We start from the raw sequence: 97,974 nt of genomic DNA, 5'->3' as shown, positions 1-97,974 counted from the left end.
GAATGGGCCAGTGTCTTTGGTGATGCAAAAATGACGACTGCTCTTCTGGATCGACTCACCCACAGGTGTCATATCCTTGAGACTGGAAACGACAGCTATCGGTTCAAAAACAGCTCTGCAAAGACTCAGCCCAAAAAGGAGAAAACCAAGAACTTATCCACATCGTGAGCACCTTCTGCTCACAAAGAGTGTGGGTCAATATTCGATGGAAAACTCGGGTCAGACTTCAGCGGAATTCAACACCTGATCTGGGAAACACAGGCAACAACGCCAGAACCAGCAGAGGCGCAAAGGCCTTCCGAAACCACCGTCGGCGTAGCTTGCGCGAGTGCGCTTATAGCCGGTGCCACCTGGGGGGCCTGCAGCGCAAGCTCCGTACATTCGTTCCTTGCCGGCGCAGTGATCTTCGTCATAGCCGCGTGGGGATGGGTCTGGTTTGTGGGCGTTACCCAGTCCGCGACGGCCAAGGGGCGAATCTATCTTTGCATTGCCCTTGCAGCATTCGCATTTCCCATCGCTGCGGTGGTCACTCAAACGGTGCTCTAACCCGTCCTTCGAGCAGACCCGCCTTCCGTTTCAGGCACTGGCCATTGCACTCGCGGTGCTGGCCTATTGGATTGCGCATCGGAGCATGGGGCGGCCTGGCCATGCTGCTTAAGCGGAGCGACTGACACCCAAGGCAAGGGACAGTCGGGCCGGGTTATGAGTCGCGATGGTCAAACACAACAGGATTGGCTGTTTGGGCTGCGCTCGTCCACATTGAGGAGGCGGTAACCACACTGTCCGCCTAGAATCGGCTGGCGGGTTTGGTATTCTTTTTATCGACCTGAATGAAACTCAAAATGGACAATATGTCTTTTGATAACAAGCACTTGGCTCGGGTTTCAGTGGCCAGGTTATACCGCAGGCGCGATGTTATACCGCAGACCTTGCGGTATACATTACGTTAGGAGCTTTCCTTGGGTGCCTTCTACACAAACATTACTGTCCGCGCCGCATCTCCAGAAGTCGTACTGCCGCTCTTGAAAGGTCGCCGAGCTTTCCTCACCCCAAGTCGTGACGGGTACATAACCATCTACGATGAGCAGTGTGACGAGGGCGGTTTGTATCCCAATGAGTTTGCATCGCATCTCTCGCAAGCGCTGGGATCAGTTGCATTCCTTGTGACTGTGCACGATGACGACATCTTGTACGTCGACGTCTTCGCGGATGGCGAGCGATTGGATGAATACGATTCTTGCCCGAACTATTTTTCTGAGGAAGATGAGGACGACGACTCGCCAGAGGGTGGAAATCCAGCCTTGCTATGCAGTACGTTCGGTTGCAATGACGAAAAGGCGGTGGCTGACGTCTTGTATTGCCAGGACGAGGACTCAGACATCTGGATATTTGCGACGGACCGACATCGCGCTCTCACGAAGTTGCTTGGTCTCCCCGAGTTCGCGGTCGGCTATGGCTACAAATACTTGGCCAAAGGGGATGTACCGCAAGAGCTACGCAAGGAGGAACTCATTGAAGTACGCTCCTAACAAGTCGATCGACACGGGCCCGCAACTGCAGGAGGTCGCTTTATGCATAGGCTCTACCAGGTCCCAGATGACTTCGAAGCGTCCGTCAGAATCCTTTCTTCCGAAGAAGGTGGAAGACTGTCGCCGCCGTTCAACGGCATTCGTTGGGATCTTTGTTACTCAGAAGACTTGGCAGCAGAACACCTGTGGATGATCTGGCCTGACTTCATCGACGGAAATGGAGACTCGCTCCCAACCGACGAGCCACTTCCCATCGGAGTCAATCTGGTAGCAAGGATGACGATAGTGGTCGACGAGATGAGGGCGAAAGAGCATCGAAAACGTCTCGGCGTCGGCTCTACGTTCTACTGCCACGAGGGCAGCAGGAGGGTAGCTTTCGGCGAGGTAACCAAGATCACAGGCCTGTTCAATGAGCGACCAGCGGCCTAACCCTTCCTTCAAGCGGACATGCCTACGGCAGGCCGCTTAAGTCAAACGTTAAACCGCAACGCAGTTCCAAGAAAGCAATCCTCCATATGAGCAAACCCCTCGCATCTATTGGGCAGAGATTCACTTCCCAATTCCTGGACGATTTGGTTGCAATCGCAGCAGGCGTCATCTTCTACGTTTCCGCCAAAGCCCTCGCGCTTCCCCTGGAGCTAGCACTGCTAGGCTTCTTTCTCTACGTGTTCTTGTGTGATGGATTGCCCGGCGGGCAGAGCGTGGGAAAACGGTTTACGCGCACGGCGGTGGTGCACGTCACAACTGAGGAACCTTGCCGCTACTGGCAATCCTTGGTTAGGAATTTCGCGATGATGCTTGGGGTGATTGATGCCGTCTTTATTCTTGGTAAGCAGCGGCGCCGCCTCGGCGATTATTTGGGCCGCACCAAGGTCGTTCAGTTGGAGTCCAGCAAGTGAAGCGGTTTAACTGGTCAATCGACGCGGACCCACAGCAGCAGGAGGCGGCCCCACCGCTCATGTTGGTGGTCCGGTCATCTCTACGTTAAAGCTCATCTCATGAAAATCCTCAACAAGCTCAAATCCGTGTTTCAGCCGAACGCCGAGAAGCCAGTCGCACCGCAACTCGATCCAGAGCAATTCATCTACGTGAAACTTCCAGGCAATATCCAACCGATCCAGCGCGGTGAGCAATTCGAAGATCGAATTGATCCAGTCCTCGCTGAAGCCGGGCTCGGTGCTGTTTCCGGCGGGGGTTCCTCGCTAGCCGATCCGTTGCCCGACGGTCGACGGTTGGTGGCATTTTGCGGAATAGACATTGACACGCCGAAAAGAGATGCGGCGCTATCTGTGCTGCGTGATCTTCTTCCGAAACTCGAAGCTCCAGTCGGAACAGAGTTGCACTACACGCGTGATGGCGTGAAGCTGCAGGAAGAATTCACTAGTGCCGGGTGGGCTACTGACCGGCCACGCACGTTTCAACATCCAGGTTTTGACGTGTAGGCTAATGAGTTTTGACATTTCAATCGACATGGGCGCACAACAGCAGGGGACGATCTCGCCGCAAAGTGTTGTGATCCGGTCATCTTTACGTTAGGGCGCATGAATGGATGCCGTCGTAGACCTCTACCACAACGTGCGGGAGAGATTCCTTCCAATATCCTTGTCCGCGGATCGCCATTTCCAGAAGAGCTGGGGTGATGGCCTTGATGTCGGAATTGAGTACGTATGGTTCGGGGCGCTTGCGGATGCTCTCAACACCGAAATGCAGCGTGGGGTTCCCTACGGTGTTCATGGGCCGCTCTTTCAGTTCATGGAGGGCGCCTTCTTGCAAGGCAACGATCCCGTCCAGAAATGCATTGACGTCTCCTTTGTGGAAAACTTGTTCTGGCGAGTCCCTAGCCACAAGTGCGAGCCATACTGGAAGCAACTTCCGCCCAAGCTCAGGCAGCTCTACACGGAGTTCCACCATCGTGATCCATGAACCCCAGCTGGGCCGGCATCTTGCCGCCGAACTGCGCCCTATCCCATGGACATCCCGCAAGTGGGCCGCGTCAAACGCGAGGCAGGGTCAGCACTCCGGTCGTTTGTGCGATTGCTTGCGACTTCCCTCGTCCTGGTCTTGCTCCAGGGACCGACGCTGAATGGACGAAATGAGCCCAGCTACTGTCTTTTTCACATGGCTGATCTCCGGAGTCATTCTCGGAATCGCGTTCCTTCTTGCTCTCCCTTTTGGGCACGCAAATTCGCTGGCGTTCTACCTTGCAATCGCGATTGGCGCATTCGGTGGCGCGGTACATGCAAGGCGCCGATCACGCAAAGGCCGGAGCGACAATGCCGCATAACATGTCAGTCGGCGCGACCCCACGCCTGCAGCCAACGTGACACCAAGCGCGGCGACTGGCATCCGAGGGGCAGCAGGGACGGGTTATGGAGAGCGATGGTCAAACACAACGGAATCGGCTGTTTGGTCCGCGCTCGTCCATATTGAGGAGGCGATAACCAAACTGGCCGCCTAGAATCGGTTTGCGGGGTTTGGTCCTTTTTTATCGAGCTGAACGAAACTCAAAATGGGAAATAAGTCTTTTAATAACAAGCACTTGGCTGGGTTTTCAGCGGCCAGGTTATACCGCAAGCGCCAAGTTATACCGCAGACCTTGCGGCATACATTACGTTAGGTCGCTAATGGTGAATCCTCGCCTGGCCAAGCAATGGGGACTGACGGAGACTCTTCTCCGAGACGCGACGGTTCTTCTCGGCGGAGAGGCCATTCCTGAATTTGAGAAATATCTTGCTCACAACGAGCTTGGTCTCGCATTTGATGTCCTCGTCGAGGAAGGCGAGCGACGAAGCGGAAGCGGAGCGTTCTGGCGCAAGCTCAAGCAGGCTGCTGACCAGATGGGCCTCAATGAACATCGCAATGACCTTCGGCGTAGAGTCCGAGAGGCCGAAGAGAAGGAGCGCAACAATGCGATCAAGCGAACCTAACCAGCTAGTCGACACGGACACCCAAGGGCGTCCGGCCGCTACGCGGCCTCCTCTCCTTGGTTGCCGGTCACACGCACGTTAGGCGTCAAGAATGACCACTCCGACGATCAATGACATGATGGCCGCATACGCTGAAGATGCGGTTGATTTCGCGCGCACGAAGTTCGGTATTTCGCTCGACTACGCGGCCGCAAGTATCGAACAAGTTGAGTTCATCGCCGAGCAGCTTGCGCAAGCGCGTCCGAAAGGCTTCATCGGCAAACTGCTACGAAAGGCGCCCTCGGACGAAGAGGTCCAAACGGTCTGCAAGATGTTGGGGGGATACATTGGTGAGGTCTATCGCCGCGCGAAGGGCGGCGACTGGGGAATCAACCAAGAGTTCCAAGCCCTCGGTGTGAGCCAAGGCGAGAACTGGGTCTTTCCACCAGCAAAAGTGCATAAGCGGCTAATCAATGGCGCCGAAGACAACCTCTGGTCCTATTTCAGCGTGCTGATACAAGAGCCGTGGCAACGCAATGACGCCTAACCCTTCCTTCAAGCGGACATGCCTACGGCATGCCGCTTAAGTCAAACGTTAGAACGCAGATGCCTACGATCCCTGAATTTCTAGCACTCTTGCTTATGGCGACATACTTCGCCGGCTTTGGCTGGCATTTATCCCAAGTCGCCAGGCTGTGGTCAACTCCCGAATACGGCGGTGCGCGGTATGGGAGAGAATTTCTGTTGGCCCTTGCGTATGGGGTCTTCCTATTTGCAGCAGCGTTTCTAGCCGACGCCTATGAAATTTCAGATGAAATTCGCAAGAATGGAACACTTATCGCCGCTATCCTTTTGCCTGTTGGGTGGGGTTTGAGGGCCTGGAGCAACAAGCGAAAGGGCGCGGCCTCATCCAATGCTCAGCGGACTCATGGTTGAGGAGAACAAATTGCCTTCTAACCCGGCGTTCAAGCGAACCTGCGCAAAAAGTCGCGCAGGCCGCTTAACTCTACGTTAGAGCGCATATGGACGATCAGGGCGTCGTGGGACTAGTCGATGTGTTTGAGCACTCGGTGGCCGCCGGCATCGCGCTTGCAACGCGGGATCCGCGACTCATCCGAGAACGAACGTCCTTGGGCGAAACGGCGTTGCACTTGCTCGTACTGGGAGAGTCTGAGGAAGCGGTTCGCTCCATCCTGCAATTGGGTGCAGATGTCTCGTCACTGTGCGACTTTGGTGAGTCTCCGTTATCGTTGGCTGCTACTCTCGGACGGGCGAATCTCGTGAGAATTCTTCTTGAAGCCGGTGCACCTCTCAGTCCCAATGATCAGCGGGAACCAACCCTTCACAAGGCAGTTCGTAGCGGTAGCATAGAGACCGTCAGGCTGCTTGTCGATGCAGGAGCCGACGTGAATGAACAGGCCGACTTCGCTGAAGCTCCAATTCACCTCGCGGCAGAAGACGACCTTGTTGCCATCGCGGAATTGCTCATCGCGCACGGAGCGAACCCATTGCTTCGGAGTTCTTTCGACGGAACCGCATTGGATGTCGCACTTCGAGCGGGTAGTACGGCATGTGTAGCATTGCTCGCATCAAAGCACTAGTCGATGAGACTGGGATGCTCTCTAACTTGCTGGTCACCTTCACGTTAGGCTCCTTGGGTTGAAGTATGAGTAGTTCGCAACCCGAGAAACCTATCAATCGGCGCCACTGGTGGCTCCTGTTTGTATCTGCATTCGTGCTTCCCTGGATTGTTGTAGTTGGCTCGAACGGTGCCATGGCGTCGTGGTTCCCAGGCCAGTTCAAGGTAGATCATTGGCGCAATCTGTCGTCAGTTTGCTTTCTGCTGGGGGGCATAGCGGCAGCAGCCCTTCTCCTGCGGCTATCCAGGCCCCTCTCGCTTCGATTGTTTGGAGTCTTCTTCGTGGTTGCGGGCAGCCTATTGCTTGCGTTCTTCATCCAGCTGCGCTCCAAATGCGGTGACGAGGCGATCTACGTTGGTCATCGCCCGAACACAGAGGTTGCGTCATGCAACTAGCGGCAAGCCCAACGCCCCTTCGCTCTTTCGCGCGCAAGGTTTTGGTCCAGGGCTGGTGCGAAGCGCCTGACCTCGCCATTGAGCGGACATGCCCCGGCAAGCCGGGTCATGCAGCTCATATCCAACGTTAGGTCTCACGTGCTCGCTGATGTAGCTGTCCGCCTGGCAGCAGAATCTCACTCAACACAGATTGCGGAAATGTCGCGCGATTACGTCGAGCATGGTCTGGGCTGGAATTGGACGCGAAGCCGCATCTCTCAGTCTCTGCGCGACAGGGACGTAAACGTAGCCGTGGTCGTCGCAGATGACAACGTCCTCGCATTTGGCATCATGCGCTACGGTGAGCGTCATGCCCACCTGGAGTTGCTCGCGGTTCGACCTCAATATCGGCGCAAAGGCTTGGCCAGCGCGATCATCACCTGGTTGGAATCCGTTGCGCGACTTTCGGGGGCTGAGAGAGTCCTGGTTGAGTGTCGGAGAAACAATGACGCGGCTCGATCTCTCTACCTGGAGCACGCGTATCATGAAAGGCTTATCGAACTGGCCATGTACAGGCAGTCCGAGGACGGCATCATGTTGGAGAAGTGGTTGCGCGCACGTGTCGATGGTGGAAGTGAAACCTAACCAGCCAGTCAACACGGACGCCTTGCGGCGTCCGGCCGCAAGGCGCCGGTTACACGCACGTTAGGCGGTACGGCTTGTAGAGGGAGATCGGTTTGAAAAATTGGTTGGATCGTTTGCTAGGTTTTTTGGGGATCGGACGAGCTATACAGGCGGTCCTATTCCTTGTTGTTGTGACTTGTATCGGTGTCGCCTTGTTGGTAAAAGGCTAATGCGTTTTATGGGTCTAAGTAATTCAAGCGGGAGTACTGCAAATGCAGCGGCCTAACAATTCAGTCAACTCGGACACACAAGTAAATCTGAGCGCTACTCGCATCCGGTTCTTGTGCGCCGGTTGCCTTCAACGTTAGGAGTCATAGGCGAAATGTGGGCCGCTGTCGCTGTCATCGCGCTCCTGGTCGTGGCCTGTGCGCTCATGGCTGGCCGAATGGTTCAAGCTCGTGAGCGTGCTGCCAAAGCCAATGACACGTTCGCCCTCAGATTCGTGATGGTCGAAGACGATGGCTCCGCTCGAACGCTTACAGCGGATGAAGTCGCCCACCTCAACACTGAGTTCTATCCTGTCGACGGGGCACGCCCATACATTAAGGCAAGCTATTCAGCGCTCACACCGGATGGTCGTATCGGCGGGTACCTCCTCCGTCGTAAGCTTCCGCCTACGGTCCTCGTCCAGCGTTCAACAGTGGGTGCCGGATGACGCCTAACCCTTCGTTGCACCCGACTCGCTACTGCGGGCTCCCGTCTTGCAAAGTTCGATCTGCTTTCTAGAGAGCAAGGCGTCATGGAACCATCCAAAGTAGCTCCCTGGGAATTCCTGCTAGCCCATATCTCACCAATAGCTGAGCGCGTGCTCGACCCTATTGAGGGTTTGAAGCAGCTAATGGCTGGAATACGGTCCTCGAACTACGATTTTGAAACGCCTGCAAGAGAGCATGTCGGTGATGCGTACGGCATTGAACAACTTCTTGGTCTGTACTGGAGCTACGACGAAGCGCTTGAACAGCCGTATGAATTCGTCTCTCACAACGAGTATGCGAAGTTCAACTTTGCAAAATTGAAGGAAGAAGCAGTGCTTGCATCTGTTAGCTGGGTACAACAATACTCGCCTAATGGTGCAGCATCACCAGCGCCCTAACCCTTCAATCGAGAGGACGTGCCCCGGCAAGCCGGGTCACGGCTCTCATCTCAAACGTTAGGCTTGGCCCGCGGTCGACGTGACACCAAGCGCAGCGACTGGCTCCCAAGGGTGCAGCCAGGCCGGGTTATGGGTAGCGATGGTCAAACACAACGGAATCGGCTGTTTAAGCTGCGCTCGTCTATATTGAGGAGGCGATCACCACACTGTCCGCCTAGAATCGTTTTGCGGGGTTTGATCCCTTTTTCATCGACCTGAGAAAAACTCAAAATGGGAAATAAGTCTTTTAATAACAAGCACTTGGCTGGGTTTTCAGCGGCCAGGTTATACCGCAAGCGCGATGTTATACCGCAGACCTTGCGGTATACATTACGTTAGGCCTCTTTTGGGATCTCCATGTATTTAGGTGGCGCACTAGTAATTGTCGGCGTGGCCATGCAAGTGGTGGCTTGGATCTTCTATCAACGTGACTATCCGAAGTTCTGGGTTTCTAGGCCGGTTTGGTACTTCTTGTATCCCAAAGGAGTGGCGCTCACTGTCGCAGGCGTTCTTATCGCTTTATCCGGAGTCCTGCTCTCTGCCAAATTCCAATGACTATCGCATGCTCGCTATCGGATCTGGAGTGCGCGCCTGCCTATATGCTGATCGCACTGATGAGGCCTAACCCTTCGTTCCAGCGGACTGCCTCCGGCAGCCGCTGAACTCAAACGTTATATGACAGAAGCCACTTCGTGCTCCATCCATGGCTGAAGTCGTGTTCCACGACGTCGCACTGCTGCACATTCGAGCTATGTCGGCTACGTTGCCGTGGATACAGCCAGTTGTCTCCGTAGTGTGGTGGAAAGGGGCTGCGGAAAATTCGCGAAATCCCGAAGGTGGCTCCAGCTGGCGAATGCTCGAACCGGCAGGGTGGCGCACCTTCGTCTCAGACTGGTACGAAAATGTCTCCGATCCAGATCCAGAGCAGTTGCCTCGCATTGATGGAGTTGCTGTGTATCGCGACAAGAAGGCCGACGATGCGCCGGGCAAATTCTTGATCTCACTTACTGAAAAGGGGCTGGCCGTTGAGCACGCTGCCACATAACCTGTCATTCAACCGGACCGCCTTCGGCGGCCGGCCACATTTACGTTAAATGGCATGGGACGATCGCTCAAGCTCATTGCGCGTTGGTCAGCGGCCCTCCTGCTCTCGCTGATGATTGCACTGCCTGGCGCATTCGCTGCTGCAATCTTCGGAGCATCGCTGGCGGAGCAGGAGTACTACGCGGGCAGAGAGCGGCCACCCTTGGGAGAGGACGACTTGGGGTTGGGTCTCGTCGCCGCAGGTGCGATTTTTTTGTACGGTGCCGGTGCTTTCATCGTTGTGTGGCCATTCGCCCTCTGGGGCTCTTACCGGTTTGTCCGCAGGGTTGTCGTCTAACATGTCAATCGATACGGGCCCACAACAGCTGGCTGCGGCTTCGCCACCGGTGTTAGTGGGCCGGTCATCTCTACATTAGCTTGCAATGGCCACGCAATCAATCACGGCAGTGCTCGACTTCTTAATTTCTCAAGCCAGCGCGCGCGCTCGCAAATTCGGTGGAGCAATTCCTCCCTTCTGCGAGGAGAGCACTGCTATCTTTGATGAGCTCGATTCGCTCGCGGCTAGCGAGTTCGAGCAGGTATATGCAATTTACCTGTCAGGCTCAGGCGCCGGCGAATGCATCACCCAAGTGCAGGAGGCAGCGCCGAATACGACGCAGGCTGCCTTGGAGACTATGCTTCGAGACCCAAATCTGCACGACGTGCTGTCTCGCGGGGCAGGAAGGCAACATGCACCGCAAAGCTAACAAACTAATCGATACGGACCCCCACGGACATTCGCTCCCTTTGGTCGCGCCTGCGCCTGGACGCCGGTCACACGCACGTTATGCCTCAGGAGTGAGAAAGTGAGCGCTGAGCGATGTTCCAGTTGTGGTTCGCCGACGTCTGGAGCCTTCGTGGAATACGGGAGCTACTTTCTGCGCTGCTTGACCTGCGGAGATGATGGTCCGGCGACCAGTTGGATTTCAATCGCGCCGCAGCTTCGCGGCAGATTCAAAGCGCTGTTCGCGGAGCCTTGGCCAGATGGTGTGCTGTTCGCGGAGGGCGAGGCTTCAGAAATCGCGGAGGCTGTTGTGTACGCGGCCGCACAGGGGAAACTTGTGAGAATAGTGGCGGCAGGTGCTGATGCATAACTTGTCAATCGACACGGCCCCACAACAGCAGGCCGCGGCTTCGCCGCTCATGTTGGTGGTCCGGTCACTTCTACGTTAAAGCGCATGCAGTTCGATAGTGAAACCTACGCAGCAACGAAAGGCAATGGGCCTGACTGGTCTGAGAATTTCTACCGGTTTTGCACCTTTCAAGCCATATCGACCGAAGGGGCCATGGTGCATGCTTTCTTCTTGGGTTGTGAATTTTCGGAGTGCGAGTGGTATTGGGGCCACTTTAGTCAAGCGGTCTTCGTAAACGTGAAATTCAAAGCCTGCAAATTTCAGGGCAGTTTTTTTGCCGACTGCAAGTTTGTCGAGTGTGAGTTTGAAGACTGTATTGTCACTATCGACAATCTCGGAGCTGGGTGTACCTTCAGAGAAAATAGGTGGTTTGGCTGCAGGCAAACAAACTGTACGGGACTTGAGAATGTGTTCAAAAATGCACTTTAACTGGTCGGCCAACACGGGCCCGCAACTGCAGGAAGCGGCTTCGCCGCAAGTGTTGCGGTCCGGTTGCCTCCAACGTTAAAACTCATGCTTAGTAGTGGCGCCATTGCCCTTATCGGCACCTATCAGCGGTACGTTTCACCACATAAGGGGTTTTGCTGCGCATACCGAGTACACACTGGCAGATCATCCTGCTCGGAATTCGCACGCCGGGCAATTCAGAGGCTCGGCCTTTTTGAGGGGCTTTTGCTTTTGCGCCTGCGTTTTGCGGCATGTACTGTTTCAGCCGCAGTGTTGAGTGAAAATCAAAAAGATGAGGAGGTTAAGAATGAAGCGTGCCCACTGTTTTCCAAGGAAGGTGCGACCTGTATGGGAAGCGGCTGCATCGGGGCATGCCCCTGGCCCTGAAGTGGCGGCACGAGTTTTAACTGGTTGTTCCATCGGATCGCCTGCGGCTCCCGCTGAGCGTCGACGTTAGCCGGCAGATGACACAGCCAGCCCAAACCTTGGAAGCGCATCTGGCCTGCTATGCCGAGGCGGACGCCCTTTATCGAAAAGGCGAGGTACTTCGAGCCCTGAAGTCGTTCCGGGACGCCCTGGTGCTGGCGCCCGGCGACGTCGACACCCTCTGGGCTCTAGGGGATTGCTACACCGATCTTGGGGAGCCAAGGCGGGCGGAGCGGTTCTATCGGAAGGCCCGTGCAGGAGCCGCGTGGCGTGAGCGAGGTGACCTCCTTTACAACATTGCAAATGCACTTCTCGACCAGCGTCGCCCAGCAGCTGCATTGCGTCTCTACAGGCTTGTGCCCCCGAAGGCCAGCTCATTCAAGTTGGCTCGCAAGAACCAAGAGAACGCGCGTGCGCTGCTGGCTAACATAACAGTCGACACGGACGCCCAACTACGTCCGCGCGCTTCGTGCGCTCCTGTCGGTCGCCGGTCATTTCTACGTTAGGCCGCAGCAAGAAGCCCACTCTTTCCACACAGATGAAACCAAGCAATTTCACCTTGCGGTTAGTTGATGCAATCGCTTCTCGCGTGAAAATCAATGAAGCTGACCTTTCAGATTCAGAGATCGTTTCAAGGCTAGAGGAGATACGACAATCCTTCCTTGAAGAGGCTGAAGTCTCCGACGACTTGAAGATTGCAGCGAACAGAACCGTAACCGGCCACATATTCAAAGCTCTGATCTTTCGGGATCCACCGCACGCCGAAGCGAGGCGTCTGTTTGACGAAGTTGAATCGCTCGGATTTTCTGATCTTCTGGAGGAGGGAACGATTGCTATCTTCTACTCCATGCACTGCATTCGCCAGTCCTTCTTCCATGAGGCGCGGCAGATTTTGGAGGCTCTCTTGGCCAAGACTGAGAATGTTTCTGCGGGTCCTCCACGAGTGCGGAAATCACTGCACAGAGATGCGAGTCGCCTGCTCGGCGAGCTCCCGTCATGAAAATCACATACGCATTGGTGAGCCGGAAAGGCTGCGGCCTAACCCTTCCAGCAGACCTGCCTTCGGCAGGCCGCTTAAGTCAAACGGTAAGCCTGGCCCGCGGCCAACGTGACACCAAGCGCAGCGACTGGCACCCAAGGATGCAGCCAGGCCGGGTTACGGGGAGCGATGGTCAAACACAACGGAATCGGTTTGGTCTCCGCTCGTCCATATTGAGGAGGCGGCAAGCACACCGTCCGCCTAGAATCGGTTTGCGGGGTTTGGTATTCTTTTTATCGACCTGACCGAAACTCACAATGGACAATAAGTCTTTTAATAACAAGCACTTGGCTGGTTTTTTGACGGCCAGGTTATACCGCAGGCGCGATGTTATACCGCAGACCTTGCGGTATACATTACGTTAGACCTCATGGCCCGATCTCAATAAAACGCTAGCGGGCCTGTCCCTGCGCGAGAGTTTCCCACCACGCAATTTCTTTGGGCATCAATAAGATGACTGTTCGACGACTAGAAGGCGAGTGCAACCACCCATACGATGCCACTGAGCGCATTCATTATGTTTGTACCTACCAGTTCAAAGCCATCGGCATCGTTTATGAAGTAAATGACTTGTTCGAAGGCAAGCTCACGCGCCTTGAGACCGGAGTCCTGACATGGGGAATCCATTCCTTTCCGCCACGTAGGCGACTTCATAAAATCATCCAGGAATGCATGGAAATTGTCAGCATGGAAAAGCTCTGGCTTGCCCGTCGTGAGGTCTAACATGCCAATCGACGCGGACACACAACATCACGTGGCGGCTTCGCCGCGAAGTGTTGTGCGCCGGTCATCTTCACGTTAGGCCCCGCCAATATGGAGCTAGCCTTCTCGATCGCATATGCCGTGGCAATCTTTGTTGCCTCAAATGTCGTCTCATTCCCCCTGGGCTTCATTAACGGCTTCCTGGAGGTCAGGAAGCAACCGCTAAGTCGGCGGTCTCGGCTCGTCCTCGAGTTCGCAGAAGGAGCCATTGAAGTTCTGGTCTGGATCGTCATCACAGTTCATCTGTTTCGCCAGCAGTTCGAGACTCCTTATTTGGTTGCCACTGGAGCGTACGGACTGGCAGGAGTGGTTGGATATCTCATTGATGTTCGAGTCTTCAAGAAGTCACGAATCACCTTTCTCATCCGCATCCTCTTCACCTCCACGTTCTGCGTTGTCGTGGGCGCATATGTTGCATAGGCCCGTGCGCGCGAGGCCCAACCCTTCCTGCAAGCTGACGTGCCTTCGGCACGCCGTTTAAATCAAACGCTAGGTCGCTATGGCGATGGCGTTGCAAAAAAAACCGCCATAACCGGAAGCCGACCGCTTCGAATTGTCATCCCGACCGGGATATCGCGTGCGATACCATGCCCCATGTGAAGGGGGACGGGCGTTATGCAAATTATCGGAATCGTGTTGGCGATTGGTGTTGGACTCGTGAGTTGGCCGGCAGCATTAGCCTTGGGTGGATGGGGTTCTCCCCTGCGCGCTCTTGATTCACTTTTATTCTGGACTCCCATTGTTGGCGCGGCCATACCAATCGCTTTGCTCCTATTTGCGAAAGGGGCAAAAGTATCTGGGGCGTGGGTGGTGGCGTTGGCTCCGCTTCTCGGTGTACTGAACGTACTTTGGAGTGTCGATTTCTATACGTCTTACCTTGGACCCAGTCTTCCTTCGTCTGACCCAATCCCATGGGCATTCATGGTTTATTCTGCAATGTGGCTGCTGCCCTGGTTGTATGTGATCACTGCATTGAGGAAAAGAAGACTGTCCGCCTAGAATTGGTTTGCGGGGTTTGGTCCTTTTTTATTGACCTGAACAAAACTCAAAATGGAAAATAAACCTTTTAATAACAAGCACTTGGCTGGGTTTTCAGTGGCCAGGTTATACCGCAGGAGCGATGTTATACCGCAGACCTTGCGGTATACATTACGTTAGACCTCACGAGATGGCACTTCACGATCACGGCCGGTGGACAACCCGAAATCGAGCGCTGCGTTGGGTGTCGGGCTGCCTGTACTTATCGGCTTCCCTGAGCCTCCTCGGCCTGCCGGTACCGCGGAACCTTGTGGTTTTTGCTTTTCTCCTGGCTTGCGGCGTGGTGAGCACTTGGTTTTTGCTTCGGGCGCCGTGTCCGGCCTGCGGCTCAAGCTTCAGCGGTCGCGAGGAGTTTGGCTTCTGGCCGCCGCTGAACTCATTACGTTCAAGCTGCAATAGCTGCGGTTTTCCGCGACAGGAGGGGGAGTGAGGTCTAACAGGTCGTTCGACGCGGACACGCACCTGCAGCGCGCCGCAAGGCGCGCGGGTGATCGTGCACCTTGCGGCGCGCTGCCGGTGCGTTCCGGTCAACTCCAACGTTAGGCCGCTTGGAGCGCTATTCCAAATGCCTTCACTTTCACCGTATCAGCTGTCAGTCGCCCAGACGTTTCTCGCGGCAGGTATAGAGTTTCTCGTGATTGGTGGAAAGGCGATGCAAGCACACGGCATGAACCGAGAAACGGAGGATCTCGATCTCGTTGTCTCGCGGGCGGAGGTCAACGCAGACAAGCTTCATCAGGTACTGAGCGCCTTCACACCAGTCCAAAGCAACAAACTCACGGTTGAAACGCTCCAGATGACAAAGAAACTTCTCTGTCTTCCAGATCAGGCCAGTAAAGAAGTCGATGTCCTAACCTCAGTTGGCGCACTCGACTTTGCAGCAGCTACCCAGAACGCCCTTCTCGCAAGCTTCGAGAATTTGGAACTCCGGGTACTAGGGCTCGAAGAGCTCTTGTACACCAAGGTCGTTTCAGCATCGAGCAACTTGGCACAAGAAGCTCAAGCTCGCGACCTAGCAGATGTCGAGGCAATCTTGGCGCACTGGAAGCGGCGGCTTAGCCCTTCAATCGAGAGGACGTCGCCCGGCAGGTCGGGCGCCGCCTCTCATCTCAAACGTTAGGCGGCCCATGCGATACGTTGCCACCGGCAGAGTCCACCCTGAGCGAGCCGACATTCGCTTCGGCCCCGTCGAATGGCAGATGCCAGAGCACGGACGGGTAGTCGCACAGTGCGACTCTTCTCAAGTCACGGTGCTCCTGGACCTCATGTCAATTGACGGTTTCATAACCGCATACATCGCGGCGGAACACTTCGCGCACATTGTTGTGGGCGCGCTCGGATTCTCGTTGGGCTCGGGCTACGCGGTCGAGTTGATTCAAGTTACCGAGGAAGACGGAACGCCCCATGTATTTGGTGTTCGGCCAACGGGCACTGCATCAACCGAAACGCTCGGATTTGATCCGTACGGCCCCGTATTCAACCGAGCGTTCGTGCAGGCGAATCGCGATCTGTTTTTCCGTCTGGCACTGCGAGACTATCTCCGCGCCATCAACGACACAACCGATTGCGCGACCTACTGCTTCCGCGTAGTCGAGAGCCTGAAGTCCGCATTCGCCTTCAAGACGGGCAAGGACACTTGGCAGTCTTTGCATGACGCCTTGGGCACGGAGCGCGCAATCATCGACAACACTATCAAGGCATACGCCGATCCTGTTCGCCACGGAAACTGGGTCAACGCAAAACCTACCGATGGACCAACGCGCTGGAAGATGCTGCTATTAACCCGAGACATTCTGCTCAAATACTTGGAGCATGAGCAACCAACCGACTAACCGTTCCATCGAGGGGATGTCCGCAAGCGGGCTTCGCCCACTTGCGGCCCTGTCATGTCTCGTGAGATATGTTCAAGAAACTTCGCCGAAAGGACCTCGCCATGCGCATGCATTTCCCCAACGCTCTTGTACTTGCCCTACCGATAGCCCTCTCCGCCTGTGCAGGAGGCCCCGCCGCATCAACGCCAGCATCTGCGCCGCCAAGCGGTGCCTGCAACGCCGCACCAGCCCAATTTGCCGTGGGCCGCAACACCAACGCAGCACTTGAAGAAGAAGCCCGCACACGCGCCGGCACCAAAGCCGTCCGGGTGCTGAAACCTGGGCAGATCGTGACGATGGAGTTCAATGCTGATCGGCTGAGCCTGACGGTGGATGCTGCCGGGCGCGTGACGCACGTGAGCTGCGGCTAAAAAAAGGGCCGTCACGGAAGCCGGCAAGCGTTTGCGGTTTTTTTTGACTTCTTTTGTTTTCAAGTTGCCGCGGCTGCTTGCGCCTGGCCTTGCTGAGCAGACTACGTTCGATGGATTGCCAGGTTTGGCAGGCCGACATAACTGCTTGAATGTTGTTGTTGCCTCCCCACGCAAGCCCGCAGTTTGCGGGATGCAAACGACCCGTTGCTGATATTCTTTCTTCGTTCGGCAGCCTCTGCTGGCCACCTGCTCCACTTATCAAAGGCTGCGAATGTCAATCAACAACTGGAATGCCTTCCTGAAGAAAGCTTGCGCGTTTGCCTTGCTGTTTAGCGGATTTCTCACCGCGGCAGTGGCTGCTTCTGAAGCGGTGCCAGCGGGTGGGCCAAGACCCGGGGAATTCAAAAAACTGGGCATTTACCCGTGGAGTTGCTATGGCGTTCAAGGTGACGTCTGCAAGGGCGAAGACTGGCCGGACCTCCCGACCAGTGCAGACCGCCTGAAACTGCTTTATTACCTGAACCCTCAGCTGAAAAGTTTTGGCCTGCTTGAACAGGCGCTCAAAGACCTGTCGGGCTCTGACAAAAACTTTTTGACGGGAGAGCCTTTGTCCAGTACGCCTTACTTTGCTTTCCACCAGATTTTTAAAGGGCCAGGCGCGGGGGAGCATGAGCGCATGCAACTGGCGCAATGGAAAGCCGCGTTTCCGAATTCGCATTTTGTTGCCCTTGCGGAAGCTGCTTACCAGTATGCAGATGCATGGAACGCACGGGGCGGGGGGTATGCCGGCACCGTTTCACCCGAATCGTGGAAGCTGTTCGACAGCAGACTTCGGGCTGCACAGAAGCTTCTCGACAGCGCGCCTGCGGCCGCGAAGAAGACGCCGCTTTGGCATGGCCTGGCCCTTGGTATTGCGCTGGACTCAAGGAACAAGAACAGAGTAGCACCTGTGTTCAAGGCTGCCGTGACGCAATGGCCCCGGCAATTCGAGTTCTACACACATGCTGTGTCACGGTCGACGCCCAAATGGGGCGGCAGCTGGGAGATTGTGGAAGCTTTTATAGATCACTGGAGCAAGCAACAACAGGCTACCGAAGGGTTGTCGATGTATGCGCGTTTGTATATTAGCCTGGCAGGAACAGCTCTTCCGAGCGACACAAAAATGAAGTGGGAGAGGATGCGGGCAAGCCTTGAAGACCTGGCCACACGCTACCCCGACCCTGCATTCAAAAACTACTTTGCTGCGTACGCCTGTTTCGCAAGGGACAAACTGGCATACACAAAAGCCATGAGCCAATTGCCAAAAGAGCAGCTTCTTCACGGTATATGGCTTGAGAGTCATTCGTACGATGTCTGCACGCTATGGGCCTCCAAATAGGGACATAACCGCATGCTGAAACTCATCGATTTGAAGAAGGCGTTGATTCTTTACAACTGGATCAGCCATCTGAAAAAGGGTTGCATTTTTACAGCGCTCGCGGCTGCTCTCGCCGGCCCGGCATCTGCCGCCTCAGGCGACGAAATGCCATGGCGTTGCTACACGCCCCCCGGAGGGCCACCATGCAACAACGACTATTGGCCCAACTATCAGACCGCCGCGTCAAACCTGAAGCTGCTGTACACAATGGAAAGCTTCAAGGCGCTGGAACGGGCACTAAAAGAGTTGATCGCATCGGGCAAGAATTTCCCCGCAGGCGAGCCCATGGCTACCGCTCCTTATATGGCGTTCAAGCTGGCAATGCCCGCACCAGGAACGTCGCCCCAGGAAGAAGAGCGAATCAAACGCTGGAAGGCCGTTGTTCCGAACTCTTACTTCGCCGTTTTTGCCGAGGCGCGTTACCAGTACGCCAGTGCGTGGGAAGCGCGCGGCACGAGCGGGCCGAACTCGATATCTCCGGAAGCCTGGGAGCTCTATGACAGCAGGCTTGCTGCCGCACAAAAAATACTGGATAACGCGCCCACCGAGTTGAAAGCCACACCGATGTGGGACATGCTGACGCTTGCCATTGCACTTGACTCAAGATCACCCAATGCCAATATTGCAGCGACCTTAAAGAACGCCGTCAAGCGTTGGCCGAGGGATTTCTATCTTTATAGAAATACCCTGGACAGCATGGCCCAGGCGGAGGGCGGGAACTGGGAAGCCATTGATGCTTTTATCAATTACTGGAGCGAACAGCAAAAGGCCACGGAAGGTAGCTCAATGTATGCACGGCTTTATATTCACCGGACTCGAGCTTTGCTGCCCGGATCAAAAATGAACTGGCCGCGAATGAAAGCAAGTTTTGAAGACCTGATTGAGCGTTATCCGGATCCGTACTTTAAAAACGTCTATCCGAGCTATGCATGTGCCAAACGAGACAAGCCCGCGTTTGTGAAAGCCATGAAGCAATTGCCGAAGGAAGAACTGAACAGCAGCTATTGGTTGAGCGGAAAATCGTATGAAGCTTGCGCGAAATGGGCAGCCAGATAGGCCGAACACTTATGCGACCCTGGATTTTCTGACGCAATCGCGCCGGAAGATACGGCTTGCGTACCCGGCTTAACGGCCATCACGACCCTTGCTGAGCTTGCCCTGTTGCTGAAGCTGCCGCTTGCGCTTGGCCTTGTTGAGGGACTCGGGCTCTGGGGGGCGGTTGCGCAATGCTTCGGCTTCGCGGGCCTGCAGTTTTTCTTTGCGCTTTTTGTCGCGAAAGTGCACAAACAGCCGGCCCAGGCCGAAGCTGACGGCGCAGCTGATCACCAGAAAAACAACGGCGGATGTTTCCATAAGATTGTGTTGAGTGGCGTTGGCGTTGGCGCTAGTCGACCAAAAACAAGGATTGCAGGTCGTTCAAAAAATCAAATCCGCGCTCGGTGGGCTTGATGCGTACGAAGTCTCGCTCGATCAGGCCCTTGCGTTCGGCTTCTTCCAGGCCGCGCTGAATGGCGGTGACGGGCAGGCCGGTTTTTTCGGTGAACTCCTGCAGCTTGAAGCCGTCGCGCAGGCGCAAGGCGTTGAGCATGAACTCGAACGGCAGGTCGGCGCGGCTGACTTCGGTTTCTTGCGTGACGGCTTCACCGGCCAGGGCCTTTTCCATATAGAGCTTGGGCTCACGGTAACGCACCTGGCGGACCACACGGTGCGCAAAGCTGAGCTTGCTGTGGGCGCCGGCGCCTATGCCGAGGTAGTCGCCAAACTGCCAGTAGTTGAGGTTGTGAAAGCAGCTGTGGCCGGGCTTTGCGTAGGCGGACACTTCATAGCGCTGCAACCCGGCGGCCTGCGTGATCTCGGTGATTTTGTCGAGCATGGCGTAGGCGGTGTCTTCTTCAGGCACCACGGGCGGAAATTTGGCGAAGTAGGTGTTGGGCTCGATGGTGAGGTGGTAAATCGAGATGTGGGGCGGCTGCAGCGCCAGCGCCTGCCGCATGTCCTGCTCGAGGCTTTCCATGGTCTGGCCTGGCAGCGCGTACATGATGTCGAGGTTGAAGGTGTCGAAGGCCTGTGCGGCTTCTTCTACCGCGGCGATGGCCTGGGCGCGGTCGTGCACGCGGCCGAGGGCCTTGAGGTGTTTGTCGTCAAAGCTTTGCACGCCGACGGACAGGCGCGTGACGCCGGCGCTGCGAAAGGCCTTGAAGCGGTCTTTTTCAAAGGTGCCGGGGTTGGCTTCAAGCGTGATTTCGCAGTCGGCTTCCAGCCTGAGGCGTGCGCGGATGTCGGCAAGCAGACGGTCTATGGCTTGGGGCGAAAACAGGCTGGGTGTGCCGCCGCCAATAAAAATGCTGTGCACCATGCGGCCCCAGATCAGGGGCAGCGCGGCCTCCAGGTCGGCCACTACGGCGTCGATGTAGCGCTGCTCTGGCATTTCACCGGCGACCTCGTGCGAATTGAAGTCGCAATAAGGGCATTTCTTGAGGCACCAGGGCAGATGCACATACAGCGACAGCGGCGGCAACGCGGCCAGCTGCAGCGTGCCGCTGCGCATGTAGTGCTGGATGTCTTTCATGATGGGTTCTGATCGCTGAACGAATATGGCAGGGACGAAGCCTCGCATCCGTTGAAGCTCAGGCCAGCAGGCACCGCGGGGCCGGCTTCGCCGGACCGCAGGTGCCGCCCCTTGAGGGGGAGGCCGCGACACGAAGTGCGCGAAGCCACGGGGTGTTTCATGTCAGCCAACGCTCGCGCATGAGTTCGATCATCTGGCGTGCGGCCTTGCCGCGGTGGCTGTTGGCGTTTTTGACTTCAACGGGCAGCTGCGCGAAGGTTTTGCCGAACTCGGGGATGTACATCACAGGGTCAAAGCCGAAGCCGTTGCTGCCGACTGGTGCCGGTGCGATTTCTCCGGCCACGCGGCCTGAGGCGATCAGTGGCTCCGGGTCTTCCGCAGACCGGACCGCCACAAGGGTGCTGACCAGCGCGGCGCGGCGCTGGGCGGGCTGCGTGAACCCGGCCATTTGCTCGAGCAAGGCCTTGACGTTGTTGTCGTCGCCTTTGGCATAGCCAAACTGCGTGGCGTAAAACGCGGTGTCTACGCCCGGGAGGCCGCCAAAGGCATCCACGCACAAACCGGCGTCGTCGGCCAGCGCGGGCAGGCCACTGAGGCGCGACGCCTGGCGGGCTTTGGCAAGTGCGTTTTCCACAAAGGTGCGAAAGGGCTCGTCAGCCTCCGGCAGGCCCAGCTCGGCCTGGCTGACCAGCGTCAGGCCCAGGGGGAGGAACATTGCCTTGAGTTCGGCGAGTTTGCCCTGATTATTCGACGCAAGTACGATTTTCATAAGCAAAAAGGCCTCTAGCCCAATAGAAACATGCCCGAGCAGCTATTAATTTGATAGCGACTGTTTCTGCATGCCGACCAGTTCGACGATGCCTTTTTCGGCCAGCACCAGCAGCGCGTCCATTTCCTTGCGCGAGAACGCCGCACCTTCGGCAGTGCCCTGCACTTCCACATAATTGCCGGCGCCGGTCATGACGACGTTCATGTCGGTGTCGCAGGCGAAGTCTTCGGTGTATTCCAGGTCCAGCAGGGGCGTACCTTGCACGATGCCGACCGAGATTGCGGCCACGTGGTCGATGATGGGGGTTTGCTGGAGCTTGCCGCTGGCCAGCAGGGTATTGACGGCGTCCTGTGCAGCCACAAAAGCGCCGGTGATGCTGGCGGTGCGGGTACCGCCGTCAGCCTGAATCACGTCGCAATCAAGATGGATGGTGCGCTCGCCGAGTTTTTTCAAGTCAAACACCGACCGCATCGACCGGCCGATGAGGCGCTGGATTTCCTGGGTGCGGCCGCTTTGCTTGCCCCGGGCGGCTTCGCGGTCTCCGCGGGTGTGCGTGGCGCGGGGCAGCATGCCGTATTCAGCCGTGACCCAGCCTTCGCCGCTGCCCTTTTTGTGGCCGGGCACTTTTTCTTCAACGGAGGCGGTGCAGAGCACCTTGGTGCCGCCGAACTCGATCAGCACCGAGCCTTCGGCGTAGGCCGTGTAGTGACGGGTGATGCGCACGGGGCGCAGGGCGTCGGCCGCACGCGCGCCGCTTCGTTCAAACTGACTCATGATGGATGGCTTTCTGGCAAGGCGCCGGATTGAATGGCGGAATTGAAGGGAATGGAACTGGAATGGAGCAGGAACGGAAGAGGCAAGCGGCGCCGAAGGCGCAGCCACCGAAACGGCTAAGCCGGGGTATCAGGCTTTTCTTGCGGCCGAGCGGCGAATGGCTTCGTTGATTTCAGCGATGGAGCGTTCAATGGTCGCTTCGTCAAGGTCGTCCACCACGGTATCCAGCACGCCGGCCTGGATGGTCGAGGCGAAAACGCCGTCCATGATGCTGTCGGTAGACACCCCCCGGGTGGATTCGAAGGCGTCAGGCGTTTCCCACTCCATGGCCAGCACGGTGACGTTGTCGCTGTGTTCGCCGCCGGTACGCAAGGCATTTTCAACCAGGTCGGGGACGGCATCCGAAACGCCTTTGCCGGCCAGCTGGCGGACAATTTCCTCGTCGCTCAGGCTGCCCCAGAGACCGTCGGAGCAGAGCAGCAGCTTGTCGCCCTGCTGCAGGGTCACGGGCCCGGCAACGTCAAAAACAGGTTTTGTCGGAGAACCGAGGCAGGTGAACAGGATGTTGCGGTTGATGCGTTCGAGCTTGATGACGCCGGCGCTCTGCTGCTCCAGGTAGGAGTGGTCACGGGTACGCGTCAGCAGTTCGCCGTCTCGCACCACATACAGGCGTGAATCGCCGCAATGGACCCAAGTGGCTCCGGTGCCCTGCAAAATCGCCGCGACCAGCGTGGTGCGGGGCGTGTCGAGCATGCCTTTTTCGCTGGCGTAGCGAATGATCTGGTGATGCGCCGCCATCAGCGCGGTGGAAAGAAATTCGGTGGTGTCTTCAATGACAGGGCGCGCTTCTTTCTGGTACAGCGCGGAAATGGTCTGCAGCGCAAGCTGCGCCGCCACTTCGCCTTCAGGATGGCCGCCCATGCCGTCTGCCAGCACGAACAGGCCCGACTCTCGCGTGTAGCAATAGCCCATCCGGTCTTCGTTCTTCTCGCGCCCGCCTTTTCGGCTTACCTGAAAGACTGAGAATTTCATTTGAATTTAGTCGCGTAGCCAGTGGCCTTGCGCGCGGTTTTTTTCGTGTCAGACACCATGTTGTCAAACTGAAGGCGAACCTTTTCGCTGACGGTGAGTTTGGTGTAACGACGCTCACCTTCCCTGCTTAATTCTTTTTGTAGTGCAAATACCGACTGTGGCCGTGACAAGGGGTCAAGGGACATGCACCACTCGACAACTTCAATCAGGTTGTCGGAATACACGCCACGCAAACGGGACAGGGCTAGCGACAAACGGTCTTTTTCAAGGCGCTGCGGCGCATCATTGGGGGGATAGCCCTGCATGGTGGCGTAAATGCAGGCGCCGATCGCATAGATATCGGTCCAGGGACCCATGGAAGAGTCCCTGCGGTACATCTCGGGGGCAGCAAAGCCCGGGGTGTACATGGGGCGGATGAAGTTGCCTTCCTTGCTCAGCACCTCTCGGGCTGCGCCGAAGTCGATCATGACGGCGCGGTTGTCGTCGGTAATGAAGATGTTGGCGGGCTTGATGTCCAGGTGGAGCATCTTGTGCTGGTGCACGATGCGCAACCCACGAAGGATTTCGTCGAAAAGCGAACGGATGGTTGACTCGCGGAAGACCTTCTGCTTTTTCAGCTCGCGGGCCGTGATGATGAAATCCTGCAGGGTTCCGCCCTCCAGATAGTTCATGACCATGTAAACGGTCTCGTTTTCACGGAAGAAATTCAGCACGCTGACCACGGAGCCGTGTGAAATCTGGGCCAGTGAACGGCCTTCTTCGAAGAAACTTTTGAGTCCCAGGCGGTACAGCGAGAGCTTTTCGGCCTGGACCTGCGGAAGCAATTCCCCCGGTGCGCGGCCAGCCAGGGACGATGGCAGGTATTCCTTGATGGCGACCTGCTGGCCCTCGTTGTCGACGGCCAAGTAAACTACGCCAAAGCCACCGGCTGAAAGCTTTCGCACAACACGATAGCCACCAATCACGGTGTCGGGCGGCAATGGTGCGGGCTTGACCTTTGACATAATTTGGGATGAGCCAGAATGACTTGGTCAGTCTGGGTCTTGTTCTCTCTCTAGTAAAGCGTATTTTTAAATGTCAGTTTACAGCATGACGGGTTATGCAGCCGTGCAATCGAGCATGGCGCAATCCGCCCCGGAAACTGAATCGGGTGCGGATGCCTGCTCCCGTCTGGGCGTCGAAATACGCTCTGTCAACAGCCGGTTTCTTGATTTGGCGTTTCGCCTGCCCGACGAACTGAGGCAGGCCGAGCCCGCATTGCGCGAATTGCTCACCGGCAAGCTCAAGCGCGGCAAGGTGGAAGTGCGGGTTTCGCTGGAAAGTACCTCGGCCAGCACCCTGCGCGCGCCGTCTTCAGCCACCCTGCAACGGCTCGGGTCGCTGGAGGACAGCATCAAATCCTGGCTGCCGCAGGCACCCGCGCTCAGCGTGGCAGATATTCTGCGGATCGCCACCAATGAGGACAAAAAACCACATGACTACAGCGATGAGCTGCTCAAGCTGGCCAAAAAAGCCTTGAAAGAGCTGATGGCGGCCCGCGAACGCGAAGGCGCCCGGCTGGCCGACATGCTGCTTGACCGCACGGGACAGCTGCGTGCGCTGGCAGCGCTGGCGGTGCCCATGGTGCCCAAACTGGTTGAGCAGCAGAAAACCCGCTTCCTGGAACGCTGGAAAGAAGCCATGGCGCTGTCGGACGGCGCCACGCTGCCGGAAGTTGCACAGGACCGGGCGCTGACAGAGGCCACAGCCTTTGCCATCCGCATTGACGTCGCGGAAGAAATCACCCGCCTCTCCTCGCACCTTGATGAAATTGACCGCCTTCTGGCAAACGGCGGGGAACTGGGCAAACGCCTGGATTTCCTGATCCAGGAGCTGCACCGCGAAGCCAATACACTGGGCTCCAAATCGGCATCCCTCGAGCTAACACGCATTTCTGTCGACATGAAAGTGCTGATAGAGCAGATCCGTGAGCAGGTCCAGAACGTCGAATAGCCCCGCCCCAGCCTAAAAACACCGAAATTACCGCCCAGGACGCATGGACTACCCCGGAAACCTCTTTGTTGTAGCCGCCCCCAGCGGGGCCGGCAAATCCAGCCTGGTCAAGGCCCTTCTGGAACTGGATTCACGCATCCAGCCCGCGGTGTCACACACCACACGCCCTCCGCGCGGCCAGGAAAAGCACGGCAGGGAGTACTTTTTCCTCTCGCCCGAGGACTTTGACGGCATGGTGCTGCGCGACTCCTTCCTGGAATGGGCACATGTACACGGCCACCGCTACGGCACCTCGCGGCAGACCATTGAGGAGCGAATCGCCACCGGCGCCGACGTGATTCTGGAAATAGACTTTCAGGGTGCGATCAACATCAAACGGATTTTTGCCAATGCGGTGCTGATTTTCATACTCCCGCCAAGCTGGGAAGAGTTGCGCTCGCGCCTGCAGCGGCGTGGCGAAGACAGTGCCGAAGTCATCGAATTGCGGCTCAAAAACGCGGCCACCGAGATGGCCCAGGCCCGGGAATTCGACTTCGTTATAATTAACGAGTTATTTGAGCGGGCAGTTTTCGACCTGAAAACCATTGTGCATGCCCAACGGCTCAAGTTTTCGGCCCAGCGGCGAGCCCGCGCCGAAACCTTCCAGGCCCTTCAGATTCCCTGATTTCACCGCTTTCCACGTTATCGATCACACCGGAGATCACCATGGCCCGCATTACCGTTGAAGACTGCCTCGAAAAAATTCCGAACCGCTTCCAGCTGGTTCTGGCTGCCACCTACCGTGCACGCATGCTCAGCCAAGGGCACGCCGCCAAGATTGAAAGCAAGAACAAGCCTGGCGTCACCGCTCTGCGCGAGATCGCAGAAGGCAAGATCGGCCTCGAAATGCTGAAAAAAGTGCCCTCCTGAGTCAAATCTGGCACCGAAAAAAAGCACCGCAATGCGGTGCTTTTTGCATTTATGGCCTCATAAAGTCCATTTTCTCCATGATTTATTCATGCCGCGATACATTTAAGGCATGAGCGCCATGCTTTCGCCTGTTGTTTCGAGCAAGTCGACCCCCGCCGCCGCGAACGCGGCAGCGGCAAGCTTTGCTGCGCTCACGGCGAAACTCGACTACATGAGCGCTGCCGACATTGACAATGTCCGTCGCGCCTATCGCTTTGCCGATGAGGCCCATCTAGGCCAGCTGCGCAACAGCGGCGAACCCTATATCACCCACCCTATCGCCGTCGCACAACAATGCGCCGAGTGGAAGCTGGATGCTCAGGCGCTCATGGCCGCCCTGTTGCATGACGCCATCGAAGACTGCGGCGTCACCAAGCCCGAGCTGATTGAGCGTTTCGGCGCGCCGGTGGCTGAACTGGTGGACGGGTTGACCAAACTCGAAAAGCTGGAATTCAACACCCGGGAAGAAAACCAGGCTGAGTCTTTCCGCAAGATGCTGCTGGCCATGGCACGCGACGTGCGGGTCATCCTGATCAAGCTGGCTGACCGGACGCACAACATGCGCACGCTCGGCGATGTCCCGCGCGCCAAATGGACCCGAATCTCGCGCGAAACCCTGGACATTTACGCGCCCATCGCCCACCGCCTGGGCCTGAACACCACCTACCGGGAATTGCAGGACCTTTCCTTCCAGCACCTGCACCCCTGGCGCTATGCCACCTTGACCAAGGCGTTGCAGAAGGCCCGCGGCCGCCGGCGCGACGTGATCAAGCGAGTGCAGGGAGAAGTCGAATCGGCCTTTACCGGCGCCCATGTGCCGGTGATGATCTCTGGGCGGGAAAAGACGCTGTATTCCATCTACCGCAAGATGGATGAAAAGCACCTTTCGTTTGCCCAGGTGACCGATCTCTATGGGTTTCGGGTGATCGTGAAAGACCTGACGGCCTGCTACACGGCCATGGGGGTGTTGCACCAGCTCTACAAACCCCTGCCCGGAAAGTTCAAGGACTACATCGCGATCCCGAAGATCAACGGTTACCAGTCACTGCACACCACACTGGTCGGGCCCTTCGGTACCAACATCGAGTTCCAGATGCGCACCGAAGCCATGCACGTGGTGGCGGAATCAGGGGTCGCGGCGCACTGGCTCTACAAGGCCACCGACCCGGATGGCGACGCTTCGCAGCGGCTGGGGACACAGTGGCTGCAATCGCTGCTCGACATCCAGCAGGAAACACGCGATGCGGCCGAGTTCTGGGATCACGTCAAGATTGACCTGTTTCCCGAGGCGGTCTATGTGTTCACGCCGAAAAGCCAGATCATGGCCATGCCGCGTGGCGCGACCATCGTGGACTTTGCTTACGCCATTCATAGTGACGTGGGGCACCGCGCCGTGGCGGCCAAAGTCAACGGCGAGCAGGTGCCGCTTCGGTCCGAGTTGCACAACGGCGACGTGATCGAAATCATCACGGCTTCGGTCTCCAGCCCCAACCCCGGCTGGCTGGGATTTGTACGCACGGGGAAAGCCCGCTCCAAAATACGCCACCACCTGAAAACCATGGCGCTGTCCGAGTCGCAGGACCTGGGCGAAAAAATGCTCGCGCAGGCGCTGCGTGCCGAGGGCATCGAACGCGAACGCCTCCCCGACGACGATGAAGCCCACCACGCCACCTGGGAAAAGATCCTGCGTTTTACCGGCAACCGGTCACGTGCCGATCTGCTAACCGACATCGGGCTGGGCAAACGGATCGCCAGCATGGTGGCCAAGCGCATCGTCACCCTGCTTGCCGAAACCGGTGAAAAACCCAATGCCCTGCTCATGAGCCGTGAGCGCTACACCGCCCATGAGTCTGTGTCGCAAGGCGCGCTGGTGATCGATGGGAGTGAAGGCGCCTCCGTGCAGTTTGCCCCCTGTTGCCGCCCGATTCCTGGCGACGGAATTGTGGGCTACCTGGGCCGCGGTGAAGGCTTGGTGATACATACCGATGACTGCGCCGTCGCCAAGCGACTGCAGCACCGTGACAGCGAGCGTTTTATCGCCGTGGACTGGTCAGACGAGCCAGTGCGCACGTTTGAAACAAACCTCCTGGTCACCGTCTCCAATGGAAAAGGAGTCCTGGCGCGCGTGGCGGCTGCATTGGCCAGTGCCGAGGCGGACATTACCCATGTCGACATGGGTCAGGAGCCTTCGCATGATGCCACGGACCTGCGCTTCGGCGTTGCCGTGCGCGACCGCATCCACCTGGCTTCCGCCTTGCGCAGCGTGAAACGCACACCTTCCGTACTGCGGGTGCAACGCGCCAAATCGTCCGGCTAATCCGCTGTCGATTTGTTCGGTGCGGGATAGTCCACTTTCAGTACCTCGAGCGCCTGCATGCCCTGCGGAGTCACGAGACTCACTTCATCGCCCACACGCGATTTGAGCAGGGCTCTGGCGACGGGAGATATCCAGCTGATTTGCCCCAAGGCACTGTTGGCTTCATCAATGCCGAGAATGGTCACGACCCGTTCGGCTCCGTCGCTATCGGCGAAGGCCACTGTCGCGCCAAAAAAAACCTGGTCGCTACCGTAATGCACCGACGGGTTGCTGATTTCCGCAATTTCCAGTCTCTGCGTCAAAAACCGGATTCGCCGGTCGATTTCCCGCAGCCGCTTTTTACCGTAGTGATAGTCGCCATTTTCGGAGCGGTCTCCATTGCTGGCAGCCCAATGAACGATTTCCACCATTTTGGGACGCTCGCTGTCGATCAGGTCCAGAAGTTCGCTGCGCAGATGTTCATAGCCCTGCGGTGTGATGTAATTTTTGCCGCCTGCAAGCAGGGGCGCGAGCGTCGGCTCGTCGTCCTCCGGCTCGGTTTCTTTGGTAAACGCTTTGTTCATGCTCCGGCCACCATAGCATTCATGGCAGCCGGCCGCGAATGCACCTAAAAATCTTCCATTTTCAGCACGAGGGGATTTTCAGGCGTGTAGCTCACACCCGCCACGACCAGATCAGCGGCCCGGGCGTGAATCATTTCAGCATCCTGTTCATACGCTTTTTTCAGGGAATCCGGCCCAGGCACGGCGCCGAAGAACTCCTCCATCGCCTCGCGCGAAATCCTGACGGGAATGATGCTGCCCGCGTACGACAAGCCAAAACTGAGCCACTCACCGTGGTCCTCGACATTCAGTGATCCCATGTTTCTCCTCCGGAATTAGGCTTCCAGAATAGCGGAGCTCTTGTTGGACGTACAGCCCGTCCGGCGCCGCCCAGTCCCAGGAAAACCACTATCGCGATGGCAACGGTATGAAAAAGGACCCCAAAAGCGGCCCCCGGAAAGAAAAATAGCCTAGAGGGATGAGCCTCTAAGCTATTGAAATCACTTAAGAAAGTGGTGCGGCTGGCAGGAATTGAACCCACGACCCCTTGGTTCGTAGCCAAGTACTCTATCCAACTGAGCTACAGCCGCTAAGCCTCAAATTATAGCTTATTTAAATGGTAGGGCGTGAGTGACTTGAACACTCGACCAAAGGATTATGAGTCCTCTGCTCTAACCAACTGAGCTAACGCCCCACTCAAGGGATCGATTGTAAGGGCCTACTTGCTATGGCTGAGCGCGGTGCTCACCAGCTTGGAGGTGATGTCGACAATCTGGATCATTTTTTCGTAAGGCATACGCATGGGCCCTATCACGCCCAGGGTTCCCACGACCTGTCCGTCGACTTCATAAGGGGCCGTCACCACAGACAGCTCCTGATACGGAATCACCTGGCTTTCGCCGCCGATGTAAATCCGGACTCCCTCGGCGCGGCTCGAAACATCGAGGAGACGCATCAGCTGCGCCTTTTGCTCGAAGAGATCAAAGAGCTTGCGCAGGTTACCCATATCACCGGAGAAGTCGCTGACGGCCAGCAGATTGCGTTCGCCGGAAATAACCACCTCGTCGCGCGATTCGATGGCCTCCGAGCTGACCTTGACCGCCGCCTGCATCAACGTGGCGATTTCACCGCGAAGGGCTTCCACCTCGTTCTTCAGGCGCTCCCGCACCTCTTCGATCGCCATGCCAGCGTAGTGTGAATTGAGGAAATTGGCCGCTTCAACCAATTGGGACTGCGTGTAGTCCGCTTCGGTGAAGATTACCCGGTTTTGCACATCGCCGTCGGGCGAGACGATGATCACAAGAAAGCGTTTTTCGGACAGGCGCAAAAACTCGATATGGCGAAATACCGACGTCCGGCGTGGCGCCATGACGACACCCACGAATTGCGACAGGCTCGACAGCATGTGTGCCGCATTGCTGAGCACTTTTTGAGGCTGATCAGGTGCCAGGCGGGGCGTTCCGATCTGACCGGATGCGGTGAACGGGTCGCGCTTAGTGGTCAGCATGGTGTCGACAAAAAGCCGGTAACCACGCGCAGTTGGAATACGCCCTGCCGAGGTGTGCGGGCTAACAATCAGGCCAAGCTCCTCGAGGTCGCTCATCACATTGCGTATGGTGGCCGGAGACAGTTCAAGGCCGGAAGCTTTGGAGAGCGTACGCGAACCTACCGGCTGTCCATCGGCAATGTAGCGTTCAACGAGTGCTTTCAGCAGTAATCGGGCACGATCATCAAGCATGGTGCCATTCTACGAAGCTTCGGTTGCCATGTTGTGATGTAATTTGCCGATGAAGTCGCAATTTCGCCATGTCGCATTGATCGGCAAGTACCACGCGCAAGGTTCCCGGTCAGCACTGGAGGAGATCGCACACTTCCTGGGCACCCAGGGTTGCGATGTGGCGATCGAGCAGGACACCGCGAGCAACACTGGCCTGACCCAGTTCCCAACCCTTGACGCAGCTGGCATAGGTGCCCAGTGCGACCTCGCCCTCGTCGTGGGGGGCGACGGCACCATGCTCGGTATAGGCCGGCTGCTGGCCCAATTCGGCATCCCCCTGGTGGGCATCAACCAGGGCAGGCTGGGGTTCATCACCGACATCGCCTTTGAGGACTACCAGAACACACTCATTCCCATGTTGCGTGGCGAGTATGAAGAAGATCGACGCTGGATGATGCAGGCCGAGGTCGTGCGTGACGGCAGGTGCGTCTTCAGCGCCACCGCCATGAACGACGTTGTCGTGAACCGCGGAGCGACCGCCGGCATGGTGGAACTCCGTGTGGAGGTCGATGGTCGCTTTGTGGCAAACCAGCGCGCGGATGGCCTGATCATCGCCTCGCCGACCGGCTCCACGGCCTACGCCCTTTCAGCGGGCGGGCCCTTGCTGCACCCATCGATTGCCGGCTGGGTGTTGGCGCCGATTGCACCGCATACCTTGTCCAACAGGCCCATTGTGTTGTCGGACTCGGGCGAAATTACCATTGAAATCGTCTCTGGCCGCGACGCTAGCGCCAACTTCGACATGCAATCTCTGGCCAGTCTGTTGCATGGCGACCGCATCACCGTCAGGCGCTCCGAACACCAAATGCGTTTCCTGCACCCCAAAGGCTGGAGCTATTTCGACACTCTCCGGAGAAAGCTGCACTGGAATGAAGGCGTAGCCTGACCAGCCAGGATTCAAGTTATGAGCCTCAAAACCATATCGCTTCGCGACTTCGTCATCGTCCACAAGCTTGAGCTGGATTTGTCCGGCGGCTTCTCGGTGCTCACCGGTGAAACCGGTGCGGGTAAATCGATCCTGATTGATGCACTGCAACTGGCGCTGGGCGCTCGAGCCGATGCCGGCGTGGTTCGCGAAGGCGCCGCACGCTGCGAAATCAGCGCAGAGTTTGACAGCCCCGCCGGCCTGGCCCCCTGGCTGGAACAAGCCGGCTTCGACAGCAGCGAAACCCTGCTGCTCAGGCGCACAGTTGACGCGCAGGGCAAAAGCCGGGCCTGGATCAATGGCAGCGCTGCAACAGCCACCCAGCTCAAGGACATCGCCGACCAGCTGGTGGACATCCACGGCCAGCATGCATGGCAAAGTCTGACCCGCCCCGACGCGGTACGCGGCTTGCTCGACTCCTATGCTGAAGTCTCTACCGGCGAGTTGTCACGCCTCTGGCAACAATGGCGGCTCGCCCAGAAAACGTTGAACGACGCACGCGAAGCACAAGACAGCCTGCAGCGTGAACGCGAGCGGCTGGCGTGGCAAATCGGCGAGCTCGACAAGCTGGCACCCGGGGCCACCGAATGGGACGAGCTGAATGCCCAGCATGGACGGTTGTCCAACGCGCAGGCTCTGCGCGACGCGGTGCAGATAGCCGTAGACGCATTGCAGGAGTCCGACGAAAACGCCACCGCACTGCTGGGACGAGCCATTGCATCGTTGCAAGGCCAGGAACACATCGAACCCGAGTTCAAGGGCATCCTTGAGGTGTTAAATGGCGCTCTGGCCCAGATGGAAGATGCGGTGCATTCGCTCAACGGCTACGCACGGCACGCCGAACTGGAACCCCAACGGCTGGCCGAACTCGACGAGCGCCTCTCACTGTGGGTAAGCCTGGCGCGGCGCTACAAACGCACTCCGGCCGAATTGCCCGAATTGCTGGCCTCCTGGCGGGCTGAGCTGCACAAACTCGACGAAGCCGCCGATCTGGTTCAACTTGAAAAAAAAGAAAGCCAGGCAAGGTCAGCCTACCTGGACGAAGCCGGCCAGGTGTCGAAGGCGCGCAGCAAAGCTGCACCCAAACTCGCCAAGGCCATTACCCAGGCCATGCAGGGCTTGGGCATGCAGGGCGGAAAATTCGACGTGGCGCTCAACAAACTGGAGCAACCAGCCCAGCACGGGCTGGAGCAAGCCGAGTTCCTGGTCGCGGGCCATGCCGGCAGCACGCCCCGCCCCGTGGGCAAGGTCGCTTCCGGCGGCGAGTTGTCGCGCATAGCGCTGGCCATCGCCGTCACCACCAGCCAGCTGGGACAGGCGCAAACGCTCATATTTGATGAGGTTGATTCGGGCGTGGGGGGTGCCGTGGCCGAAACCGTCGGACGGCTGATGAAACAACTGGGTAAGGACCGGCAGGTCATGGCAGTCACCCATCTGCCCCAGGTAGCGGCCTGTGCCGACCAGCACCTTGTCGTTGCCAAGCGGGCCGAAAACGGCACCACCCTCAGCACCGTAGACCATGTCAACGGGGAACAGCGCGTGGCTGAAATCGCCCGCATGCTCGGCGGCGAGCGGCTTTCCGGCACTACGCTGGCCCATGCCAAGGAAATGCTGGGACAGTGATGGCAGCACTGGAAATGGTTCTTATCACCGGCATGTCGGGTTCCGGAAAATCGGTTGCCCTGCATGCGCTGGAAGACGCCGGTTATTACTGCGTGGACAACCTTCCGCCGGAATTGCTGACGCCCTTCGTCGCACTGGAGCAGCAGCACGGCGCCCAGAAAGTTGCCATTGCCATGGACGTGCGAAGCGCAGTCTCGCTTCCCCTGGTGCCCCAGCAGCTGCGGCAGTTGCGCGCTTCCGGCGTAGCAGTGCAATCCCTCTTCCTGGATGCCAACACCGAGACCCTGGTGCGCCGCTTTTCCGAAACACGCAGGCTTCACCCTCTGTCGCGTATTGACGCCTCCGACCAGCACCGGGCATTGGTAGACGCCATAGAGCTGGAGCGGGAGTTGCTGGGTGAGATGCGCGAGCAGGCCCACGTGCTCGACACCAGCATGATCCGCTCATCCCAGCTGCAAGGCTATGTGAAGTCGTTGATCTCCGCCCCCAGCACCCAGCTCACGCTGGTGTTCGAGTCCTTTGCCTTCAAGCGGGGTGTGCCGCTGGACGCGGATTACGTGTTTGACGTTCGCATGCTGCCCAACCCTCACTATGAATCGGGCCTGCGCCACCTGACCGGGCTTGATGAGGCCGTGGCAAGCTATCTCAAGACCCATATGGAAGTGGGTGACATGTTCCGTCATATCGAGCAATTTCTCAGTCATTGGCTGCATGCGCTGGTACGTGACCACCGGAGTTATGTAACCGTGGCCATCGGCTGCACCGGGGGCCAACACCGATCCGTCTACCTTGTCGAGGAATTGGCCGCAGCTTTCGGCCAGCAATGGCGAACGCTGAAGCGGCACCGCGAGCTTGATGCCACTTGACCCCAAACAAAGCTGGCGCGGGGGCTTCATCCCCCGGGCACCGCGGTCAGCGGCCTAGGCGTCCCGTTCCAGCAGTTTGCGTATAGGCGCGGGTAGCCCCAATGCCGGCCATTCGGCGGGGCCGAACCACGCACCGGGCCGTTCATCCGAAACCAGAGACCTGGGCATGGTTTGCCCGGCCCGAAAACCTGCGATCCACGGCGACAGGTGCAAGTCCTTGTGTGTCAGCACGTGGACAAAACCTGGCAGTGGATCGAGCCTTTCCCGCAAGGAAGCCGGCAAATCCGCAGCCAATGCCTCATCACTCTCAAAAACCGGCAGGCAGTAAAGCCCACCCCAGATTCCCCGGCTGGGGCGCTTTTCAAGCCAGACCGAACCATCCGGCTTCTGCGCCCACAACAGACTCAGCGCCTGCGCACTGCGCTTGAGCTTTCTTGTCTTCACGGGATACTTGCCGGGATCGCCGGCGGCAAAACCGCGGCACAGGTTTTGTACCGGGCATAACAGGCACTGGGGCTGGCGGCCCACGCAAATCGTGGCACCCAGATCCATCAGTCCCTGCGTATAGCGCGGCATGGTTTCGGGCAGGTCCTGCTCAGGCAGCAGCTCTGCAGCCGTGTCCCATAGCGCACGCTCATTGGCACTTTGGGCCAGATCGGCGGAAAAACCCAGCACCCGCGTGAGCACCCGTTTGACGTTGCCATCCAGAATGGCAACACGTTCACCAAAACAAAACGAGGCGATGGCCGCGGCGGTTGAACGGCCTATGCCTGGCAGGGTCTGGAGCTGCTCGGCCGTCTCCGGGAATTGCCCGGCATGCAATGCCATGACATCCTGAGCGCAGCGGTGCAGATTGCGCGCGCGGCTGTAATAACCCAGCCCGCTCCATAACCCCAGCACCTCGTCCTCCGTAGCAGCAGCCAACTCCCTCACCGTCGGGAAGCGCGAAAGGAATCGCGCGTAATAATCCAGAACCGTTGCGACCTGAGTCTGCTGCAACATGATTTCAGACAGCCACACGCGGTAAGGATCACGTGTGTTCTGCCAGGGAAGGCTGTTGCGTCCGTGCGAAGCCTGCCAGCGCACAATTTCCCCGGAAAATCCGGGCAACTGGCATGAGGCCGCTTGCGTCACAGCAATCGATTTCCGCCCCGCAGGGGTCTTGGTGGATCGCGACCGCGTCAACGCTCAGGCAGCCTCGGGCACCGCGGCATTTTCCGCAGTAGCGGCGCCATCCGGCGTCTTGGCCTGCGCCGAAGAGCCCATGAGATGGGAGGTCAGTTCCGTGAGCTTGTTGTCCAGCTCATCGAGCACACGCTCCTGGATGTCGATTTCAGCGATCCGCTCATCCAGACCAGACGCCGCTTGCTGGATGCGCTCGATAGCTTCAAGCCTGCGGCCGAAATTGCGCCGCCGCTCGCGCAACTGTGCATCAAGCTGCGATGCCGCCGACTTGTTCCAGAGCTCCACTTCGCCAAGGGCGGATTCGTAGACCACCCGCAGGCGTGTGGCCAGGGCTCGCACCAGCCGCTCGGAAAATTCCGGCTGCGAAAGTTTCAGAACATTGCCCACACCAAGATATTGCAAGTGGCTGCGCTCAATTTGCTCCAGGTCGTGTTCATAGCGGATCAGTTCGGGCTCTTTTGGCGCCTGCAGCGAAAAGCTGAACTCGGCATTGAGCTGGCGAAAAGATGCCGTCAACATGGACTGGATTTCACTGCTCATGATCTGCGACTTTTGTAGCCCCTCGCGAAGGCGGGAAAAAGTCTGGCCATAAGCCTTCTTGACACCCAGCTTGATGCCCGGCTGCTTTAGCGCATGCGTCAGCTCGGCCAGTTCAGCCTTGAGCGTCGGAGTGCTGAGCAGATTGAATACGTCACGGAGCAATTTGAGGTGGACAGAACGTACCGCGTGAATCTTCGAGCCACTGGTGTCGAACTCAGCCTGCTCCTGCTCGATGCGGCTGCGCATGTGCTTGATGACCGAAACGTTCTTTCCTCTCAGGCCACGCAACTCAATCATCTGTTCGGCCAGATCGCGCCGGCGGATGTGCATGGCCCGCCCCGCTTCCGTCCGGAGTTCGCTGATACCGCCCGACACCGCTGTACGCAGGATTTTTTGGCGCTGCCCCATCACGCCCTGCCCCAATGCCAGCTCGAGGGCCGGCAGGTGGCTGGCTTCCAGCAAGGCCTTGTCTCGCGTGACCTTGGCCACCAGCCCTTTTTGGGCCGATACGGGAATGACCTGGGATTCGGGCAGGCCCAGGATTTCGGCAGACGTCGCACGCTGCTTATCGATCTGTGCCTGTACTTGTTCGGGCGTGCTTAACGCATCCCAAAGGGTGTCGATCTTGTTGAGCACCACCAGGCGCGCATCGGTGCCGTCACCGTCGGTGATCAAATGCTCGCGCCAGATGGCGAGGTCGGACTTGGTAACACCGGTATCGGCTGCCAGGATGAACACCACGGCATGGGCCTGGGGGATCAGGCTCACCGTCAATTCGGGTTCTGCGCCAATGGCATTGAGACCCGGCGTATCCAGGATGACCAGGCCCTGTTTGAGAAGCGGGTGCGCAATATTAATCAGTGCATGGCGCCACTTGGGCACCTCTATCAGGCCGTCAGCGCCTACGCGCGGGTTGTCTTCCGGACTGCTGTCATGCCAGAACCCAAGAGAACGGGCTTCGTCCTGGGTGACATGGCGAACTTCGGCCACTTTCTCGAGCGCCTGCGCCAGTTGCGCCGGGTCATTCACGTCCAGATCGATCCGCGTCCATTTTTCGGGTACCGCGCGCCACTCCATGAGGGCTTGTTTCTGCAGGCGCGTTTCGATGGGCAGCAGGCGCAGGCAGGGGGGCACATCCGCGTCGTAGCCCAGCTCGGTCGGGCACATGGTGGTACGGCCAGCGCTCGCCGGCATGATGCGGCGGCCATAACCGGCGAAAAATATCGCATTGATCAGCTCGGACTTGCCGCGCGAGAATTCGGCCACAAAGGCGACCATGACCTTGTCGGAACGTACCTGTGACTCGAGTCGCTGCAGGCGCTCCTCAACCGCTGCATCCAGCAGGTCATGGTCCTTCATCCACTCTGCAAGCAGTTTCAGGCGCAATGCGAATTCGCGCCGCCACGTGCCGTGCTGGTCAAATTGTTCGTTAAAAGACATCGGTCTACCGTAAAGTGTGTCGGTCAATATAGCATCGCAAACCCGAAAGAACCATTGGCGCGTCTACGGACTCAAGGTTTCTGGCAATTCGCACAGTAAAAAGTGGACCTTTGCCCCTGCCGGAGGGTCTTCACGGGTGCTGCGCACACCCGGCAGGACAAGCCGGCGCGGTCATAAACCATGGCTTCCAGCTGGAAATAGCCCGATTCACCCTGTGCATTCGAAAAGTCCCTCAGGGTGCTCCCCCCCTTTGCAACAGCTTGGGCCAGTACCTGGCGGATCGCCCCGTGAAGCAAGGCCGCGCGGGGCTTGCTGATCCGGTTTGCCCGGGTGGTCGGCCGGATTCCGGCCAGGAACAGGGCTTCCGACGCATAAATATTGCCGACACCAACCACGGCCTCCCCGCCCAGCAATACCTGCTTGATCGCCGTTTGCCGCAGTTTTAGCGCCTGGTGAAAGCTTTCCGAGTCAAAAGCGTCCGTCAGCGGCTCGACGCCGAGCCGGCCAAGCAGCTTTTGGGCGGCAGGCGCATCTTCATCGCTGGCATACACCACAGCCCCAAACCGGCGCGGGTCGTTCAAACGCAAAGTGCCCCGGCTGGTGGCCATTTCAAAGTGGTCGTGCTTGCCCAAGGCGGGGAAACCGTCGCCGAAAGCCACACTGCCGGACATTCCGAGGTGGATCAGCAGCAGCCCGTTGCTCAGATCCACCAAAAGGTACTTGCCGCGGCGGCGAACCGCCAGCACCTTCTGGCCGGCAAGCTTGTGGGGCGCGCAGCCCAGCGGCCAGCGCAGGGGCTTGCCCATCTGGACGCGCTCAATGACGGCGCCGGCGATACGGTCCGCAAAGCTCAACCGGGTGACTTCAACTTCTGGCAGCTCAGGCATGGTTTTGTAAATAAGGGCGCTGCTGCATGGCGCAAGAAGACAGCGGTGGGCCAGCCGAAGATCAGGGCCACGGCGTAAAGCGGCAGCGCAGCCGGGAAGCTTCAATTATCATGGTTCGATGAAGAAAAAAATTGGCCTTGCCATCAGCGGCCTGTGGCTGGCTGTTCCCCTGGTCCTGGCGCAGACCGAAGAACCGCTCCTGGCTGCGCCCTCAACGCTTGTCGAGGCCAAAGCCGCACAGGAAGCGACTCCATCATCGCAGCTGGATGGTGCCCTTTTTTACCAGCTGCTGGTGGGTGAAATGACCCTGCAGGAAGGCGAGCCCGCCGCAGGGTTTGCACTGATGCTGGACGCCGCCCGAAAGACAGGCGACGCGCAGCTTTACCAGCGCGCCACGGACATCGCACTGCAGTCGCGCTCTGGCGATGCCGCACTGCAGGCAGCCCAGGCCTGGAAGGCAGAGCAGCCCACCTCGCGGGACGCAAACCGTTATGTCCTGCAGATCCTGGTGGCATTGAACCGGATTGCCGATACGACCGAACCCCTGCAAACCGAAATCCGGCTCGCTCCGGAAATGGAACGCGCTGCGGCACTGACTGCGGTACCCCGGATTTACGCGCGTGCGCCCGACAAAAAACTGGCCAGCACGGTGGCCGAAGAAGCGTTGGCCACCTACCTGAACAGCCCTGCCACCGCCAGCGCCGCCTGGACCACGGTGGGGCGCATGCGACTGGCCGCCGGCGACAGCAACGGCGCGCTTGCGGCAGCCAGACGCGCACAGGCTGCAGGCCCGTTCACCGAAGGCCCGGCCCTGGTCGCGCTGGAACTGATGGACCCGAAACAGCCTGAAGCAGAAAACCTGGTCCGCAAATACTTTGAAGGCAACGCCAAAGCCCTGCCCGAAGTGCGGATGGCCTATGCCCGCGCGCTGCTGGATGCCCAGCGCTACGCCGAAGCCGCTGCCCAGCTGCAAGTGGTGACCCGCGAAAAACCCGAGCTTCCTGAAGGCTGGCTGGTGCTGGGTTCCCTGCAATTGCAGGACAACCAGCTGGCACAGGCACAAACCTCGCTGGAGCGCTACGTCACCCTGGCCCAGCAACAGACTTCCGAAGGCGAGCGCACCCGCGGCCTGGCTCAGGCCTATCTCTCGTTGTCCCAACTGGCCGAAAAACGCAAGGACTATGCGGCAGCAGAAAGCTGGCTGGCCAGGATTGAAGATTCCGCTGACCTGACCCAAGCCCAAACCCGGCGCGCCTCCATCCTGGCCAGTCAGGGCAAGCTGGAAGAAGGACGCCAGCTGATCCGCAAGCTCCCCGAACGCAACGCTGCGGACGCAAGGCTGAAATTGAATGCAGAAGTAGGCCTGCTCCGCGAGTTCAAGCAGTACCAGCTGGCCCATGATGTGCTGGCGCAAGCCCTGGCCAAGAACCCCGACGAGACCGAACTCCTGTACGACCAGGCCATGATGGCCGAAAAACTGGGGGCCATGGATGAAATGGAACGCCTGCTGCGGCGTGTCATCCAGCTCAAGCCCGACTACCACCACGCCTACAACGCCCTGGGCTATTCATTTGCGGATCGCAGCGTGCGCCTGCCGGAAGCGCGCGATCTGATTCGCAAAGCACTTGAATATGCGCCCGCCGATCCATTCATCAAGGACAGCCTGGGCTGGGTCGAATTCCGCATGGGTAACACCTCGGAGGCCATCAAGATCTTTGAAGCCGCTTACAAGGCCAAACCCGACGCGGAAATCGCGGCCCACTTCGGTGAAGTGCTCTGGACCACGGGCCAGCGTGACCGCGCCGTGGCCATCTGGAAAGAAGGCCGGCTGCTGAGTCCCGAAAACGAGACCCTGCTAGAGACGCTCAAGCGCCTGCGTGTAAAGCTGTGACGGGAATCCGCGTCCTGCCGTCTGCACTGCGTATGCACCTGACCCGTCTGGGCCTGGTCTGTGCCTGCGCTATTGCTCCTTTTTTAGTAGCTGGTTGCGCACAGCCACCCAGGGCTACAGGCATAAATGGCTTGAAAAACGAGTTGTGGACAGGCCGTATCAGCCTGCAGGTCCAAAGCGAACCCGTGCAGTCTTTTTCGGCCAGCTTCGAGCTCAAGGGCCGGCCCGAGCGCGGCGAACTCTCGCTGATCAGCCCGTTGGGCAGCGTGCTGGGTGTGCTCCGCTGGTCGCCCGGTGAAGCCGTACTCGATTCAGGCAATAGCAAGATCCAGCGGTTTTCTTCGGTGGATGAGCTAATGGCCCAGGCGACAGGCGCAGCTGTTCCGGTGACCGCGCTCTTTGCCTGGCTGCAGGGCGACAATGCCAGCGTCAGCGGCTGGTCTGCAGACCTTTCCCGTTACGCCGAAGGCCGCATCACGGCCAGGCGGGTGCAGCCGGCACCCGCGGCCGACCTGCGTGTGGTCCTTGACCAATAATTTCGGGGTGAATGCCCCGGCTTCCGCAAGGCCTCCCGTCTTTTCATCTTTCCGATTCCTGTTATTGCTTTGGCGCTCCCAGTTCATGACGACTCATACCGCCCCCGCCCCCCATGCCGCGCAGCCGCTCAAGGCCCTGTATGACGTGCCGGCACCCGCCAAACTGAACCTTTTCCTGCACATCACCGGGCGCAGGCCCGACGGCTATCACCTGCTGCAATCCGCGTTCATGCTGATCGACTGGTGCGACACCCTGCACTTTGAACTGCGCTCCGATGGCCGGATCACCCGGGAAGACCTTGGGCAACTCAACGAGAGCGACCCCGGCGAATCCCAGGCCCTGCCCGCCGAGGACTTGTGTGTACGGGCAGCCAGGGCGCTGCAGGCGGCTTGCGGCACGCTTCTGGGCGTCCACATCGGCCTGCAAAAAAAAATTCCCTCGCAAGCCGGCATGGGCGGGGGTTCATCCGACGCCGCCAGCTGCCTGCTGGCGCTGCAGCGGCTTTGGGGGGTGCGCCTGCCGACCCCAACACTGCAAGCCATCGCCCTGTCGCTGGGCGCCGATGTCCCTTTTTTCCTGTCCGGTGGCCACGCCTGGGTGGAAGGCATTGGTGAAAAAATCACGCCGCTGGCCTTGCCGCCTGCCCGTTTTGCGGTGGTTAAGCCCCCTGCTGGTGTCTCCACGCCGGGAATTTTCAGCGCGCCGGGGCTCAAACGCGACACAGAAACTGCTACAATCCAAGGCTTTGCTGCAAATGCTGAAGGCCCTTTGAGATCGGTTGATTTCGGATTCGGTCGCAACGACTTGCAGCCGGTAGCGCAGGAGATGTGCCCGCAGATTGGCCAGTCGATCGACTGGCTGAAAACGAAACATCTTCAAGGACGCATGACCGGCTCCGGAAGTGCTGTATTTGCGCAACTGCCGCATGGCACGGATTTGACGGATCTTTCAGGTTTGCCTGATGACTGGATAGTCCGGACATGCAGCAATTTGGAGGCGCATCCTCTGGCCGGTTGGTAAAATAACCGCTCTTTGAAATGCGCTTTCAAGCGACCATAAATGGAAAAGTTTATAGGTCTGTTGTTGGCAACAACAACTGTCCTGTGTAGGGGTGTCGCCAAGCTGGTTAAGGCACCGGATTTTGATTCCGGCATTCGCAGGTTCGAATCCTTCCACCCCTGCCAAATTACTCGCCGTGGGCCGTAGCCCCGGTGTTGCGGTCCCGCCCGGAGCGGGCCCGTGTGACTCCTGACAGACCCGCGTGATGTGTATCAGCGGGTCTGTGTGTTTTTGGAAACAGGCAAGCGGCGCTCACTGCCAAGCCCCGTTGCAGCGTGTTGTCCCCGTGCGTATTTTGCTTCGATAAAAATTTCAGCCACGTTCAAGTCCTTGTAGCAGCTGGGCCCCACATGCAACCGCACCATCCCGACTTCATGGTTTTCACCGGCAATGCCAATCCGAGCATGGCCTCCGATATCGCCCAGCACCTGGGCATTTCACTGGGTGCAGCCCATGTCGGCCGCTTTTCGGACGGTGAAGTCACCGTCGAGATCCAGCAGAACGTTCGGGCCCGTGATGTGTTTGTGGTGCAGTCGACCTGCGCACCGACCAACGACAACCTGATGGAACTGCTGATCATGGTTGATGCGTTGAAACGGGCTTCGGCCGAGCGCATCGCCGCGGTGATTCCGTATTTCGGCTATGCCCGGCAAGACCGCCGCCCACGTTCGGCGCGGGTGCCGATCACAGCCAAGGTGGTGGCCAACATGCTGCAGGCAGTGGGCGTGTCGCGTGTTTTGACGATGGATCTGCATGCCGACCAGATCCAGGGCTTTTTTGATATTCCGGTCGACAACATTTATGCGTCGCCGGTGTTGCTGGGCGACCTGCGCCAGAAGAATTACACCGACCTGATGGTCGTGTCGCCCGATGTGGGCGGCGTGGTGCGCGCCCGGGCGCTGGCCAAGCAGCTGGGCTGCGACATGGCCATCATCGACAAGCGCCGCCCCAAGGCGAACGTGTCTGAAGTGATGCACGTGATCGGCGACATCGAAGGCCGCAACTGCGTGATCATGGACGACATGATCGACACGGCCGGTACGCTGGTGAAGGCGGCTGAAGTGCTGAAAGAGCGCGGTGCCAAGAAAGTTTACGCATATTGCACGCACCCGATTTTTTCGGGCCCGGCCATTGACCGCATCGCCCAGGGCGACGCACTCGATGAGGTGGTGATTACCAACACCATTCCGTTGAGCCCCAATGCCGTGGGTTGCACAAAGATTCGCCAGCTCTCCGTGGCGCCGTTGATCGCTGAAACCATCCAGCGCATCGCCAAGGGAGAGTCGGTCATGAGTTTGTTTTCGGACCAGGACAACCTGTTCTGATCTGAGGCCAAAAGGTAGCTGCCCTCGCCCCGTGATGTTTGTCATGAGGCAAAAGCAGCTTTTTAAACCAGAACGAGACTGGTCGCGGTCCGTTCTTTATTGGAGTTGATTATGAAATTCGTCGCTTTTGAGCGCGCAAAGCAGGGCACGGGTGCGAGCCGCCGTCTCCGCATCACCGGCCGTACGCCCGGTATTGTTTACGGTGGCACCGGTGAACCCACGCTGATCGAAATCGATCACAACGCGTTGTTCCACGCCATCAAGAAAGAAGCGTTCCATGCTTCCATCCTCCAGATGGAACTGGCTGGCAAAGAACACAAGGTTCTGCTGCGTGACCTGCAAATGCACCCGTACAAACAGCAGATCCTGCACATCGACTTCCAGCGCGTGGAAGCCAAGACCAAGATGACCGTGAAAGTGCCGGTGCACTACAGCGGTGAAGAAGAGTCTCCAGCCGTCAAGACGGAGAACTGCCTGGTCAACCACGTGATCACCGAGTTGACCGTGTCCTGCTTCCCTGCAGACATCCCTGAATTCATCGCCGTCGACCTGAAGGACCTGAAGAAAGGTTCGCCACTGCACATCAAGGACATCACCCTGCCAAAGGGCGTGAAGTTCGTGGCCAAGGGCCAGGACAACCCGGTTCTGGTGTCGGTGTCTGCCGTTTCCGAAGAAGCCGAGGCCGATGCCGCAGCAGCCGCTGCAGCAGCCGCACCGGTGGATCCGAAAGCCGCTAAAGCTGCTGCCGCCAAGGAAGCCAAAGCCGGCGCCAAGGCCGACGCTGCCAAGCCTGCCGCCAAGAAGTAATTCGCTTCCCGCACAGGCCTGAAAAGGCTCACGGCCCTTGTCCTCTTGCAGGACAAGGGCCGTTTTTCTTGGTTAGCGCTTTAATCAGAACCGCCCGCTTGCAAAGACACAAGGCCACGCACCCTAAAATTGGACAGATGGAAATCTCCAAATGATCAAATTGTTTGTCGGCCTGGGCAACCCCGGCCCCGAATACGAAGCCACCCGCCACAACGCCGGTTTCTGGTTTATCGACGCCCTCTCGCAGGAGCTGAAAGCCCCGCTGAGCCTGGACAAGAGCTACCACGGCCAGGTGGCGCGCATCACCCTCAACGGCCAGAACGTCTGGCTGCTCAAGCCGCTGACCTTCATGAATGTCTCCGGCAAGTCGGTGGCGGCCCTGGCACGCTTCTTCAAGGTCGCGCCTGAAGAGGTGTTGGTGGCGCACGACGAAATGGACATCGTGCCCGGCCAGGTCAAGCTCAAGTTCAGCGGCAGCCACGCCGGCCACAACGGCCTGCGCGACATCCATGCGCAACTGGGCACGGCCGACTACTGGCGCCTGCGCATCGGCGTGGGCCATCCGGGCGTGAAGTCCGAGGTGGTCAACTGGGTGCTGAAAAAACCTTCGCAAGAGCACCGCGTGGCGATTGAAGACTGCATTGCCCGCTGCATCAAGGCCGTGCCTGAACTGCTCAAGGGCGAGATGGAAAAAGCCACGATGATGATCCACACCAGCACGCCGCCGCGGCCGAAACCGCCGCGCAAAGTGGATATCGAAGATTAAGATTCCGCGATTCCGGGCGCGCCATACAGAAGGAGAGCGCTACTATTTTTATAGCTGCCCGCGCTTGTTCTCATTGGGCTTGATGCCAATTTGGCTCTAAATTTCGGCTTCCAGGACCTGTCCAGACCCGAAAACCCACATCCCCCGATGGGATCAGGTCACCGGGCTGTGACCACCGGAATGATGGTCTGCAGCCGCTGGTATTTTTCCCACAGGGTTTCCCGCGTTTCAATGTGCTGCGGGTTGATGGGGATGCAGGCGACAGGGCAAACCTGCACGCACTGGGGCTCATCGAAATGGCCCACGCATTCCGTGCATTTGTGCGGGTCGATCTCGTAAATTTCCTTGCCCAGGTAAATCGCCTGGTTGGGGCATTCAGGTTCGCACACGTCGCAGTTGATGCACTCGTCAGTGATCATCAGGGCCATGTCAGTTCCCCTTGCCGGCTTTGTTGACCTGGTGCGCCGCCGCCAGTGCCGACGCCACCGCCGGGCTCACCATCTGGCTGATGTCGCCCCCCAGCTTGCTGATCTCGCGCACCAGTGTGCTGCTGATGCATTGCAGCGGTGCGTCGGGTAGCAGAAACACGGTTTCCACCTCGGAGCGCAGTTTGCGATTCATGGCTGCCATCTGCGCTTCGTAGTCAAAGTCGGTGATGTTACGGATTCCGCGCACCACGGCTGAGGCCTTTTGCGCTGCGCAAAAATCCATGATCAGGCCGTCAAACGGCAGCACCGTGACACCGGCGATGCCTTGGGTTGCCGCCTGCACCTGCGCCACACGCGTTTCCAGTGAAAACAGGGTTTTCTTGTGGTGGGCAGTGGCCACGGCAATGACAAGCCGGTCAAACAGCCCTGCCGCGCGGCGCACGACGTCGTCATGGCCCAGCGTGAACGGGTCAAACGTGCCGGAATAAACAGCGGTGCGGGAGGTAGCCATAGGGGGAATTATGCCCGCCCCTCCCTTTTAACCGCCAATTGCCGCCCTGTAACCACGAGACGGGCAAGGCTGGGCCGCGGTTCAGCCCGCTGGCGTACCCAGAGCGGCCAGCAAGTGGAAATGCACGGCGCCGGCCTTGCCACTGCGGTGCACCTGCAAACCCAGCGGCAGCAGTTCCTCATCCGTCCAGGGTTTGGGCGCCTCCAGATAAATCACGCCGGTCGGGCCGATGGCCTGCGCTGCGGCCTTGAGCGTGGATTCGTACAGGGTGGACTCAAAAGGCGGGTCGAGCAGCACCAGTTGCAGGCTGCCCGGCGCGACGCGTTTCAAGGCGCTCAGTCCGTCGCCGCGCTCGATGCGGCACATGTCTGCCTTGAGCCTGGCCTGCACCGTCTTGAGCTGTTGCGCCAGCGCCGGGTCCTGCTCGCACAGCAGCACGTCGGCGGCACCGCGCGACGCGGCCTCAAAGCCCAGCGCGCCGGTACCGGCAAACACGTCGATACAGCGCCAGCCCGTCAGGTCCTGGCCCAGCCAGTTGAAAAGGGTTTCGCGCACGCGGTCTGGCGTGGGCCGCAGGCCCGGCTTGCTGGGCACCGGCAATTTGGTGCGTTTGTACAAGCCGCCGATGATGCGGATTTCGCCGGGCGGCACGGTTTTGCGAGCCACCACCTTGCCGCTTTTGGCGCGCATTTTTTTTGGGGTGGCGGGAGTTGGGGCAGGAGCGGGCGTGTACTTCATGGTGCGGCGCCAAGGATAACAGTGACCATTTTTTCAGGCTGCAGCTTGCGTGCAAAAGCCGCCTTGACATCGGCCACCGTGACTTTGTCGACCTGCTGCGTCCAGGTATCCAGGTAGTTCAACGGCAGATCGTTCCAGGCAATGCTCGACACGTTGTCTAGGAGCTTGCGGTTGCTGTCGATGCGCAAGGCAAAGCCGCCGACCAGATTGTCCTTCGCCGCCTTGAGTTCCGTCTCCAGCGGGCCGCTGGCCACAAAGTCAGCCACCACTTTGCGCACCAGGTCCACGGCCTGCACAGCTTGGTCGGGCCGGGTCTGCATGCTGATGGTGAAGGCGCCCGCATGCAGGGCCGGTGAGAAATAACTCGACACGCCATACGTCAGGCCGCGCTTCTCACGCACTTCACTCGTCAGGCGCGAGACAAAACCGCCACCGCCCAGGATGTAATTGCCCACCGTCAGGGCGAAGTAGTCCGGGTCCGAGCGTTTGTAGCCCGGCTGGCCGATCAGCACCTGCGCCTGCGCCGAGGCAAAAGGGATGCGTTTTTCAACCGGTGCGGCCAGCGGCGCGACCTCGGCCACGGCCGGCAATGGCGGCAGGCTGGCGCAAGCCGTTTGCGGCAGGCGCGAGAGCAATTTTGCGGCGATGGCATCGGCCTGTGCGCGCGTCACCGCGCCCACCATGCTGATGCGCGCACGGCAAGCTGTCACGCCGGTGGCGTGCACGGCACGCATGTCGGCCACGCTGATGCGCGCCAGGCTTTCTTCCGTGACCTCATAGCCGTAGGGATGCGTGCCGTACACCGCCGGTGTGTAGGCGCGGCCGGCAACACTGGCCGGGCGGGTATAGGACTCGCGGATCGAGGCCTGCAGGCGTGCGCGTTCGCGTTGCCAAACGGCTTCGGGAAAAGCCGGCTCGGCGATCTCACGGGCGGCCAGCGCCGCGGCTTTGTCCAGCAGCGCCGGGTCGGTCAGGGTTCGCAGTGAAAAGCTCAGGCGGTCGGACGTGGTGCCGGCGCCAAACTGCGCACCCAGATCAGCCCAGGCTTCGCTGAGGGCGTTTTCGTCGAGCGCCGGCTCGGGAACACACAGCCCTCCACAAATGACTTCAGGCCCCAAGCCATTACTGGCACGCACCCCTTTTTCCAGCAGGCCGGCCATCATGCTGGCCAGGCCTGCCTTGTCAGCAGGGTCACGCCGGTTGCCGGCGTCCAGGTCGATCTGCACGTCCAGCATGGCAATCGCCGGGCTTTCGACCAGGTAAACCCTGGCGCCATTAGGCTGCGTCCAGTGCTGGATCGGCAGGGCAGCCAGCACCAGCGAGTGAGAAAACAAGCCAAAAAGTCCTGCAGCCCATATATTCCTTGCGCGAGCCGCTCTCGTTTTTATAGCAATCATGATGTTGTCAACAATTCTGGATGAGAGGGCAGCTCAATGCTGCAGGTCACCGGCGGGCGCTGTGCCCTGGCGCGGCTTGCGGTTTGGGTCCAGCGGCTGCGGCAACAGCGTTGCCATCGTCATCTGGTCGTCACCAAAATATTTCGCGGCCACGGCCTGCACCTCGGCGCCCGTGATGCTGCGCAGGGCGGCAATGATGCGTTCGCTGGCATCCAGCGGCAAGCCTTGCACCCAGTGGGAGCCTAGCTCGCGCGCCTGGTTGAACACCGAGTCGAGCTTGTAGGTCTCGCTGGCCACCCACTGCGTCTTGACGCGGTTGAGCTCGGCCTCGCTCACGCCCTCGCGCGCCACCTTGGCCACCTGCTCGCGCAGCGCGTCGGCCACCTGCTGGGCCGTTTTGCCGGCTGCGGGCACGCCGTCGAGCGAAAAAACCTGCGGCCCGCGGCCCATCAGGCCATTGGACGCACCGGCGCTGTCGGCCACACGGGACTGCTGCACCAGCGCGCGGTCAAGCCTGGCGCCGGTGTAGCCGTCCAGCACGGCGGCCAGCACCGTCAGCGCCAGCGCGTCGCGGCTGGCGCCCGCGGCCGGCGCGGCCAGGTCTGCCGGTTCCAGCTTGGGCACCTTGAAAACCATGCTGACATAGGCCTGGCTGGCCGGCGCCTTGAAGTCCATGCGGCGCACGCCGGCCTGTACGGGCTCAACGCGCGGCTTGCGCACCGGGACGGCGCGCGCGGGGATGCCGCCGTAGTATTTCTCAGCCAGCTTTTTGACCTGCGCGACATCCACATCACCGGCAATGACCACGGCGGCATTGGCCGGCACATACCAGCGGCGGTAAAAATCGCGCGCATCGTCGGGTGTCATGGCCTCGATGTCGCTCATCCAGCCGATCACCGGGCGCCGGTAAGGCGAGGCGGTAAACGTCATGGCGGTCATCTGCTCATACAGCATCGCGCGCGGCGAATCTTCGGTGCGCAGGCGCCGCTCTTCCTTGACAACCTCGATCTCGCGCTTGAACTCGTCGTCCGCCCACTGGTTACCCGTAAAACGGTCAGCCTCCAGGCGCATGACGTCCTCCAGCTTGCCGGCCGGAATCTGCTGGTGGTAGGCCGTGTTGTCGCGGGCGGTGAAGGCGTTGTCGCGTCCGCCCAGGGCGGCTACGCGCCTTGAAAACTCACCCGGTTTGACCTTCGCCGTGCCCTTGAACATCATGTGTTCCAGCACATGGGCCACGCCCGACGTGCCGTCGACCTCGTCCATGGAGCCCACGCGCACCCACAGCATGTGGGCCACGGTGGGGGCGCGGTGGTCGGGCTTGACGATGACCGTGAGGCCATTGGCCAGCGTGAACTGCCCCACCGGCACGGGCACTTGCGCAAGGGCGGCCGTGCCCAGGCACAGGGTCAGCACCAGGGCGGGCAGGTGCCAGGCGGCCGACGGGCGAAGTATGGAAGATAGGGGTACTGAGGTTGTCAAAAGGGCTGGCCTGGGGTGTTTCATAGAATAGCTGGGTGGCGCCGCACGGCACTGCAGAGTGCAATTGCCCACTAGGACTCCACAAGCATACCCAATGTTCAGTTTTTTCAAGAAAAAATCCCCCCCTCCTGCCGCACCGGCGTCTTCTGCGCCGGATGCAGCCGTCCCGGCCGGACCGGCCCCTGAACCAGTGACAACCGTACCCTCGCCGGCCTCCATGGGCAGCGGCCTGATCGGCAGTGCGCTGGTCACCCCCATCACCATTCCGGTTCCCGGCGCCGTGGCCCCGGAGCGGGAACGCTGGCTCGGCAAGCTGCAGGCCGGGCTGCGCAAGACCGGCTCCAGCATCTCGACCGTGTTCATCGGCAGCCGCATCGACGATGCGCTTTATGAAGACCTGGAGACCGCGTTATTGATGGCGGACGCCGGCAGCAAGGCCACCGAACACCTGCTGGCCGACGTCAAACGCCGCGTCAAGGAAGGCGGCATGACACACCCCGTCGCCGTCAAGAATGCCTTGGTGGATTCCATCGCGCAGCTGCTCAAGCCGCTGGAACAACCGCTGGTGATCGGCCAGTACCAGCCCACCGTGATCATGGTGACCGGTGTCAACGGCGCCGGCAAGACCACGTCCATCGGCAAACTCACGCGGCACCTGGCCACCGAGGGCGCCTCGGTGCTGCTGGCAGCGGCCGATACCTTTCGCGCCGCGGCGCGCGAGCAGCTCAGCGTCTGGGCCGACCGCAATACGGTCGAGATCGTGAGCCAGGAAGGCGGCGACCCGGCTGCCGTGAGTTTTGACGCTGTGAGCGCAGGCAAGGCGCGCGGCAAGGACGTGGTACTGGTCGACACGGCCGGCCGTCTGCCCACGCAGCTGCACCTGATGGAAGAGCTGCGCAAGATCAAGCGCGTAGTGCAGAAGGCGGATGCCACGGCACCCCACGAGGTGCTGCTGGTCATTGACGGCAACACGGGGCAAAACGCGTTGGCCCAGGTCAAGGCTTTCGACGACACGCTGCAGTTGACCGGCCTCATCGTGACCAAGCTGGACGGCACAGCCAAGGGCGGCGTTTTGGCGGCCATTGCGCTGTGGGCCCGTGAACGTGCCATTGCCTCACCCACACTGCGACCGGTGTCGGTGTACTTCATCGGCGTGGGTGAGCAGCTGGAAGACCTGGAAACCTTCAACGCCCGTGAATTTGCGCAGGCTTTGCTGGGTTAAACCAGCGAAGTTGCCGCCTGCGGTTTACGGTATCCCGAGTTTCAGCAGCAGCACCGAGATCACCACAAAGGCCACGATAAAAACGGTTTCGGCCAGCAGCAGGGCCACGGGCTTCCAGCCCAGCTTGAGCAAGTCTTCAAAACTGGTCTTCACGCCCGCAGCGGCAATGGCCGTCACCAGCATCCAGCGCGACGCATCACTGGCCAGCTGAACCACGGGCGCCGAGATCAGGCCCGCGCTGGCCAGCATGACCAGCACGACAAAAGCGATCAGGAAGCCCGGTACCAGCGGCACTTCCGTTTCAGGCACCTTGACGGCCGGATGGTTGCGGTACAGCACCGCAATGAACAGCACGATGGGCATCAGCATCATGACGCGAAACAGCTTGACCACGGTGGCCGTGTCACCCGCCTGCGGGCCGAGCATCATGCCGGCCGCCACCACCTGCGCGACATCGTGGATCGAGCCTCCCAGCACAATACCGGCCTGACCCGGCAGGAGCCCGATGGCCTGCAGACTGAAAGGGTAGACCACCATCGCCAGCGTTGACAGCACCGTGACACCGACAACAGCCAGAAGTGTGAAGCGTTCGTTTTCTTTCGTCTGGGGCAACACGGAAGACACGGCCAGCGCCGCCGACGCACCGCAGATGGCCACCGCGCTGCCCGACAGCAGGCCTTCATCACGCGAACACTTCAGCCAGCGCGCCAGCAGCACGCCCAGCAAAATCGTCAATGCCACCGCCAGCACGATGACCACGGCGGTACCGGCGCCCAGTTGGGCCACTTGCGCAAACGTGATGCGGGCGCCCAGCAGCGCCACACCCACACGCAGCACCACGCGGCCGCAAAAGCCGATGCCTTTGGCCGCCTTGGGGTGGCTGTTGAGAAAATGGAACGCCAGGCCGATCAGCAAGGCATAGAGCAGTTGGGGGCCGCCATAGTGCTCGGAAATGAAAGTCGCGGCCAGTGCAATCACCATGCACACCAGCACGCCTGGAAAATGGGAAACCAGCGCCAGGCGCCATTTGAGAATCATGGAGGTATCAGACAGAAATATTGAAAGAAGAGTGCGAAGAATTTTGGCCATCGCTGTGGTGCAAGAGGCTTTTTTCCAGCAGCGCCGCACCGGCGGGGCTTCCCGCTACCAGCATCCGGCTTTGCAGCAGCGGCAAGCCGTCCAGGGATCGCATCGTGGCGCCAGCCTCGCGCAGTAGCACCAACCCGGCAGCAGCGTCCCACGCGCCCATACCGCGTTCCCAGAAGGCATCAGCCCGCCCGGCCGCCACATAAGCCAGTTCCAGCGCCATGGAGCCGCTTCGCCGAACCTGCCCAAACGTTCTCAGCACATCACCGAATTCGCGCAGGTAGTCGTCCATGAAAGGCGCGCCCGGTTTGGGAAACACCGTCGAAACCAGGCATTGCCCCGCGGGGCGCGCAGCTGCGCAGGCCAGGCGCCCCTCATTCAGGTATGCACCGAGGCCCGATGCCGCGGTAAAAATTTCGTGGCGGGACGGATCCACGATCACGCCCAGCACCGGCTGCCGGTCCACACACAGGGCAATCGATACCGCGTACTGGGGGTAGCCGCGCGCAAAGTTTGCCGTGCCATCAATCGGGTCGACCAGCCAGGTGGGCTGCTCCGTCAATTCGCCTCCGCTTTCTTCACCGACAAAACCACTCTGCGGCAGGGCTTGCAGCAGTGCGCTGCGCAAGCCCTCCTCCACTTCGCAGTCAAACCGCGTAACCCAGTCACCCGGCGCCTTCTGGCGGACATCCGCCGGCTGCAGTTGTGCCTGCGCCTTCCGGATGCGGGCGGCAGCCTCCATGCCCGCGAGCCGGGCTTTCTCCAGCACCACAACAAGGTCCATGTTCATGCCTTCTTGGACAGCACACTGACATAGTCATGCGCCTGGGTATTGATGGTGGAGACCCGGTATTCCACGGGCTTGTCGCCGAATGTCAGGGCCAGCCGGTGCACCTCCATCACCGGAGAACCCACCGCCAGTCCCAGCAGGCGCGCCTGGGTCCGGTCGGCCGCCGCGGCCCGTGCACGCTCCTGTGCCCGCAGCACGGTGATGCCGAAGTCCGTCTGGTACAAGGCATAGATCGTGCCGGGTCTTTCGACAAAACGTTTTTCGGTGAGGTTGCGGAACAGCGCCGCCGCGATGGTCAGCCGGTCATGCATGACCACACGGCCATGCAGGGCGAGGCGGTTTTCCGCCCTGAACACGGGCTCGCCCGGCTTGATGCGCAACGCGGCCGCTTCTTGCTCCGTGGCCCGCTCGCGCCCAAAAGCGATGCAGTCAATTTCCGGGTAGTCGCGGTCCCGCGCCGCATCGTCGTCACCGAAGTTCCAGCGCGGCTCCACGTGAAAAAACTGGAACATGAAGCGGGCATTGTTGTGCGGCGCCACAAAAGTTCCCTTGCCCTGCCGCCGCACCAGCACATGCTCGTGTACCAGTTCGTCAACGGCGTGGCGCAGGGTGCCAATGCTCACCTGCAGGCTCGCGGCAATATTCGCCTCGCTGGGCAAGGGTTTACCCGGGCCGTAATGCCCGGCTTCGATGAGTTTTTGCAGCTCGCGCTTCACCTGGCGGTAGAGCGGCATGGCCTCTTCGCTCATCAACGGACGCATTGGAGCCGATGTGTTTTTGAGATTCACGGCCGCCATTGAAACACCAACGGGCAAGTCGTTCAAGTCATATATATGAGTCAATTGACAAGGTGTTGCCGACCCATAAAACTGGCAACTCGATTCAACTCAGGCCATTCGGAGACCCCATGATTCATTTTGTATTACATGACGCCAAAGACACCGTGGCCGTTGTGGTGGTGGAAGGTGTGAAGGCAGGAACCGCCATGACCGGCTGGATCATGGACGAGGACCGCATGATCAATGTGCAGGCCCAGCAGGACATCCCGATCGGCCACAAGGTGGCCCTCAAGGACATGGCTGTCGGCGACACCGTGCTGAAGTACGGCATCGACATGGGCAAGGTCGTCGCCAACATCAAGGCCGGCCAGCACGCCCATGTGCACAACATCAAAACAAAGAGGTGGTAACCCCCCGAAGCAGCCTGCGGCCGCCTCCCCCTGAGGGGGCATCGCCTGTGGCCTGGCGAAGCCAGATCCACGTCGATTGCTGGAACAAACAACTCATCTAGGAACATAGCAATGTCAGTCATCGATAAAAACACCACATTTTTGGGCTACCGCCGCGAAAACGGCCGCGTCGGCGTGCGCAACCACGTCATCATCCTGCCGCTGGACGACCTCTCCAATGCAGCGGCCGAAGCGGTGGCCCACAACATCAAGGGCTGCATGGCGATTCCGCACCCCTATGGGCGGCTGCAATTCGGCGCCGACCTGGAGCTGCACTTTCGCACCCTGATCGGTGCCGGCTGCAACCCCAATGTCGCCGCCGTCGTGGTGATCGGCATTGAAGACAGCTGGACCAAAAAAGTGGTGGACGGCATCGCCAAAACCGGCAAACCGGTGGTGGGCTTCGGCATTGAAGGCCACGGCGACCATGAGACCATCATGAAGGCATCCAAAGCCGCGCGTGAATACGTGCAATGGGCCAGCGAAAAGCAGCGCGAGGTCTGCGGCATCTCCGAACTCTGGGTCTCCACCAAGTGCGGCGAGTCCGACACCACGTCCGGCTGCGGCGCCAATCCCACCGTCGGCAACGCCTTCGACAAGCTGCACCCGCTTGGCAACTACCTGTGCTTCGGCGAAACCTCCGAGATCACCGGTGGTGAAAAAATCGTGGCCGACCGCTGCGCCACCGATGCCGTGCGCGACCAGTTCATGTTCATGTTCAACCGCTACCAGGACATGATCAACCGCCACAAGACCAGCGACCTGTCGGACTCGCAGCCCACCAAGGGCAACATCGCCGGAGGCCTCACGACCATCGAGGAAAAAGCGCTGGGCAATATCCAGAAGATCGGCAAGGTCTGCACGGTCGACGGCGTCATCGACAAGGCCGAGATGCCCACGCACCCGGGCCTGTGGTTCATGGACTCGTCCAGTGCCGCCGCCGAAATGGTGACCCTGTGCGCCGCCTCGGGTTACGCCGTGCACTTCTTCCCCACCGGCCAGGGCAACGTGATCGGCAATGCGATTGTTCCCGTGATCAAGATCTGCTCGAACCCGCGCACCGTGCGCCTGATGAGCGAACACATCGACGTGGACACGTCCGGGTTGCTGCAGCGCGAGATCACGCTCGACCAGGCCGGCGACAAGCTGCTGGAGAACATGCTGCGCACCGCCAACGGCCGGCTCACAGCGGCCGAAGCGTTGGGTCACCGTGAGTTCGTGCTGACACGCCTGTTTGAATCAGCCTAGAACATGGCCCCCACGCTTTTCACTTCGTGTAATGCGCTGCCCCCCGAGGGGGCTAATTTTCCTTGGGGCGGCCCGGCGGAAAATTGTGCCCACATGTTGGTGGCACTGTCATGACGCGGGCGCGCATTGTCATCTGTGAATTCATGGACGAGCGCGCAGTGGCGCAGCTTGAAGCGGCACATGACGTGCTCTATGACCCGCAGCTGGTGGGCGACGCCACCCGCCTGCGGGCCGAGGCGGGCCAAGCCGATGTGTTGATCGTGCGCAACCTGACGCAGGTGCGTGGCGAACTGCTCGACGCGATGGCCCGCTGCAAGGTGGTGGGCCGGCTCGGCGTGGGGCTGGACAACATTGACGTGCCGGCCTGCGAAGCACGCGGCATCAAGGTCATCCCCGCCTCGGGCGCCAATGCGCTCAGCGTCGCCGAATACGTCGTTGCCAGCACCCTGCTGCTGCTGCGCGGCGCGTTTGCTTCCACCGAAGCCGTGGCAGCCGGCCAATGGCCGCGCGCTGCGTTGAGCAGCGGCCGTGAAGCTGCCGGGCAAACGCTGGGCATCATCGGTTTTGGCTCTATAGGCCAGACCACCGCGCGCCTGGCACGTGGCCTGGGCATGCACGTGATTGCCTATGACCCCGCGCTTGCACCCGATGCCCCGGTTTTCGCGCAGACCGGTGTGCAGTACGCCAGCCTTGACGACCTCATCAGCAGCGCAGATGCTGTCACATTGCATGTGCCCCTGGTGGATGCGACGCGCGGGCTGTTCAGCGCGGCACGCATTGGACAGATGAAAAAAGGCGCAGTTCTGATCAATACCTCGCGGGGCCACATCGTGGACATCGCGGCAGTCAGTGCGGCACTGCGGTCGGGGCAACTAGGCGGTGCGGCCATCGATGTATTCGACGTCGAACCCATGCCCGCGAGCGCGGTGTTGCAAGGATGCCCCAACCTGTTGCTTACACCACACATTTCAGGTCTCAGCATGCAGTCAAATGAACGTGTATCGTTCATGATTGCCGACAAGGTGCTGAAAAATCTGAAGTAATGGTCCAACTGTCTATTGATGAAGCAACCCGTCTTGCCACGCAGGCGCTGCGCAAGGCGGGCGCGGCAGAGGCCACGGCGGTCACCACCGCGAGAGCACTGGTCCGCGCCGAAGCGCAAGGGCTCGCTTCGCATGGCCTGAGCCGCGTGCCGCAATATGCCACCCATCTTCGCAACGGCCGGGCCGACGGCCATGCCGTCGCCGTCGTGGCGCACAAAAAAGGGGCGGCAGTGGTGGTGGATGCAAAGCAGGGTCTGGCTTTTCCCGCCTGCGACCTGGCGATCTCCACGGCGATTGCAACCGCCCGGGAACTGGGCGTGTGTTTTGTCGGCGTGATCAACAGCCACCATTGCGGGGTATTGGTGGATCATCTGCGCCCCGCAACCGATGCGGGCCTGGTAGGCCTTGGTTTTGCGAACGCACCGGCGGCCATGCCCGCGGCAGGCGGCAAGCATCCGATCTTTGGAACCAACCCGATTGCTGCCGCGTTTCCCCGGAGAAACGCCGATCCACTGTTGATTGACCTGTCACTGAGCGAAGTTGCGCGCGGCAAGGTGATGGTTGCAGCCAAGGAAGGCAAATCCATTCCGCTGGGCTGGGCGCTGGACACGCAAGGCCGGCCCACAACGGACGCACAGGCGGCTCTGGAGGGCTCCATGCTGCCGCTGGGTGCCGTGAGCAGCCCCAAAGGTTCCATGCTGGCATTGATGGTTGAGCTGCTGGTGACAGCCGTGATTGGCGCGCAGTTTGCTTTTGAGGCATCATCGTTTTTTGTGGATGAAGGAAATCAGCCGCGGATCGGCCAGGCTTTCATCCTGATCGACCCGGGCGCGCTTGCAGGCACAGACACTTACTTTGAACGCATGGAAATCGTGATCGCCGAAATGCTGTTGGACGAAGGTGTACGTCTGGCAGGTGCGAGGCGCATCGCACTTCAAACGAAAGCACTACAGTCAGGAATCAGCATTCCCGACGCACTCAAATCACAGTTGGATCAGTTAGTGGGTTAACAATCATTCAATCAACAGAGGAGTAGGCATGAAACGTCGTGACATCGTATTGGCATCAACAGGTGCAGCCCTGACGGGCATTCCGGGTCTGGGGCTGGCCCAGCAGACCTTTCCCAAACCAGGCAGCACCATCAAGTATGTGGTCCCGTTCACGCCCGGCGGCCTGACCGACATGATGGCCCGCACGGTCGCCCAAAAGCTGTCTGAAGCGTGGAAAACTTCAGTGATTGTCGAAAACAAGGCTGGCGGAAACGCGCAGATCGGCGCCGAGCTGGTCGCCAAATCGGCGCCCGACGGCAATACGCTGCTGGCCATCACGTTGACACATGCCGCGAACGTGTCCCTGTATCCGAATGCGGCTTACAGCTTCACCAAAGACCTGCGCCCGGTCGCCCTGATGGCCAATTCGCCGATGCTGGTCGTGGTTCCCACCGCCAGTCCCATCAAGGACTTCAAGGACCTGATGGCCGTGTCCAAAACCAAACAGCTGAGCGCGGGCTCGAGCGGCAACGGCACCCCGGCACACCTGACCATGGCTTTGTTCTGCGAGTTGAACAAAACAAAGATGATCCATGTGCCCTACCGCGGCGGCGCGCCCTCGATGGTCGACCTGATCGGTGGCCAGCTGGACGTGATTTTTTCCAACTATCCGGAATCGATCGCTCACGTCAAAGCTGGAAAACTGCGCGCGATCGCGATCTGCAGCCTGGGCCGGCACCCGGGGGTGCCTGAAGTCCCGACTGCTTTCGAGGCCGGTATGACTGGCCTCTTTGTCGAAAACTGGACAGGGGCCATGCTCCCGGCCAAGACGCCGGACGACATTGTGGACAAATACTCGCGCGAGATCATCAAGATCATGTACAGCGCTGACGTGGAAGAGCGCGCCAAGCAGCAAGGCTTTCGTGTCTCACAAAAGGGTTCAGAAGAGTTCGGCCGCTTCCTGAAAAGCGAAATAGACCGCTGGAGCCGGATTATCAAGACCGCGAAAATCACGCCGACCTGATCGGCAAGCACACCCGGTAAGCACAAAGTTCGCAGGCCGCTCGCGGTCTGCGTTACGTTTTGTAAAACACCGCTCCGGTTCTGGTGGCCTGGCGGAAAATCCGCCCAGAGGCGATCCCCGCCAATGGAGACATACATGAACGACATAGCGGATATTCCCGATACCGTTACCGGGCCGCGCAAGGTTGACCAGCTGCTGGCGCACTACGGCGAAAGCCACCGGAACCCGCGCAACGAACTGATCCATTTCATCGCCATCCCGCTCATCATGCTGAGCCTGGTGGGCATGTTGTTTGCGCTTCACCCCTATGTTGCGTATGTGTTCGTCGCGGCCAGCATGGTCTACTACGCCCGCCTGTCGGCGGTGTTCTTTATGACCATGGCGGTCTGGTCGGTGCTGTTTCTGGGCCTGGTGTTCGCCATGGGACCACTGGTATTGCCGATCTGTGTCGGCATTTTTGTGGGCGCCTGGATCCTGCAATTCATCGGCCACAAGATCGAGGGCAAGAAGCCTTCTTTCTTTGAAGACATCCAGTACCTCTGGGTCGGGCCGCTGTTTGTGCTGAGCAAGCTATTTGGCAAGCTGGGTATACGCTGGTGATTCATCCAGCTTGAAAACACCCGGGCGGCCTCCATGTGGGAGGTCTAAACCTTTTCACAGGCACCTCGCTTGATCAGCAAAATTCTGCGTTTTTTCCTCAAGCTCCTGTTTGGCATCTTCGCGGCGGTGTTTGCCGTCAGCCTGCTGGTCGCGGCCCTGATCGTCGTGGCACTGAGCCTCCTGAAGTCGCTCGTCACCGGCCGCAAGCCGGCGCCGGCGATGGTGTTTGGCCGCTTCCAGCGCTATTCGCCCCAGGGCATGTGGCCGGGCGGGGCCGCCCAAGGCAACCCGGCCCGCCCCCGTACCGGCGACGTGGTGGACGTCGAAGTCCGCGAAGTGCGTGACGACAAGCGCCTGCCGTAAATCCATACCTTCAAGCGCCGCTTCAGGTGGTGGGAGCGAAAAGCATGGAACTGCTATTAAATTCGTAGCTGCTAGCGCTTGTCCTATCTGGATGAAAGGCCAATTTCACTCCATAAGATTGGCAATAAAGCTGATGCGCAGCCCACCTGGATTTGGCGTCAAATATGGCTTCAACCCAACAAGAACTTGCGCAGGTAGCTATCAAATAGATAGCAAACTCGCCCTTGAAGCGCAACGAGCCCCTACAAATCGATACCGCGCATTTACAAGGCGGAAACCAATCCCCCTGAACCAATGGCCCACAATGCGGCTCATACCAAGGGTTTTCACTGATTAGCCTTGCGCTATCTGAGTCATTGAACTTATTGCTTAGCACTCTCTCCAACAGAGTGCTAATATTTAGCACCAGACGAAAGGAGTCTTGCTGTGTCTTATGCTCTTTCCCCCGCTTCCCTGACCGCTGTCGTGCCGAAATCGGGCGCGTCCACAGCCGTCAACCCCTGGTCGCTGGTGCCCCCGCTGGGCAACCTGGACGCTTATATTTCCGCCGTGAACCGTCTCCCCATGCTCACTCTGGAGCAGGAGCAGGAATTTGCCAAAAACCTCAAGGAAAACAACGATCTCGACTCAGCCGGTAAGTTAGTGCTCTCTCACTTGCGTCTGGTGGTTTCGATTTCGCGCAAATACCTGGGTTACGGACTGCCGCACGGCGACTTGATCCAGGAAGGCAACATCGGCCTGATGAAGGCGGTCAAGCGCTTCGACCCGGACCAGAATGTGCGCCTGGTGAGCTATGCCATGCACTGGATCAAGGCCGAGATTCATGAGTACATCCTGAAAAACTGGCGCATGGTCAAGGTCGCGACGACCAAAGCCCAGCGCAAGCTGTTTTTCAACCTGCGCTCGATGAAGCAAGGCTACAAGGACGACGCCGACGTGGCGACGCACCGCGACACGCTGACTGAAGGCCAAATTGATTCGATGGCCAAGACGTTGAACGTCAAGCGTGAGGAAGTCATCGAGATGGAGCAGCGCATGTCGGGCGGCGACGTGCTTCTGGACCCAAGCCCGAGCGACGACGGCGAAGACGCCTTTGGCCCGATCGCCTACCTGGCCGACGCGACGCAAGAGCCGACGGCACTGATGGAGTCTCGCCAGCGCGACAACCTGGCTTCAGACGGCATCACCGCTGCGCTGGAAGATCTCGACCCGCGTTCGCGCCGCATTGTGGAAGAGCGCTGGCTCAAGGTGAACGACGACGGTTCAGGCGGCATGACGCTGCACGACCTGGCCGACGAGTACAAGGTAAGCGCCGAGCGGATCCGCCAGATTGAGGTGGCGGCCATGAAGAAGATGAAGAAGGTGCTGGCCGCCTACGCTTAAACCCCGCAGGCTTACGCTCTTTCAAAAAGCCCGCACAGCAATGTGCGGGCTTTTTTCTTTTCCGATTGCAGCCGTGCGAAACAGATTCGCTCAGGACTTGAGCAACAGGCGGATGTCGGACGCCAGCGCCTCAGAGCCGCTGCCGTAGCGGTTGTAAAGACGGATACGCCCCTGGCCGTCGAAGATATAGCTGCCGGCGGAATGGTCCATGGTGTAGCTGCCCGGCGTTTTGCCGTCGACCTTTTTGTAATACACCTTGAAGTCCTTGGCGACCTGGGGCAGCTGGTCCAGTGTGGGCCGCAGCGCCACAAAGGTCGGGTCAAAATTGCCCATGTAGGCCTTGAGCAGTTCGGGCGTGTCCCGCTCCGGGTCGACCGTGATGAAGATCGCTTGCAACTTGCTGCCATCGACTCCCAGCAACTGCTTGACCTGTGCCAGCTCAGCCATGGAGGTCGGGCAAACGTCGGGACACTGCGTGAAGCCGAAGAACACCACCACCACCTTGCCGGCAAAGTCTTTCAGCGTGCGCACCTGTCCATTGTGGTCGGCCAGCGTGAAGCCCTGCGCGTAGTCGGCGCCGGTGAGGTCAATGCTCTTGAACTGCGGTTTGTCCGGTGCGCATGCAGTAAAAATGCCTGTGGCGCCCACCGCAAGAGCGCAAGCAGCTATTGTTTTAATAGCAGATCGTCGAACGGATGAGGCAGCCTGCGGCGTGCAGTGGGACTTCATGGTGGGAGCCTAAAGATAGTGGTCAAGCAGCAGCGCTGCGAACAGCACCGAAAGATGAATCAGCGAAAACCGGAAAGTCTTGCGCGCCAGCGCATCGGAGTAATTGCGCCACAGGCGAAAGCCATACCAGCTGAAGCCGATGCTGAGCGCAACAGCGGCAACCAAGTAGGGCCAGCCGCTCATCTTGAAAATAAAGGGCATCAGGCAGGCAGGGAACAACACCAGCGTGTAGAGGAACACTTGCAGCCGGGTGAACTCATTGCCATGGGTCACGGGCAGCATGGGCAGGCCAGACTTGCGGTAGTCTTCCACGCGGTAGAGGGCCAGCGCCCAGAAGTGCGGTGGTGTCCAGAGGAAGATGATCAAAAAGAGGATCAGCGCCTCCGGGCCGACCGAACCCGTCATGGCAGCCCAGCCCAACACCGGCGGCATGGCGCCTGAAGCACCGCCAATCACGATGTTCTGAGGTGTCATCGGTTTGAGGATGACGGTGTAGACCACCGCGTAGCCGATGAAGGTGGCAAAAGTCAGCCACATGGTGAGCGGGTTCACCCATACATAAAGAATCCACGAACCGAGCGCGCACAGTACGGCCGAAAAAGACAGCGTGAGTGGATTGCTGAGCTCGCCCTTGGCGGTGGGCCGCCAGGCGGTGCGCCGCATGCGCGAATCAATCTGCTGCTCGACAAGGCAGTTGAAGGCGGCGGCGGCCCCCGCAACCAGCCAGATGCCGGCGCAGGCGATCAGCGCGAGCCGGACATCCGGCCACGACGGAATACCGGGAACGGCCAGCACCATGCCAATCAAGGCGCAAAACACGATGAGCTGCACCACGCGCGGCTTGGTCAGCGCATAGAACTGCGCGAAACGGGAGGGCGCGCGAGGCAAGGCCGGGGCCGGTGCGGCGGAGGGAGTGCTGGGGTTCATGGGAAGTCGCTAGGCATTCAATTTTGACGCATATGGCGTAGGGGGCCGCTGCGGCTGGAAAAGACCACGCCGCTGAGCACAATGACGAGGGCCGCGGCACCGCCGGTATGCATGACCGCTGCCAGCAAGGGCCAGCCCAGCACGGCGTTGCTGATGCCCGTGGCGGCCTGCAGCAGGATGAGCCCCGCGAGCCAGCGCGCGGAAGTGCGGAATGCCGGAACACGATGAAGGTAAAAGGCCAGCGCAAGGAACACGGCAAACACGAGGTAGGCCACCAGGCGGTGCACATAATGAATCGCGGTGAGCGCCTGGAAGCTGATGTTGGCCCCGTCATGGCCCGCGCCCAGTTCACGCCACAGCGTGAAGCCCTGGCGGAAGTCCATGGCCGGCCACAGCGATCCCTGGCAATCCGGAAAATTAGTGCAAGCCAGCACCGCGTAGTTGGTGCTGACCCAGCCGCCCAGCGCGATCTGCACCCAGAGCAAGGCGAAGGCCACGATCACTGCAAAGCGCAAGCCGGCAGAAAGCGTCGTGGCGTTGACGCCCTGCGCTTGCGCATAACGCACCGCCTGCGCGCGCAACAGGGCTAGCAGAACCAGGCCACCTAGCAGGTGCAGCGTGACGATGGCCGGAAACAACTTCATGGTCACGGTGAGCGCGCCGAACGCACCCTGCAGGCACACCCAGATCAGCGTGACAGCAGGCCACCAGAATGAGACCGGTGCGCGCTTGCGCTCCAGCCAGCTTGTCACCGCGAGCGTAAGAATAAGCACGCCAACGCCGGTCGCCAGATAGCGGTGGATCATCTCGATCCAGGCCTTGGAATGCGTCACGGGGCCGGTCGGCATGGCAGTCTGCGCAGCTTCGATGTGCATCTGGGCGCCGACCGGACTCGCGCTGCCGTAGCAGCCAGGCCAGTCGGGGCAACCCAGACCGGAGTCGGTGAGCCGCGTGAACGCGCCGAAGATCACCAAATCAAATGTGAGGAACAGCGTCACCAGCGTCAGCACCCGCAAACGCTGCGCCACCGGCGCATTCTTGTTGTGCGCCCACACCCAGGCCAAAGGCCCCATCGCGACCACCAGCCCCATGATCATCAGGCGCAGGGCTGGGCTCAGGTCGTAGAGGTTTTGTGGATTCATGTTTAAAGTCAACCACTCACTGCTATGCGCACCGGAATTTCAGGCCAGCATGAGCCGTGGAACCGGCTTTGCCGGGCCACAGGCGGGCGGCCCCCTCGGGGGGCAGCGCATTACACGAAGTGAAAAGCGTGGGGGCCACTATCTGCCTTCCTTGTCCCAGCTGCTCGAGGCGCGCAGCAGGCGCTCCAGGTCGCGCTTGGCCTTGGCCGCTGCGATGACGTCCATGTCGGCCGGGAAACGCATCATCCAGTTGCCGATGGGGTCGACCAGATAGAGATGATCCTCCAGGCGCTGGCCCGCAGCGGGTTCCAGCCACTTCGCGAGTTCGGCTGGCGCCACACGCAGCACCGCCGACGAAGCCAGCGCGGGGAGCAAGGCATCACCCACCGGCGCTTCGTCCACCACCAGCCAGACACGGTCCAGGCGCTCTTTTTCCTTGCCGAGCGACTCGCGCAGCTGGCGCTGGAAATACAGGTTCTGCTCGCACCGCGCACCGCAGGCGCCGCCGGCCACACTGATGAGCAGCCACTGGTCCTTCAGCGCCGTCAGCGTGCCGGCGCGGCCGTCCAGCGAGCGCGTGGCCATCGGCGGCAGCGGACGCTGCGGGTCAATCAACTCACCAAAGTTGCGGCGGCCTTCGGGCCGGATCAGGTAGTAGGTGACGTAAGACGCGATGACCGGTGCCGCGCACACCAGCAGCACGGCCAGCATTTTCCAGCGGCCCGCCACGGTGCTGGGTGCGCGCGTACTGGACTGGTCCAGCACGGGCATGGCATGCACGGTCAGGCCCAGGGGCTGGTCTTGCAGTCCGGCTGCAGCAGCGCGGACGGGAGGAGTATCAGGGGTAGCAGGCGTATCGTTTGTCACGGCAATTGATCGCGGCGTTTGCCGCGCATATGGGTACGAAAAGGAAGGACCAGCTGAAACCAGCCATACAAAAGAACCACCAGACCGCAAAGGCCGAACCACTGGAAGGCATAACCGTAGTGCTTGTCCACGCCCAGGTTGGGCGCGGCCCACTCACGCAGCAGGCCTTCGCTGGGTGCCCCGGTCTGCAGCAATGAGACATCCAGCAGCGGCAGGCCGGTTTGCACCCGGAAAGCAGGCAAGTCGAGATTTTGCCGTATGCGCCCGCTCCCGGTACCCTGGAACTCATAGAGCCTGGAAGGCGGCGGGGCCATACGGCCCTCAACCGTCACGGTGCCTGTCGGGGTTGTGACCTCCGGAAGGCGTGTGCGGTCGGCAAAGTTGCGCGGCACCCAGCCCCGCTGCACCAGGATGGCCTGCTGGCTGCCTTCCAGCACCAGCGGTGTCACCACCACAAAACCCGTCTTGCCGCTCATGGGCCTGTTGTCGAGATACACCGTGTGCTCAGCGCGCCAGCTGCCCTTGAGGGTGGCTGGCCGGTAAATGTTCTCAGCGAGGTTCTGGCTCGCCAGCAGCGAGCGCACCTCCAGCGCGGGCAGCCGGCCTTTGGAATCGACAGCTGCCTGCAGTGCTTCTTTTTGCGCGGCGCGGCGCAGCTGCCATTGCCCCAGCGAAGAGGTCGTGCCGGCCACCACCAGTGCGGCCACCGTGAGAATCCAGAAGCGTGGGGAGTGCAAAGCACGTGTCATGAGCCGATAATCCTGTTCATGACTTACCTGATCGCACTGGCGTTTATCGCCATTTTTGCCAGCCTGGCCTCCGCACTGTTTTTCATGCTCAGGGGCGGCAAGGGCAGTGAAGGCGCCGAAAGCAGCAAACGCAAAAACAGCAACATGGCGCGTGCACTGGCGTTCCGTATCGGGTTTTCTGTGTTGCTGTTTGTTTGCATTCTCATTGCGTGGAAGCTTGGTTATATCCAGCCCACCGGCATCCCTGCTGGTAAATAACAGCCACGCTGAGTGGCGAAATAAATAACAAAGGCCGCATCAAGCGGCCTTTGGTTGAGCGGCCCAGGCCGCGATTGGTTCCAGAGAACCTGTTCACGGTCTAAACGGAGCCGCGTTGGGGTGCAATCGGGATGAGTGGGCCGACCGGGCACGCCGCATGGGCTAATGCCCATGCAAGGGCCTGGGTGGCTCAATCGCCCGACCGCCCAGCCGGCCGGCTGGGCGTCGTGCAGCTGCCCCAATGGGGATGCAAACGCGACCGCGTTTGCGTCACCCCAACCCGGAGGGCAAGCGCATTCTCGGGCGGTCTGCGGCGTTGCGGCGCTTGCCCATAGGTGAACTATGGGCGGCGCACCGCACCTTGGATCCCATCCCGAGAAGGGGCTTGCGCGGCCCCGTTTAGACCGCGAACAGGTTCTTACAGCCAATAAACCAGGATGTAGAGGCCCAGCCACACCACGTCCACAAAGTGCCAGTACCAGGCGGCGCCTTCAAAGCCGAAATGCTTTTCAGGGGTGAAATGGCCTTTTTGCAGGCGCAGCGTGATGAAGAACAGCATCAGCATACCGACGAAAACGTGAAAACCGTGAAAGCCCGTGAGCAGGAAGAAGGTCGAGCCGTACACGCCGGACGACAGCTTCAGGTTCATCTCATGATAGGCATGGAAATACTCGTAGCCTTGCACGAACAGGAAGACCAGGCCGAGCAGCACCGTCGCCCACATAAAGGCAATGGTTCGTGCGCGCTTGCCTTCGATCAAGGCATGGTGGGCGATGGTGATAGTGACACCGGAGCTCAGCAGCAGCGCCGTGTTGACGGTGGGCAAGGAACCCATGATGCTGGCCCAGATGCCGCCGCCTATCACCAGCGGCTTCATGGCCGTGAAGGGCTCAACGATGTCCGCGGGCGACGTCGTAGCGCCGGCCACGATAGAAGGCCAGGCCGCCTTGAAATCAGGCCAGAGCAGCGCGTTTTCCAGGCTGCCCAGTGCAGGCAACGAGTGCGAACGGGCCCACCACAACGCAGTGAAGAACGCACCGAAGAACATGACTTCCGAGAAAATGAACCAGCTCATGCTCCAGCGGAAGGACATGTCGATCTTGCGGCCGTACATGCCGCCTTCGCTTTCGGCGATGGATTGGCTGAACCAGCGGAACAACGTGATCAACCACCACACCATACCGAAGGCCAACGACCATTTTCCCCAGTCGGCGCCATTGATCCACTGACCGGCACCCAAGATGACAAAAAACAGGCCAATAGATGCCATCACCGGATGGCTCGATGGGCTGGGGACGAAGTAGTGGGGGGTTGACCCGTGGGTTGCTGATGACATCGCTCGACTCCTGTTTTTCTCTCGAATTTCCAAATAATCTTTTAACTTGTACCGTGGGGCATTGTGAGGATGCCGCGCTTTAGCGCGCGACCATCCACTTCGCCAGCAGTACCAGGACTGCAACAAACACGACCACGGCAATCAGCCCCACCACAATGATGTGGAGAGGGCTCAAATTCTTCACGTCTTCTTCGTAGTCGCCGCGTGCACGCAGGCCTACAAAGGACCAGGCCACAGCCTTGACCGTGCGCCAAAAAGAGGGTTTGCGGGGGGTTGCGGCCATGCTCATGCGCCTGCCTGTTTTTCAGGTGGCACGGCGGCAGTCGTTGCCTTGGGCGTGACGGGCGCAGCCGGCGTCTTGCCGCCCACTTCAAAGAAGGTGTAGGACAGCGTGATCGTGCTCACGTCTTTCGACAGTTTCGGGTCGATCACGAAGGCCACGGGCCACTGCTTTTTCTCACCGGGCGCCAGGGTGTACTGGCTGAAGCAGAAGCACTCAAGCTTGTTGAAATGCGCACCGGCCTGCGCGGGAGCGTAGCTGGGGATGGCCTGGGCGGACATGGTTCGGTCCTGCACATTCTGGAATTCGTACATCACAGTGGTCAGCTCGCCCGGGTGAACCTGCAGCGTGTTCTGCGCGGGCTTGAAATGCCAGGGGCCGCGCGTGTTCGCATCAAACTCAACCGTGATGGTGCGCGTGCGGTCTACCTGCGTATTGGCCGGCAAATTGGGCGTCGCACCAGGGATCTGGCGGTCAGACAGGGCCAGCACGTTGATGCCGGTCATCTCGCAAATCGCCTTGTAGATGGGCACCAGCGCATAACCGAAGCCGAACATGCCGAGCACGATCACGGCCAGCTTGCCCATCATGTTGAAGTTTTCGCGCTTGAGCCGCATTACGTTGGTACCGCTTTATGCCTGAACTTTGTGCATGGAGTCAGTCAGGCCGGCTCAGCGGGCCAGAAAAATCATCTTGGCCATGAAGCCGGCAAAAAAGACCAGAGCGACCGAAGCCAGTATCAGTGCCAGCTTCAGGTTGCTTTTCTTTTGCTCGGGTGTCATGTGTCGTTACCTGTCAGTTCAATCAGCCGATCACGCGGGTTGCCGAGGCATCCAGCTTGGGCGGTGTTTCATAGGTATGAAAAGGTGCGGGAGAAGGAACTTCCCACTCGAGGCCTTCGGCGCCCTTGCCGCCTTCGTCCACCCAGGGATTCTGCCTAGCAGGTGCGCCCTTGCCGCGCATCGTGGGAACCACAATGAACAGGAAGAAGTACAGCTGGGCAAATCCGAAGAAGAACGCGCCCACGCTGGCCACGGCATTGAAGTCCGCGAACTGCATGGGGTAGTCGGCATAGCGGCGCGGCATGCCGGCCAGGCCCAGGAAGTGCATCGGGAAGAAGGTCACGTTGAAGGAAATCAGCGACCACCAGAAGTGGATCTTGCCGCGGGTTTCGTTGTACATAACGCCGGTCCATTTGGGCGACCAGTAGTAGTAGCCGGCAAACAGGGCATAGAGCGAACCAGCCACCAGCACGTAGTGAAAGTGGGCCACCACGTAGTAGGTGTCCTGCAGCTGCGTGTCGATCGGTGCGACCGAAAGAATCACACCCGTCAGGCCGCCGATGGTGAACACGAAGATGAAGCCCACTGCAAACAGCATGGGGGTTTCAAAGGTCATGGAGCCGCGCCACATCGTGGCGATCCAGTTGAACACCTTCACGCCCGTGGGCACGGCGATCAGCATGGTGGAGTACATGAAGAACAGCTGGCCCGTGACTGGCATGCCGGTGGTGAACATGTGGTGTGCCCACACAACGAAGCTCAGGATGGCGATGGAGCCGGTGGCGTACACCATGGAGGCGTAGCCGAACAGGCGCTTGCGCGAGAAAGCCGGGATGATCTGGCTGATGATGCCGAAGGCCGGCAAGATCATGATGTACACCTCGGGGTGGCCGAAGAACCAGAAGATGTGCTGATACATCACCGGGTCGCCGCCGCCGGCGGGGTTGAAGAAGCTGGTGCCGAAGTGGCGGTCAGTCAGCGTCATGGTGATGGCGCCTGCCAGCACGGGCATCACGGCGATCAGCAGGTAGGCGGTGATCAGCCAGGTCCAGCAGAACATCGGCATTTTCATCAGCGTCATGCCGGGAGCGCGCATATTGAGGATGGTGACGATGATGTTGATCGAGCCCATGATGGAGGAGGCGCCCAGAATGTGCATCGCAAAAATGCCGGCATCCATGGACGGGCCCATTTGCAACGTGAGCGGCGCGTAGAGCGTCCAGCCCGCGGCGGGTGCGCCACCAGGCATGAAGAACGACCCCACCAGCATGATGCCGGCCGGGATCAACAGCCAGAAGCTGAAGTTGTTCATGCGGGCAAAAGCCATGTCGGCCGCGCCGATCTGCAGCGGAATCATCCAGTTCGCAAAACCCACGAAGGCCGGCATGATGGCGCCGAACACCATGATCAGGCCATGCATGGTGGTGAGCTGGTTGAACAGTTCGGGGTTGACCAATTGCAGGCCGGGCTGGAACAGCTCAGCGCGGATCAGCAGGGCCAGCACGCCGCCGAACATCAACATGAAGAAACTGAACAGCAGGTAGAGCGTTCCGATGTCTTTATGGTTGGTCGCGAATACCCAGCGACGCCAGCCCGTCGGGGCATGGTCGTGGTGGTCATCATGCGCGTGGTCGTGATGGTCTAGAACTGCACTCATCTTGGCTTCCTTTGGTGGCTTGTGCCTGTAGCTTGTCTTTTGCGGCCGGCAAAGTCACGCCGGCAAAATGATGGAATCTGCGGGTAACGCCTGAGGCTTACTTGCGAGCCGCCTGTATTTCAGCGGGCTGGACGATCTGGCCGGTCTGGTTGGACCAGTTGTTCTTGGAGTAGCTGATCACGGCTGCGAGGTCGGTGTCACTCAACGCCTTCCACGAAGGCATCGCGCCGCCGGCAGCGCCGTTCAGCACAGTCATGATCTGCTTCTTGTGGTCGGCATCCAGCACGATGGCCGAGCCGTCCAGCGGCTTGATCGGGCCGGCGCCCTTGCCGTTGGCCTGGTGGCAGGCGGCGCAATTGGCGGCGTACACTTTTTCGCCGCGCGCCTTCAGGTCAACCAGCGTCCAGACCTTGGAAGGATCATCCGCCTTGGCTGCGGCTTCCTTGGCCTTGACGGCCACCCACGCGCTGTAATCGGCTGCGGACACAACCTTCACGTGAATGGGCATGTAGGCGTGCTCCTTGCCACAGAGCTCCTGGCACTGGCCGTAGAAGTCGCCGACTTGCTCGGCACGGAACCAGGTGTCACGCACAAAGCCGGGAATCGCGTCCTGCTTAATGCCGAAGGCCGGCACGGCAAAGGCGTGGATCACGTCGCTGGCGGTGGTGATAATGCGGATTTTCTTGTTGACGGGAACGACCAGCGGGTTGTCGACCTTGAGCAGGTAGTTGTCGGGAGCTTCGCCGGCCTTGGGGCCGCCGTTGTCGGACATTTCGCGGTGCGTGTTGTCAAGCGTGGAGACAAAGCCGATGCCTTCGCCTTCGCCCTTGATGTAGTCGTAGCCCCATTTCCACTGGATGCCGGTGGCCTTGATGGTGAGGTCGGCGGCGGTGGTGTCCTTCTGGGCGACCAGCACCTTGGTGGCCGGCAGGGCCATGGCGATCACGATGATGAAGGGGACGATGGTCCAGGCAATTTCAACAGCTGTGGATTCGTGGAAATTGGCTGATTTGTGGCCGACCGACTTGCGATGTTTCAGGATGGAATAGAACATCACCCCGAAAACAGCCACAAAAATCACGAGGCAAATGGCCATCATGAACCAGTGCAGCCATTGCTGCTCGGCGGCGATCTTGGTGGCAGCCGGATGCAGGTTCAGCTGGTTGACGGCAGGGCCGCCCTTCAGGTCGTTGACGGCGTAAGCGGCGGTGCTGACCCAGGCGGCCGCAGATGCCAGAATTGCGCCTGCATGCTGCATGCCAAGCCGTGTCATTTTGCTCATGGTGTTGCTTACGTTCATCGTGATCACTTTTTCTGCTTCAATTACCGACCAAATTAACCGGCTGATTATAAAGTTAGCGGCAAGCCCTCCTGCCGCACCTGAACTGACACAAGTCTTTCAGGAACTGTCAAACACTCCGCAACGCCATGCGAATCTCGCGTGCCAGCGCGGGCCGCAGCTCTGGCCGTACATGCCGCCCGACCTGGACAGACCGCCCCTGCCCGGACACCTCAATCAGAGACCCATCCCCATCCTTGGGCTCGATCCGGACCCATTCGCGGTTGAATTCAGCCCACTCCGTGCGCCCTGCCGTTTCCAGCTCCACCACCAGCCGCTCGCCCTGAAGGACGATTTTTTCACCGTCCCCCGCATGCCGGGCATATGCCACAAAGGCGACGCCCACCGCGACCAGCTCGATCCAGGCAAAAGGCATCACCATGGTGGCGCCTTGCAACCAGAAAAATCCGGCAATACCCAATGAAACACCGCACAAAGACACATACAGCCAGCCCAGTTGGGCCGGTGTGAGTGAACAGTGACGCTTGAGAAGCCACTGCACAGCATCGTGGCTGTAAGCGCCCTGTGCGGGCAAGGTGGCAAAACGAAACGCTGGTGTTGGCTGCAGCATGTGGCAACCCTCAAAAAAACTGCGGTTAACGCCGGGCATTGACCGCATGAGGCTTGGGAACATACCCAAAAATTCAGCTTTGAATTGTAGCCGGGTTTACCTTGCCGCCCCTCCCGAAAACCCGTCGACACCGGGGATTGGGAGCGCCTGCGCAACACCTGTCGGCACCTAGCCGCCGGATCGCTGGCCCTGCAGCATGCTGCGCATATCGGCGACCGACACCGCGCTGAGCGAACTGACCTTGATCCGCGGCGGCGCCTTGAGCGCGTGGCCATAAATGATTTCAAAGGTGAGGCTGAGCCGCCCGTCTTCGCCCCTAACGAGATGGCGGGACAGCGCACTTTCAAGCTGCGCCTTCCAGGCCCGCCCCCTCAGGGCAGGAAACCGCGCCGGGTGAAAATTGCGGCCCAGTTCCCTGATGTCTTCCAGCAGCCGCGCCGGGGTCGCATAGGTGAGGGTGATGCGCTCCATGTCCATCACGGGTTCGGCAAACCCCGTCTGCACCAGCATATCACCCCAGTCATGCATGTCGGTCAGCTCATGGCCGGCCGGCGGCCAGCCCAGTTGCGCATAAACCTCGCGCAACTCCTTCGCGGTATCCGGGCCCAGGCAGGAAAACATCAGGAAACCGTCTACCTTCAGCGTTTGGTGCCAGTGCGCCAGCAGGGCCTGCGGATCGGCCGATTCATGCAGCGCCATGTTGGCCCAGAGCATGTCGGCAGTTCCTGCCGGTGGCACCTCAAAGCGTACGGGATCCGCCAGCCACCGGCGCGGATTCCACCACGGTTTTGCTATATTTTTGATAGCCGCTTGCACTCGTTCGGAGCTGCCCTCAACCACAAAACACCTTGATTTTGGGTATGCCCCGGCCAGTTTTTCCTGCGCCTGGATCCCTCCGCGCAATGCTCCCCAGTGCACCCACGCACGCGGCTGCAGCTTGATCCACTGCAACCGGTCCATCATGCGCCGCGCCACTTCTTCATGAAGCCACGGTGAGGCCAGCGGAGCGGTGCGGTCCCAGCGGCTGACGGCGATCGGGTCAAGCGTGGGTGGGCGCTGTGTAGGGGTCATGGAAGGAGCAAAGAGGGCAAGGGAGCGCGGAGGCCAGCCAAGGCAAGCAGGGAAGGTACGCGAGTATATTGACACGGTGTTCACACGTCTGCTTGCTCCCGCCGCATTCCTGTCTTGGCCGACCGGCCGCTCCGGCGGCGTCCCAGGCCTGGCCAGCCAGTGCGCTGTATGCCGCAGTTGGCCGGCGCGCCAGGTGTGCGCCGCCTGCGTGGCCCGGTTTGCCTTGGCCGTCCCGCGTTGCCCCCGCTGCGCTCTCGCCTTGCCCGGTGACCTTTCCATGGGCCTTCGGGTTGGGCCGCAGCCGTGCGGCGCCTGTGTCAGCCACCCGCCACCGCTGGACGGCGCCTTTGCCGCGGTGCACTATGCCTACCCCTGGTCCGCCTTGATTGCGGGCTACAAATTCGGCGAGCAGCACGGCTGGGCCGCTTTTTTTGCCAACCTGCTGGCCCAGTCGCCAGGCATAGCCGGGCTCATGGCAGAACTGGCCCCCGGCGACTGGATCGTTCCGGTGCCGCTGTCGGCGGAGCGCCTGCAGGTGCGCGGCTTCAACCAGGCCTGGGAGTTGTGTGTGGCACTGGCCCGGCAAACACGCACAGAGGGCCAAACCGATGCCAGGCTGCTGCTGCGGGTAAAGCACACGCGCCCGCAAAGCCAGCTCAAACGCAAGGACCGGCTGGCCAACGTCAAGGGTGCTTTCCAGGTGGATCCGCTGCGCACGGCGGAACTGCAGGGACGGCGCGTGGTGCTGGTGGATGACGTGATGACCAGCGGCGCCTCGCTGTATACGGCCGCACAGTCCTTGCGGGATGCGGGCGCTGCACGCGTTAGCGCCGTTGTCCTTGCGCGAACTCAATAGCCCCCACGGTCGCTCACTGCGTGTAGCCTGCGGCTTCTCCCTGCCCCTTTCATCACGAGAGGGCCGCTGCGCCTGCGGTCTGGCAAAGCCAGTCTCGCGGCCCCTGCTGGTACAAAGCCCACACCCGGTTCCGGTCACCCGCAGGGATCGGAAACGGAAAGGCTCGCGACTCGACAGAAAACCTGCGTCCGCCGCACGACAATCCAGTCATGTTCAATATTGTTCTGGTCGAACCTGAGATCCCCCCCAACACCGGCAACGTCATCCGCCTGGCGGCCAATACGGGCTGCCGCTTGCACCTGGTGGAACCGCTGGGGTTTTCGATGGACGACAAACACATGCGCCGGGCGGGGCTCGATTACCACGAGTACGCCCAGGTGCTGCGGCATGTCAGCTGGCAAGCCTTCCTTGAAAGTGAGCAACCACCCTCTGGCAGGCTCTTTGCCATGACCACACACGGCTCCGGCAGCGTCTACGACGCGCACTTCCTGCCTGGCGACTGGCTGGTTTTCGGCGCCGAAACCCGCGGCCTGGCGCCGGAGTTACGTGAATCCTTTGCGCCACCGCAGCGCCTCAAAGTGCCCATGCTGCCGGGCCAGCGCAGCCTGAACCTCTCCAATACCGTGGCCGTTACCGTGTTTGAGGCCTGGCGGCAAAACGGGTTTTCAGGGTCGCCCGGCATGCCCGGATGAGACATATGTCCGCTTTTGCCAACCTTTGGACCAGCGCCCCTTGCCAGGACCTAAGTAAAAACCCTAAACTCCAATCCTTCAAGCCTAAAGTTCTCGCTGCAGGCCCGAACGTGCGGATTGCCACTACCCGGCCTTTCCTGCGTTATCCCTTCCCACCGCCCAGTCCACAAGACTGGAAGGAAAAACACAGTGAATATGGTCATCCAGCGTATTTTCGGCAACAGCACGTCCCGTCTTTCCAGCACCGCCAAAGCAGCCAACCGGCTCTCGGTCGAGCAGATCCAGGAAAGCCTGCGCACCCTTTTGCATGATTGTGAAGATCCGCGCACCCCGCGGGTGATCTACAAGATCAACCTGGCCAAAACGCCCTCCGACCTGTGGCTGCTGCGCAGCGACCTGCACCAATGCATCGCACATGCGCATTCCCAGACGGAAGCTGCCGAACGCATCAATGGCCTGATCGGTGTTTTTGAGGGCTGGCTGCCGGCCAGCCAGCTGACGCGCATCTAGCGCCAGCGGCGCGTTCAAGGGTATCGCCGCACCAGCGATTCCGCCACGCAAACCGGCTTGGGCGAACCTTCGCGTTCCACAGTCACTTCCCAGGTCATCTGCATGCCGTCGTTGTCAATGACCTGGGCCGCCAGCAGTTTCATGCGTGCCCGCAGACGGCTGCCGACGGGCACCGGCGCGGTAAATCGCACCTTGTTGAGCCCGTAATTCACGCCCATGCGCGAGCCGGTAATCTCAAACGACGACTCGAAAAAACGCGGCAGCAGTGACAAGGTCAGGAACCCATGGGCGATCGGCCCGCCGAACGGGCCGGCCGCCGCCTTTTCAGGGTCCACATGAATCCACTGGTGGTCGCCCGTCGCTTCGGCAAACAGGTTGACCTGTTGCTGCGTGATGGTGATCCAGTCGCTGACGGCGACTTCCTGGCCGGTGCAGGCGGCCAGGTCGGCCAGGGTTTCAAAGGTTTTCATGCCGCCACTGTAGCGACACGTAGGGGCGCGGCATGTCGGCTCAGCGACAAACCGGCGCGATGCTCAGAGGTTCAGCGGTCAAGCCACCGGCAGATGCCCTGCCACTGTTCCATGTCTTTTTCAACACGGCTGGGTGCCACGTCAAACACCGTCAGCCCCCGCGCGGCCAGGTGAATGTAGTTCTGCGTGTCGCGCAGGTAACCCAGCACCGGCAAACCCAGCCCTTCAACGAAACTGCGCAGCTTGTCGGCGGCAATCGTGCGTGAATCCACGCGCATGCCGACAATACCCACCTGCATCTTGCCGGCGTGCTTGTGTTCGGCCAGCTGGTCCAGGAAGGTGCGCGTGGCAAAGATGTCGAAGACGCTGGGCTGCAGCGGCACGATGACCTTGTCGGCCAGCTTCAAGACATCGTTAAAGCGCGAGCCGTGCAACCCGCCGGGCGTGTCGAGCACCACATGCGTCGTGCCCTTGGGGGGTTTGACGATCAGGTCCGCATTCACATCCCAGGTGGCAATCGGCCGGGCGGCGGGCGGCCGCAGCCCCAGCCACAACCGTGAAGACTGCTGCCGGTCGGCGTCTCCCAGCATGACCGCATGGCCCTGGCTGGCAAAGTATCCGGCAACGTTGGTGGCCAACGTCGTTTTGCCGACGCCCCCCTTCGGATTGGCGATCACAACCACGGGCATGCGAATCTCCTCGGTTTGGAACTTGTCGTTCCTGGGAACTCTTGGTCTTGCTTTTCCGCTATGGTAACGGCATGGACACAGTTCTCACAACCACTGATAAATCGGCGGGCAACACGGCAAATCCAGATATTTATGTCATTGCGGCCCATCCCGCCTGGCGCGAATCACGGGTCAACCGCCCACTGATGGAGGCCGCGAAGGCCCTGCCCCGTGTCCAGGTGCAGGATCTGTACTCGAGCTATCCCGACTACGCCATCGACGTGCCCAAAGAGCAGGCTGCCCTGGAACGCGCGCAACTGGTGGTGCTGCTCCACCCCATGCATTGGTACTCGATGCCCGCTCTGCAAAAGCTCTGGCTGGACGACGTGCTCACCTACGGCTGGGCCTACGGCGAAGGTGAGGAGGAAGGCGCAAAGGGCCGGGCACTGCAGGGCAAGGACCTGTGGCTGGTCGCCACCACAGGCGGCCCTGAAACGTCCTATCACCCACAAGGCTACAACCGCTACTTTTTTGATGCCTTCCTGCCGCCGTACGAGCAAAGCGCCGCGCTGTGCGGCATGCGTTTTTTGCCGCCTCTGGTGTTGCACGGCGCCCACAGCGTTGACAGGCAAACCGTTGCCGATCACATCGCAACCTTCCGCCAGCGCCTGCAAAGCTACCCCGACTGGCCTGAACTGGAAGACCTGGAGCAATGCGCCGCCTGCGTGGTTCCCATGAAGGATCGGCCAGTGGAGCACACTGACCATGTCAAAGCCGAGAGCCAATTTTCCGCCGGGCCGCCCCAAGGAAAACTAGCCCCTATTGATAGTGAAAGGGGCAGCGTAACGCCGAAGGCACACGAAGTGAAAAGCGTGGGGGCCCGATAACTATGGAGCATGCACCCGCCTGGCTGACCAACAGCTTCATCTACCTGGCCGCCGCCGTCATTGCCGTGCCCCTGGCCAAAAAACTCGGCCTCGGCTCCATCATCGGCTACCTCGCCGCCGGCATCGCCATAGGCCCCTGGGGCCTGGGCCTGGTTACCAATGTGCAGGACATCCTTCACTTCGCCGAGTTTGGCGTGGTGTTGATGCTGTTCCTGGTGGGGCTGGAGCTGGAGCCCAAACGCCTGTGGAATTTACGCCGCCCTATCTTCGGCTGGGGCAGTGCCCAGGTGCTGGGGTGCGCCGCCCTGCTCACGGGCGTCGCGATGGCATTCGGCGTGAGCTGGCAAATAGCGCTCGTGGCCGGCCTCGGGCTGGCGCTGTCGTCCACCGCCATCGCGCTGCAGGCCATCGGCGAGCGCCACCTGATGCCGACATCGAGCGGCCAGGCGGGGTTTTCCATCCTGCTGTTCCAGGACGTGGCGGCCATCCCGATTCTCGCGCTGTTGCCCCTGTTGGGTGCAATCGGTGGAGAAAATGAGGCTGTAGCGCACACCAGTCGTGCACTGGAGGCTATCAAAATCGTAGCAGCCATCGCCGGCATCATCCTGGGCGGCCGCCTGTTGCTGCGGCCCCTGCTGCGCTGGATCGCCAACAGCGGCACACCCGAAATTTTCACCGCAGCCTCGCTGCTGCTGGTGGTGGGCATTGCGGCGCTGATGCAGTTCGTCGGCCTGTCGATGGCCCTGGGCGCTTTTCTGGCGGGTGTGCTGCTGGCGGAAAGTGAATACCGCCGCGAACTCGAAACCGATATCGAGCCTTTCAAGGGCCTGCTGCTGGGCCTCTTCTTCATTGCCGTCGGCATGAGCATCGACTTTGGCGTGCTCTGGAAGTCGCCCGGGCTGATGGCCGCCATTCTGGTGGGCTTCCTCGGCCTGAAACTGGTCGTGATCTACGGCCTGGCGCGCCTCATGAAGCTGCCTTTCCAGGAACGCCCGGTGTTCGCGGTGCTGCTGGCGCAGGGCGGCGAGTTCGCCTTCGTGGTGTTCCAGGCAGCAGCCGGGGCGCATGTGTTTTCCGCTGAGATCGCCTCACTGCTGATCGGCGCGGTGGCGCTGTCCATGCTGCTGAGCCCGCTGCTGCTGGTGGCCGTCGACAAGCTGCTGCTGCCGCGCTGGGCCGGCTGCGACACGCCGCAACTCGAAGAGATTTCCGAGCAGCAGGAGGCGCCCATCATCATTGCCGGTTTTGGCCGCTACGGCCAGATCATCGGCCGCATGCTGCTGGCCCAGGGCATTCCGGCCACCGTGCTGGACCACGACGCGGAAATGGTCGAAACCGTGCGGGCTTTCGGCTACCGGGTGTTTTATGGCGATGCGACGCGGCTGGACCTGTTGCGCACGGCCGGCGCGGCCACAGCCAAAATCCTGGTGTTGTCGGTCGACGACATGGAGCAATCGCTCAAGATCGTCGACCTGGCGCGCGAGCATTTTCCGCAGATGCAGATCGTCGCCCGCGCGCGTGACGTGACGCACTGGAACGCGCTGCGTGACCGCGGCGTGATGCAGGTGGAACGTGAGGTGTTCGAGTCCAGCCTGCGCAGCGCGCGCACGGTGCTGGAACTGCTGGGCCAGCCGCCGCACGAAGCGCGCCAGGCAGCCATGCGCTTTCGCCGGCACAACCTGGAGCTGTTCGAACGCATGTACCCGCACCGCAAGGACCGCACCAAGGTCATCGCCGTGGCCACCCAGGGGCGTTTACAACTGGAAGAGCAACTGGCCCAAGAGCGCCAGCAACAGGCACAGCGCCGGCCTGCTGCCTGGCACGCCCAGGAATCCGAATAAAAAAAGGCGCCAGCCCTTTAACAACAAGCGCGAGCAGCTATTGATTTTATAGCGCTCGCCTGTCCAGGGATATTGAACGGTGATTACCGGTTCGACTGTTGCTCGGCGTCACGCCGCCGCTGCTCCATGGCACGCCGCTCCACACAAACCGGGTGCTGGGCGAAGCCCGGCTTGGCACATTGCTCAGACATGCAGATCTGGAAACCAAGGAGGATGCGCCCTTCACAGGCCTGCCGCGGATTGCCGGCCACCGCCTGCGGCGCCGGTGTGGCAGCGTGGTCAGTCGCCGCAGGGGAAGGGGTAGCAACGGATTTGGGCTGAACCTGTTTGGCCTGCCGTTCTTTTTCCAATGCGGCTTTTCGGGTGGCGGCCGCAGCCGCAAGCGCCGCCCTGGAGGCCGCAGACAGGGGTGCCCGCGCCACAGAAGAGGAAGCAGCCGAGGCCGCAGGCTGGGCCTGCGCAGCTTGCACTGTGGTTGCGGGTGCAGCAGGCGCTGCAGACACCACGGGCGAAGTGGAAGCTGCCGGCGTGGCCATCGCCGTGCCGGGCGCTGCCTTGGCCGCGATATTGGCCGGCATGGCAGACGGGGCGGCAGGGGCCCCGCGGCCAGAAAGGGATTTCCATCCAAGGCCGATCACGGCCAGCGCCACCAGGCCCGCCAGACCCCACACCAGGTAGCGGTAGGGTACAGGTGAAGCTGCCTTTGCAGGTGCCGTTGCGACCCCGGGCGACGCCAGGGGGCTGCGCCGCCGTGCCGATTTTGACTTTATCGGCGGCCGTGCGGCGTCGTTGTTATTCGCGGCTGGGCCCATGGCGGGAATTGTGGCTGCACCCTGCGTTGGCCGCCCGCTGGCAGGCTCAGGTGCTGCCGGGCTCACGGGTGCCTCGCTGAACACGGTCTCCGGCCAGTCGGTGGATGCGTCATGCGCTTCCTGGTCCGGCTGAGCCGCCGCAGCGACCACCGGTGTCCCCAGGCGCGTGGCATCCGGGTCATCGGCGGCGGGTTTCACCGGCACATGAGGCGGCAAAGGTGCCTTGGCTGCCGCCTCTTCAAGGGCCTTCCAGGCCATGTCGGTGTCGGTCCCGGAGGCGGATACGCTGGCCGGCGCTGGAGGGGCTGGCGGGGCTGGTTGTGTATCGGGACGCGGAACAATCAGCGTTCCGGTACCCAGGCGCCGGCCGATGTCCGAGTCGTCTGCGCCAGGCACGCCGAGTTTTTTGAGACGGCGGCGCGCCAGGTCGGCATAGATACCCGACGGGAACTTGGCCAGAAAGCCCTGGATGTCTTCCACATCCATGGACTCCTTGATGTCTTTCCAGTAGACGAGCTCGAGCTCCTGCGTCACGACCGAGATGTTGGCGCTGGTGCCCGACGGCTGGTCAACCAGCGCTTCGCCGGACAGCATGGTGGAAGTCCAGGTTGAATTGCTGCCGGGCCCGGGCGCCACGGCGGACGGAACCACCGAGATATCGGGCGCCTCGCGTGCTGCGGCCTGCAGCGCGGCAAGGAACTCCTGCGCGCTGGCATAACGCTGGTCGCGCGATTTGGCCAGGGCCTTGGCCACCACGGCATCCAGAGCAGCGGGCAAACGGGCATTGAACGCACCCGGCATGACCGGGGTATGCCCGACGATCTGCTGGATGGTGGCGAAGTCGGTGTCGCCGTCAAACGGCCGCTTCCCGGTAAGTAACTGATACAGCACGATGCCGGCAGCAAACAGGTCTGCGCGGGCATCAATCGGCCGGCCCTGCACCTGCTCGGGCGACATGTATTTCAGCGTTCCGACCATGGAACCCTGCGTACGGGTCGCTTCGCCGGAATCCTGGATGCGCGCCACACCGAAGTCGGTGAGCTTGACACGTCCGCTCGTCTCGATCAGCAGGTTGGCCGGTTTGATGTCGCGGTGGACGATGCTTTGCCTGTGCGCGTAATCCAGCGCCGAAAGCAGGTCGCCCATGATGCCCAAGGTTTGCTCCAGGGTGTAGAGGTTGCCCTTGTCCAGGTGGTGCTTGAGGTCGTCGCCGTCGACGAATTCCATGACCAGGAAGGCAATGTCGCCGTCACGGTCGGAGTCATAAACGCTGACGATGTGGGGATGCTGCAGGCGCGCCGCAGACCGGGCCTCGGTGCGAAAACGCACTTCGTACTCTGCGGCGGCTTCTTCCGACAGATTTTCGACCTTGATGGTCTTGATCGCCACGCGGCGGTCAAGGTTGGGATCCCGCCCCTCATACACCAGCCCCATCGCCCCCTTGCCGAGGACGCGGATGAGATCGTAACGGCCAAGTTTCTTGAGACTCATGAGGGAATTGAAATGGACGTAACAGGCGGAAACCGTGCTGCGGGCCTGAGGGGGACGCCTACGTCTTGAAACAAAAAACGATTCTAGCCTGCATCATGCAGCGAAAAAGGTCCGGAATACCCCCTCCTCCGCGGATCAGGTCCTGATGGAAAACGTGACAAGCGGGGCATTTTCGTCGGTACGCTCGCAGCCAGGCACGATCTGGCCGCTGCCAACCAGGTAGCACTCGGTGCGCCGCAGCACCACCGCCTCACTCTGGTTGCCCAGGTACACCCAGGTTCCGTAGCTGGAAGCGTCCGTCAATACAAAATGCCCGCCACGCCATTCGAGGGTGGCATGCATGCGCGAAACACGGGGGTCGTTCAAGGTCAGCGCCGCATCGGCGGCCCGGCCCAGCGCCAGCTTGCTGCTTTTCGAATCCAGCCTGACGGTCTGTTCCGCAAAAATAAGCTCAAGGAAGGCCTGGCTGGGTGAAGAGAACATCGAGCGCCCGGCCATGGTGGCATCCTCGTCGCGGCCAGCCTGCCATTCGACCCGGTAAACATGGCTGGCTTCAGCCCTGCCGCGAAGGTACATGGGGCCCATGCTGCGCAGGGATGCCCTTTGGGCGGGCAACAGGGCGGTCCAGACGTTTTCGGTCGTGAGGATCTGGGCGGCACCCGCAAGGTCTGCGAGCCGGGCAGCGGAATTGACGGTGTCACCGAAACAGTCGCCGTCGATTTCAACCACTTCACCCGACTCGATACCCATCTGCATCTGTACCGGGGTGCCGCTGCCGCCCGGCTTGATCGGTTTTTCCTGAAGGCGCTTCTGGATGCTGATGCAGGCCGACAGCGCGTCACCCTCATTGGGAAACACCACAAAGAGGCCATCGCCCAGCAACTTGACCACGCGCCCCTGGTGTTGCTGGAACACCTGGCTCAGTACGCCGATGAGTTGGGTCACGAAGTGCGATGCCGTTTCATCGCCCAGCCGTTCGAACATGCTGGTGCTGCCCACAAGATCTGCAAAAACGACGGTAGTCATGAAGGGCGTTAGCCGCGGTGCGCGCTTCTTGTTCTCATGGCAGAGATTCTCACAGAAATTCGCAGTGAAGAGGCCGGTGAAATTCCCGGGCTCCCCGCAAGAACCCAGCGGATACGCCGGGTTTCACGGGCTGCAGTAGACGGGAAAGGGAAATACCGGTAAAGCAATTGGAGGGCGGCATCAGAACCTGCGCCGCCTGCTTCATGCCTTTTAACGAAAAGCATCCCAAAGCAGCTTGCACCCGGTCAGCAGCATGCCGACATACAGCAGACGGTAGAAAAGCACCGGGCTGATGCTCCGGGCCATGCGCACGCCTATCCACACGCCCAGTGGCGCCAGCGGCAGCAAAACCAGCGAAGTCGCCATGTTGCGCAGGTCCAGCAGGCCCAGCCAGGCATACGGAATCCACTTGGAAAGGTTGATGACAAAAAAGAAGGCGGCCATGGTGGCCGTGAACTTCACCGGGCTCAGGCGCATGGGAATCACATAGGCGCTCAGGGGCGGCCCACCTGCGTGAGACACAAAGCTCGTGAAGCCCGAGGTCACCGTCAGGATGGCGCCCAGCCACTTCGGCGGCGGCGGGCTGTCGGGCCGGGGCGGGAACAACAGGCGCTGCGCCAAAAACAACAAGGTGAATATTCCCACCACCCCGGCCACAACCCTGGCGTCCAGCACCTTGAACAACAGTGCCCCCACCACGGTCCCCACCAAACCAAAAGGAATCAGGAATTTCAGAAACTTCACATCGAAGTCCCGGCGAAAAGCCGCCAGCCCCAGCAAGTCCATCAGCAGCAGGACGGGCATCAGGATGGCCGCCGCCTGGGGCACCGTGACGGCCAGCGCCATGACGGGAACCGCAAGAGACCCGAAGCCGGCCCCAAAACCACTTTTGCTGATGCCCAGCATCAGCACGGCAGGAATCGCCACCGCATAGAAAAAGGGGTTGGTGATCAGCGGGAAATCCATGGATTTATGTGAAAAACATCGGTTACCCAGAAGGGACGGGCGCAAGCAGCTATTAAAACAATAGCAGACTGGAACCGAGGATGTATTTCACCACAGGCCGTCCATGCAATGGCGATTGCCTCAGGCACCCCCGTGCGCGAGGGGATGCCAGCCACGGTTTGGGCTAGACACGCTCCAGAATCACCGCGATGCCCTGTCCCACGCCAATGCACATGGTGGCCAGCGCATAACGCCCGCCGCCCCTGTGCAGCTGGTTGACGGCCGTGGTCGCCAGCCGCGCGCCCGAGGCGCCCAGCGGGTGGCCCAGCGCGATCGCGCCGCCGTTGGGGTTGACGCGCGGGTCGTCGTCCTCCACGCCCAGCATGCGCAGCACGGCCAGGCCTTGCGCGGCGAAGGCTTCGTTGAGTTCGATCACGTCCATCTGCGCCATCGTGAGGCCGGTGAGCGCCAGCACTTTTTGTGTGGCCGGGGCAGGGCCGATGCCCATGATGCGCGGCGCCACACCGGCAGTGGCCATGCCGACCACGCGTGCCTTGGGCGTAAGGCCGTTTTTGGCGGCAGTGGCTTCGTCGGCCAGCAGCAACGCGCAGGCGCCGTCATTCACGCCGCTGGCGTTGCCGGCGGTCACCGTGCCATCAGGGCGCACCACACCCTTGAGCTTGGTCAGCGCTTCGAGTGAGGTTTCACGCGGGTGTTCATCCTTGCTCACCACAATGGGGTCGCCCTTCTTCTGGGCAATCGTCACCGGCGTGATTTCAGCGTCGAAGTAGCCTGCCTTCTGCGCGGCCACGGCCTTGAGCTGGCTGGCCAGCGCCATCTTGTCCTGGTCTTCGCGGCTGATCTTGTAGTCGGTCGCCACGTTCTCGGCGGTTTCCGGCATGGCATCAACGCCGTATTTTTCTTTCATCAGCTTGTTGATGAAACGCCAGCCAATGGTGGTGTCATACACCGCGTTTGCGCGGCTGAAGGCGCTCTCGGCCTTGGGCATGACAAAGGGCGCGCGGCTCATGCTCTCAACGCCGCCGGCGATCATCAGGGTGGCCTCGCCCGACTTGATGGCACGCGCGGCGCTGCCCAAGGCATCCAGGCCCGAGCCGCACAGGCGGTTGATGGTGGCGCCCGGCACGTCCATGGGCAGGCCCGCCAGCAAGGCGGCCATGCGTGCCACGTTGCGATTGTCTTCCCCGGCCTGGTTGGCGCAGCCGTAGAGCACATCCGTGACGGCCTGCCAATCCACGTTCGGGTTGCGCGCCATCAGCGCCTTGATCGGGATCGCGCCCAGGTCGTCGGTGCGCACACTGCTGAGGGCACCGCCGTAGCGGCCGAAAGGGGTGCGGATGGCGTCGCAGATAAAAGCTTGGGTCATGGTGTGTGCTTTGAAAGAAGTGAGATCAACGATCAGCCGCCGCAATCGGCAGGCCCACCAGTTTTTCAAGTTCGGCGTGCTTGAGGCCTTCGACGGTGTCGATCAGCTTCAGGCCCTGTGGCGTGCACTCCAGCGTGGCGATATCGGAGTACACGCGCTTGACGCAGGCGATGCCGGTCAGCGGATAGGTGCATTGCTGCACCAGCTTGCTGGCGCCCTGCTTGGTCAGCAAATCCATCATCACCCAGGTTTGCCGCGCGCCTATGGCCAGGTCCATGGCGCCACCTACTGCGGGAATCGCACCTGGCTCGCCGGTGCTCCAGTTGGCCAGGTCGCCCGTGGCCGAGACCTGAAACGCGCCCAGTACGCAGATGTCGAGGTGGCCCCCGCGCATCATCGCGAAACTGTCGGCATGGTGGAAGAAGGAGCCACCCTTGAGCAGCGTCACCGGCTGCTTGCCGGCGTTGATCAGGTCGTAATCTTCCTCGCCTTCGGCAGGCGCAGGCCCCATGCCGAGAATGCCGTTTTCGCTTTGGAGAATAACCTCGCGCCCGGCCGGCAAATGGTTGGCCACCAGCGTGGGCTGGCCGATGCCGAGGTTGACGACGGCCCCGTCAAAAATGTCCTGTGCGACGCGGGCTGCAAGCTGGTCTTTGGTGCGGCGTTGGTAGGTCATGGTCATGCCGCCTTCTTGAAGCCGCCAGCCTGGGTGGCGGTGCGCGGGATTTGAACGATGTGATGTATGAAGATGCCCGGCGTCACGACGGCTTCGGGGTCCAGCGCGCCGAGCTCGACGATCTCGTGCACAGTGGCAATCGTCTTTTTTGACGCGGTCGCCATCACTGGGCCGAAATTACGCGCGGCCATGCGGTAAGTGAGGTTGCCCCAGCGGTCACCGCGCTCAGCCTTGATGAGGGCTACATCGCCGTGGATCGGCATCTCGAGCACATACTGCTTGCCGTTGATTTCGCGGGTTTCTTTAGCGCTGCCGTCGGCGTTGCGTGCCAGCTCGGTGCCGTACCCTGTGGGGCAGAAGAAGGCGCCTATGCCGGCGCCGGCAGCGCGGATGCGCTCGGCCAGGTTGCCTTGGGGCACCAGTTCGAGTTCCAGTTTGCCGCTGCGGTAGAGGCCGTCAAACACCTGGCTGTCGGCTTGACGCGGGAAGCTGCAGATGATCTTGCGCACGCGCCCGGCCTTGAGCAGAGCCGCCAGGCCCGTTTCGGCATTGCCCGCGTTGTTGTTCACCACCGTCAGGTCTTTGGCGCCCTGCTCAATCAGGCCATCGATCAGCTCGTTGGGGATACCGGCGGTGCCGAATCCACCTATCAGCACGGTTGAGCCGTCTTTCACATCCGCCAGCGCGTCGGCGACGGAGGCGGCAATTTTGTTGATCATTAAAAAGTCTCCAGCTGCGGGCGGTTTGCAGAAATTACCACGCCATCGCCTAAATGTTGTTCGACATAAGAACAAGAGTTCGTATAATGAATTCTAGGAGATTTTGATCACCATGGCAAACGCCGCATCCACGCCCATTGCCGGCCCGAAGCCCGGAGACGCCTACGTCCAGTCGTTTGCGCGTGGGCTGGAGGTCATACGCTCGTTCAACACCGAAGCACCGCGGCAAACGCTGACCGAAGTGGCGGGGCGCAGTGGCTTGAGCCGTGCGGGCGCCCGCCGCATTTTGCTGACGCTGGAGACGCTGGGCTACGTGCACAACGACGGCAAGCTGTTCAGCCTCACGCCGCGCATCCTGGACCTGGGCTTTGCCTATCTCTCCTCGATGCCGATCTGGAACCTGGCTGAGCCGGTGATGGAAGCGCTGGTTGCAGAGGTCAAGGAGTCGTGTTCGGCCGCGGCGCTGGACGGCACGGACATCGTCTACGTGCTGCGTGTGCCGACGCACAAGATCATGAGCATCAGCCTGGGCGTGGGCTCACGCCTGCCGGCTTACTGCACGTCGATGGGGCGGATGCTGCTGTCGGCCCTGCCTGAGGCCGAAATCATGAAATGCCTGCAGGCCTCAGAGCTGACGGCGCGCACCAAGTACACCGTGACCGACATCAAGGAGCTGATGGCCAAGGTCGCGCAAGTCCGCAAGCAGGGGTGGTCGCTGGTGAATCAGGAGCTGGAGGAAGGACTGGTGTCGATGGCGGCGCCCATCACCAACAGGGCTGGTCAAACAGTGGCGGCGCTCAATATCAGCGGCCAGGCCAACCGCACCAGCGCCAAAGCCATGCAGGAAACGATGCTGCAGCAACTGCTGGCGGCGGCACAGGCAATCTCGCGCATGTTGATCTAGACACACCCCCGTCCAAGCTCACTGCGTGTAGCTTGTTCCCCCCTCGAGGGGGCGGCGCCTGCGGCCCGGCAAAGCCGGTTCCGCGGCCCCTGCTGGGGTGGGACGGAGCGTGGGGCTATGACTTTTTAAAGCCAACGACCAGGACTACTGCGCCCAGCACGATGGCCCCCAGGCTGAGCCACTGGGGAATGTTGACGGACTCTTTTTCTTTCACGGTCAGCTGGATGGGGCCGAGCTTGGCGGCGGTCGTGTCTTTGGTGAAGCTGAAGCCGCCGGTGAAGAAACCGGCCAGGCCCAAAACGATCAGGACAATGCCTGTGATGCGTGCTGCGTTCATGTGAAATCTCCTCGCCGGGCTTGTGGATGGTTGTGGAATGGCCTTACCCCGGAACTGCGCCACCGTGCCTCGTAATGTAGGCAGGAGCAGGAAAACTGTCTGTAGGACGCAACCAGCGAGCGCTGTGGCCCAAGCGCTGATAAGCAAACCATCACGCCGGCAACGGGAACCGCCTGCGTGATAACCTTTCACCATGTTCACGCCCTCTCAAGCCGACGTACGCCGGTTTTTCTGCTCTGTTTATGCCAAAGCCCTCGCCGGACAACCGATGGAAGCTATCGAAACCATAGCAAGCCAATGGATCGAAGAGCATCCCGAATACCATGCGGACTTTGCCGACGCCGACAGCGCGCTCGAAAAAATGTACGACGTGGAAGCCGGCAAGACCAACCCGTTTCTGCACCTGTCCATGCATTTGTCGATCAGCGAGCAATGCTCCATCGACCAGCCGCGCGGCATTCGCCAGGCCGTCGAACTGCTGACGGCCAAACGCAACTCGCTGCACGATGCGCACCACGAAACCATGGACTGCCTGGGGCAGATGGTCTGGGAAAGTCAGCGGGCCGGACGGCCACCCGACGGCGCGGCGTATATCGACTGCGTGCAACGCAGAGCGACCTCGGACTAAAGCGCCACCGTCGCCCGGTGCTTAAAACTTGTTTACGATCTAAACGAAGCCGCGTTGGGGTGCAATCGGGATGAGTGGGCCGCCCGGGCACGCCGCATGGGCTCATGCCCATGCAAGGGCTCGGGTGGCTCAATCGCCCGATTTCACCCCAACCCCGGGGGGGCAAGCGCCTTCTCGGGCGGTCTGCGGCGTTGCGGCGCTTGCCCATAGCCGGGCTATGGGCAGCGCGCCGCGCCTTGCATCCCATCCCGAGAAGGCGCTTGCGCGGCCCCGTTTAGATCGTAAACAAGTTCTTAGACCAGGGCCTGGCAGACGGCGCTCACGCGCCGGTAGAGAATTTCGCCGGTGTAGAGGCCAAGCACGTCTTCGCGCTTGCAGCGCTGGGACAGGCTGCCCCGGCCTGGCCCGCTCAGAGTGACGACCGTTTCATAGCTGGCCGCAGCCTGGCTACCGTCAGCGTTCAGGCTGATGGCGATCTTGTCAACTTTGAAGACTGCACGCAGGTTGGCAGCCATGAGGCTTTGAGCCCCCTCGCGCTGCAGGGCACAGATTTCCTTGCGTCCACCCTGCACCACCAAGGCTGGCGAGACCGAGTGGTCCACCACCTTGAAACTCACGTCGCGTGCCGCCAGAGCGCATTGCGCTTCGTAGTCGTTCCGGTTGCCCAGCTCCATAGCGTGACGCAGCAGCTTGTCGACCACTGGCTCGGTGAGCCTGCCGCCGGCGCTGACCTTGTTAGGAGCGGGCTGCGCCTTTGCGACCGCAGGAGCGGGGGCCTGCATACAGGGCCGGTCAGAGTAGGTGATGCGTCCCGTCTCATCGGCGCATTTCTGCGGGCTGGCCAGCGCGTGGGGCGTGGCCAAAATCGCGCCAGCCAGCAACGCAACGCGACGTAGGTACCTGTGCATGCTGGCTAGGCGCGAAGCTTTAGCGGAACTTGGCTTGTGGCACAACCTTCAGGTCGCCGTCCACCGACGACAGGTAGTTGGCTAATTGCTTCAGCTCAACATTGGTGTACTGCTTGGCCATGCCGGACATGATGGCATTGCCGCGGCCAACCTTGGGGTTGTTTTCTGTCTTATAGGCCTTGAGCGCCACGAACAGGTAGTCAGCGTGCTGACCACCAATCTTGGGATAGGCCGGATCAATCGGTTTGCTGAAGTTGGCGCCATGGCAAGACGCGCAGTTGGCCTTGTTCAACAGGGCCTGGACTTCCGCGCTTGGTTCTTTGGCCGGCTTGGCCGGCAGCTCTGCGGCGCCGGCAACCACACCGTCAGCACTGTAGTGCGCGGCGAGGTCGGCGATGTCCTGGTCGGTCAGCGAATCGGCAATGGCGCGCATGGTGGGATGTTTGCGGTCGCCTTTTTTGTATTCTTTGAGCGCGGCGACGATGTATTTGGCGCCCTGGCCTGAAATCATCGGGACCTTGTAGACCTCGGGGAAAGAGGCCTGGTAGCCCTTGATGCCGTGGCAACCGATGCACATGGCATTCTTGGTTTCGCCGGCTTTGGCATCGCCCTTGATCTCCTGGGCAAGGCTTGCAACCGTCACGCAAGAGACAGTTACGGCGAATATCGTGGTGAACAGCTTATTCATTTTGCGCGCACAATCAGGTGGGAATTCATCGTATAAAACAACCTTGGATTATATCTGGGCCTGCCGAGACCGGGCACCCCTTGCCGGCAACCCGCGCAAACGCCCTTTCAATTTTCACCTCCTCCCCCCAAGAACATGAAATTTCTAGGTTCCAAGAACTACGTCGCCACCCAGGATCTGATGCTGGCCGTGAATGCCGCCGCCGCCCTGAAAAAGCCGCTGCTCGTGAAGGGTGAGCCGGGCACCGGCAAGACCATGCTGGCCGAGGAAGTGGCCGAGGCGCTCAATCTGCCGCTGTTGCAATGGCACATCAAGTCCACCACCAAGGCGCAGCAGGGCCTGTACGAATACGACGCGGTGTCGCGGCTGCGCGACTCGCAGTTGTCGACCGTGGACGGCGGCATAGACGGGCGATCAAGGGTCAACGACATCCACAACTACATCGTCAAGGGCGTTCTGTGGCAGGCTTTCACCTCGGAAACACCGGTCGCGCTGCTGATCGACGAGATCGACAAGGCCGACATCGAGTTCCCGAACGACCTGCTGCGCGAAATTGACCGCATGGAGTTCTATGTGTATGAAACGCGTGAGCTCATTAAGGCCAAGCACCGGCCGCTGGTGTTCATCACCTCCAACAATGAAAAGGAACTGCCCGACGCGTTTTTGCGCCGCTGCTTCTTCCACTACATCAAGTTCCCCGATGCCGACACCATGAAGCAGATCGTGGACGTGCACTTCCCCGACCTGAAGAAAGAGTTGCTGACCGCAGCCATGAAGACGTTTTACGACGTACGCAACCTGCCTGGCCTGAAGAAAAAGCCGTCGACCTCCGAGTTGCTGGACTGGCTCAAACTGCTGGTCGCCGAAGACATTCCGCTGGACGCCCTGCAAAGCAAGGACGACAAGGTCGCTGTGCCGCCGCTCGTGGGCGCGCTGCTCAAGAACGAGCAGGACGTGACCCTGTTCGAGAAACTGGTTTTCATGCAGCGCAACAATCGCTGAACGCAGGGCTAGGGTCTATTAACACTATGTTTGCAAATGCGAATGGGGCGAGAAAGCCGCCAATCAAGACGCGTGACGACGCCCAGACTCCCGTCTGGGCTAGGAGCGCAACGCCGAGTGGCGGCTTTCTCGCCCCATTCCCTCCGGGTTGCGATCAAAAAGGCCCTGCGCGGCGTTGCAAAGCCTTGACGGAGTTCACCCCGCCTGCGTTTTGCGCCTTGCCCAAGGCCTTTTTGACTCGCAACGCATCTTGCAAACATAGTATTAATAGGCCCTAACATGAGTCAAAAATCCATGCTGATCGAAGGCCTGTCGGACGCGGTCGGCTTTGTCGGCGGCGCGCTTCTCGGTTTTTGGGCCGGCCACCTGTTCGGCTTCGATATTTTTGAAGCCGGCTACGGCAACGGCGCCATCGCCGGCATTGTGCTGGTAGGCCTGGGAGGCGGCTTGGGCCTGCAAGTGGCCAGGCGCTGGAGGAACCGGCAAAAAACCGAGGGGGAAAAGTGAGCATGGCGTTTGTCGAACCCGTGACCCTGGAAGCGCGAGGCGTACGCCTCGTACCGCTGGCGCTGTCGCACGAAGCAGGCCTGAAGGCCGCAGCAGCCGACGGCGAACTCTGGAAGCTGCGCATCACCTCCGTGCCCGAGCCCCAGGAAACCCGCGGCTATATTGAAACTGCGCTGGCCACCGCCAACCGCTTCGCTTTTGCCGTAACCGACGCGGCCACCGGCGAGGTGCTCGGCTCCACCAGTTACCACGACATCGTGCCCAACCTCAAGCGCGTCGAGATTGGCTACACCTGGTACGCCGCGCGCTGTCAGCGCACCCACGTCAACACCACCTGCAAATTGCTGATGCTCACGCATTCGTTTGAAACCCTGGGCTGCAATATCGTGGGGTGGCGCACCGACAACTTCAACCACGCCTCCCAGCGCGCCATCGAGCGATTGGGCGCGCGCAAGGACGGCGTTTTGCGCGGCCACGCCCTGCGCCGCGACGGCACGATACGCGACACCGTGATGTACAGCCTCGCAGCCGGCGAATGGCCTGAAGTCAAGGCGCAATTGCTTTATCTTCTGGATAAGCCAAGAGCCTGAGGCGCGCGCCAAGGAGTTTCCATGCTGATCGATTTCTTCTACACCCTGCGTTCGGCCAAGTTACCGGTCTCCGTCAAGGAATACCTGATGCTGCTCGAGGCGCTACAGGTCGGCGTCGTCGGCCCAAACAGCGACAAACTCGACGCCCATGACGGCGAAGGCGCCTGGAAGATCGATGACTTCTATTACCTCAGCCGCACGGTGCTGGTGAAAGACGAGAAAAACTACGACAAGTTCGACCGCGCCTTTTCTGCCTACTTCAAGGGCGTGGAGATGCTGGCTGACTTCACCAAAGACATCCCGCTCGAGTGGTTGCGCAAAAACCTCGAACTCGAACTCAGCCCCGAGGAAAAAGCCAAGATCGAAAAAATGGGCTGGGACGAGCTCATGGAAACGCTCAAAAAACGTTTTGAAGAACAGAAGGAACGCCACGAAGGCGGCAGCAAATGGATAGGCACCGGCGGCACCTCGCCCTTTGGCGCCAACGGCTTCAACCCGCAAGGCATACGCATTGGCCAGGAAAAAAGCCGCAACAAGAGCGCAGTGAAAGTCTGGGACCAGCGCGCCTACAAGGACTACGACGACACGCAAGAGCTGGGCACACGCAACATCAAGGTCGCACTGCGGCGCCTGCGCAAGTTCGCGCGCCAGGGCAATGTCGAAGAGCTGGATCTGGACGACACCATACGTTCCACTGCGGCCAACGCCGGCTGGCTGGACATCAAGATGGTGCCCGAGCGCCATAACAACGTGAAGGTGCTGCTGCTGATGGACGTGGGCGGCACCATGGACGAGCACATCCACCGCGTCGAGGAAATGTTCTCGGCCGTCAAAGCCGAGTTCAAGCACCTGGAGTTTTATTACTTCCACAACTGCGTCTATGACTTCATGTGGAAGAACAACCGCCGCCGCTTCAGCGAGAAGTTCCCGACCTGGGACATCATCCGCAAGTACAACAAGGATTACAAACTCATCTTCGTCGGCGACGCGACCATGAGCCCTTACGAAATCCTGCAGCCCGGCGGCAGCGTGGAATACAACAACGAAGAAGCCGGCGCCGAATGGATGCAGCGCCTGACCAACGCATTTCCCAAGTTCGCCTGGATCAACCCCGAGCCGCAGGGTGTCTGGCAATACCGCCAGAGCATCAGCGTGATCCAGCAACTGGTGAATCAGCGCATGTACCCCCTGACCATCAAGGGCCTTGAAGAGGCCATGCGAATGCTCTCGAAGTAGCGTTCGCCTCCTACGCCTGAGCGCTGGGGCGCTCAAGTAAACTGCCTTCGTGACCCATCCAAGTACCCATTGCGCACGGACGGCCACTCCGGCAGGATTGCCTACAAATGCCGGCTTCATCCCTGCTTTCGCCCTCTTTGCGATGCTCCTCGCGCCGCTGGCCGCCGCGCAGACAGCCGCGCCCATGAGCAGCACAACCACGCCACCCTCCGACGTGACGCAGACCGCCCCCGCCCCGCCGCCTCCACCCCAAAAGGTCACGCCCGAACCCACCCCGCAAGGCGCCACAGGCCCCACCAGCGCCGAACCCGAAGTCACCGCCTTCGACATTGCCGTGCGCGCGCCGGGGGCCGTCAAGGAACTGCTCGAAAGACACCTTGAGTTGCAGCGCTACCGCGCAGTGACCGACCTGGACGAGGCGGAACTGGCGCGCCTGATCGTGCTGGCCGAGCGCAATGTGCGCAACCTGGTGGGCACGCTGGGCTACTTCAGCCCGACCATCACCATCACACGCGAAGGCGGTACTGCCGTGGGGTCGGGTCAGCGGCCGACCATTGTGGTGGCGGTGGAGCCGGGCCAGGCCACCACGGTCGGGCCGGTAGCCATCGACTTTGCAGGCGATATAGCCGAATCGCCCGATCCGGACGCGCAGGCCCAGCGCGCGGAAATCCAGCGCGACTGGCGTCTGCCCACGGGTCAACGCTTTACGCAGGACGCCTGGGATGGCGCCAAGACACAGGCCTTGCGCGACCTGGTTGCCCGCCGCTACCCGGCCGGCAAGCTGGCGGGCAGCCTGGCCGATGTGGACGCGCCAGAGCACAGCGTAGCCCTGAGCCTCAAGCTCGACTCCGGCCCTCTCTACCGCCTGGGCTCCATGCAGGTCACAGGTGTCGAGCGCTACGACCCGGTGCTGGTGCCGCGCCTGGCACGCCTCAATGCCGGCGCCGTGTACGACCAGAGGCAGCTGACCGAAGCGCAGCAGCGGTTGGCCTCCAGCGGTTATTTCGATTCGGCTTATATCTTTGTCGATCCCGAAAGCGACCCTCGGGCAGCACCCGTCCAGGTACAGGTGCGCGAAGCCAAACTGCAGAAGGTCATTCTGGGCGTGGGCGTTACCACCGACAGCGGGCCGCGTGCCTCGATTGAGCACACACACCTGCGTGTGCCGGGCACCAATTGGCGCGCCGTCACCAAACTGCAACTCGAAAAAAAATCCCCTTTCGCCCAGACCGAGTGGACATCGATTCCCGATGAGGCCAGCTGGCGCTGGGTGGCACTGGCGCGCAGCGAACGTGTCGACGACGACGAGCTCGTCACCCGCTCCGGGCGCCTGCGCTTTGGCCGCACGCAGGCCGGCGAACGCATAGACCGCAACATCTATTTGCAATACGACAGGGCGAGCGTAAGCGGCAGCGGCCAGATCAACAGCTCCGCCGCCGACATCGGCGACGGCTCGGCCCTCACGGCCAACTACGTCTGGACCGGGCGTTACTTCGACAGTCTGCCTTTCCCAAACAAGGGCTACGGCCTGGGCTTTGAACTCGGCGCCGGCAGCACCATGGGGTCGCAGCACCTGCCTCTCGCCCGTGCCGTGGGCCGTTGGCTCGGCATTGTGCCGCTGGAGCGGGGTCGCATTGCCATGCGCGCCGAGGGCGGCGCCGTGCTGGCAAAAGACTCAGCGCGCATTCCCGGTGCCCTGCTGTTCCGCACCGGTGGCGACACCACGGTGCGCGGCTACGGCTACCGCGACATCGGTATCAAACTGGACAACGGCGTGACTGGGCCGGGTCGCTACATGGCCGTGGGCAGCGTGGAATACCAGCGCCCCATGCTGCGCGACGGCCGGCCCAGCGAATGGGAGAACACTTTCTTCATCGACGCGGGCGCCGTGGCCGACAACCCCAAAGACATGAAACCCTCCGTCGGTGTCGGTACCGGCGTGCGCTGGAAAAGCCCTATCGGGCCGCTGCAGATTGACCTGGCCTATGGTGTGAAAGTCAAACAGCTGCGCCTGCACGTCAGCGTGGGATTTGTTTTCTGATGAACGCGCCTGATACCCCCGTCACGCCCGTTGCCGTACCCAAACCGGCACGCCCGCCACGTCGTTGGCTGCGCGCCATTGCATGGGCCGCCTGCAGCGTGGTGGTGCTGGCCATAGCCGCCACGACAGGCGCCTGGTGGTGGGCCGGCACCGACGGCTCGCTGGCCACCGCGCTGGCCTGGATAGCCCGAACCCAGCCACTCAGCGCCGAACGCGTCACGGGTTCGCTGCGCGAAGGCGGCCATATTGACCAGTTGATGTGGCAGCAGGACGGCCTGCGCGTGGATGTCAGAGATGTCACCCTGGCCTGGCAGCCCTGGTCCTTGCTGCACGGCACGCTGGAGGTCAACCGGCTGGCCGCGGCCAGCGTGCAGGTGAACGACCAGCGCCCGCCTTCAACAACGCCGTCGGTGCCGCCCTCAGCGCTGGGCTTGCCGCTGCCGGTGGTGCTTGACGGGTTTTCAATCGGGCAGTTTCAATGGACGGGCGGCGCGGCGTTTTCAGCCTCCACCATCACGGGCAACTATGCGTTCAAGGGCATAGACCACCAGCTGGAATTGCTCAGCGCGCAGGTAGCACACGGCCGCTATAACGGGCGCGCGACCTTGTCGTCACGCAGCCCCTTAAAGCTTGATGCCAGTCTGGCGGGTGCGCTGGACACACAAATTCCCGGCACCAAAGCGCCCGTGCCGCTGGCTTTCAAAGCCACGGCTCGCGGCCCCCTTACCGAACTACTGGTGAAGGCCGAGTTGCAAATGAGCGCTCAGCCTTCCAACACATCACCCCGCAAAACCCAGCGGCAACCACAGGCAATTGCAACAGCACGCGTGATGCCCTGGGCCCCACAACCCCTGCCGCAGGCTGATGCGAATTTTCGCGACCTGGATGTAGCGGCCTTCTGGCCCGAAGGACCACAAACCTTGCTGACGGGCAGCGCCAACGTGCGGCCAACACCTTCTGCAAGTTCACCGGCAAGCGCTTCATCGACGTCCGCCTGGCAGCTGCAACTGCAACTGGCCAATTCCCTGCCCGGCCCCTGGGACCAGCACAAGCTGCCGCTGGATCGGCTGGAAACACAAGGCGAATGGCGCAGCGGCATGGCCATGGTGCGCACACTCAAGGCCCAGTTGGGCGGCGGCGAGCTGCTGGCCAGCGGCGAGTGGGCTGATGCGCCCGCCACATCCCCTGCAACATCCGCCTGGAAGCTGCAAGCGACGCTCCAACACGTCAACCCGGCTCTCTTGCACAGTCAGCTGGCGCCGCTGCCGCTGGACGGCAAAGCCGGCATCCGCAGCCAGGGCGCGGCCATAGACTTCGACGCGAACTTGCAGGCAGCACGCAGCGACGCTAGCGCCCGGAGCAATCCGCTGGGCCAGTTGCGCCTGCGCGATGCCAGCGCCACCGGCAGCTGGAATGCCGAACAGGCCGGCGGCACGCTGGCGTTGTCGGCCCTGCAGATACGCACCGACGACGCCGAGCTGGCAGGCCAGCTTGAGGCCCAGCCCAATGCCAAAGGCGGCAAGGGGAAACTCACACTGACAGCACCCGGACTGGACGCGCAACTGCAAGGGGAACTGCGGCAAACCAGCGGCAAAGGCGACGTGAGCCTGCGCAGCCGCGACATGGCGCAAGCCCTGCGCTGGCTGCAAAAATTCCCGGGCCTGCCCGCAGCATTGAAGAGCGCATCGGCGAGTGGCAACGCTGAGCTGCAAGCCAGCTGGCAAGGTGGTTGGCAGGACCCGGCATTGCAGGCACGGCTGGACCTGCCTTCGCTTGACTGGCGTATAGCGGCACCCGCACCCGCACCTGCGCCCACGCCGGCCACGGCCAGCGCAGCAGGCACCGCAGCACCCGCCACCGCAGAAGTGCTGAAAATCCGCGCCTCCCAGGCAACGCTTTCCGGCCGCTTGAGCCAGGCACAGCTGACCACGCAAGGCCGCATGGAAGCAGGCCAGCGCCGCTACACCCTGCAGCTGGCAGCAGAAGGCGGGCGGCTCAACACCGGTACCGTGCTGAACGCCCCGCTCGTTGAATCCGCATGGCAAGGCCTGGTCAAGCAGCTCAGCGTGAGCGTGGAAGACCCCACACTGGGCAAGGGTGCCTGGCAGCTCAAGACCCGCAGCACCGTGCCGCTCAAGTGGACGCCTGCGCGCAATGGTGGCCTGTTTGAAAGCGGCGCGGGAGAAGCCCTTCTGGTCGCGCCGCCTTCGGGCGCATCCACCAGTGCGCCTTCGCAGGCCACGCTGGCGTGGCAGCCGGTTCGCTGGCGGCCGGGCCGTGAGATCATCACCGCCGGCAAGCTCAGCGGCCTGCCGCTGGCCTGGATAGAACTGTTGGCCGGCCCGCAAATGGCGGGCGCAGGCCTGGGCGGCACCCTGCTGCTGGATGGCGACTGGGACGCCACGCTGGGTGACACGCTGCGCCTGAAAGCCAGCCTCGCACGCAGCAGCGGCGACATCACCGTGCAAGCCGAAACCGTGCAAGGCGTGTCGGCGCACGTGGCAGCCGGCGTCAAGGAAGCGCGCCTCTCGCTGGTCAGCGAAGGCGAAGCGCTCACGCTGGCCTTGCGCTGGGACAGCGAACGCGCGGGCACGGCAGACGGCCAACTCCGCACACGGCTGGCCCGCGCGCCAGCCACGGCCGGCGGTGGCTGGCTCTGGCCGGCCAATGCACCGCTGGCCGGCCAGCTGCGTGCGCAGCTACCGCGCATCGGTGTGTGGTCGGTGCTGGCGCCGCCGGGCTGGCGGCTGCGCGGCTCGCTGGGTGCTGACGTCGCCATCAGCGGTACCCGCGACGCGCCACAACTGGCCGGAGACCTGCAGGCCAATGACCTGGCGCTGCGCTCGGTGGTGGACGGCATCGAGTTCGGCAACGGCCGCTTGCGCGCCAAACTCGACGGCACACGCATGCGCATCACCGAATTCACGCTGCAGGGCGCGGGCGACAAAGGCACAGGCGGCGTCATCAACGCCCAAGGCGAAGCCGGCTGGGTGGAAGGCAAGCCGCAGGTGCAGCTCACGGCCAGGCTCGAACGCCTGCGCGCCAGCATACGTACCGACCGGCAACTGACGGTCTCGGGCGAGGTGCAAGCCGGCCTCAAGGGACAACAGACTGAACTCACCGGCAAGCTGGTGATCGACCAGGCCCGCATCATCCTGCCCGACGAAGGTACGCCGCAACTCGGCGACGACGTGGTGGTGCGCACCACCCGCGGCGCGGCGGCCGGCCAAAAGGCGCCAGCGCAGACCAGCGACGAAATCGCCGACCGCGACGCTCGCCCCGTCAAACTGGCAGTGGAGCTCGACCTGGGCCGCGACTTCCGCATCCAGGGCAAGGGCATAGACACGCGCGTGCGCGGCACACTGGCCCTGAGCGGTGAAACGCTGCGCGAGCCCCGCCTCAACGGCACCATCAACACGGCAGGCGGCCAGTACCGCGCCTACGGCCAGCGCCTCGATGTAGAGCAAGGCATGCTGCGCTTTACCGGCGCCATCGACAACCCCTCGCTCGACATCCTGGCGATTCGCCCCAACCTCACGCAGCGCGTGGGCGTGCAAATTACCGGCACTGCCCTGCTGCCGCGCGTGCGCCTGTACGCGCAGCCCGAGCTGCCCGACGCCGAAAAACTCTCGTGGCTGGTGGTGGGCCGCTCGTCGGCTTCGGGTGGCGCCGAAGCCGCGCTGCTGCAGCAGGCCGCCCTGGCCCTGCTGGGCAGCAAGGGCGGCGGCATGTCGGGCGGTCTGGCTGCCTCGCTGGGACTGGACGAGCTTTCCTACCGCGGCGCATCAAGCAATACCGACGGCAGCACCACTGAAAGCGCCGTCACCCTGGGCAAACGCTTTTCGCGCAATTTCTATGCCGCCTATGAGCGGACCGTGACTGGCGCCTTGGGCACGCTCTACGTGTTCTACGATCTCTCGCAGCGCTTCACGGTGCGCGCCCAGGCCGGCCAGCAAAGTGCGGTGGATTTGATCTTCACGGTGCCTTACGACTGAAGCGCCGGCGCGTATGCAGAAGCGGCGTTCGTCACCGAATACAATTGCAGCATCTCCAAGAGAAGTGCCGCCATAGTTCAATGGATAGAACGAGTGCCTCCTAAGCGCTAGATACAGGTTCGATTCCTGTTGGTGGTACCAGACTCATTACAGCTCCAGGGCATCCACCGCATCTCGGGGTGCCCCGGGAGGCGTTGGTTTCCCGCCCTGCCTTGTCGAGCCGCTCTTAGAACACTAAAAAATGTCCGGTGAGTTTCAACATATCCTGCTGCTGGATACCAAGAAAAACCGGCTGAACGCCGGCCCTAAGGCACGGCTGGACACGGCGCATTTCCTGCGGCAGAGCGGTTTTTCCATTCAGAACATCCCGGGCAGCCGATCCAAATACTGGCGCCGGTTGATCGCGTTTTTCCTGTCATATGCCAGGCTGCGGTTCCAGAAGACTGATGTGCTGTGGTGCCAGTTTCCGCCCGAGTTGCCGACTCGCGCAGTGCTGGA

Annotated in this window: 105 protein-coding genes and 4 tRNA genes (1 of these 109 cut by a window edge); 62 read left to right on the top strand and 47 right to left on the bottom strand. The window is 60.6% G+C overall.

What is annotated here, in order from left to right; translation table 11 throughout:
• The 17 genes from AC1DYR_RS18965 to AC1DYR_RS18885 form a co-directional block, all read left to right on the top strand.
• The coding region (locus AC1DYR_RS18965; protein ID WP_477706462.1) for an ATP-binding protein at nt 1-168 on the top strand (168 nt) is incomplete at its 5' end.
• Nucleotides 169-959: 791 nt separating this feature from the next.
• Nucleotides 960-1,529, top strand: coding sequence for a hypothetical protein (locus tag AC1DYR_RS18960; protein ID WP_477706454.1), 570 nt, complete (start codon nt 960-962; stop codon nt 1,527-1,529).
• A gap of 42 nt (nt 1,530-1,571) precedes the next feature.
• Nucleotides 1,572-1,958, top strand: a complete 387-nt coding sequence (locus AC1DYR_RS18955; RefSeq protein WP_477706453.1) for a hypothetical protein — start codon at nt 1,572-1,574, stop codon at nt 1,956-1,958.
• A gap of 86 nt (nt 1,959-2,044) precedes the next feature.
• On the top strand, nt 2,045-2,428 hold the full coding sequence (locus AC1DYR_RS18950) for an RDD family protein (RefSeq protein WP_477706452.1): 384 nt from the start codon (nt 2,045-2,047) through the stop codon (nt 2,426-2,428).
• 99 nt (nt 2,429-2,527) lie between these two features.
• Nucleotides 2,528-2,971, top strand: a complete 444-nt coding sequence (locus tag AC1DYR_RS18945; protein WP_477706451.1) for a hypothetical protein — start codon at nt 2,528-2,530, stop codon at nt 2,969-2,971.
• Between the two features lie 103 nt (nt 2,972-3,074).
• Nucleotides 3,075-3,452: a DUF7674 family protein gene (locus AC1DYR_RS18940; protein WP_477706450.1), complete on the top strand. Its 378-nt coding sequence runs from the start codon at nt 3,075-3,077 to the stop codon at nt 3,450-3,452.
• A gap of 704 nt (nt 3,453-4,156) precedes the next feature.
• Nucleotides 4,157-4,456 (top strand): hypothetical protein, encoded by a 300-nt coding sequence (locus tag AC1DYR_RS18935; protein WP_477706449.1) that lies wholly within the window; start codon nt 4,157-4,159, stop codon nt 4,454-4,456.
• 91 nt (nt 4,457-4,547) lie between these two features.
• The gene (locus AC1DYR_RS18930; protein ID WP_477706448.1) at nt 4,548-4,982 is read left to right on the top strand and encodes a hypothetical protein; all 435 of its coding nucleotides are present in this window, start codon (nt 4,548-4,550) and stop codon (nt 4,980-4,982) included.
• 475 nt (nt 4,983-5,457) lie between these two features.
• Nucleotides 5,458-6,036: an ankyrin repeat domain-containing protein gene (locus tag AC1DYR_RS18925; RefSeq protein ID WP_477706447.1), complete on the top strand. Its 579-nt coding sequence runs from the start codon at nt 5,458-5,460 to the stop codon at nt 6,034-6,036.
• 542 nt (nt 6,037-6,578) lie between these two features.
• A complete protein-coding gene (locus AC1DYR_RS18920; protein WP_477706446.1) occupies nt 6,579-7,094 on the top strand; it encodes a GNAT family N-acetyltransferase in 516 nt (171 codons plus the stop codon).
• A gap of 778 nt (nt 7,095-7,872) precedes the next feature.
• The gene (locus AC1DYR_RS18915; protein ID WP_477688596.1) at nt 7,873-8,226 is read left to right on the top strand and encodes a hypothetical protein; all 354 of its coding nucleotides are present in this window, start codon (nt 7,873-7,875) and stop codon (nt 8,224-8,226) included.
• A 742-nt stretch (nt 8,227-8,968) separates the two neighbouring features.
• A complete protein-coding gene (locus AC1DYR_RS18910; RefSeq protein ID WP_477706445.1) occupies nt 8,969-9,310 on the top strand; it encodes a hypothetical protein in 342 nt (113 codons plus the stop codon).
• Between the two features lie 54 nt (nt 9,311-9,364).
• The gene (locus AC1DYR_RS18905) at nt 9,365-9,646 is read left to right on the top strand and encodes a hypothetical protein (RefSeq protein WP_477706444.1); all 282 of its coding nucleotides are present in this window, start codon (nt 9,365-9,367) and stop codon (nt 9,644-9,646) included.
• A gap of 880 nt (nt 9,647-10,526) precedes the next feature.
• The gene (locus AC1DYR_RS18900) at nt 10,527-10,910 is read left to right on the top strand and encodes a pentapeptide repeat-containing protein (RefSeq protein WP_477706443.1); all 384 of its coding nucleotides are present in this window, start codon (nt 10,527-10,529) and stop codon (nt 10,908-10,910) included.
• A gap of 84 nt (nt 10,911-10,994) precedes the next feature.
• On the top strand, nt 10,995-11,315 hold the full coding sequence (yidD, locus tag AC1DYR_RS18895; RefSeq protein ID WP_477706442.1) for a membrane protein insertion efficiency factor YidD: 321 nt from the start codon (nt 10,995-10,997) through the stop codon (nt 11,313-11,315).
• A 77-nt stretch (nt 11,316-11,392) separates the two neighbouring features.
• Nucleotides 11,393-11,860: a tetratricopeptide repeat protein gene (locus tag AC1DYR_RS18890; protein WP_477706441.1), complete on the top strand. Its 468-nt coding sequence runs from the start codon at nt 11,393-11,395 to the stop codon at nt 11,858-11,860.
• 32 nt (nt 11,861-11,892) lie between these two features.
• Nucleotides 11,893-12,354 carry a hypothetical protein gene (locus AC1DYR_RS18885; RefSeq protein WP_477706440.1) on the top strand — a complete coding sequence of 154 codons (462 nt, stop codon included), beginning with the start codon at nt 11,893-11,895 and terminating at the stop codon, nt 12,352-12,354.
• 507 nt (nt 12,355-12,861) lie between these two features.
• Here the strand turns inward: AC1DYR_RS18885 and AC1DYR_RS18880 are convergent.
• Nucleotides 12,862-13,119, bottom strand: coding sequence for a hypothetical protein (locus AC1DYR_RS18880; RefSeq protein WP_457280218.1), 258 nt, complete (start codon nt 13,117-13,119; stop codon nt 12,862-12,864).
• Nucleotides 13,120-13,206: 87 nt separating this feature from the next.
• On the opposite strand from AC1DYR_RS18880, the gene AC1DYR_RS18875 reads away from it, so the two are divergent.
• The 6 genes from AC1DYR_RS18875 (at nt 13,207) to AC1DYR_RS18850 (ending at nt 18,908) form a co-directional block, all read left to right on the top strand.
• Nucleotides 13,207-13,575, top strand: a complete 369-nt coding sequence (locus tag AC1DYR_RS18875) for a hypothetical protein (protein WP_477706439.1) — start codon at nt 13,207-13,209, stop codon at nt 13,573-13,575.
• A gap of 1,183 nt (nt 13,576-14,758) precedes the next feature.
• The gene (locus tag AC1DYR_RS18870; protein WP_477706438.1) at nt 14,759-15,313 is read left to right on the top strand and encodes a nucleotidyl transferase AbiEii/AbiGii toxin family protein; all 555 of its coding nucleotides are present in this window, start codon (nt 14,759-14,761) and stop codon (nt 15,311-15,313) included.
• Between the two features lie 7 nt (nt 15,314-15,320).
• Nucleotides 15,321-16,025 (top strand): DUF8168 domain-containing protein, encoded by a 705-nt coding sequence (locus tag AC1DYR_RS18865; RefSeq protein ID WP_477694343.1) that lies wholly within the window; start codon nt 15,321-15,323, stop codon nt 16,023-16,025.
• Between the two features lie 101 nt (nt 16,026-16,126).
• Nucleotides 16,127-16,435, top strand: coding sequence for an I78 family peptidase inhibitor (locus AC1DYR_RS18860; protein WP_477706437.1), 309 nt, complete (start codon nt 16,127-16,129; stop codon nt 16,433-16,435).
• A 271-nt stretch (nt 16,436-16,706) separates the two neighbouring features.
• Nucleotides 16,707-17,813 (top strand): DUF4034 domain-containing protein, encoded by a 1,107-nt coding sequence (locus AC1DYR_RS18855; protein ID WP_477706436.1) that lies wholly within the window; start codon nt 16,707-16,709, stop codon nt 17,811-17,813.
• 12 nt (nt 17,814-17,825) lie between these two features.
• Nucleotides 17,826-18,908: a hypothetical protein gene (locus AC1DYR_RS18850; protein ID WP_477706435.1), complete on the top strand. Its 1,083-nt coding sequence runs from the start codon at nt 17,826-17,828 to the stop codon at nt 18,906-18,908.
• Between the two features lie 69 nt (nt 18,909-18,977).
• On the opposite strand, the gene AC1DYR_RS18845 is transcribed toward AC1DYR_RS18850, so the two are convergent.
• From AC1DYR_RS18845 to AC1DYR_RS18820, 6 genes are all read right to left on the bottom strand, one after another.
• A complete protein-coding gene (locus AC1DYR_RS18845) occupies nt 18,978-19,205 on the bottom strand; it encodes a hypothetical protein (RefSeq protein WP_477706434.1) in 228 nt (75 codons plus the stop codon).
• Between the two features lie 31 nt (nt 19,206-19,236).
• Nucleotides 19,237-20,421 carry a radical SAM family heme chaperone HemW gene (gene hemW / locus AC1DYR_RS18840; protein WP_477706433.1) on the bottom strand — a complete coding sequence of 395 codons (1,185 nt, stop codon included), beginning with the start codon at nt 20,419-20,421 and terminating at the stop codon, nt 19,237-19,239.
• Nucleotides 20,422-20,578: 157 nt separating this feature from the next.
• Entirely contained in the window at nt 20,579-21,190 is a 612-nt protein-coding gene (gene rdgB, locus AC1DYR_RS18835) for an RdgB/HAM1 family non-canonical purine NTP pyrophosphatase (RefSeq protein ID WP_477706432.1), read from the bottom strand.
• 45 nt (nt 21,191-21,235) lie between these two features.
• A complete protein-coding gene (gene rph, locus AC1DYR_RS18830) occupies nt 21,236-21,964 on the bottom strand; it encodes a ribonuclease PH (protein WP_477649612.1) in 729 nt (242 codons plus the stop codon).
• Between the two features lie 129 nt (nt 21,965-22,093).
• Nucleotides 22,094-22,996 (bottom strand): PP2C family protein-serine/threonine phosphatase, encoded by a 903-nt coding sequence (locus AC1DYR_RS18825; RefSeq protein WP_457282179.1) that lies wholly within the window; start codon nt 22,994-22,996, stop codon nt 22,094-22,096.
• Nucleotides 22,993-24,000, bottom strand: a complete 1,008-nt coding sequence (locus AC1DYR_RS18820) for a serine/threonine protein kinase (RefSeq protein ID WP_457282180.1) — start codon at nt 23,998-24,000, stop codon at nt 22,993-22,995. The genes AC1DYR_RS18825 and AC1DYR_RS18820 overlap by 4 nt, the downstream gene beginning before the upstream one ends.
• Nucleotides 24,001-24,070: 70 nt before the next feature.
• Between AC1DYR_RS18820 and AC1DYR_RS18815 the strand changes: the two genes are divergently transcribed.
• The 4 genes from AC1DYR_RS18815 (at nt 24,071) to AC1DYR_RS18800 (ending at nt 28,253) form a co-directional block, all read left to right on the top strand.
• A complete protein-coding gene (locus AC1DYR_RS18815; protein WP_477706431.1) occupies nt 24,071-24,988 on the top strand; it encodes a YicC/YloC family endoribonuclease in 918 nt (305 codons plus the stop codon).
• 43 nt (nt 24,989-25,031) lie between these two features.
• Complete coding sequence (gene gmk, locus AC1DYR_RS18810) at nt 25,032-25,652, top strand: guanylate kinase (protein WP_477651217.1); 621 nt, start codon at nt 25,032-25,034, stop codon at nt 25,650-25,652.
• A 41-nt stretch (nt 25,653-25,693) separates the two neighbouring features.
• Nucleotides 25,694-25,897: a DNA-directed RNA polymerase subunit omega gene (gene rpoZ, locus AC1DYR_RS18805; RefSeq protein WP_011482283.1), complete on the top strand. Its 204-nt coding sequence runs from the start codon at nt 25,694-25,696 to the stop codon at nt 25,895-25,897.
• A 109-nt stretch (nt 25,898-26,006) separates the two neighbouring features.
• Nucleotides 26,007-28,253 carry a RelA/SpoT family protein gene (locus tag AC1DYR_RS18800; protein WP_477667766.1) on the top strand — a complete coding sequence of 749 codons (2,247 nt, stop codon included), beginning with the start codon at nt 26,007-26,009 and terminating at the stop codon, nt 28,251-28,253.
• Here the strand turns inward: AC1DYR_RS18800 and greB are convergent.
• From greB to hrcA, 5 genes are all read right to left on the bottom strand, one after another.
• Nucleotides 28,250-28,816 (bottom strand): transcription elongation factor GreB, encoded by a 567-nt coding sequence (greB, locus tag AC1DYR_RS18795; protein WP_477706430.1) that lies wholly within the window; start codon nt 28,814-28,816, stop codon nt 28,250-28,252. The genes AC1DYR_RS18800 and greB overlap by 4 nt on opposite strands.
• A 44-nt stretch (nt 28,817-28,860) precedes the next feature.
• Nucleotides 28,861-29,115, bottom strand: a complete 255-nt coding sequence (locus AC1DYR_RS18790; RefSeq protein ID WP_477706429.1) for a hypothetical protein — start codon at nt 29,113-29,115, stop codon at nt 28,861-28,863.
• A 193-nt stretch (nt 29,116-29,308) separates the two neighbouring features.
• Nucleotides 29,309-29,385, bottom strand: a tRNA-Arg gene (locus AC1DYR_RS18785).
• 27 nt (nt 29,386-29,412) lie between these two features.
• Nucleotides 29,413-29,489 (bottom strand) — tRNA-Ile (locus tag AC1DYR_RS18780).
• Between the two features lie 24 nt (nt 29,490-29,513).
• Nucleotides 29,514-30,533, bottom strand: a complete 1,020-nt coding sequence (gene hrcA / locus AC1DYR_RS18775; protein WP_477706428.1) for a heat-inducible transcriptional repressor HrcA — start codon at nt 30,531-30,533, stop codon at nt 29,514-29,516.
• Between the two features lie 49 nt (nt 30,534-30,582).
• Between hrcA and AC1DYR_RS18770 the strand changes: the two genes are divergently transcribed.
• From AC1DYR_RS18770 to rapZ, 3 genes are read left to right on the top strand one after another with little or no spacing between them, the layout of a single operon-like run.
• Complete coding sequence (locus tag AC1DYR_RS18770; RefSeq protein WP_457282187.1) at nt 30,583-31,458, top strand: NAD kinase; 876 nt, start codon at nt 30,583-30,585, stop codon at nt 31,456-31,458.
• 18 nt (nt 31,459-31,476) lie between these two features.
• A complete protein-coding gene (gene recN / locus AC1DYR_RS18765; RefSeq protein WP_477706427.1) occupies nt 31,477-33,120 on the top strand; it encodes a DNA repair protein RecN in 1,644 nt (547 codons plus the stop codon).
• Entirely contained in the window at nt 33,120-33,986 is an 867-nt protein-coding gene (gene rapZ, locus AC1DYR_RS18760; protein WP_477706426.1) for an RNase adapter RapZ, read from the top strand. The genes recN and rapZ overlap by 1 nt, the downstream gene beginning before the upstream one ends.
• A 54-nt stretch (nt 33,987-34,040) precedes the next feature.
• On the opposite strand, the gene mutY is transcribed toward rapZ, so the two are convergent.
• The 3 genes from mutY to mutM form a co-directional block, all read right to left on the bottom strand.
• The gene (gene mutY, locus AC1DYR_RS18755; RefSeq protein WP_477706461.1) at nt 34,041-35,126 is read right to left on the bottom strand and encodes an A/G-specific adenine glycosylase; all 1,086 of its coding nucleotides are present in this window, start codon (nt 35,124-35,126) and stop codon (nt 34,041-34,043) included.
• A gap of 48 nt (nt 35,127-35,174) precedes the next feature.
• Nucleotides 35,175-37,151, bottom strand: a complete 1,977-nt coding sequence (locus AC1DYR_RS18750) for a dynamin family protein (protein WP_477706425.1) — start codon at nt 37,149-37,151, stop codon at nt 35,175-35,177.
• 71 nt (nt 37,152-37,222) lie between these two features.
• Nucleotides 37,223-38,038 (bottom strand): bifunctional DNA-formamidopyrimidine glycosylase/DNA-(apurinic or apyrimidinic site) lyase, encoded by an 816-nt coding sequence (gene mutM, locus AC1DYR_RS18745; protein ID WP_477706424.1) that lies wholly within the window; start codon nt 38,036-38,038, stop codon nt 37,223-37,225.
• Nucleotides 38,039-38,156: 118 nt separating this feature from the next.
• Between mutM and AC1DYR_RS18740 the strand changes: the two genes are divergently transcribed.
• The 7 genes from AC1DYR_RS18740 to pth all read left to right on the top strand — a co-directional run bounded on the left by AC1DYR_RS18740 (nt 38,157) and on the right by pth (nt 44,423).
• Nucleotides 38,157-39,929 carry a tetratricopeptide repeat protein gene (locus AC1DYR_RS18740; RefSeq protein WP_477706423.1) on the top strand — a complete coding sequence of 591 codons (1,773 nt, stop codon included), beginning with the start codon at nt 38,157-38,159 and terminating at the stop codon, nt 39,927-39,929.
• Nucleotides 39,930-40,060: 131 nt separating this feature from the next.
• Nucleotides 40,061-40,465 carry a lipoprotein insertase outer membrane protein LolB gene (locus AC1DYR_RS18735; RefSeq protein ID WP_477706422.1) on the top strand — a complete coding sequence of 135 codons (405 nt, stop codon included), beginning with the start codon at nt 40,061-40,063 and terminating at the stop codon, nt 40,463-40,465.
• A gap of 85 nt (nt 40,466-40,550) precedes the next feature.
• Nucleotides 40,551-41,486 carry a 4-(cytidine 5'-diphospho)-2-C-methyl-D-erythritol kinase gene (ispE, locus tag AC1DYR_RS18730; protein WP_477706421.1) on the top strand — a complete coding sequence of 312 codons (936 nt, stop codon included), beginning with the start codon at nt 40,551-40,553 and terminating at the stop codon, nt 41,484-41,486.
• Between the two features lie 87 nt (nt 41,487-41,573).
• Nucleotides 41,574-41,650 (top strand) — tRNA-Gln (locus AC1DYR_RS18725).
• 225 nt (nt 41,651-41,875) lie between these two features.
• Nucleotides 41,876-42,850, top strand: a complete 975-nt coding sequence (locus tag AC1DYR_RS18720) for a ribose-phosphate pyrophosphokinase (protein ID WP_477706420.1) — start codon at nt 41,876-41,878, stop codon at nt 42,848-42,850.
• Between the two features lie 111 nt (nt 42,851-42,961).
• The gene (locus AC1DYR_RS18715) at nt 42,962-43,657 is read left to right on the top strand and encodes a 50S ribosomal protein L25/general stress protein Ctc (protein WP_477706419.1); all 696 of its coding nucleotides are present in this window, start codon (nt 42,962-42,964) and stop codon (nt 43,655-43,657) included.
• Between the two features lie 151 nt (nt 43,658-43,808).
• Nucleotides 43,809-44,423, top strand: a complete 615-nt coding sequence (pth, locus tag AC1DYR_RS18710; RefSeq protein WP_477706418.1) for an aminoacyl-tRNA hydrolase — start codon at nt 43,809-43,811, stop codon at nt 44,421-44,423.
• A 158-nt stretch (nt 44,424-44,581) separates the two neighbouring features.
• Here pth and AC1DYR_RS18705 read toward each other — a convergent pair whose 3' ends face one another.
• The 5 genes from AC1DYR_RS18705 to AC1DYR_RS18685 form a co-directional block, all read right to left on the bottom strand.
• A complete protein-coding gene (locus tag AC1DYR_RS18705; RefSeq protein ID WP_477649594.1) occupies nt 44,582-44,851 on the bottom strand; it encodes a YfhL family 4Fe-4S dicluster ferredoxin in 270 nt (89 codons plus the stop codon).
• A gap of 1 nt (nt 44,852) precedes the next feature.
• The gene (coaD, locus tag AC1DYR_RS18700; protein ID WP_477706417.1) at nt 44,853-45,362 is read right to left on the bottom strand and encodes a pantetheine-phosphate adenylyltransferase; all 510 of its coding nucleotides are present in this window, start codon (nt 45,360-45,362) and stop codon (nt 44,853-44,855) included.
• 81 nt (nt 45,363-45,443) lie between these two features.
• On the bottom strand, nt 45,444-46,100 hold the full coding sequence (gene rsmD / locus AC1DYR_RS18695; protein ID WP_477706416.1) for a 16S rRNA (guanine(966)-N(2))-methyltransferase RsmD: 657 nt from the start codon (nt 46,098-46,100) through the stop codon (nt 45,444-45,446).
• A complete protein-coding gene (locus AC1DYR_RS18690) occupies nt 46,097-47,497 on the bottom strand; it encodes a M16 family metallopeptidase (protein WP_477706415.1) in 1,401 nt (466 codons plus the stop codon). The genes rsmD and AC1DYR_RS18690 overlap by 4 nt, the downstream gene beginning before the upstream one ends.
• Before the next feature lie 33 nt (nt 47,498-47,530).
• The gene (locus AC1DYR_RS18685) at nt 47,531-49,000 is read right to left on the bottom strand and encodes a M16 family metallopeptidase (RefSeq protein WP_477706414.1); all 1,470 of its coding nucleotides are present in this window, start codon (nt 48,998-49,000) and stop codon (nt 47,531-47,533) included.
• A 70-nt stretch (nt 49,001-49,070) separates the two neighbouring features.
• Between AC1DYR_RS18685 and ftsY the strand changes: the two genes are divergently transcribed.
• Entirely contained in the window at nt 49,071-50,198 is a 1,128-nt protein-coding gene (gene ftsY / locus AC1DYR_RS18680) for a signal recognition particle-docking protein FtsY (protein ID WP_477706413.1), read from the top strand.
• Nucleotides 50,199-50,222: 24 nt separating this feature from the next.
• On the opposite strand, the gene AC1DYR_RS18675 is transcribed toward ftsY, so the two are convergent.
• From AC1DYR_RS18675 to AC1DYR_RS18665, 3 genes are read right to left on the bottom strand one after another with little or no spacing between them, the layout of a single operon-like run.
• Nucleotides 50,223-51,236, bottom strand: a complete 1,014-nt coding sequence (locus AC1DYR_RS18675) for a YeiH family protein (RefSeq protein WP_477706412.1) — start codon at nt 51,234-51,236, stop codon at nt 50,223-50,225.
• Between the two features lie 7 nt (nt 51,237-51,243).
• Nucleotides 51,244-52,074, bottom strand: a complete 831-nt coding sequence (locus AC1DYR_RS18670) for an inositol monophosphatase family protein (RefSeq protein WP_477706411.1) — start codon at nt 52,072-52,074, stop codon at nt 51,244-51,246.
• Entirely contained in the window at nt 52,071-52,823 is a 753-nt protein-coding gene (locus AC1DYR_RS18665) for a GntR family transcriptional regulator (RefSeq protein WP_477706410.1), read from the bottom strand. Before AC1DYR_RS18665 ends, AC1DYR_RS18670 begins: the two co-directional genes overlap by 4 nt.
• Before the next feature lie 158 nt (nt 52,824-52,981).
• Here AC1DYR_RS18665 and AC1DYR_RS18660 point away from each other — a divergent pair, with 158 nt between their 5' ends.
• The 8 genes from AC1DYR_RS18660 to rpoH all read left to right on the top strand — a co-directional run bounded on the left by AC1DYR_RS18660 (nt 52,982) and on the right by rpoH (nt 59,952).
• Nucleotides 52,982-53,263 carry a UxaA family hydrolase gene (locus AC1DYR_RS18660; RefSeq protein ID WP_007862870.1) on the top strand — a complete coding sequence of 94 codons (282 nt, stop codon included), beginning with the start codon at nt 52,982-52,984 and terminating at the stop codon, nt 53,261-53,263.
• Between the two features lie 111 nt (nt 53,264-53,374).
• Nucleotides 53,375-54,550 carry a UxaA family hydrolase gene (locus AC1DYR_RS18655; RefSeq protein ID WP_477706409.1) on the top strand — a complete coding sequence of 392 codons (1,176 nt, stop codon included), beginning with the start codon at nt 53,375-53,377 and terminating at the stop codon, nt 54,548-54,550.
• Between the two features lie 110 nt (nt 54,551-54,660).
• Nucleotides 54,661-55,593, top strand: a complete 933-nt coding sequence (locus tag AC1DYR_RS18650; protein ID WP_477706408.1) for a hydroxyacid dehydrogenase — start codon at nt 54,661-54,663, stop codon at nt 55,591-55,593.
• The gene (locus AC1DYR_RS18645; protein WP_477706407.1) at nt 55,593-56,603 is read left to right on the top strand and encodes an Ldh family oxidoreductase; all 1,011 of its coding nucleotides are present in this window, start codon (nt 55,593-55,595) and stop codon (nt 56,601-56,603) included. The genes AC1DYR_RS18650 and AC1DYR_RS18645 overlap by 1 nt, the downstream gene beginning before the upstream one ends.
• Before the next feature lie 28 nt (nt 56,604-56,631).
• On the top strand, nt 56,632-57,606 hold the full coding sequence (locus AC1DYR_RS18640) for a Bug family tripartite tricarboxylate transporter substrate binding protein (RefSeq protein ID WP_477706406.1): 975 nt from the start codon (nt 56,632-56,634) through the stop codon (nt 57,604-57,606).
• Nucleotides 57,607-57,741: 135 nt separating this feature from the next.
• Nucleotides 57,742-58,206 carry an Mpo1 family 2-hydroxy fatty acid dioxygenase gene (locus tag AC1DYR_RS18635; RefSeq protein WP_477706405.1) on the top strand — a complete coding sequence of 155 codons (465 nt, stop codon included), beginning with the start codon at nt 57,742-57,744 and terminating at the stop codon, nt 58,204-58,206.
• 69 nt (nt 58,207-58,275) lie between these two features.
• Nucleotides 58,276-58,569 carry a hypothetical protein gene (locus tag AC1DYR_RS18630; protein ID WP_477706404.1) on the top strand — a complete coding sequence of 98 codons (294 nt, stop codon included), beginning with the start codon at nt 58,276-58,278 and terminating at the stop codon, nt 58,567-58,569.
• Between the two features lie 453 nt (nt 58,570-59,022).
• Nucleotides 59,023-59,952: an RNA polymerase sigma factor RpoH gene (rpoH, locus tag AC1DYR_RS18625; protein ID WP_457282276.1), complete on the top strand. Its 930-nt coding sequence runs from the start codon at nt 59,023-59,025 to the stop codon at nt 59,950-59,952.
• Nucleotides 59,953-60,042: 90 nt separating this feature from the next.
• On the opposite strand, the gene AC1DYR_RS18620 is transcribed toward rpoH, so the two are convergent.
• The 5 genes from AC1DYR_RS18620 to AC1DYR_RS18600 form a co-directional block, all read right to left on the bottom strand.
• Complete coding sequence (locus AC1DYR_RS18620; protein WP_477706403.1) at nt 60,043-60,681, bottom strand: SCO family protein; 639 nt, start codon at nt 60,679-60,681, stop codon at nt 60,043-60,045.
• A gap of 9 nt (nt 60,682-60,690) precedes the next feature.
• The gene (cyoE, locus tag AC1DYR_RS18615) at nt 60,691-61,608 is read right to left on the bottom strand and encodes a heme o synthase (RefSeq protein WP_477706402.1); all 918 of its coding nucleotides are present in this window, start codon (nt 61,606-61,608) and stop codon (nt 60,691-60,693) included.
• Nucleotides 61,609-61,625: 17 nt separating this feature from the next.
• Complete coding sequence (locus AC1DYR_RS18610; RefSeq protein ID WP_477706401.1) at nt 61,626-62,750, bottom strand: COX15/CtaA family protein; 1,125 nt, start codon at nt 62,748-62,750, stop codon at nt 61,626-61,628.
• A 138-nt stretch (nt 62,751-62,888) separates the two neighbouring features.
• A complete protein-coding gene (locus AC1DYR_RS18605; protein WP_477706460.1) occupies nt 62,889-63,521 on the bottom strand; it encodes a hypothetical protein in 633 nt (210 codons plus the stop codon).
• 92 nt (nt 63,522-63,613) lie between these two features.
• On the bottom strand, nt 63,614-64,366 hold the full coding sequence (locus AC1DYR_RS18600) for an SURF1 family protein (RefSeq protein ID WP_477706400.1): 753 nt from the start codon (nt 64,364-64,366) through the stop codon (nt 63,614-63,616).
• Between the two features lie 18 nt (nt 64,367-64,384).
• Here AC1DYR_RS18600 and AC1DYR_RS18595 point away from each other — a divergent pair, with 18 nt between their 5' ends.
• Nucleotides 64,385-64,624 carry a twin transmembrane helix small protein gene (locus tag AC1DYR_RS18595; protein ID WP_457282216.1) on the top strand — a complete coding sequence of 80 codons (240 nt, stop codon included), beginning with the start codon at nt 64,385-64,387 and terminating at the stop codon, nt 64,622-64,624.
• 418 nt (nt 64,625-65,042) lie between these two features.
• Here AC1DYR_RS18595 and AC1DYR_RS18590 read toward each other — a convergent pair whose 3' ends face one another.
• The 8 genes from AC1DYR_RS18590 to AC1DYR_RS18555 form a co-directional block, all read right to left on the bottom strand.
• Nucleotides 65,043-65,960, bottom strand: coding sequence for a cytochrome c oxidase subunit 3 (locus tag AC1DYR_RS18590; RefSeq protein ID WP_477706399.1), 918 nt, complete (start codon nt 65,958-65,960; stop codon nt 65,043-65,045).
• A gap of 79 nt (nt 65,961-66,039) precedes the next feature.
• Nucleotides 66,040-66,243, bottom strand: a complete 204-nt coding sequence (locus AC1DYR_RS18585) for a DUF2970 domain-containing protein (protein WP_457282218.1) — start codon at nt 66,241-66,243, stop codon at nt 66,040-66,042.
• A 2-nt stretch (nt 66,244-66,245) separates the two neighbouring features.
• A complete protein-coding gene (locus tag AC1DYR_RS18580; protein WP_477666770.1) occupies nt 66,246-66,857 on the bottom strand; it encodes a cytochrome c oxidase assembly protein in 612 nt (203 codons plus the stop codon).
• Between the two features lie 54 nt (nt 66,858-66,911).
• Nucleotides 66,912-67,022, bottom strand: coding sequence for a cytochrome oxidase small assembly protein (locus AC1DYR_RS18575; protein ID WP_228778598.1), 111 nt, complete (start codon nt 67,020-67,022; stop codon nt 66,912-66,914).
• 22 nt (nt 67,023-67,044) lie between these two features.
• Nucleotides 67,045-68,679, bottom strand: a complete 1,635-nt coding sequence (ctaD, locus tag AC1DYR_RS18570) for a cytochrome c oxidase subunit I (protein WP_477706398.1) — start codon at nt 68,677-68,679, stop codon at nt 67,045-67,047.
• Between the two features lie 97 nt (nt 68,680-68,776).
• Nucleotides 68,777-69,937 carry a cytochrome c oxidase subunit II gene (gene coxB, locus AC1DYR_RS18565; protein ID WP_477706459.1) on the bottom strand — a complete coding sequence of 387 codons (1,161 nt, stop codon included), beginning with the start codon at nt 69,935-69,937 and terminating at the stop codon, nt 68,777-68,779.
• 151 nt (nt 69,938-70,088) lie between these two features.
• Complete coding sequence (locus AC1DYR_RS18560) at nt 70,089-70,589, bottom strand: DUF2244 domain-containing protein (RefSeq protein ID WP_477706397.1); 501 nt, start codon at nt 70,587-70,589, stop codon at nt 70,089-70,091.
• A 168-nt stretch (nt 70,590-70,757) separates the two neighbouring features.
• Complete coding sequence (locus AC1DYR_RS18555; protein WP_477706396.1) at nt 70,758-71,660, bottom strand: biotin synthase; 903 nt, start codon at nt 71,658-71,660, stop codon at nt 70,758-70,760.
• Between the two features lie 277 nt (nt 71,661-71,937).
• On the opposite strand from AC1DYR_RS18555, the gene AC1DYR_RS18550 reads away from it, so the two are divergent.
• The 3 genes from AC1DYR_RS18550 (at nt 71,938) to AC1DYR_RS18540 (ending at nt 73,718) form a co-directional block, all read left to right on the top strand.
• On the top strand, nt 71,938-72,516 hold the full coding sequence (locus AC1DYR_RS18550) for a ComF family protein (protein ID WP_477706395.1): 579 nt from the start codon (nt 71,938-71,940) through the stop codon (nt 72,514-72,516).
• A gap of 209 nt (nt 72,517-72,725) precedes the next feature.
• Nucleotides 72,726-73,208 (top strand): tRNA (cytidine(34)-2'-O)-methyltransferase, encoded by a 483-nt coding sequence (locus AC1DYR_RS18545; RefSeq protein WP_477706394.1) that lies wholly within the window; start codon nt 72,726-72,728, stop codon nt 73,206-73,208.
• A 189-nt stretch (nt 73,209-73,397) separates the two neighbouring features.
• Nucleotides 73,398-73,718, top strand: a complete 321-nt coding sequence (locus tag AC1DYR_RS18540; protein ID WP_457282225.1) for a hypothetical protein — start codon at nt 73,398-73,400, stop codon at nt 73,716-73,718.
• Between the two features lie 14 nt (nt 73,719-73,732).
• Here AC1DYR_RS18540 and AC1DYR_RS18535 read toward each other — a convergent pair whose 3' ends face one another.
• Both AC1DYR_RS18535 and AC1DYR_RS18530 read right to left on the bottom strand, forming a co-directional pair.
• The gene (locus AC1DYR_RS18535; protein WP_477706393.1) at nt 73,733-74,188 is read right to left on the bottom strand and encodes a MaoC family dehydratase; all 456 of its coding nucleotides are present in this window, start codon (nt 74,186-74,188) and stop codon (nt 73,733-73,735) included.
• 71 nt (nt 74,189-74,259) lie between these two features.
• Nucleotides 74,260-74,877 carry a nucleotide-binding protein gene (locus tag AC1DYR_RS18530; RefSeq protein ID WP_457282227.1) on the bottom strand — a complete coding sequence of 206 codons (618 nt, stop codon included), beginning with the start codon at nt 74,875-74,877 and terminating at the stop codon, nt 74,260-74,262.
• A 71-nt stretch (nt 74,878-74,948) separates the two neighbouring features.
• Here AC1DYR_RS18530 and kefF point away from each other — a divergent pair, with 71 nt between their 5' ends.
• Entirely contained in the window at nt 74,949-75,743 is a 795-nt protein-coding gene (gene kefF / locus AC1DYR_RS18525; RefSeq protein ID WP_477706392.1) for a glutathione-regulated potassium-efflux system oxidoreductase KefF, read from the top strand.
• 2 nt (nt 75,744-75,745) lie between these two features.
• Nucleotides 75,746-77,584, top strand: coding sequence for a glutathione-regulated potassium-efflux system protein KefC (kefC, locus tag AC1DYR_RS18520; RefSeq protein WP_477706391.1), 1,839 nt, complete (start codon nt 75,746-75,748; stop codon nt 77,582-77,584).
• An 83-nt stretch (nt 77,585-77,667) separates the two neighbouring features.
• Here kefC and AC1DYR_RS18515 read toward each other — a convergent pair whose 3' ends face one another.
• From AC1DYR_RS18515 to AC1DYR_RS18490, 6 genes are all read right to left on the bottom strand, one after another.
• Nucleotides 77,668-79,887, bottom strand: a complete 2,220-nt coding sequence (locus AC1DYR_RS18515) for a serine/threonine-protein kinase (RefSeq protein ID WP_477706390.1) — start codon at nt 79,885-79,887, stop codon at nt 77,668-77,670.
• 135 nt (nt 79,888-80,022) lie between these two features.
• Nucleotides 80,023-80,913, bottom strand: a complete 891-nt coding sequence (locus AC1DYR_RS18510; protein ID WP_477706389.1) for an adenylate/guanylate cyclase domain-containing protein — start codon at nt 80,911-80,913, stop codon at nt 80,023-80,025.
• 210 nt (nt 80,914-81,123) lie between these two features.
• The gene (locus tag AC1DYR_RS18505; protein ID WP_477706388.1) at nt 81,124-81,879 is read right to left on the bottom strand and encodes a sulfite exporter TauE/SafE family protein; all 756 of its coding nucleotides are present in this window, start codon (nt 81,877-81,879) and stop codon (nt 81,124-81,126) included.
• A 163-nt stretch (nt 81,880-82,042) separates the two neighbouring features.
• On the bottom strand, nt 82,043-83,245 hold the full coding sequence (gene pcaF / locus AC1DYR_RS18500) for a 3-oxoadipyl-CoA thiolase (RefSeq protein ID WP_477706387.1): 1,203 nt from the start codon (nt 83,243-83,245) through the stop codon (nt 82,043-82,045).
• A 25-nt stretch (nt 83,246-83,270) separates the two neighbouring features.
• The gene (locus AC1DYR_RS18495) at nt 83,271-83,927 is read right to left on the bottom strand and encodes a 3-oxoacid CoA-transferase subunit B (RefSeq protein WP_477706386.1); all 657 of its coding nucleotides are present in this window, start codon (nt 83,925-83,927) and stop codon (nt 83,271-83,273) included.
• A complete protein-coding gene (locus AC1DYR_RS18490) occupies nt 83,924-84,640 on the bottom strand; it encodes a 3-oxoacid CoA-transferase subunit A (protein WP_477706385.1) in 717 nt (238 codons plus the stop codon). Before AC1DYR_RS18490 ends, AC1DYR_RS18495 begins: the two co-directional genes overlap by 4 nt.
• Before the next feature lie 112 nt (nt 84,641-84,752).
• Between AC1DYR_RS18490 and AC1DYR_RS18485 the strand changes: the two genes are divergently transcribed.
• Nucleotides 84,753-85,544 carry an IclR family transcriptional regulator domain-containing protein gene (locus AC1DYR_RS18485; protein ID WP_477706384.1) on the top strand — a complete coding sequence of 264 codons (792 nt, stop codon included), beginning with the start codon at nt 84,753-84,755 and terminating at the stop codon, nt 85,542-85,544.
• A 115-nt stretch (nt 85,545-85,659) separates the two neighbouring features.
• Here AC1DYR_RS18485 and AC1DYR_RS18480 read toward each other — a convergent pair whose 3' ends face one another.
• Complete coding sequence (locus AC1DYR_RS18480) at nt 85,660-85,881, bottom strand: hypothetical protein (RefSeq protein WP_436156572.1); 222 nt, start codon at nt 85,879-85,881, stop codon at nt 85,660-85,662.
• Nucleotides 85,882-86,074: 193 nt separating this feature from the next.
• Here AC1DYR_RS18480 and AC1DYR_RS18475 point away from each other — a divergent pair, with 193 nt between their 5' ends.
• The gene (locus AC1DYR_RS18475; RefSeq protein WP_477706383.1) at nt 86,075-86,509 is read left to right on the top strand and encodes a DUF1841 family protein; all 435 of its coding nucleotides are present in this window, start codon (nt 86,075-86,077) and stop codon (nt 86,507-86,509) included.
• Nucleotides 86,510-86,802: 293 nt separating this feature from the next.
• Here the strand turns inward: AC1DYR_RS18475 and AC1DYR_RS18470 are convergent, their stop codons facing one another.
• On the bottom strand, nt 86,803-87,417 hold the full coding sequence (locus tag AC1DYR_RS18470) for a hypothetical protein (RefSeq protein WP_477706382.1): 615 nt from the start codon (nt 87,415-87,417) through the stop codon (nt 86,803-86,805).
• A gap of 19 nt (nt 87,418-87,436) precedes the next feature.
• Entirely contained in the window at nt 87,437-88,105 is a 669-nt protein-coding gene (locus AC1DYR_RS18465) for a c-type cytochrome (protein WP_477706381.1), read from the bottom strand.
• A 135-nt stretch (nt 88,106-88,240) separates the two neighbouring features.
• Here AC1DYR_RS18465 and AC1DYR_RS18460 point away from each other — a divergent pair, with 135 nt between their 5' ends.
• The 8 genes from AC1DYR_RS18460 to AC1DYR_RS18425 form a co-directional block, all read left to right on the top strand.
• Nucleotides 88,241-89,107: an AAA family ATPase gene (locus tag AC1DYR_RS18460; RefSeq protein WP_477706380.1), complete on the top strand. Its 867-nt coding sequence runs from the start codon at nt 88,241-88,243 to the stop codon at nt 89,105-89,107.
• Nucleotides 89,108-89,386: 279 nt separating this feature from the next.
• Nucleotides 89,387-89,614, top strand: a complete 228-nt coding sequence (locus AC1DYR_RS18455; protein ID WP_477706379.1) for a hypothetical protein — start codon at nt 89,387-89,389, stop codon at nt 89,612-89,614.
• A gap of 2 nt (nt 89,615-89,616) precedes the next feature.
• Entirely contained in the window at nt 89,617-90,204 is a 588-nt protein-coding gene (locus AC1DYR_RS18450; RefSeq protein ID WP_477706378.1) for a GNAT family N-acetyltransferase, read from the top strand.
• A gap of 21 nt (nt 90,205-90,225) precedes the next feature.
• Nucleotides 90,226-91,440: a vWA domain-containing protein gene (locus AC1DYR_RS18445; RefSeq protein WP_477651220.1), complete on the top strand. Its 1,215-nt coding sequence runs from the start codon at nt 90,226-90,228 to the stop codon at nt 91,438-91,440.
• 184 nt (nt 91,441-91,624) lie between these two features.
• Nucleotides 91,625-93,481, top strand: coding sequence for an autotransporter assembly complex protein TamA (locus AC1DYR_RS18440; RefSeq protein ID WP_477706377.1), 1,857 nt, complete (start codon nt 91,625-91,627; stop codon nt 93,479-93,481).
• Nucleotides 93,481-97,476, top strand: a complete 3,996-nt coding sequence (locus AC1DYR_RS18435) for a translocation/assembly module TamB domain-containing protein (RefSeq protein WP_477706376.1) — start codon at nt 93,481-93,483, stop codon at nt 97,474-97,476. Before AC1DYR_RS18440 ends, AC1DYR_RS18435 begins: the two co-directional genes overlap by 1 nt.
• Before the next feature lie 66 nt (nt 97,477-97,542).
• Nucleotides 97,543-97,617, top strand: a tRNA-Arg gene (locus AC1DYR_RS18430).
• 100 nt (nt 97,618-97,717) lie between these two features.
• On the top strand, nt 97,718-97,974 hold the 5' end (the start) of the coding sequence (locus AC1DYR_RS18425) for a glycosyltransferase (protein WP_477706375.1). It continues 793 nt past the right edge of the window; the window shows 257 of its 1,050 coding nt (coding positions 1-257); the start codon lies at nt 97,718-97,720; the stop codon falls past the right edge of the window.

The organism is Polaromonas sp. P1_F9 (assembly GCF_056405615.1).
Note: the sequence above shows the minus strand (reverse complement) of the source record. Positions and strands in the feature narration are given on the sequence as shown.

What these genes read in the sequence shown, in the direction of transcription:
- AC1DYR_RS18955 (WP_477706453.1), top strand. Translation starts at nt 1,572, where the DNA reads ATGCATAGGCTCTACCAGGTCCCAGATGACTTCGAAGCGTCCGTCAGA.
- AC1DYR_RS18950 (WP_477706452.1), top strand. Translation starts at nt 2,045, where the DNA reads ATGAGCAAACCCCTCGCATCTATTGGGCAGAGATTCACTTCCCAATTC.
- AC1DYR_RS18945 (WP_477706451.1), top strand. Translation starts at nt 2,528, where the DNA reads ATGAAAATCCTCAACAAGCTCAAATCCGTGTTTCAGCCGAACGCCGAG.
- AC1DYR_RS18940 (WP_477706450.1), top strand. Translation starts at nt 3,075, where the DNA reads ATGGATGCCGTCGTAGACCTCTACCACAACGTGCGGGAGAGATTCCTT.
- AC1DYR_RS18930 (WP_477706448.1), top strand. Translation starts at nt 4,548, where the DNA reads ATGACCACTCCGACGATCAATGACATGATGGCCGCATACGCTGAAGAT.
- AC1DYR_RS18925 (WP_477706447.1), top strand. Translation starts at nt 5,458, where the DNA reads ATGGACGATCAGGGCGTCGTGGGACTAGTCGATGTGTTTGAGCACTCG.
- AC1DYR_RS18920 (WP_477706446.1), top strand. Translation starts at nt 6,579, where the DNA reads ATGCAGCTCATATCCAACGTTAGGTCTCACGTGCTCGCTGATGTAGCT.
- AC1DYR_RS18915 (WP_477688596.1), top strand. Translation starts at nt 7,873, where the DNA reads ATGGAACCATCCAAAGTAGCTCCCTGGGAATTCCTGCTAGCCCATATC.
- AC1DYR_RS18910 (WP_477706445.1), top strand. Translation starts at nt 8,969, where the DNA reads ATGGCTGAAGTCGTGTTCCACGACGTCGCACTGCTGCACATTCGAGCT.
- AC1DYR_RS18905 (WP_477706444.1), top strand. Translation starts at nt 9,365, where the DNA reads ATGGGACGATCGCTCAAGCTCATTGCGCGTTGGTCAGCGGCCCTCCTG.
- AC1DYR_RS18900 (WP_477706443.1), top strand. Translation starts at nt 10,527, where the DNA reads ATGCAGTTCGATAGTGAAACCTACGCAGCAACGAAAGGCAATGGGCCT.
- yidD (WP_477706442.1), top strand. Translation starts at nt 10,995, where the DNA reads ATGCTTAGTAGTGGCGCCATTGCCCTTATCGGCACCTATCAGCGGTAC.
- AC1DYR_RS18890 (WP_477706441.1), top strand. Translation starts at nt 11,393, where the DNA reads ATGACACAGCCAGCCCAAACCTTGGAAGCGCATCTGGCCTGCTATGCC.
- AC1DYR_RS18885 (WP_477706440.1), top strand. Translation starts at nt 11,893, where the DNA reads ATGAAACCAAGCAATTTCACCTTGCGGTTAGTTGATGCAATCGCTTCT.
- AC1DYR_RS18880 (WP_457280218.1), bottom strand. Translation starts at nt 13,119, where the DNA reads ATGTTAGACCTCACGACGGGCAAGCCAGAGCTTTTCCATGCTGACAAT.
- AC1DYR_RS18875 (WP_477706439.1), top strand. Translation starts at nt 13,207, where the DNA reads ATGGAGCTAGCCTTCTCGATCGCATATGCCGTGGCAATCTTTGTTGCC.
- AC1DYR_RS18870 (WP_477706438.1), top strand. Translation starts at nt 14,759, where the DNA reads ATGCCTTCACTTTCACCGTATCAGCTGTCAGTCGCCCAGACGTTTCTC.
- AC1DYR_RS18865 (WP_477694343.1), top strand. Translation starts at nt 15,321, where the DNA reads ATGCGATACGTTGCCACCGGCAGAGTCCACCCTGAGCGAGCCGACATT.
- AC1DYR_RS18860 (WP_477706437.1), top strand. Translation starts at nt 16,127, where the DNA reads ATGCGCATGCATTTCCCCAACGCTCTTGTACTTGCCCTACCGATAGCC.
- AC1DYR_RS18855 (WP_477706436.1), top strand. Translation starts at nt 16,707, where the DNA reads ATGTCAATCAACAACTGGAATGCCTTCCTGAAGAAAGCTTGCGCGTTT.
- AC1DYR_RS18850 (WP_477706435.1), top strand. Translation starts at nt 17,826, where the DNA reads ATGCTGAAACTCATCGATTTGAAGAAGGCGTTGATTCTTTACAACTGG.
- AC1DYR_RS18845 (WP_477706434.1), bottom strand. Translation starts at nt 19,205, where the DNA reads ATGGAAACATCCGCCGTTGTTTTTCTGGTGATCAGCTGCGCCGTCAGC.
- hemW (WP_477706433.1), bottom strand. Translation starts at nt 20,421, where the DNA reads ATGAAAGACATCCAGCACTACATGCGCAGCGGCACGCTGCAGCTGGCC.
- rdgB (WP_477706432.1), bottom strand. Translation starts at nt 21,190, where the DNA reads ATGAAAATCGTACTTGCGTCGAATAATCAGGGCAAACTCGCCGAACTC.
- rph (WP_477649612.1), bottom strand. Translation starts at nt 21,964, where the DNA reads ATGAGTCAGTTTGAACGAAGCGGCGCGCGTGCGGCCGACGCCCTGCGC.
- AC1DYR_RS18825 (WP_457282179.1), bottom strand. Translation starts at nt 22,996, where the DNA reads ATGAAATTCTCAGTCTTTCAGGTAAGCCGAAAAGGCGGGCGCGAGAAG.
- AC1DYR_RS18820 (WP_457282180.1), bottom strand. Translation starts at nt 24,000, where the DNA reads ATGTCAAAGGTCAAGCCCGCACCATTGCCGCCCGACACCGTGATTGGT.
- AC1DYR_RS18815 (WP_477706431.1), top strand. Translation starts at nt 24,071, where the DNA reads ATGTCAGTTTACAGCATGACGGGTTATGCAGCCGTGCAATCGAGCATG.
- gmk (WP_477651217.1), top strand. Translation starts at nt 25,032, where the DNA reads ATGGACTACCCCGGAAACCTCTTTGTTGTAGCCGCCCCCAGCGGGGCC.
- rpoZ (WP_011482283.1), top strand. Translation starts at nt 25,694, where the DNA reads ATGGCCCGCATTACCGTTGAAGACTGCCTCGAAAAAATTCCGAACCGC.
- AC1DYR_RS18800 (WP_477667766.1), top strand. Translation starts at nt 26,007, where the DNA reads ATGAGCGCCATGCTTTCGCCTGTTGTTTCGAGCAAGTCGACCCCCGCC.
- greB (WP_477706430.1), bottom strand. Translation starts at nt 28,816, where the DNA reads ATGAACAAAGCGTTTACCAAAGAAACCGAGCCGGAGGACGACGAGCCG.
- AC1DYR_RS18790 (WP_477706429.1), bottom strand. Translation starts at nt 29,115, where the DNA reads ATGGGATCACTGAATGTCGAGGACCACGGTGAGTGGCTCAGTTTTGGC.
- hrcA (WP_477706428.1), bottom strand. Translation starts at nt 30,533, where the DNA reads ATGCTTGATGATCGTGCCCGATTACTGCTGAAAGCACTCGTTGAACGC.
- AC1DYR_RS18770 (WP_457282187.1), top strand. Translation starts at nt 30,583, where the DNA reads ATGAAGTCGCAATTTCGCCATGTCGCATTGATCGGCAAGTACCACGCG.
- recN (WP_477706427.1), top strand. Translation starts at nt 31,477, where the DNA reads ATGAGCCTCAAAACCATATCGCTTCGCGACTTCGTCATCGTCCACAAG.
- rapZ (WP_477706426.1), top strand. Translation starts at nt 33,120, where the DNA reads ATGGCAGCACTGGAAATGGTTCTTATCACCGGCATGTCGGGTTCCGGA.
- AC1DYR_RS18750 (WP_477706425.1), bottom strand. Translation starts at nt 37,151, where the DNA reads ATGTCTTTTAACGAACAATTTGACCAGCACGGCACGTGGCGGCGCGAA.
- mutM (WP_477706424.1), bottom strand. Translation starts at nt 38,038, where the DNA reads ATGCCTGAGCTGCCAGAAGTTGAAGTCACCCGGTTGAGCTTTGCGGAC.
- AC1DYR_RS18740 (WP_477706423.1), top strand. Translation starts at nt 38,157, where the DNA reads ATGAAGAAAAAAATTGGCCTTGCCATCAGCGGCCTGTGGCTGGCTGTT.
- ispE (WP_477706421.1), top strand. Translation starts at nt 40,551, where the DNA reads ATGACGACTCATACCGCCCCCGCCCCCCATGCCGCGCAGCCGCTCAAG.
- AC1DYR_RS18720 (WP_477706420.1), top strand. Translation starts at nt 41,876, where the DNA reads ATGCAACCGCACCATCCCGACTTCATGGTTTTCACCGGCAATGCCAAT.
- AC1DYR_RS18715 (WP_477706419.1), top strand. Translation starts at nt 42,962, where the DNA reads ATGAAATTCGTCGCTTTTGAGCGCGCAAAGCAGGGCACGGGTGCGAGC.
- pth (WP_477706418.1), top strand. Translation starts at nt 43,809, where the DNA reads ATGATCAAATTGTTTGTCGGCCTGGGCAACCCCGGCCCCGAATACGAA.
- AC1DYR_RS18705 (WP_477649594.1), bottom strand. Translation starts at nt 44,851, where the DNA reads ATGGCCCTGATGATCACTGACGAGTGCATCAACTGCGACGTGTGCGAA.
- coaD (WP_477706417.1), bottom strand. Translation starts at nt 45,362, where the DNA reads ATGGCTACCTCCCGCACCGCTGTTTATTCCGGCACGTTTGACCCGTTC.
- rsmD (WP_477706416.1), bottom strand. Translation starts at nt 46,100, where the DNA reads ATGAAGTACACGCCCGCTCCTGCCCCAACTCCCGCCACCCCAAAAAAA.
- AC1DYR_RS18690 (WP_477706415.1), bottom strand. Translation starts at nt 47,497, where the DNA reads ATGATTGCTATAAAAACGAGAGCGGCTCGCGCAAGGAATATATGGGCT.
- AC1DYR_RS18685 (WP_477706414.1), bottom strand. Translation starts at nt 49,000, where the DNA reads ATGAAACACCCCAGGCCAGCCCTTTTGACAACCTCAGTACCCCTATCT.
- ftsY (WP_477706413.1), top strand. Translation starts at nt 49,071, where the DNA reads ATGTTCAGTTTTTTCAAGAAAAAATCCCCCCCTCCTGCCGCACCGGCG.
- AC1DYR_RS18675 (WP_477706412.1), bottom strand. Translation starts at nt 51,236, where the DNA reads ATGATTCTCAAATGGCGCCTGGCGCTGGTTTCCCATTTTCCAGGCGTG.
- AC1DYR_RS18670 (WP_477706411.1), bottom strand. Translation starts at nt 52,074, where the DNA reads ATGAACATGGACCTTGTTGTGGTGCTGGAGAAAGCCCGGCTCGCGGGC.
- AC1DYR_RS18665 (WP_477706410.1), bottom strand. Translation starts at nt 52,823, where the DNA reads ATGAGCGAAGAGGCCATGCCGCTCTACCGCCAGGTGAAGCGCGAGCTG.
- AC1DYR_RS18660 (WP_007862870.1), top strand. Translation starts at nt 52,982, where the DNA reads ATGATTCATTTTGTATTACATGACGCCAAAGACACCGTGGCCGTTGTG.
- AC1DYR_RS18655 (WP_477706409.1), top strand. Translation starts at nt 53,375, where the DNA reads ATGTCAGTCATCGATAAAAACACCACATTTTTGGGCTACCGCCGCGAA.
- AC1DYR_RS18650 (WP_477706408.1), top strand. Translation starts at nt 54,661, where the DNA reads ATGACGCGGGCGCGCATTGTCATCTGTGAATTCATGGACGAGCGCGCA.
- AC1DYR_RS18645 (WP_477706407.1), top strand. Translation starts at nt 55,593, where the DNA reads ATGGTCCAACTGTCTATTGATGAAGCAACCCGTCTTGCCACGCAGGCG.
- AC1DYR_RS18640 (WP_477706406.1), top strand. Translation starts at nt 56,632, where the DNA reads ATGAAACGTCGTGACATCGTATTGGCATCAACAGGTGCAGCCCTGACG.
- AC1DYR_RS18635 (WP_477706405.1), top strand. Translation starts at nt 57,742, where the DNA reads ATGAACGACATAGCGGATATTCCCGATACCGTTACCGGGCCGCGCAAG.
- AC1DYR_RS18620 (WP_477706403.1), bottom strand. Translation starts at nt 60,681, where the DNA reads ATGAAGTCCCACTGCACGCCGCAGGCTGCCTCATCCGTTCGACGATCT.
- cyoE (WP_477706402.1), bottom strand. Translation starts at nt 61,608, where the DNA reads ATGAACCCCAGCACTCCCTCCGCCGCACCGGCCCCGGCCTTGCCTCGC.
- AC1DYR_RS18610 (WP_477706401.1), bottom strand. Translation starts at nt 62,750, where the DNA reads ATGAATCCACAAAACCTCTACGACCTGAGCCCAGCCCTGCGCCTGATG.
- AC1DYR_RS18605 (WP_477706460.1), bottom strand. Translation starts at nt 63,521, where the DNA reads ATGCCCGTGCTGGACCAGTCCAGTACGCGCGCACCCAGCACCGTGGCG.
- AC1DYR_RS18600 (WP_477706400.1), bottom strand. Translation starts at nt 64,366, where the DNA reads ATGACACGTGCTTTGCACTCCCCACGCTTCTGGATTCTCACGGTGGCC.
- AC1DYR_RS18595 (WP_457282216.1), top strand. Translation starts at nt 64,385, where the DNA reads ATGACTTACCTGATCGCACTGGCGTTTATCGCCATTTTTGCCAGCCTG.
- AC1DYR_RS18590 (WP_477706399.1), bottom strand. Translation starts at nt 65,960, where the DNA reads ATGTCATCAGCAACCCACGGGTCAACCCCCCACTACTTCGTCCCCAGC.
- AC1DYR_RS18585 (WP_457282218.1), bottom strand. Translation starts at nt 66,243, where the DNA reads ATGGCCGCAACCCCCCGCAAACCCTCTTTTTGGCGCACGGTCAAGGCT.
- AC1DYR_RS18580 (WP_477666770.1), bottom strand. Translation starts at nt 66,857, where the DNA reads ATGCGGCTCAAGCGCGAAAACTTCAACATGATGGGCAAGCTGGCCGTG.
- AC1DYR_RS18575 (WP_228778598.1), bottom strand. Translation starts at nt 67,022, where the DNA reads ATGACACCCGAGCAAAAGAAAAGCAACCTGAAGCTGGCACTGATACTG.
- ctaD (WP_477706398.1), bottom strand. Translation starts at nt 68,679, where the DNA reads ATGAGTGCAGTTCTAGACCATCACGACCACGCGCATGATGACCACCAC.
- coxB (WP_477706459.1), bottom strand. Translation starts at nt 69,937, where the DNA reads ATGCAGCATGCAGGCGCAATTCTGGCATCTGCGGCCGCCTGGGTCAGC.
- AC1DYR_RS18560 (WP_477706397.1), bottom strand. Translation starts at nt 70,589, where the DNA reads ATGCTGCAGCCAACACCAGCGTTTCGTTTTGCCACCTTGCCCGCACAG.
- AC1DYR_RS18555 (WP_477706396.1), bottom strand. Translation starts at nt 71,660, where the DNA reads ATGACCCCTACACAGCGCCCACCCACGCTTGACCCGATCGCCGTCAGC.
- AC1DYR_RS18550 (WP_477706395.1), top strand. Translation starts at nt 71,938, where the DNA reads ATGGGCCTTCGGGTTGGGCCGCAGCCGTGCGGCGCCTGTGTCAGCCAC.
- AC1DYR_RS18545 (WP_477706394.1), top strand. Translation starts at nt 72,726, where the DNA reads ATGTTCAATATTGTTCTGGTCGAACCTGAGATCCCCCCCAACACCGGC.
- AC1DYR_RS18535 (WP_477706393.1), bottom strand. Translation starts at nt 74,188, where the DNA reads ATGAAAACCTTTGAAACCCTGGCCGACCTGGCCGCCTGCACCGGCCAG.
- AC1DYR_RS18530 (WP_457282227.1), bottom strand. Translation starts at nt 74,877, where the DNA reads ATGCCCGTGGTTGTGATCGCCAATCCGAAGGGGGGCGTCGGCAAAACG.
- kefF (WP_477706392.1), top strand. Translation starts at nt 74,949, where the DNA reads ATGGACACAGTTCTCACAACCACTGATAAATCGGCGGGCAACACGGCA.
- kefC (WP_477706391.1), top strand. Translation starts at nt 75,746, where the DNA reads ATGGAGCATGCACCCGCCTGGCTGACCAACAGCTTCATCTACCTGGCC.
- AC1DYR_RS18515 (WP_477706390.1), bottom strand. Translation starts at nt 79,887, where the DNA reads ATGAGTCTCAAGAAACTTGGCCGTTACGATCTCATCCGCGTCCTCGGC.
- AC1DYR_RS18510 (WP_477706389.1), bottom strand. Translation starts at nt 80,913, where the DNA reads ATGACTACCGTCGTTTTTGCAGATCTTGTGGGCAGCACCAGCATGTTC.
- AC1DYR_RS18505 (WP_477706388.1), bottom strand. Translation starts at nt 81,879, where the DNA reads ATGGATTTCCCGCTGATCACCAACCCCTTTTTCTATGCGGTGGCGATT.
- pcaF (WP_477706387.1), bottom strand. Translation starts at nt 83,245, where the DNA reads ATGACCCAAGCTTTTATCTGCGACGCCATCCGCACCCCTTTCGGCCGC.
- AC1DYR_RS18495 (WP_477706386.1), bottom strand. Translation starts at nt 83,927, where the DNA reads ATGACCATGACCTACCAACGCCGCACCAAAGACCAGCTTGCAGCCCGC.
- AC1DYR_RS18490 (WP_477706385.1), bottom strand. Translation starts at nt 84,640, where the DNA reads ATGATCAACAAAATTGCCGCCTCCGTCGCCGACGCGCTGGCGGATGTG.
- AC1DYR_RS18485 (WP_477706384.1), top strand. Translation starts at nt 84,753, where the DNA reads ATGGCAAACGCCGCATCCACGCCCATTGCCGGCCCGAAGCCCGGAGAC.
- AC1DYR_RS18480 (WP_436156572.1), bottom strand. Translation starts at nt 85,881, where the DNA reads ATGAACGCAGCACGCATCACAGGCATTGTCCTGATCGTTTTGGGCCTG.
- AC1DYR_RS18475 (WP_477706383.1), top strand. Translation starts at nt 86,075, where the DNA reads ATGTTCACGCCCTCTCAAGCCGACGTACGCCGGTTTTTCTGCTCTGTT.
- AC1DYR_RS18470 (WP_477706382.1), bottom strand. Translation starts at nt 87,417, where the DNA reads ATGCACAGGTACCTACGTCGCGTTGCGTTGCTGGCTGGCGCGATTTTG.
- AC1DYR_RS18465 (WP_477706381.1), bottom strand. Translation starts at nt 88,105, where the DNA reads ATGAATAAGCTGTTCACCACGATATTCGCCGTAACTGTCTCTTGCGTG.
- AC1DYR_RS18460 (WP_477706380.1), top strand. Translation starts at nt 88,241, where the DNA reads ATGAAATTTCTAGGTTCCAAGAACTACGTCGCCACCCAGGATCTGATG.
- AC1DYR_RS18455 (WP_477706379.1), top strand. Translation starts at nt 89,387, where the DNA reads ATGAGTCAAAAATCCATGCTGATCGAAGGCCTGTCGGACGCGGTCGGC.
- AC1DYR_RS18450 (WP_477706378.1), top strand. Translation starts at nt 89,617, where the DNA reads ATGGCGTTTGTCGAACCCGTGACCCTGGAAGCGCGAGGCGTACGCCTC.
- AC1DYR_RS18445 (WP_477651220.1), top strand. Translation starts at nt 90,226, where the DNA reads ATGCTGATCGATTTCTTCTACACCCTGCGTTCGGCCAAGTTACCGGTC.
- AC1DYR_RS18440 (WP_477706377.1), top strand. Translation starts at nt 91,625, where the DNA reads ATGAGCAGCACAACCACGCCACCCTCCGACGTGACGCAGACCGCCCCC.
- AC1DYR_RS18435 (WP_477706376.1), top strand. Translation starts at nt 93,481, where the DNA reads ATGAACGCGCCTGATACCCCCGTCACGCCCGTTGCCGTACCCAAACCG.